Consider the following 115343-nt stretch of genomic DNA (forward strand, 5'->3'; position numbering starts at 1 on the left):
GGAATGTTGCCCTGAACCGCAGCGCCAAGAATATCTATCGACTTCTGGCTAAAAAAGATTAGCATCAATACAAAAAGTATGGCTAACTGACTTTTCAGGGTTTCCCGTACCAAATATCTAATAATGATCACGCTTATTACGCCTGTGAAAACTTGTCTTTTGGGAAGAAAATGGCTAAGTTCGTTCGATGTCTGCCATTTACTAACATATACTCTAGTTTATTGTATGGCTACAATGATATAAAAGCATTCTCTATACTGGTTGAAATATCAGAACATGCTTAATATTCGAGAAACCAGATATACTCGCCATACTTCATGGTGTATCGCAATTAACAGCATACAACGTGAGCTATTTCGCGTATAGATGGTTAGTTTAACATAAAGAGTTCATTCTCTATGAGGTAGATCATGCGAAACGCTAATTTTAGCGGGAGCATCGGCCTTTGTCTTTAAGATTCAGGAGAACGCATGGAGTTTAGTGTAAAAAGTGGTAGCCCGGAAAAACAACGCAGCGCTTGTATTGTTGTCGGAGTCTTTGAACCACGCCGTCTGTCCCCAATTGCTGAACAACTGGACAAAATCAGTGACGGATATATCAGCGCCCTGCTGCGCCGTGGCGAACTTGAGGGTAAAGTGGGGCAATCCCTGCTACTCCATCATGTACCCAACGTTCTGTCTGAACGCATTCTACTTATCGGTTGTGGTAAAGAACGCGAATTAGATGAGCGCCAATTTAAACAAATTATTCAGAAAACAATCAGCACATTGAATGAAACTGGCTCAATGGAAGCCGTCTGCTTCTTAACTGAATTACACGTTAAAGGCCGCAATAATTACTGGAAAGTGCGCCAAGCCGTCGAAACAGCCAAAGAATCACTGTATGTGTTTGATCAACTGAAAAGTAATAAAACAGAACATCGTCGTCCACTGCGTAAACTGGTTTTCAATGTGCCAACTCGCCGTGAATTGACCAGTGGTGAACGTGCTATTTCCCATGGTTTAGCGATTGCTTCAGGTGTTAAAGCGGCAAAAGATTTAAGTAATATGCCACCAAATATCTGTAACGCAGGTTATTTAGCGTCTCAAGCACGTCAATTAGCAGATATTTCAGACAGCAAACTGACCACGCGAGTGATCGGCGAAGAGCAAATGAAAGAGTTAGGAATGAACGCCTACCTCGCGGTGGGTCAAGGTTCACAAAATGAATCACTGATGTCCATCATGGAATATAAAGGCAATCCAGATCCCGACTGCAAACCTATCGTACTCGTAGGTAAAGGGTTAACCTTTGACTCTGGCGGTATTTCAATCAAACCATCCGAAGGCATGGATGAAATGAAATACGATATGTGCGGCGCGGCTTCTGTTTACGGTGTAATGCGCTTTATCACTGAATTGCAGTTGCCAATTAATGTCATTGGGGTATTAGCAGGCTGTGAAAACATGCCTGGTGGGCGTGCTTATCGTCCGGGTGATATTCTTACTACCATGTCTGGGCAAACCGTTGAAGTCCTCAATACGGATGCTGAAGGCCGTTTAGTTCTGTGTGATGCACTCACCTATGTTGAGCGCTTTGAACCTGAGCTGGTTATTGATATCGCGACCTTAACAGGGGCTTGTGTGATTGCATTAGGTAGCCACTACACCGGTTTAATGTCAAACCATAACCCATTAGCTCATGAGTTATTAAACGCTTCAGAGCAAGCGGGTGACCGTGCATGGCGTTTACCACTGGCTGATGAGTATTTTGACCAAATCACGCCTAATTTTGCTGATTTAGCCAATACGGGTGGCCGTCCTGCTGGTGCTATCACCGCGGGTTGTTTCTTGTCTCGCTTTGCGACGAAATATAACTGGGCACACCTTGATATCGCAGGGACTGCTTGGCGTTCAGGTGCAGCAAAAGGCGCTACTGGTCGCCCTGTCTCCATGCTAGCGCAGTTCTTATTGAACCGTGCAGGCCTTAATGGTGATGAGTAATCCCATTTAGCGCTTTAGCTGTACATCACTTGTAAAAATATCCCGATGAGCACTTATGCGACTCGGGATATTATTTTTGGTTTTTTGATACACCAAGAAAGCCATTTTGAGGCAGCTATAAAAAAGGTTATAATTCAACATAGACATAATTCTGCGCTTGGTCACCAAAAACGCGTAGCCCACATCCCATACAAAAGTATGTGACTAAGGCGAAAGTGCGTAGCCAACACCCCTACAAATTGAAGTATGGCAATTTACGCTATACCCTAAATAATTCAGTTTGTAGGTAGGCGGCAAGCAATTGGGGCCTTGGGAGCATACAAAAGTATGTGACTAAGGCGAAAGTGCGTAGCCAACACCCCTACAAATTGAAGGATGGCAATTTACGCTATACCCTAAATAATTCAGTTTGTAGGTAGGCGGCAAGCAATTGAGACCTTAGGAGCATACAAAAGTATGTGACTAAGGCGAAAGTGCGTAGCCAACACCCCTACAAATTGAAGTATGACGGGTATATGAAAAAAGGTACATTTTACCAACTAAAACAGGCATCACCACATCCTGAACTTGAAGCCCATGAATGGCTAGCTTGTGAGCTTGCCGCACAAATGTGGCGCAGTGGAAAGCGTGTTTTAGTTGCTTGCGAAACACAGCAACAAGCTGAAAAGATTGATGAGGCCTTGTGGCAACGCGATCCACACCAGTTTGTCCCGCATAATTTGGCGGGTGAAGGGCCGCGTTATGGTGCACCGATTGAAATTTGTTGGCCTGCTAAACGGGGAAATACCCCACGTGATATCCTGATTAATTTACAAAATCAGTTCGCAGATTTTGCCACGGCTTTCCATGAAGTGGTAGACTTCGTACCTATTGATGAAACTTTAAAACAGTTGGCGCGTGAGCGGTATAAAACTTACCGTAGCGTCGGCTTCAATTTGACTATGGCGGCGCCGCCAACTTACTGAATACAAAAAGATAATGGAAAAGAAACCAGATAGCCCAATGAATGAGCCCTCGCTCGATAAAACATATAACCCCGCAGAGATTGAGCAGTCACTGTATGCTCACTGGGAGAAAAGCGGTTATTTTAAACCTAATGGGGATACCACCCAAGACAGCTTCTGTGTCGTCATTCCGCCACCGAACGTCACTGGTAGCCTGCACATGGGGCATGCCTTCCAGCAAACTATCATGGATACCATGATCCGCTATCAACGTATGCAAGGTAAAAATACCTTATGGCAAACGGGAACTGACCATGCAGGTATCGCAACTCAGATGGTTGTTGAGCGTAAAATTGCAGCAGAAGAAGGTAAAAACCGTCACGACTACGGCCGCGATGCGTTCATTGACAAAATCTGGGAGTGGAAAGCGGAATCCGGCGGTACAATTTCACAGCAAATGCGCCGTTTAGGCGATTCTGTTGATTGGGATCGCGAGCGTTTTACTATGGATGAAGGCTTATCTAAAGCCGTTAAAGAAGCGTTCGTTCGCCTTTATAAAGAAAACTTGATTTATCGTGGTAAGCGCTTAGTTAACTGGGACCCAAAACTGCACACGGCAATTTCTGACTTAGAAGTTGAAAATCGTGAAATCAAAGGGTCTATGTGGCACCTGCGTTATCCATTGGCTGATGGCGCAAAAACGGCTGAAGGCAAAGACTATTTAGTGGTCGCGACTACCCGTCCTGAGACCATGTTAGGGGATACCGGTGTCGCCGTTAACCCTGAAGATCCACGTTATAAAGATTTAATTGGTAAAGAAATTATTTTGCCAATCGTTAACCGCCGTATTCCAATTGTTGGTGATGAACACGCTGACATGGAAAAAGGTACTGGCTGTGTGAAAATCACTCCAGCTCATGACTTTAATGACTATGAAGTCGGTAAACGCCATCAGTTAACAATGATTAACATGATGGACTTAGACGGCAACGTTCGTAACGAAGCGGAAATTTTCGATACCAACGGTAACCCATCTACCGCTTATAGCTGCGAAATCCCAGAAGCTTACCGTGGAATGGAACGTTTTGCAGCGCGTAAAGCTATCGTCGCAGAATTCGAACAACTTGGCCTGCTGGTTGAAGTGAAACCTCATGACCTGACGGTGCCTTACGGTGACCGTGGTGGTGTGGTTATTGAGCCTATGCTAACCGACCAATGGTACGTGCGTACCGAGCCTTTGGCTCGTGATGCCATTAAAGCCGTTGAAGATGGCCGTATTCAGTTCGTTCCTCGTCAGTACGAAAACATGTATTTCTCTTGGATGCGTGATATTCAAGACTGGTGTATTTCTCGCCAACTGTGGTGGGGCCACCGCATTCCTGCATGGTATGACGAAAAAGGCAATGTCTACGTGGGTCGCGATGAAGACGAAGTTCGTCGTGAAAACAACTTAGGTGCGGATATTGCTCTGCGCCAAGACGACGACGTACTGGATACGTGGTTCTCTTCCGGTCTGTGGACATTCTCGACTCTCGGCTGGCCAGAAAATACCGATGCACTGAAAACCTTCCATCCAACAGATGTATTGGTCAGTGGCTTCGATATTATTTTCTTCTGGATCGCCCGTATGATCATGATGACCATGCATTTCATCAAAGATGAAAACGGCGAGCCACAAGTGCCATTCAAAACCGTTTATATGACAGGCCTGATCCGTGATGAAGAAGGCCAAAAAATGTCAAAATCCAAAGGGAACGTTATCGACCCATTAGATATGATTGACGGTATCTCTTTGGAAGATTTACTTGAAAAACGTACTGGCAACATGATGCAGCCACAATTGGCTGAAAAAATTGCTAAACGTACTCGTAAAGAGTATCCAGAAGGCATTGAAGCCCATGGTACTGACGCCCTACGCTTTACTTTAGCGGCATTAGCGTCAACAGGCCGTGATATCAACTGGGATATGAAACGCCTGTCCGGTTACCGTAACTTCTGTAATAAATTATGGAATGCGAGCCGCTTCGTTCTGATGAATACCGAAGGCCAAGATTGCGGCCAAAACGGTGGTGAAATGAGCTTCTCACTCGCTGACCGCTGGATCATGGCACAATTCAATCACACTGTGAAAACCTACCGTGAAGCGCTAGATACTCACCGTTACGATATCGCAGCGGGTATTTTGTATGATTTCACATGGAATGAATTCTGTGACTGGTACTTAGAGCTGTCTAAACCTGCAGTTCATAAAGGTAATGAAGCGCAAGTTCGTGCAGCGCGTTTCACCCTGATCGAAGTGCTGGAAGGCTTACTGCGTCTTGCTCATCCAATCATTCCATTCATCACTGAAACCATTTGGCAACGAGTTAAAGTGGTTAAAGGTATTGACGCTGATACCATTATGTTGCAAGCGTTCCCTGAGTTCGATGCCGCTAAAGTGGATGAACTTGCGCTGAGTGACCTTGAGTGGATCAAAGAAGCCATTATTGCCGTTCGTAACATTCGTGCAGAAATGAATATTTCTCCAGGTAAACCGCTCGATGTGATGCTGCGTGGTGCTTCTGCTGATGCAAAACGCCGTATCGAAGAAAACCAAAACTTTATCAAATCAATGGCGCGTTTAGAAAGCATCCGCGTGCTATCTGAAGGCGAAGAAGCACCGGTTTCTGTCACCAAACTGGTTAGCGGTGCTGAGTTACTGATCCCAATGGCGGGTCTGGTTGATAAAAACGCGGAACTGGCTCGTTTAGATAAAGAGCTGGAAAAAGTGGTGAAAGAAATCGAAACCATTGAAAACAAACTGGCAAACGAAGGTTTTGTGAGCCGTGCGCCTGCTGCAGTTGTTGAAAAAGAGCGTGAACGCTTAACTGCCAATATTGAAGCAAAAGCTAAAATTGAAGCACAAAAAGTGACGATTGCCTCTTTGTAATCATTAAGCTTTAAGTATCTGTCCCTGACTCGTCGTTGATGAGTCAGGGCTTTTTTGTATTAGGGCATTGAAAATATTAAAAATGTGCCAATATCATACATATTGCGACTACCAATGCCGCAATGAAAAATATAATTAATACAAATAAAAGAGATGTTCTCATGACAACAGACACAAACCAAATCGTTAAAGTTCGTTTAATTCAACCTCAAGACAACCCTGGGATCGCCGCCGTTATTCGCGAAGTTTCTGCTGAGCATGGCTTAACCGCAGACAAAGGCTTTGCTGTTGCTGACCCTATTTTAGATACCTTATTTGAGGTGTATAGCGAACCGCGCAGTGCTTACTGGGTAGTTGAAATGGATGGCGAAATTGTTGGCGGTGGCGGTGTTTCACAAGTTGCTGGTGGTGATAACGAAACAGCAGAACTACAGAAAATGTATTTATCTTCCATGTTACGTGGCAAAGGCTTAGCAAAACAAATCGTACTGATGTCACTGGAATTTGCTAAAGCGCAAGGCTACACTCGTTGCTATTTAGAAACGACCAAAGAACTTCAAGCTGCTATTAAGTTATATGAAAAATTAGGGTTTGAATTTATTGATGAACCGTTAGGAAATACGGGTCATAGTGACTGTGAAATTCGCATGTTAAAGGCATTATAATTCTACGCTAAACGAAAAAGGATAGTTTTTAGCTATCCTTTTATGCAGTTGCATGATGCGACTAATAATTAATGAACGCGATCTTCAGGGTCGATATCGTCTTCGTCGTCATATTCTGCGTCTGGGTCTTCAAAATACGTGCCCCAACCATCATAGTTGATGCCCATTTTCTCAGCCAGTTTCATTAATTGTTCAACTTGTGCGTCAATCAGCTCTGCATTTAAAGCACTTTCACTGATCACATCGCAGCACATCAGGGTTTCACCCGTTTCAATTTCGAGTTCTTCCGCATCTGTGACTTCATAGCCTAGTTTAAAAGCTTCAACAGCCGCTTTTTCTAACAGTGCAAAGTTGTCAGCAGAGAAATGATGCTCAATCGCATACAATGCATCAGGATCGCTGCCATCTTCCAATAATTCTTCGATAATTAAGCGAGTTTCTTCGTACTGCGCATCCAATTCAGCTTTATCTACCATATCCACACCCCTTTTATTTCTTTGTCGCTCGTCTTTCTTTGCGCCATTCTCCCATACGGTTGACAGTGAAACCATATATTTAAAGATAATTTCTTTTGCGTTGGGGGTTGATTTTGAATTTTTATGAATATAAATTGAATATTAATTCAAAACAAAAAGGCTACCAATTATGAACCCCCTATATAATAAACCTTTTCTAAGGTTACTTGATTTTACCTCTAGCGAAATTCATTCACTTTTAAAACTCTCTTCTTGGTTAAAATCAGAAAAAAAAGCCGGTACAGAACAGCCCCTCCTTTCAGGTAAAAACTTTGCGCTTATTTTTGAAAAAGATTCAACGCGGACACGCTGTGCATTTGAAGTTGGTGCATTTGACCAAGGCGCTAGAGTCACTTATTTAGGGCCTTCTGGTAGCCAAATCGGCCACAAAGAAACCATGAAAGATACCGCTCGAGTATTGGGCAGGATGTATGACGGTATTCAATACCGCGGATTCGCTCAAAACACAGTAGAACTCTTAGCCGCGCACTCGGGAGTGCCTGTATGGAATGGACTAACTAACGAATTCCATCCCACACAGTTATTAGCCGACCTGCTAACCATTCAAGAGCACCGACCAAATACACCATTATCTGAAATTAAATTTGCCTATTTAGGTGATGCACGCAATAACATGGGGAATTCGATGCTAGAAGCTGCTGCGCTTACAGGTTTAGATTTACGCCTTGTTGCGCCGAAAAGCTGCTGGCCAGAAGAAGAATTAGTGAATACTTGCCAAGCACTGGCTCAAAAAACGGGTGCGAAAATCACACTCACGGAAGATGTCGCCGAAGGTGTTAAAGATGCCGATTTTATCTATACCGACGTGTGGGTATCGATGGGAGAAGCCAAAGAAGTATGGGCACAGCGCATTAATTTATTAAAACCATACCAAGTGAATATGGATGTGATTAAGCTCACTGGCAACCCGAATGTTAAGTTCTTACACTGCTTACCTGCATTCCATAATGAAGACACCACATTGGGAGCGCAACTTGCTAAAGAATTCAATATGTTTGGTGGGTTAGAAGTCACGGAAGAAGTCTTTGAATCTCCTTACAGTATTGTCTTTGATCAAGCAGAAAACCGTTTACATACCATCAAAGCGGTAATGGTAGCGACATTAGCGCCAGAACTTCCTATTAATGTTTTTTAAATTCCTACCCTCAACTCAACCAAATGAGTTGAGGGTAACCTATCATTATGGACGTTCACCTTTCGCCAAACGCTGATTGATACAATCAATAACCGATGGCAAATCCGCTAACGTATCAATCAGATAATGAGCACCAGCAGCATACAATTTCTCGGCGGCTTGTTGTTTTAACGAGTTAACCGTATCTACAGTCATCTCTTGATACTCTTCCCATGTTTTACCAAACTCATTACCCGAGATAGACAAACCAACACTCCACATCCCGGCATTACGTCCTTCTTCAATTCCGGGAACGGCATCATCCACTTTGATACAAGCGGATACGGAACCAACACCTAGCTCAATGACGTTCTGTAATGCCATCCAAGGTCCCGGACGCCCACCAGCAAGTAGATCATCACTTGCTATCCAGTAGTCGGGTTGGTAGCCCAATGCCTTTGCTGCTGGAACTAACTTTTCCATCACGGCACGAGGGTAACCTGAACAAGAGCCAATTTTAATATTTTGGTTGCGTAATGTAGCGATTGTGTCGACAACTCCGGTGATTGGCGCAGCAAAATCGACAACTTTAGCAATTTGCAATGGCATAAAGGCCGCGTAGATTTTATCGATATCCTCACTACTCATTGAGCGGCCAAACTTTGCGTTCCATAAAGCGTCTACTTCAGGCAATTTACCCAGTGCTTCAATATGTTGCCATTTTCCTAGTCCCATAGGAATGCGCGCTTGAGCCAATGTAATATTTATATCAAACACAGATTTAAATGCTTCGATGAAAATCTGAGTAGGGGCAAAAGAGCCAAAATCTACAGTAGTACCCGCCCAGTCAAGAATAACGGCTTCAATACGGTCCATTTCTTTTCCTTATTTTTCCCAATAAATGGCTTTTTTTATTGCTAACAACAATGCATCAATGTCTTTTTCATAAACTTCACCAATATTTCCAATACGGAAACAATCACTTTGCGAGACCTTGCCCGGATAAATGACAAAACCCTGAGATTTTAAACTCTGATAAAATTGCTTAAATTGGTAATCAGATGAATTTGGTGAGTAAAATGCGGTGATAATTGGCGAATGAAGGCTATCTTCTAACAACGTGGTAAAACCTAATTTACGCATACCGGACACCAACTTGTATTGATTCCCTTGATAACGTTGAAAGCGAGTGGCTACGCCACCTTCTTTAGCTAACTCCTTGAGTGCTTGGGCAAATGCTAATACAGTATGAGTTGGAGAAGTAAATCGCCATTTACCTTGGAAATCTTCCATACAGCGCCACTGTGCGTATAAATCTAGCGATAATGAACGAGAGCGCCCCTTACAACGTTCAAGCGCCTCGGTACGGGCGATAACAAAAGCAAACCCCGGAACCCCTTGAATACATTTATTCGCAGAACTAATTAAAAAATCAATGTTAAGCTCAGCAACATCCATAGGAACCCCACCAAAACTGCTCATTGCATCCACGATATAGCATTTTTGATACTGCTTCGCTAATTTCGCGACTTTTTCTATCGGGTTTAAAATCCCTGTCGTAGTTTCACAGTGCACCATCGCAATATGAGTGATTTGGCTATCTTGTTGCAATAACTGTTCAATCTGTTGCACATCTGGCAACGACACTTCACCGCAATCATAAACACAATGAGCCACACCCAATCGCTGAGCCATTTCAGCCATTCGAGCACCGTAAGCGCCATTACTGATAATCAAAACTTTCTCTTTATCACCGATTGCACTACCTAAAACCGCTTCAACCGCATAGCTTCCACTTCCTTGAAGCAGGACCGAAGAATACCCTGCTTTGGCCGTTGCCAGTGCCACTAACTGTTGACGAATATGTTGTACAACGCCTAAATTATAATCATCATCCCATGTACAGCTATCAAACAGCATGGCTTCCTTCACCGTTTTAGACGTGGTAAGCGGCCCCGGCGTTAATAGCAAATAATTGTTGTTTGTCATTCAATTCACCTATTGGTCTATACCAGATTTCTATTATAATGGTCGTAGGCTGCTCAAAAGGTCAAAGGAAAAGTGCTCGTGAAACAAAAAATTCATATAACTATGTATAATATGACTGAAACAATGACAGGAAATAACCATGAAATTATCAGCGGATGAAGCCCCGCAATATCTGCTTATCAAAGCCCAATTACAGGAAAAGATTCAAAATGGCTCGCTAAAATGTGGTGATAAACTCCCCTCGGAACGCGAACTTTGTGCCATTTTCAATACCACTCGTGTCACTATTCGCGAAAGTTTGGCACAGCTAGAATCCAGTGGGGCAATTTACCGGTCTGAACGTCGTGGTTGGTTTGTCACACCTGAGCGCCTTTGGTTAGACCCAACCCAAAATACTAATTTCCATAAACTTTGCCTCGAACAAGGTCGCCAACCGAAGACAGTTTTACTGGATGGAAAAGTTATTACAGTTCCTCTCGAAGCTATGGAGCCGTTAAAACTTCAATCATTTGAACAAATTTATTTACTCACCCGCCTACGTTTTGCTGATGACAGACCCGTTTGTTACTGTGAGAACCATTGTTTACCTGCTCGCGTTCCTGAACTGCTACGCCACGACCTCAACGGCAGTTTAACGGAAGTGTACGAAGCTCATTTCAATTTAATCTATACCAGTATGCATTTGTCTTTCTACCCAACGGCAATGCCTGCCCAAGCAGCACAAGCACTGGGGGTTACGGTTGGCCGTCCAGCCTTATTGTTGCAACGCTTAAACTATGACCAACATGGGCGAATTTTAGATTATGATGTTGAATACTGGCGCCACGATAGCTTGCGCATCGAAGTCGATACTTTGTGATTATTTCTATTTATAGAAAATAATTTTAGCTATTTAGCTGCATTTCATCTTTCTGTCATATAAACCCGTTAGCGTAAAAAACATCTGGTATATACCAGAATACATTTTACCTTAACAGGAGATAACCATGAAACGCACCTACTTAGCTGGTCTATTAATGGCAACCCTTTGCTCTACCTCTGTTTTTGCCGCTGATGTTGTGACTGTTTACTCCGCTGATGGGCTTCACGATGGCAACAACAGTTGGTATAAAAATCAGTTCGAAGCATTTACCAAACAAACCGGTATCAAAGTACAGTATGTCGAAAGTGGTTCAGGGGCGATAGTTGAAAGGCTCGCTAAAGAGCGTACCAATCCACAAGCCGATGTGCTGATTACTGTTCCTCCCTTTATTCAACGTGCCGCAAAAAATCAGTTATTAGCTGAATTTACGCCAGAAAATACAGCAAATATTCCTAATTCCAATCACTATTACACACCGTTAGTCAATAATTACCTGACCTTTATCTATAACGCTAAACTGCTTAAGTCTCCTCCTGAAAATTGGGACTCCCTACTCGATTCTCGCTTTAAAAATAAACTTCAATATTCAACACCGGGACAAGCTGGGGATGGTACTGCAGTGATGTTACAAGTTTTCCACAGTTTTAATGGCAAAGACGCAGGGTTTGATTATCTCGGTAAGTTGCAGGCTAATAACGTTGGCCCATCCGCCTCGACAGGTAAGCTTACCGCCCTCGTGAATAAAGGGGAGCTCTATGTCGCTAATGGCGACTTACAAATGAATTTATCTCAAATGGCACGTAACCCTAATGTCCAAATTTTTTGGCCGAAAGATGCCAGCGGGGAGCGTAGTGCGCTGGTTTTACCCTATGTTATCGGCCTAGTTAACAATGCGCCCGAAACAGAAAACGGTAAAAAACTGATTAATTTCCTTTTGGATAAACCCTCACAAAGCCGTGTTAGTGAGCTTTCATGGGGCATGCCTGTTCGTTCCGATGTCACACCATCCGATAAACAGTATCACACTGCTCTTCAGAAGTTAGAAGGCGTGAAAACTTGGCAACCTAATTGGGATGAAGTTGAAGTTTCCCTATCCGATGATATTTCACGTTGGCAGAAAGTCACTGACGGTGAGTAACTTAAGATGTTGATGAAACGAAAAGTCACTACAGCAATACAGCAAACCGAACACTCTGGGATCACATTAGAGTCTTTACGTGTCTCTTATCATAATAATGTCGTGCTTAAGCCCCTAGACTTAACCATCGACCCCGGGGAAATATTGGTGTTGATTGGCCCATCAGGTTCAGGGAAAACTACGGTATTACGTGCTATTGCAGGGTTCGCTCAACCAGATAGCGGGCGCATTTTATTGGGTGATACGGATATCACCCACCTTCCCCCGTATCAACGCGGACTTGGCATGGTCGTGCAAAACTACGCACTCTTTCCCCATATGAAAGTGGAAGAGAATGTCGCATTTGGCTTGCGAGCACAAAAACAGCCCAACGCACTGATTAATGAGCGAGTCGTTGAAGCCCTTAAAATTGTTGGAATGACGGATTACGCAACTCGCTATCCTCACCAACTCTCAGGGGGGCAGCAACAGCGGGTTGCGATTGCGAGAGCAATTGCCGTAAGGCCTCGAGTCCTGTTACTTGATGAACCACTTTCCGCGCTCGATGCACAGATCCGCCACAATATGGTCGAAGAAATCGCCCGTTTACACCGTGAACTGCCTGAATTGACTATTCTTTACGTCACCCATGACCAAACGGAAGCACTCGCACTTGGTGACAAAATTGGTATCATGAAAGAAGGCTATTTAGTCGCTCACGGCGAAAAAAATGCCTTATACCATCGTCCACCCAACCGCTTTGCAGCTGAGTTTTTAGGCCGAGCCAATATTCTAGCCGCTACTGCGCTTGGTTTTTCAACAAGCCCTGGAAAAGTGAATGTCAGTTGTGGTGGAACATTGTTGGAGGCTCATACATTAGGCATGCGAGCAGGCACTCACAAATGGGTGTGTATCCGCCCACAACACATCACTCTATTGCCAAATACCAATACCACTAATCAGCTACAAGCCACATTAACCTCTATTCGCTGGCAGGGGGATTTAACGCATTTAATTTGTGATGTTGCTGGTGAAACCGTGAGTGTTGCCATCACCCATTTGGCCTCACCGCCTAAAATAGGCGATAAACTCACTTTATGGTTTTCACCTGCGGATACCGTTTTAATTGAGGAATAACATGTCACATATTAGCGTGCCAAAAGGTTCATCAATAACGATAAAGCCCATTTATTGGATATTGCCCCCATTGCTGGTGTTAGTTACGTTGTTTTTTTATCCCTTATTGTTGATAGCCCAACAAGCACTGCAAAATGAAACCGGAGGATGGGGGTTAGATGCATTTTGGCAACTGATTGAGTCAAAACGCTTTATTAATGGGTTATGGAATACTCTCTACATTGCCATTTTTGCCACCTTAGGCTGCCTTGTGATAGGCAGTGTTTTATCGCTGATCTTGGTGTTTATTCCTTTTCCGGGAAGCCGTTTTATCACTCAAGTGATTGATACTTTTATTGCCCTACCGACTTTTTTGATCACCCTCGCTTTCACCTTTATTTATGGTTCTGCTGGGCTACTCAATGGCACCTTGATGGCATTGTTTGATTTCGAACTGCCCCCCGTTGATTTCCTTTATTCCATTCATGGGGTGATCTTAGCAGAAATTACCGTTTTTACCCCTCTGGTCATGCGCCCTCTCATGGCAGCACTGCGCCAAATAGACAAGAGCCAGTTAGAAGCCGCCAGTATTTTAGGTGCGCACCCTGCGCGGGTGATCGCGAAAGTCATTTTTCCTGCGGCACTTCCCGCTCTATTAGCCGGTGGCAGCCTGTGCCTACTGCTAACCACCAATGAATTTGGCATCGTACTGTTTATCGGGGCGAAAGGCGTCAATACCTTACCGATGATGGTCTATAGCAAGGCAATATTAGAGTCAGATTATGCCGTAGCATGCATGATTGCCTTAATTAACATCTTGCTTTCACTCGGGTTATTTTTTCTCTACAGAATGGCAACCACTCGTCTTGGTGTAAGGAATTAATTATGTTGATTTGGTCTAAAAAAGGACGAGTTACTGCTACTATCATTGCCATCAGCTTATTTAGTTTATTGTTTTTACTGCCTTTAGTGATGATTTTAATGTCGAGTTTCAGCCGCCAATGGAATGGCATTTTGCCTTCAGGCTTTACTTTTGAACATTTTGTGAACGCATTTAGTGGGCCAGCTTGGGACGCCATGTTATCCAGCCTAGTGGTTGGTTTTAGTGCCAGTCTATTTGCGCTGTTTTGTGGGCTTTGGGCTGCGTTAGCACTAAGAAGACACAGTGGGAAAATACAAAAGTGGCTGAGTATTGCATTTTATCTCCCCAGCGCTATTCCTTCTGTGTCTATTGGGCTTGGGATCCTTGTGGCATTCAGCCAAGGCTATTTACAGATGAACGGCACTTTTTGGATTGTATTTAGTGCTCATTTTGTGTTGATTTCTGCTTTTACGTTTAGCAATGTTTCCACTGGGTTAACCCGTATTTCTCCCGATATTGAAAATGTGGCTTTTAGCTTAGGCGCTTCTCCTTGGTATCGTTTATGCCATGTCACCCTACCACTATTGATGCCATGGATGATTTCAGCATTAGCATTAAGCCTATCACTGTCCTTAGGGGAACTTGGTGCCACAATGATGTTATATCCCCCCGGCTGGGCGACATTACCTGTTTCAATTTTCAGTTTAACCGATAGAGGAAATATTGCAGATGGTTCGGCACTAACGATTGTATTAGTTTCGATTACATTATTACTAATGATGAAATTAGAGAAAGTAGCGAAAAGACTTGGGCAAAAATAAACGTTGTCATGCTAAATAGCCAAGTAAACTGCGCCTACTGGGCTATTTAGCTGCTTGTATGCTATTCCCACATATACTTATCTTTTTTTGTCCAGCCTTTAGACACCATGCATTCCAAGTAATAATTATTACGGGTGTCTTCATTGACATCAATCACATAGCTTTCCATAACTGGTGTTTGTTCTTTATAAGTTTTGTCTTTGCCACAATCATCATCTTTTTTGCATTTTTTTTCGACATAAGACATAACAGAGCGCTGCGCAACTTCATTTTTGATTGGGTACAAATGAAGGGCTTCAGGTTTACAAACTGCATTCGCCTCAGCTTGAGTGAATTTTGAACCGCCGGAAACAGGTACCCAAACAGATGAACAGCCAGAGAGAAGGAATGCCAATAGAATAAAAAGTCGTGATTTCATAATGATCATATTTAATTAAAAAGAAAAATTATCTTACTCGCACATAAAATAAGTGTAAATAAATGTACTGTATATTCAATCATGTGATTTAATTTTGGTTTAAAAAACACCAATACTCAGCGCATTCCCTATTGAGAGATACTATTTCTCCCATTTTTCAGTTAGTTCAAATATTCACCAAAACGCAAAAATAAAAAAAATGTATTTTTCTTTATGCAAACGCTTGCGTCATGGAATCAGATGCGTATAATGCGCCACAATTTGCCGGGAGAAACCATGAACGTTGCTGCTCTATTTTTTACAGAGAACACCTCCACTGCACTGCCTTCTGGCGGTCTGGACAGCCTGTTTTTCCCCTTCTTATTTATAAAAAAGCCCCTCAATGAGGGGCTTTTTTTTGGCCTATAGACCTAATATGTCTTGCTGACACAGGAGAACAACAATGCCGAACCCTTTATACCACCGCGATATCATCTCGATTAATGATTTAGACCGTTCAGATCTTGAATTAGTACTTAACGTCGCTGCTTCATTAAAAAAGCAGCCACAACCCGAGTTCCTAAAACATAAAGTTATCGCAAGCTGTTTCTTTGAGGCCTCGACACGCACGCGCTTGTCATTTGAAACAGCTATCCACCGTTTAGGCGCTTCTGTTGTTGGCTTTTCTGACAGCACCAACACCTCCCTCGGTAAAAAAGGGGAAACATTGGCCGATACTATCTCTGTTATCAGCCAATATGTGGATGCTATCGTCATGCGCCATCCGCAAGAAGGTGCCGCTCGCCTCGCTAGCCAGTTTGCAGGCCATATTCCTGTCATTAATGCAGGCGATGGTTCAAACCAGCATCCAACGCAAACATTACTCGACTTGTTTACTATCCAAGAAACGCAAGGCCGTTTAGAGAACCTACAAATTGCCATGGTTGGTGACTTAAAATATGGTAGAACCGTGCATTCTCTTACACAAGCACTGTCTAAATTTGAAGGTAATCACTTCTACTTTATTGCTCCTGAAGCGCTTTCAATGCCAAATCATATTCTGCACATCTTAGAAGAAAAAGGCGCAACCTACAGCCTGCACAATAACATTGATGAAGTGATGCCAGAACTCGACATTCTGTATATGACTCGTGTACAAAAAGAGCGTCTAGACCCTTCTGAATACGCGAATGTGAAAGCCCAATTTATTTTAAGTGCCGCTGACCTGCATTGTGCAAAACCGAATTTAAAAGTCTTACATCCATTACCTCGAGTTGATGAAATCGCGGTTGATGTAGATAGCACCCCATATGCTTATTATTTTCAACAAGCAGGCAATGGGATTTATGCAAGGCAAGCATTGCTATCACTGGTTTTAAATAAAGAATTGGCTATCTGAGGAGGAAATCATCATGACACACGACCATAAATTACAAGTTGAAGCAATCAGCCACGGTACCGTTATTGACCACATTCCTGCTCAAATTGGCTTCAAATTACTCAAACTGTTCAAACTGACCAAAACGGATGAGCGCATCACCATTGGTTTAAATTTACCTTCAAGCAACTTAGGCAAGAAAGATATTATCAAAATTGAAAATACCTTTTTAACTCCTGAGCAAGCTAACCAATTGGCTATGTATGCCCCTGAAGCCACTGTGAATCGCATTGAAGATTACCAAGTGGTCGAAAAGCTTGAACTCACACTGCCTCAGTATATCGACAATGTGTTAATTTGCCCAAATAGCAACTGTATTAGCCATAATGAGCCCGTATCAAGCAGTTTCCGAGTGAAAAAAATCGGCAAAGAAGTCGCACTGACGTGTAAATTCTGCGAAAAAGAGTTCGATAGAGACGCTGTGATCAATAACCAGTAGGTTGTTTTTGCGTAGACTGCGGTGTTGTCTAGGTGCAATCCATGTTTATAATAGCGCCTAATACCCCATAAAGTTATACTCAAAGTCACACCAAGCCACAAACACTGCTGTGGCTTGCCACATGATGAGTATTTTCTCTTTACGTGATGAAACGGAGTAGTTATGTCATACGAAATCAATACAGAAAACGCACCAGCAGCGATCGGTCCTTACGTTCAAGGCGTAGATTTGGGTAGTATGGTTATCACATCAGGTCAAATCCCTGTTGACCCTAAAACGGGTGAAGTGCCTGAAGATATCGCAGCACAAACTCGCCAATCACTGGCTAACGTAAAAGCAATTTTAGAAAAAGCTGGCTTAAGTGCGGCTAATATCGTGAAAACAACGGTATTTGTAAAAGATTTAAATGACTTCGCGACAGTGAATGCCACCTATGAAGAGTTTTTCAAGCAACATAATGCACCATTCCCAGCTCGCTCTTGTGTTGAAGTTGCTCGTCTGCCAAAAGACGTAAAAATTGAAATCGAAGCAATCGCAGTACGTAAATAACGATTAGTTCGAGCCAAACACCCCATGCTTTGAGTGGGGTGTCTTTATTTTTCCCGCTGATTTTGTCACCCCAAACGTATTACCGTCCTCATAAAACTTCCCGATTGTACACTATAACTCTACTTTTCCCGTTTTCCGCTGATGGAAATTCGATTACACACACTTTATTTGCATGATTAAAATGAATCCTAGTAACTGAAAAGATTTATTTCCTCTGCGCTTTTGATCTTCATACAAATTATTTTTTTCTTTGTTTTAAATCAAATGTTGGCGATCTAAATAAAAGCAATATCCCACATATTGTGCTTTAATTACACCAATTGACACAACATATAGTATTTATTCACATTTTATCCACAGATTAGTACCCGTGATAAACATGGCAAATAGCTGAAGTCGTATTGTGGATAACTTAACAAGGAGAATGCCCGTGGGAACGGTTGTTATTAAAAGAGATGGTTGTCAGGTCGGTTTTGACCTTCCACGAATTCAGGAAGCCGTTAAACGCGCAGCGGCTGCTGTGAATGTTAAGGATGACGATTATTGTCTTCAGGTTGCTTCTGTTGTCACAGAGCAACTTTGCAGCCGTGACCGAGTAGATATCGCTGAAATTCAAGATGCTGTCGAAAACCAATTGATGGCAGGGCCTTATAAAGACTTAGCCCGTGCTTATATTGAATATCGCCACGATAGAGACAGCGAACGCGAAAAACGCAGCCAATTGACACATGACATTCGTGGGCTAATCGAACAAAGTAACGTCTCTTTACTTAATGAAAACGCCAATAAAGACAGTAAAGTGATCCCGACACAACGCGATTTACTCGCTGGTATTGTCGCTAAACACTATGCAAAACAACATATTTTGCCGAGAGATGTCGTTATCGCACACGAACGTGGTGAAATTCACTATCATGATCTCGACTATGCGCCGTTCTTCCCGATGTTTAACTGTATGTTAATTGACCTTGAAGGCATGTTAACTAACGGGTTTAAAATGGGAAATGCAGAAATAGAGCCACCAAAGTCTATTTCAACCGCAACAGCTGTTACAGCACAAATTATTGCACAGGTTGCGAGCCATATTTATGGGGGCACAACCATTAACCGTATTGACGAAATTTTAGCACCATATGTCGCTATCAGCTACGAAAAGCACCTAAACGTCGCCAAAGAATGGGGAATAGCAGACGTAGAAGGTTATGCACACAGCCGCACCGATAAAGAGTGTTACGACGCCTTTCAATCCTTAGAGTATGAAGTCAATACGCTTCACACCGCAAATGGCCAAACCCCGTTTGTCACCTTTGGTTTTGGTCTCGGAACCTCTAAAGAAGCACGATTAATTCAGCAATCTATTCTGAAAAACCGCATTGCGGGCCTTGGCAAAAACCGCAAAACGGCGGTTTTCCCTAAGCTCGTTTTTGCGATTAAAGATGGCCTAAACCATAAACTGGGTGACCCTAATTACGACATCAAACAACTCGCTTTAGAGTGTGCCAGTAAGCGCATGTACCCCGATATTCTTAACTACGACCGTGTCGTTGATGTTACTGGGTCATTTAAAACGCCAATGGGCTGCCGCAGTTTCCTTGGCACCTATGAAGAAAATGGGCAACAAATTCATGATGGCCGCAACAATTTAGGCGTTATCAGCCTCAATTTGCCTCGTATTGCTATCGAAGCACAGGGCAGTGAAGATGCGTTCTGGGCATTACTGGATGAACGTTTAGTTATTGCCAAAAAAGCCTTAATGACTCGCATTGCCCGTTTAGAAACCGTAAAAGCACGTGTTGCGCCAATTTTATATATGGAAGGCGCTTGTGGAGTTCGCTTAAAAGCGGATGATAACGTCGCTGAGATATTCAAAAATGGTCGTGCATCTATTTCTTTAGGTTACATTGGGTTGCATGAAACCATCAATGCACTTTTTGGCACACAAACTCATGTCTATGATAATGAAAAATTGCGCGAAAAAGCTGTCGAGATTGTCAGCCACTTACGTCAAGCCACTGATGAGTGGAAAGCCCAAACAGGCTATGGTTTCAGTTTATACAGCACACCAAGTGAAAATTTGTGTGACCGTTTTTGCCGTCTCGATACCGCTGAATTTGGAGTGATACAAGGTGTTACCGACAAAGGCTACTACACAAACAGCTTCCACTTAGATGTTGAAAAACAAGTGAATCCTTACGATAAAATTGATTTTGAAGCGCCTTACCCTGCACTCGCGAATGGCGGCTTTATCTGTTATGGCGAATATCCAAACTTACAACATAATGTTAGAGCCTTAGAAGACGTGTGGGATTACAGCTATCAACATGTGCCTTATTATGGAACTAACACACCAATTGATGAGTGTTATGAATGCGGTTTTTCCGGTGAATTTTCCTGCACCAGCAAAGGTTTTACCTGCCCGGCTTGTGGTAATCATGATACTAACCGAGTTTCAGTTATCCGCCGTGTCTGTGGCTATTTAGGCAGCCCAGATGCAAGGCCATTTAATGCAGGAAAACAAGAGGAAGTCAAACGCCGTATTAAGCATTTAGGTAACGGCCAAATAGGTTAATGCCATGAATTATCACCAATATTATCCTGTTGATGTGGTCAATGGCCCCGGAACCCGCTGTACACTGTTTGTGGCAGGGTGTGTTCATCAATGCCGTGGTTGCTACAACCAAAGTACATGGCGAGTGGATTCAGGTGTGCCATTCACCCAAGAAATGGAAGACCAAATTATCCAAGACTTGCAAGACACGCGTATTCGTCGACAGGGATTATCCCTGTCCGGCGGAGACCCGCTACACCCAGCCAATTTGCCTGCAGTGCTCAAGTTGGTAAAACGCGTTAAAGCCGTTTGCCCAGATAAAGACATCTGGTTATGGACAGGATACACATTGGGTGATTTAACGCTTGAACAGCAAAAAGTGGTGAGTTTTGTCAATACCGTGATTGACGGTAAATTTGAGCAGGATTTACATGACCCGCGCTTAATTTGGCGCGGTAGCTCAAATCAAGTGATCCATAGGCTTCGTTAAATTTGGCATTCCCAATATAGCTTGGTGCCAAAACCTAATTTATTATCCACCATTTTGACATTCTGTAAGTGAAGCTGCCAAACTGGCAGTTTCGCTGCTATTGCCACAGGGAAGCGGCGGCAGTAGAAACCGCGAGCGAGTTGTGCTTCCTCACTTTCTAATATTTTAATTTCACCTGTAAATTGAATGCCTTGTATTGTATTCACAGCTTTAGTTTGCGCCGATATTGTGCCAGCCACTTGCGGGTTAGCCACCATTAGCTTCCCATGTTTTGAGCTTGAATCAGTCATTAAAATTAGGCACATCTTTTTCGCATCAAATGCATAGTAACAACTGGCAGGCCAGATATCATTGTTGTGATGAGCAAAAAGGGAAAAAACGTGTTGGCGAGCAATATAGCGTTGGATGTGTTTTAAAGTTTGTTCAGGCGTCATAGCGGTTTCCATATAAACCCGTTCAGAACAAGCTTTCGGGTTACCCCTAAGCTTGCTTAAACTGTTCTGAACGTAGGCATAAAATTCGCTATTACTATAGCCTAACTAGCTGAAATATTAACCTAAATATTTTTAGGCCTATACGCCAACTAAATTCGAGTATTTATTCTAAATAATTCGTGGTACAGCTAGGCGGCAAGTGAACGAGACGCTAGGAGCATACATAAGTATGTGACTAGTGCGAGTAAACGTAGCCAACAACGCTGTGACGTGAATTATGACGAATAAATTTATTTATAAATAGCCGCGGTACCACTCATGCTATTCTCACCGCCAGCAGAAATCACACGGAATGAAGTAGCGCCAGCTTCATCAGCTTTTTTGGCTAATTGTGCGGTCAGGTCATTTACACTCACAGCACCCGTTACTGAGACATAACCTGCTGCAGGCTGATTAGTATGTTGAACTTCTTCAGCCGCCATTGAACCAAATGAAACAGCACCTAAAGTTAAAGCAGCAGCTAATAATGTTGATTTTTTCATTGTATATACCTTCTTGTAAAATTGATTTTTAGTTGGGATTTTTACTATCCCTCTGTGATATGGATCATATTATGCGCTTTATTTTGAAAAGAAAATTAGCTAATTTTGCTATAGTTATTCAAATAATTTGAATATTAACTTAGGTTGAGGTTACAACTTTGTGACAGTTTTATATCATTTTTTATTTAAATTTTAATATGTTATAAATATCTTACTTAACGAATATATTCGTTGTTAACCTAATATTTTCTTCTTATAAATCAGCACAGAATGATAAAAACAACCCTAGAAAAAAAACAATCAAAACAAAGTGATTGGTATCTTTACTTAATAAGAGAGAAAAATAACGCCTTGTATTGTGGTATCACCACCGATGTACAACGTCGTTTTGAGCAACATAAGGCAGGAACAGGGGCAAAAGCATTGAAAGGAAAAATACCACTAGAACTGGTATTTTCTTGTTTTATTGGTTCTCGCTCAGCCGCGTCAAAAATAGAATATCAAGTTAAGCAACTGAATAAAAAGATAAAAGAAAGGCTGGTCATTGACCAGCCTGATAATTTAACTGACTACTTAGCTAACTATAAATTATTGAAGTGTGAAGAGTAAGTCACCAAACCTTGGTGTTCCCCGATTTCGCCATTTTCTAAGCCACAAACCAAAAAATGAGCCTGTTGTTCAGGCCATTGGCAGCTTACGCCGTGGCTTGAAGCCGGTTCAAAACCAAAACGCGAATAGTAGCCTTCATCTCCCAGTACAACGACAGCACCATAACCAAACTCATTAAGGCTATCTAACCCTTCATAGACCAGTTTTTCTGCGATCCCTTGGCCTTGATGCGCTTTACTTACCGCTAATGGCGCAAGACCTACCCATTGTACGTCTTCGTCGTTAACATCAACGGGTGTGAAGCCAACATAGCCAATCACTTCACCATCATCATTTGTTGCCACAACCCCGAGAGTTAACAAACCATCCTCACGCAAATGTTGAACAAGGTTAGCTTCCGCTTCAGTTGGAAACGTTTCACGCAATAATTTATCAATACCCATTGCATCGACAGGGATTTCAACTCGAATTAGCATGAAGTTAACGCAGGCGATTTATGCTCTGCGCCCTCAGCTTCATGCACGGTTTTAATCACATCGGCTAATTGTAATAGAGCAAAACGCAGCGGTGCTGGCATGTTTTCGAGTTCGAAAGCATCCATTAAATTCTTCACATAGAGTCCGAGCTCAGTATCCCCTTCAATCACCAATCTACGTTGGAAAAAGAGCGTATCGGGGTCTTCTTTACGCGCGGCGATCAGTACCAGATCATTCGCATTACCACTCACACTAACATCAGCCTCTGCATGCTGTTTTACAGACAGTTGGCCATCTTGCAAACTGATAAACCAGACTAACGCTAAGTCACGAACTTCAACCTTTAGCCATTTGTCTTCGAGAAAATCAAGTTCCCCTTCTTTTACTGATTCGCGAAATTGCCAACTTAGCAACTGCTCGAGAACCTGACGCTGTAATGCGAATGGGGTCACTTTTAAAGGCAGTTTCAAAAATGAAGGGCCTTTTGTGATGAGTTGAGAACGAATTTTACCTAACACAGTACTGACTCCCGTAGTAATTGTCTGCCCGTTTTCGTGTAACTACTTAACCGCAGTAGCAGCTCGAATTATTTAGGGTAACATATTGCATATTTAGATGATTAAATTTTCAACGCTAATAACCCCATTTATTGAAGTCATTAACCTAACATTTGACTCACGATAAGTTATCTTGCCAAAAAATGACATTATTGGTTTGATCCTATATCAATTTTTGCCCATCCCGCCAATATTTATTTCTCACTTTCCATTGATAAAAAACTATTTCTAATTACCCATACCATCCAATTAATGTTCAAAATTTAGTCAGAAATAATTCATTTTCCCTATTTAATAAACTTATTCTCTACTATTTGATACAGTTTCTTTATTACCCACCAGTCCCCTTATTTCCCTAACAACCTTAATTAACGAATACTGATATCCATTAACAATTTCTCTGCTCTAAATCAAAATCTATAACAGTTCTGTTGACTAGAATGGCAGCTATTAAATTTTATACAGGGATAGGACAATGGAATTACTCTGCCCAGCAGGGAATTTGCCCGCGTTAAAAGCGGCTGTCGATAACGGTGCTGATGCCGTTTATATTGGATTAAAAAATGATACCAATGCGCGCCATTTCGCAGGACTCAATTTTACTGAAAAAAAACTGCACGAAGCTGAGCGCTATATTCATAACCGTAAACGAAAATTACATATTGCGATTAATACATTTGCGCACCCTAATGGTTACGAACGTTGGCAAAACTCCGTCGATCTTGCTGCAGATCTCGGTGCCGATGCCTTGATCTTAGCCGATATCGCAATGTTAGAGTACGCGGCAAATAAATACCCGCATATTGAAAGGCATGTTTCTGTTCAAGCCTCTGCGACCAATACTGAAGCCATACGCTTCTATGAACGTAATTTTCAAGTCCATCGTGTCGTCCTGCCGCGCGTGCTATCTATTCACCAAGTGAAACAATTAGCCAAAAATAGCCCTGTACCGCTTGAAGTGTTTGCTTTTGGTAGTTTATGCATCATGGCTGAAGGCCGCTGCTATCTGTCTTCTTATCTCACGGGTGAGTCGCCAAATACCGTAGGTGCATGCTCTCCAGCCCGTTTTGTTCGTTGGCAACAAACTGAGGAAGGAATGGAATCACGCCTTAATAATGTGTTGATCGACCGTTACCAAAAAGATGAAAATGCCGGTTACCCAACACTATGTAAAGGACGTTATCTTGTCGATGAACAGAAATATCATGTCCTAGAAGAGCCCACCAGCCTCAATACCATTGAATTATTACCTGAATTAATGGCAGCGAATATTACCTCTGTCAAAATTGAAGGCCGCCAGCGCAGCCCAGCTTATGTGACTGAAGTGACCCGTATTTGGCGCCAAGCCATCGACCGCTACAAATCCAACCCGAATAACTTTGTCACCGACCCTAAATGGCTAAAAGCATTAGGTGGGCTTTCTGAAGGAAGCCAAACTACATTGGGTGCCTATCATCGTAAATGGCAGTAATTTAAAAGGTAAATATCATGCAGTACTCGTTAGGATCTATTCTTTATTACTGGCCAAAGCAAACGCTGGAAGATTTTTATCAACACGCCGTTCAAAGTGACGCCGATATTATCTATCTCGGTGAGACTGTGTGCAGTAAACGTCGAGAAATGAAGCCCAATGATTGGATAGAACTCGCACAACAACTCGCGAAAAGTGGTAAACAGATTGTGCTGAGCACCCTTGCTCTCCTTCAAGCACCTTCAGAACTTAAAGAGATCAGCAAGTTAGTTGATAATGGCGAGTTTCTCGTTGAAGCGCATGATTTTGGTGTGGTCAACATGTTAGCCGAGAGAGGACTTCCTTTTGTCGCGGGCCACGGTTTGAATTGCTATAACGCACAAACCTTAAATATTCTCTTACGCCAAGGCATGGTGCGCTGGTGTATGCCTGTAGAACTTTCTCGTGATTGGCTAGTCAATTTACTTCACCAATGTGATGACATCGGTATTCGTGGCAAATTTGATGTTGAAGTGATGAGCTACGGTCACTTACCACTTGCCTATTCCGCACGCTGTTTTACTGCGCGCTCTGAAAATAAGCAAAAAGACGAGTGTGAAACTTGCTGTATAAACTACCCACAAGGGCGCAAGGTGCTTTCCCAAGAACAACAACAGGTGTTTACATTGAATGGCATTCAAACGCTCAGTGGTGCTTGCTATAACCTTGGCAATGACCTGCATTCAATGCATGATCTTGTAGATATTGTGCGCATTTCCCCTGAAAGTATAGAATCCCTTGAGATAATCAAACAGTTTAAAGCCAATGAAAATGGGGATATTCCGCTGAATATCGTAAACCAAAACTGTAATGGTTATTGGCGACAAATTGCAGGGTTGTTGCTAGTGCCTTGATATACAATAGGTAATGAGCTCGAACTATAGCTCATTACCTTAACCAAATAATTCACTGTGCGAACCAATATCAACGAAAGTGATTAAATTACCTTTATCTGACAAGCGATAAACCAGTAAGAAATCACCACCAATATGAAGCTCCCTAGCTCCTTGCCATTCATGACCTTCTAATTCATGGTCAAGATATTCTTTTGGTATTATTTTTTGAGAAAACAGTATTTCCATAACGAGAACAGCCGCATTCATATCCCTACGGCCCGCTCGGTTATATCGTTCCCATGACTTCTTAAACGTTGGTGTATAAGCAACCTGCCTTGGTTGCTTAGCTCGCTTATTACTTGGCTTCTGAGTCAACTTTGCTTAACTCCACCATCATTTCGTTAATTGAATCGTAGTGCTGCTCAATAGCTTTAGCTTCTTTCAACGCTAGTGTAGTTTTCAGCGAAGGTTGCTTACGTTTGATTTCAAAGGGAACTCTTTGCTCTTGAACTACTTGTTCTAAAAACAAACGAATAGCTGCGCTAATAGTCAAACCACAATCTTGTAATACACTCGTGGCTTCCGCTTTTAATTGTTCATCAATTCGACTACGAACATCTGTTGTTTTCAATAGTGTTGACATATCATCCCCCTACACATATCAAACGTAGCTACATTGTGACTACATTGCAGTTGAGTTTAGCATTTGTCGATTAATTAGTCATTATTTCTTTAGGCCGCCTTTTCTAATAGACCATAAACACGATTAAATATTAATGCCGATGCCTGCGCCAGCGGTTAAACATATGGCTAATATGACGCAGTTCGCCATCTCGGAGCATACCAATAAATACCCCAATGACCGTATAAATAACCCCTAAAATCAGCATCATCACGATATCCATCAGGACATCGCTAAACGGTAGTCCCATTTGGTTAAGACCTGCCATAGCGTTTGTGGCCCATGTTGATGGTAGTGCTGATGCAATCATACGAACCCAATCAGGCATCGCTTGCAGTGGCCAAATCGTACCTGACATATAAAACACAGGGGTCGTAATAAATGCCAAAGTTAAATAAATCATTTCGACACTGCGCAAACATTCCGTCACTAACTTGCCAAGCCCCAGAACAGCCAAGAGGAATGGGAACGTGAACATCCAAATCACATACAATGGCGCTTCTTGCCGGTAACCCAATACCCACGGCCAAAGGGCAAAAAATACGGTAGATAAAAATAACCAAATCGGAATTAAAGCAGATAGCGCCCCTAAATAAACGGCTAATGGTGGTTTTCCTTTCGGCGTAGAACGGACCGCGATACTGACTCGCACACAGGCAATCAACAGGGAGTGCTGTAATAACATCACTAACAAGCCAGGAAAAACGATTGCTGCGAAGCTGATCCCTGGGTTATACAGTGGCTCAGTTTCACTGCGAATAGGGGTAATAATCACTTTCGCTTGTTCTTGGCTATAGCCTGCTTTAGTGAGTAACTGGGTGTTATAGGCATTGAGCAGTGTTTGGTAGGCTTTTGATAACTCTTGCTGAATTTGCCCACTTGCTAGCCGGTTGGTGCCATCACCATACACTGGCACAGTGATATTTTTACCACTCAATAAGTGTTGTTGAAAATCTGTTGGAATGATAATTATCGCAAATAACTTTCTCGCAATCATATCCTGACGAGCTTGAGCAAGGTTATCATAACTCTGCAATTGCACCTTCGGCGTCGCATCAAGATCACGGATTAACTCACGGCTTGCTGTGCTGTGGTCCATATCAATAACTGCAACAGGTAAGTCCCAAAGAACAGGCTTGGCATAAACTAAGCTCATAACGCACAGAGAAACCAATAATAACAGCCACATCGGTTTTTCCAACATCCCCAGCAGCACTTTACGAAAGGTTGCAAAATAGATAGCCATTAGACAACCCCTCCTTGGTTTTCTAACCGTTTTACTAGTCGCTTACGGATTAAAAAGCCAATCACAAATGGGTAAATCAATAAAAATAGACACACTTGAACGATGCGAGTAAAAGAAATCTCCCGCAAGAAAATATCAAACATAGCATTCAATGTATGTGTAAGTGGTTCAATATTCGAAATAATCTGTGCAGGTAATATCATTGATAGCTCAGGCACAGCCATACCCGAAAAGGCTAAGGCGATACTCACCAGCATCCCTATCAAGCTATACGCCATGATGGCACTTGAGGTAAAACTAAACAGCAATAAACCGATACTTTGCGCTGCTATCACATAGAAAAACCCTAATACAATCATATATAACGGGTTCCCTACCACTTTAGCATCAAAAATAGTGACTAGTGCCGCAATCTCTACCGCAAGCAATATACTGAAAAATAAGGTGTAAGGAGCTAACTTCCCAAGTAACGCCATGACAAACGGTTTAACACTTTGTAAGGTAGAACCTCGTGACATGGTGTAGATTGTTGCGGTAACAACAAATAGCTGTAGCATATGAATAGTTGCAGCAAACTGTTGATAATAAATATAACTACCGCTCGGGTTGAACAAACTGTCATAAGAAAGTGTGACTTGAGCTAATGGCGGCAATGCTTTTCCCATAGACTTAGCCATTTCTTGGCGATACTTCGCGTTCAGCTCTGCCACTAGCCCACTAAAATCTTGAATCGCATAACTGCCTGATGCATAAAAGAGCGCATTATAATACATCCGCAGCTCTGGCTGACGCCCCCGTAAAACATCTTCTTCAAAGTTATGAGGAATATACAATAACGCGTAATCTTTTGAACTACCGAGTCTTTTTAATGACGTACTCAAATTATCATCAATCGTTTTTACATCAGCGTGCGGGCCTGCGTTAAGGTCACGAATAATTTGCCGAGACACGGGGCTATGATTGTCATCCACCACAGAAACGGGTAAATCCATTAATGTCCCCTCTGAAAAGTTAGCGCTAACTAACGTAAACAGCATTAATGGAAACAGCCAACTTAACCAATGAAAAACAGGGCTACGAATAGCCATTTGGGTTTCACGGCTAAAGGCGTGCTCAAAACCGTGCCAAGCGAACTTAAATTTCATGGCAACACCTTTTACTTATCCCAGTGCCATAACACACTCATGCCAGGCCTTAACCCTTCGATCGGCTCTACAGGATATAAGCGAATTTCAAATGTTTTTAAATCGAAGTCACCCGTTGCACGTGTTGCTCGCTTAGTAGCATAGTCACCTTTTGGTGCAATATAACGAATTTCAGCTTCAACCACCTTATTACCCAACGCTGGGATATCCAGCTGTACTTTATCGCCTTTTTTCACATCAACTAAAATATCTTCACGCAAGTTATAGACAAAATAAGCTTGCGGCAGGCGTATTAATGAAACCAAAGGGCTTCCTGCATTAAATAATTCGCCAATTTCAGCGGGGATAGGTCCTACTTCCCCATCAACCGGGGCTTTAACTTGCAAATCATCCACCTGAACTTGCAATTCAGCCAATTTTTGTTCTGCTTGGTCAAGCGCCGCCTCATATTGCTGACGTAATTCAATACGGTCACCATGTAAGCCTTCTTCTAACCGTGCTTTTGCCCCTTGAACTTGCGAAAATGCTACTTCTTTGGCCTTACGTGCGTTATCTAACTCATTCTCTGAAACATACCCTTTGTTTTTTAAATTACTTAAACGAGCATATTCACGAGAGGCATTTTGATATTGAGAGTTGGCTTGTGCCAAGGTGGCTTGAAGATCACGAATAGTTTCTTCGCGAGTACCATTAATAGAGAGTTCTAGCTGCGCCTTTGCTTGGTCTCTTGCCGCTTTTGATGCTGCATACTGCGCCTGTAGCTCAGGGCTTTCTAATGTTAAGAGAAGTTGCCCTTGTTTTACATCATCACCACGCTCAATATGGCGCTCAATCACCCGCCCTTTTGCTTTCGAGGTTACGATAACTTCAGGTGCATCTACTTCCCCCTGTAACAATAAATATTGGTTATGGGAATGAAAAAGTGCCGCTGCTGCTATTAAGATAAGCATCAGCAAAATCAGTGCTATTGTTCTTTTTTTCATTATTTATGTGAACCTTAAATAATAACGGGGGAAACTACCATCCCTAGAGTATGACAAGAAAGTTAAATACAGCGTTAATAAATTCGTGCGCAAGATCACGAAAAGGTAGGTCATTGACTAATATTGAAGCGATTTCAGCCTTATGTCAAATATTGATGAGTGTACTTTTCTCAAATGTCGATTACTTAACCAGTGACTTACGATATAATTTCAAGCCGAATAAAGACTAATAATAGATAGCAAGAATAAATAATTCCGCCACAAAATAAAAATCCCACAACGTATCATGCTCTAAATAGTTCACATTGTGGGTAGGCGACAAGAGAAGATAGCTTGGGGAGCATACACAAGTATGTGACCCAAGGAGCTGAACGTAGTCAACACCCCCAGAATGTGAAACATGACGAGCCATGCTCTAAATAGTTCGCATTATGGGTAGGCGACAAGAGAAGATAGCTTGGGGAGCATACACAAGTATGTGACCCAAGGAGCTGAACGTAGTCAACACCCCCAGAATGTGAAGCATGACGAGCCATGCTCTAAATAGTTCGCATTATGGGTAGGCGACAAGAGAAGATAGCTTGGGGAGCATACACAAGTATGTGACCCAAGGAGCTGAACGTAGTCAACACCCCCAGAATGTGAAGCATGACGAGCCATGCTCTAAATAGTTCGCATTATGGGTAGGCGACAAGAGAAGATAGCTTGGGGAGCATACACAAGTATGTGACCCAAGGAGCTGAACGTAGTCAACACCCCCAGAATGTGAAATATGACGAGCATGTACGAATTTGACTTAATATTACTCCTCCTCCAGCAAATGTGCGTCTACTTAGTGATCGCATGGGTCCTCAGTCGTACCCCGCTGGTTACCCCATTACTTAAAGTCACTATTCGCTTACCTCACAAGGTGATGTGCTACCTGATTTTCTCAGTATTTTGCATTATCGGTACTTATTTTGGTTTGCATATCAATGATTCTATTGCCAATACTCGCGCCATTGGTGCCGTGCTTGGGGGCCTATTAGGCGGCCCCGCTGTCGGCTTTGCCGTTGGTTTTACCGGTGGTTTGCATCGTTATTCATTGGGTGGTATGAGTGCATTTGCCTGTATGGTTTCAACGATTGTTGAAGGGTTGATTGGCGGGTTAGTTCATCGTTACTTTATGAAACGTGGCGAAATTAATAAAATTTTTAATCCTATGATTGCCAGCTGTGTCACTTTTATTGCTGAAATCATACAAATGCTAATTATTTTATTGTTGGCAAAACCTTTCGATGAAGCCCTCGAACTTGTTAAAAATATCGCTGCACCTATGGTCATCGCAAATACGATTGGCGCAGCTATGTTTATTCGTATTTTACTCGACCGCCGCGCTATTGTTGAAAAATACACAACTGCATTCTCTGCTCAGGCGCTAAAAATCGCCTTAACCACTGAAGGAATTCTGCGTAAAGGCTTTAATGCTGATAACAGTATGAAAGTTGCCAAGATTATTTATCAAGAACTAGAAATTGGCGCCGTCGCCATCACTGATCGTGAAAAAATACTCGCATTTATTGGTATTGGCGCTGATCACCATCGCCCGGGAACACCGATTTCGTCGAGTCAGTCAAGGCAAGCTATTGAGAATAATGAAGTTGTATATGCCGATGGCAATGAAACGCCTTACAAGTGTTCATTAAGCCCCACCTGTAAACTCGGTTCTGCATTAGTGATCCCATTACGCGGGGAAAATGAAAAAGTCATTGGTACAATTAAACTGTATGAAGCGAAAAATAGCCTATTTAGCTCCATAAATCGTACCCTTGGTGAAGGCATAGCCAGCTTATTTTCCGCGCAAATTCTTGCGGGTCAATATGAGCGCAATAAGCAATCACTGTTACAATCTGAAGTTAAACTACTTCATGCGCAAGTGAACCCCCACTTTTTGTTTAATGTACTCAATACGCTGCAAGCCGTGATCCGCAAAGATAGCCAGCAAGCAGGCCAGCTTGTGCAATATATTTCGACATTTTTCCGCAATAATTTAAAACGACCTGAACAAAATGCCACGCTTGGTGAAGAAATTGAACATATCAACGCCTATTTGCAGATAGAAAAAGCCCGCTTTCAAGAAAGCTTACAAATTCATATTGAGATCCCAGATGAAGTCAAACAGGTTGAACTTCCAGCATTTACCCTGCAGCCACTGGTTGAAAATGCAATTAAACACGGCACCTCACAGTTATTAGAAACAGGATATATTACAATACGTAGTTATATCGGCAGTGAACATGTCTACATCGAAATAGAAGATAACGCGGGGCTATACAAGCCCACTAAAAAGTCCGATGGCTTAGGAATGGGGCTAGTCGATAAACGCTTACGTTTAAAATATGGTGAACAATATGGTATCAGCGTAGAACATGAGCCAGAAAAATTCACTCGAATGAAAATTCGCCTGCCTTATTTGGCTACAACATAATAATGATTAAATTACCTCTATGAATGTATTGATTGTTGATGACGAACCTCTTGCACGGGAAAATGTGCGTTGCCTACTTGAAGAACACGATGATATTGAAATTATCGGTGAATGCGCAAATGCGATTGAAGCGATTGGGGTCATTCACAAAAAAAAGCCTGATGTGGTTTTTCTTGATATTCAAATGCCGCGCCTAACTGGCCTTGAAATGGTACGTATGTTAGATCCAGAAGACCGCCCCTATATCGTCTTTCTTACCGCTTTTAATGAATTTGCCATCCAAGCTTTTGAAGAGCATGCATTTGATTACTTGTTAAAGCCCCTTGAAACAGAGCGATTAAAAAAAACCTTAAACCGCCTACGTCAAGGTAAGCAAAAACAGAACCTTGAACTGCTCAGCAACAATGATCCGCTCAAATTTATCCCTTGTACTGGCCATAGCCGCATCTATTTGATGAAGCTTGATGAAGTGCTATATGCCACCTCACGTATGAGTGGCGTGTATGTAATGAGCACACAAGGGCAAGAAGGCTTTACTGAGCTCACATTACGCACATTAGAAACTCGTACACCTTTAGTGCGCTGCCATCGCCAATATTTGGTTAACATGACTCAGTTAAATGAAATTCTGTTTGGCGACGGTGGACAAGCCGAGTTGGTACTCAGTTCCGGTGAACATATACCTGTCAGCCGCCGTTATCTCAAGCCACTAAAAGAGGCATTGGGGTTAGTTTGAGTCGCGCTTCAACTTCCTACGCACAAACTTGGTGTATAAATTAATAATAAATTTGTACATCTAACTGATTTTTTCTATAATCAGAAATATAAGTTCAAAAAATACACAATACGTTATTCTGGGTTGTGTGTTCACTATTTATAGGAACAAAATATGTCTAATACAATGTCGCAAAAAGCAGCACGTGAAGGCCTTGGTAACCCTGAGCTCTTTAAGGGCGGCGTTTTTGTAACAAAAAATGGGCAATCTGAGCTGTTTATCCAAACAAGTGAAGAACGTGAAATAGAGCTAAAAGAAAGGGAAAGAGAGCGCCAAGCAAATGCGCTGCTAAAATTGGTGATGGCAGCAAAAGATGATGTTAAAAATAAGAGAATCTTATCACCAGAAGAAGCGCTAGAAAAATTACGTGCAGCAAGAAAATAATGAAAGGAAATTGTGATGGAACAACCCTATACGGTCACCCTCGCAGAAACTGCATTATGGTCACTACAGGATGTAGAATCGTTTAAAATCAATTTTATGAGCAGTGTTCAAGCAGCCGCGTTTGTTGATGAGCTACTTTTATCATCCGTTAGAGCAATATCAGAAGATCCAAAGCGTTATCGCCCAAATCAAATGTTAGCCGATAATGGTCTACTAATTCGGGAGCGAATCGATATAACTAGCCAATATCGTTGTTTATATGAATTTGATATGCAAACAAATAACGTTGTTATCCTACTTTTTATCAGTACAGCACAAGATTTAGAAAAAACGCTTTATCGCTACTACATACTTAGGTAAAAATGGCTAGCAAAAAACCCGCATTTCCAAGAAGTGCGGGTTTTCATTTTATTAGGGAATAACTTCCCTAAAACCTAGCAATTACGCGTTATGGCTGCTGCTACGACGACGAGGTGCTGCATTAGTACCATCTTGACGTGGAGCAGAGTTACCACGGTCACGGTTACCACCGCCACGACGCTCACCACCGCTACGACGTTCGCCACCGCGCTCACCGCCACGGTCATTACGACGACCTGCACCAAAGCCACCTTCGCTGCCGCCATCACGACGACCACCACCACGACGCTCACCACCGCCGCGACGTTCGAACGGTTGTGCATCACCGATCAGCTGCATTTGAGTTGGTTTATTCAAAATGCGTGCGCGACTTAAATGAGTTAACACGTCAGTTGGCATGCCTTTTGGTAATTCAATTGTCGAGTGCGTTCCGTACAATTTGATATTACCGATATAACGGCTGCTGATATCCGCTTCGTTAGCAATCGCACCAACAATGTGACGAACTTCCACACCATCATCACGGCCAACTTCAATACGGTACATTTCCATATCACCGACATCACGACGCTCACGACGTCCGCCACGCTCACCACGTTCTGCACGGTCAAAACCATTGCCGTTGCTGTTGCGGCGATCACCACGGCGATCATCGCGATCATTAAATTCACGACGTGGACGACGTGGCGCATCTGGTGGCAGGATCAGAGCACGTTCACCTTGTGCCATTTTCAGTAATGCTGCGGCTAAAGTTTCCATATCTACATCTTCTGATGGAGACATTTTTGCTAACAGTGAACGATATTGGTCTAAATCGCTGCTTTCTAATTGCTGTTGAATTTTCTCAGCAAATTTCGCCTGACGACGTTGGCTCAGCAGATCTGCATCTGGTAATTCAACTTCAGGAATAGTCAGTTTCATCGTACGTTCAACGTTACGTAGCAGACGGCGTTCACGGTTCTCAACAAACAGTAACGCACGCCCTGCACGACCCGCACGGCCTGTACGGCCAATACGGTGAACGTAAGACTCGGCATCCATTGGGATGTCATAGTTAACAACTAAGCTAATACGCTCAACGTCCAAACCACGCGCTGCAACGTCAGTTGCGATCAAGATATCTAAACGACCATCTTTTAAGCGCTCTAAAGTTTGCTCACGCAGTGCTTGGTTCATGTCACCATTTAGTGCAGCACTGTTGTAACCATTGCGTTCTAACGCTTCAGCCACTTCTAATGTTGCATTTTTGGTACGCACGAAAATAATTGCTGCATCAAAGTCTTCTGCTTCTAAGAAACGTACTAACGCTTCATTTTTACGCATGCCGTACACAGTCCAATAGCTTTGAGCAATATCTGGACGAGTGGTAATGCTAGCCTGAATACGAATCTCTTTCGGGTCTTTCATAAAACGACGTGTAATACGACGAATTGGTTCAGGCATTGTTGCAGAGAACAGCGCAGTTTGGTGCTCAGCTGGAATTTGGCTCATGATGTTTTCAACATCTTCAATGAAGCCCATACGCAGCATTTCATCAGCTTCGTCTAAAACTAAGCCTTTTAATTTAGAGAGGTCTAACGTGCCACGTTTTAAGTGATCCAGAAGGCGGCCTGGTGTACCCACAACAATTTGTGGTCCTTGGCGCAGTGCACGTAATTGTACGTCATAACGTTGACCACCATACAGGGCAACAACGTTAACGCGGTTCATATGTTTAGAGAAATCGCTCATTGCTTCCGCTACCTGAACAGCCAACTCACGAGTTGGTGCAAGGACTAAAATTTGCGGAGCTTTTAAATCTGGGTCGATGTTATGCAGTAATGGCAAACTAAACGCAGCAGTTTTACCGCTACCTGTTTGTGCCATACCTAATACATCGTTGCCATCCATTAACAATGGAATACATTGCTGTTGGATTGGTGATGGTTTTTCATATCCTAGGTCATTTAGTGCTGTCAAAATAGATGCTGATAAACCTAACTCAGCAAAAGAAATATCGGTCTCAGTAGTCATGTAAAGGTGCCTCATACATAATGGCAGCCAGTTTACATAACCATGCGAAAATCATTTCGGTCATTTTCATTTAAAATGTGAACTGGCTCAAATTGTGTTTATTAAACGAACAAATAGGCCGTCACCCCGAGGGATGATGACTTAAAAATTTATCATGAAATGTTCGTCAGCTATTGCTGGCCCGATTCTAAAAGGTCGTCTTGTTCTTGGCCTAACAGCGCCAATTCCAACAATGCATAGCGGTGTTCAACAAAGCTGTGAGCGTTGTTAGCTACCGTCAGTTTGAATAACGCAACTGCGCTATCCTTATCCCCCAGACTTAGGTAATGCTTACCTAAATAGAAGTTAGTTTCACTGAGATGCTCAGCGAGCGAAGTGTTATCCGTAGATGTTTCTTTCAAACGCTCCATCAATGTATTTTCATTGATATTGCCAAGATAGAATTCTACGATATTCCAGCCCCATTGCCCTTTCTCCGCTTGGTTGTAGCGGGCAGCAAGATTATCTTGCGCCATACGCGGGTCTATGTCTTTCTCTACGAGGTAAAGCCACAGAGTACGAAAAGGATCATTTGGATCTATCTGATAATACGCCAGCAGATCATCCTGCGCTAGTTTGTACCGTTCACCGTAATATAATGCGATGCCACGATTCATTCGCGCGAAATTGTAAGTTGGATCAAGCTCTAAAACAGAATCAAACGCTTCATAGGCAGCATCATAATTGCCTGCCTGCGTAAAATATATCCCTAAAAAATTAAAAACTTCAGGAATATCAGGACGAATGGCTAACGCAGTTGAAAAATCATTACGTGCCAGCGCCCTTAAACCGAGACTATCATACAACACACCGCGCTCATATAAAAGCTGTGCGTATTCATCATCGGTTAAAGACCGACTCGCAAGGATTTGTTCCATACGAGCCAGTATCACTTCTTGTTGCAATGAAGGTTGAAGTGGAACGGCAAATACCTCGTTCTTTCGCCAATCTTTGCTACTACATCCAATAATAACAAAAAAGATAAGCGCCAAGAGCACACGCGGTAACGTGCGATAATCTCTCACCCGAAGACAGATACTGTTCAACATACTCCGCCCTTACATTACCACGCTTTACAAATGATGGTTTCAGCAAATTTAGGCTGATAGCGCCCTAACTTAATAGAGCGCTGTTAAGTCAGCTTACTCTGCTGAGTCCTGCGGTTGTGCACTTGCTTCTTCAGTTACTACCGCTTCTTTCATGCTAAGACGGATACGGCCCTGACGGTCGATTTCCAATACCTTAACAGGAACTTCTTGACCCATTTGTAGGTAATCAGTCACTTTCTCAACACGTTTGTCCGCGATTTGAGAAATATGAACCAGACCTTCTTTACCGCCGCCAATCGCAACAAATGCACCAAAGTCGACAATACGGGTTACTTTACCTGGGTAAATGCGGCCAACTTCAACTTCTGCTGTGATATCTTCAATACGACGAATTGCTTCTTTCGCTTTAATACCATCAGTTGCTGCAATTTTCACAGTACCGTCATCTTCGATCTCGATAGTCGTGCCTGTTTCTTCCGTTAACGCACGGATCACAGAACCACCTTTACCGATGACATCTTTGATTTTGTCTGGATTGATACGGATAGTGTAAATACGTGGAGCAAATTCAGAGATTTCTTCACGTGGACCATTGATTGCTTGTTCCATCGTACCAAGAATGTGCAAACGCGCACCTTTTGCTTGGTTTAAGGCAACTTGCATAATTTCACGCGTGATCCCTTCAATTTTGATGTCCATTTGCAGTGCACTGATACCTTCACGGCTACCAGCCACTTTAAAGTCCATATCACCTAAGTGGTCTTCGTCACCTAAGATATCAGACAGAACAACGAAATCTTCGCCTTCTTTTACCAGCCCCATTGCAATACCTGCAACAGCGGCTTTAATTGGCACACCAGCATCCATCAGTGCTAATGACGCACCGCAAACTGATGCCATTGATGATGAACCATTGGATTCAGTGATTTCAGACACAACACGTACAGTGTATGGGAAATCTGCGTGGTCAGGCATCACAGCTAACACACCGCGTTTCGCTAAACGGCCGTGACCGATTTCACGACGTTTTGGTGAACCCACCATGCCAGTTTCACCGACAGAGTATGGAGGGAAGTTGTAATGGAATAAGAAACGGTCAGTATATTCGCCCATTAATTGGTCGATAACCTGTGCATCACGCTCTGTACCTAAAGTTGCAGTTACCAGTGCTTGAGTTTCACCACGAGTAAACAACGCAGAACCGTGAGTACGTGGCAGAACACCCGTACGAACGTCCAGTGCACGAACCATATCTTTTTCGCGGCCATCGATACGTGGCTCACCACGGATAACACGGCTACGAACAACTTGTTTTTCTAAGCTTGCTAAAATATCTGCAACTTCAGAAACATCAACGTTTTCGTCTTCAGCAACTAATACTGCAGTGACTTCTTCTTTGATTAAGTCAACCTGCGCATAGCGCTCTTGTTTCTCAGTGATGCGGTAAGCATCGCCCATACGGCTTTCAGCTAATTGTGCAACACGGTCATGAAGAGCTTGGTTAACTGGCTCTGGCTGCCAATCCCATTTCTCTTTACCCGCTTCTTTCACTAATTCATTGATATTCTGAATAACAACTTGTTGTTGATCGTGGCCAAATACCACTGCACCTAACATTTGCTCTTCGCTCAACAAATCAGCTTCAGATTCAACCATTAATACCGCGTTATCAGTACCTGCAACCACTAAATCCAAACGGCTGTTTTTCAGTTCGTCTGCTGTAGGATTCAGAACATATTGGTCATTGATAAAACCAACACGTGCAGCACCGATTGGGCCATTGAATGGAACACCTGACAGCGCTAATACCGCTGATGCACCAATCATCGCAACGATATCTGGGTTAACTTGTGGGTTAACAGATACAACGGTCGCAATGATTTGAATTTCGTTATAAAAACCTTCTGGGAACAGAGGGCGTAGAGGACGGTCGATCAGACGTGCGATTAACGTTTCGCCTTCACCAGGACGACCTTCACGACGGAAGAAACTTCCAGGGATGCGGCCCGCTGCATATGTACGTTCTTGATAGTTAACAGTTAAAGGGAAGAAATCTTGACCTTCTTTCACTTTTTTCTGTGCAACTGCAGTCACGAATACTGCAGTGTCATCCATGTTAACCATAACAGCAGCAGATGCTTGGCGTGCGATCATACCGGTTTCAATCGAAACAGTATGTTGACCATATTGGAATTTACGAACAATAGGATTTAACACTATATTACCCTTTTTGTAAGGCTACCTGAGATTCTCAGGGAGCATTGGTTTACTCTTCCTACTACAGCCTCGCGACTAATGAGAATACTGATGTTCTAGTGATCAATTCTCTCATTAGCCGCGCGAATCGGATGTAGCGAAGAGGCATTAATAAAAACAACTCACTACGATTTATAGCTTAGCATTTAAGTTAAGTATAATTCGAGTATTACTTCAACTTTCAAAATAACTTTTAGAAGAAAAGGGGCCTCTGGCCCCTTTTCTCTGAAACTGACTCTACTCGTCATACTTCAAGTTGCAACGTTGTTGACTACATTCACTCGTACTAGCCACATACTCATGTATGTACCTAGTAACTCACTCATTTGTCGCCTAGCTGCAACTCAAATTATCTAGAGTAAGATTAGCGGCGCAGACCTAAACGCTCGATAAGAGCAGTGTAACGCGCGATATCTTTACCTTTCAAGTAAGCTTGTAAGCGACGACGCTGAGCAACCATACGCAACAGACCACGACGGCTGTGGTGATCTTTTTTGTGCTCTGCAAAGTGACTTTGCAGGTGGTTGATTTGTGCTGTCAGCAGAGCGATTTGAACTTCGCTTGAACCAGTGTCATTTTCACCGCGGCCGAACTCAGCAACGATTTTAGCTTTCGCTTCATTACTTAGAGACATAATAAACTCCAAAATGATTAATGTAAGTGATGAGAGCCAATCTCTAATTTAGCATCTCAAGATTAAGCGCCGCTATTCTACGCTGCTTAAGGCAGCAAAGCAATAAGCGCCACTACACGGACTGTTCATTTTCCACAACCAAACGCTTCGGTGCTATACGGCCATCTTCACTCACCAGAGCAATACCGATAAACCGATGCTCTGCGCCACAAGTGACTCGGACCATACAGCCTTCTTCAAGGCCTTGGACTGCGGCTCGCACAGGTTGACCCTGCTTAAAATAAGCCGCTGTTTCCTCTGTAATATTTACAGCTGGAAAATGAACGACTGCCGTATCCATTGGCAACAATAGAGAGTCGAGTAATGACTCAAAAGAACCTTCACCCGCATCTACTTTTGCCCGTAAAGCAGCTAATTGTTCTAATGTTACCATTCGCTCATAAGGGTAATTAGCCACTTGCACTCGACGCAGGTAAATCACATGCGCACCACAGCCTAACATCTCACCTAAATCATCGATAATTGTACGAATATAGGTTCCTTTAGAACAGTGTATCTCCAGTTCTAATTCATTATTTTCTAAACGAATAAACTGCAATTCATACACTGTAATTGGGCGAGCTTCACGCTCAACTGTAATCCCTTTACGCGCATATTCATACAACGGACGACCTTGGTGTTTCAACGCTGAATACATTGAAGGAACTTGTAATGTATCACCGCGGAAAAATTCTAAAGCATCATCTAGTTGCTGCTGTGTAAACTCTACGTTACGCTCACTAATAATTTCGCCATGTGAATCTGACGTATCAGTACGTTGCCCAAGACGTGCAATCACGCGATAACGTTTATCTGAATCGAGTAAAAACTGGGAAAATTTCGTCGCTTCGCCGAGACAAACAGGCAACATACCTGTTGCGAGAGGGTCAAGTGCCCCCGTGTGCCCAGCTTTATTGGCATTAAAAAAGCGCCGCACTTTTTGCAGCGCATCATTTGAAGAAATGTCCGTGGGTTTATCCAGCAGCACTACGCCGTCAATATTACGGCCGCTACGACGACGCCCCATTATTTTTCCTCTTTATCACTAACATCCGCACGACGTTTTTCATCATCGCGGATCACATTTGACACTAAATTAGACATCCGCATACCGTCAACAAGAGAGTTGTCATATTCAAATGTTAACTCAGGAATAATACGCAAACGCATTGCTTTTCCAATTAATGAACGTATAAAGCCTGATGCTTCATTTAATGCTTTAATGCCATCTGCAACCATTTCTTCTTCGCTTTTATCGTTAGCGATATTGAAAAAGGTCACAAAGACTTTACCGTATGCGAGATCGCGAGATAACTCGACACCTGAAACGGTAGCCATACCAATACGTGGGTCTTTGATCTCACGTTGTAAGATGATCGCAATTTCTTTTTGCATCTCTTGCGCAACGCGTTGTGCACGACTGAATTCTTTTGCCATCGTTATATCTCCTGACAATAAAGGGGGCAAGCGCCCCCTCATTCATACTGTTTTCTCACCACGACATTTCGTGGGTACTCACAAAATTAACCGTCAATAGAACGTTTAACTTCAATAATTTCGAAAACTTCAATCATATCGCCTACACGAACATCGTTGTAGTTCTTAACGCCGATACCACATTCCATACCGTTACGAACTTCATTGACGTCATCTTTAAAGCGACGTAGTGACTCTAGCTCACCTTCATAAATAACCACGTTATCACGTAATACGCGGATTGGGTTATTACGTTTGATGGTGCCTTCAGTGACCATACAACCAGCAACCGCGCCGAATTTCGGTGATTTAAATACATCGCGAACTTCTGCAAGTCCAATAATTTGCTGTTTGTACTCAGGCGCTAACATACCGCTCATAGCTTGTTTGATTTCATCAATTAAGCTATAGATAACAGAGTAGTAGCGTAAGTCAACACTTTCACTTTCAATCACGCGACGAGCAGAAGCATCTGCACGTACATTGAAGCCTAAGATGATAGCATTCGATGCCGCAGCTAATGTTGCGTCAGTTTCAGTGATACCACCTACACCAGAACCGATGATTTTAATTTTAACTTCATCAGTCGACAGCTTCATTAGAGAGTCGGTAATTGCTTCACAAGTACCTTGTACGTCGGTTTTCAGAACGATGTTCAGCTCAGACACTTTACCTTCTTCCATGTTAGCAAACATGTTTTCCAGTTTAGATTTCTGCTGGCGAGCTAATTTAACATCACGGAATTTACCTTGACGATACAGGGCAACTTCACGTGCTTTTTTCTCGTCACGTACAACGGTAGCTTCATCACCCGCTGAAGGCACGTTAGATAAGCCTAAGATCTCAACAGGCATTGAAGGGCCTGCTGACTGAACTTCTTTACCTAATTCGTTACGCATTGCACGAATACGGCCATATTCGAAACCACACAGGACGATATCGCCTTTGTTCAGTGTACCTTCTTGAACTAAGATTGTTGCAACTGGGCCACGACCTTTGTCTAAGTACGACTCAACAACGACACCACTTGCCATGCCTGCATATACCGCTTTCAGTTCTAAAACTTCAGCTTGCAGCAAGATAGCATCGAGCAACTCGTCAATACCGGTACCTTTCTTAGCAGAAACACTGATGAACTGAGTATCACCACCCCAGTCTTCAGAAATAACACCGTACTGAGACAGCTCATTTCTAACGCGGTCTGGATCAGCTTCTGGTTTATCAATTTTGTTTACTGCAACAACAATTGGTACACCCGCTGCTTTCGCATGCTGAATAGCTTCAATTGTTTGTGGCATAACACCATCGTCTGCAGCAACAACCAGAACAACGATATCCGTTGCCTGAGCACCACGAGCACGCATTGAAGTAAACGCGGCGTGACCTGGGGTATCTAAGAAGGTAATCATACCCTTATCAGTTTGTACGTGGTAAGCACCAATGTGCTGAGTAATACCACCCGCTTCACCTGATGCCACTTTCGTTGAGCGAATGTAGTCAAGTAGAGAGGTTTTACCATGGTCAACGTGACCCATAATGGTCACAACTGGCGCACGTGGCTCTTGAAGTGCAGAACCTGTATCACGGTCATTCATTACCGCTTCTTCTAATTCGTTTTCACGACGCAGAATAACTTTGTGACCCATTTCTTCTGCAACTAACTGTGCAGTTTCTTGGTCAATCACTTGGTTGATAGTCGCCATTGCGCCCATCTTCATCATCGTTTTGATGACTTGAGAACCTTTTACTGCCATTTTATTAGCAAGTTCACCAACAGTGATTGTTTCACCAATCACAACATCACGGTTAACCGCAACTGCTGGTTTAGTAAAGCTTTGTTGTAAAGAACTACCTTTACGTTGCTTACCTTTGCTGCGACCCGAACGGCCTGCGGCACGTTCTTCTTCGCGATCTGCTTTTTCAGAAAGTTTATTACCTTTCTTCTGGCGAGGTGCTTTTGCAGTACGATTACGTGAACGACGGCCTTCTTCTTTCTCATCACTTTCATCTTCAGCTGCACGAGCGTGCGTTGAAGTTGTTGTGTGATAATCGCTGTCTTCTTCAGTTTTCGTTTCAGCAGTCCACTTTTCACCGTTTTCTTCTGCCATTTTGCGTGCTTCTTCAGCTACGCGACGTGCTTCTGCTTCAACTTTGCGCTGAGTTTCTTCTTCAGCTTTACGTTTTAGCTCCGCAGCTTCAGCTTCACGGCGTTGTTTGTCGGCATTACTTTCTACAGCTTTGCCTGGTTTTTGTTGATTTTCGCTTGGTTTCACTTTTTCTCTTTCCGCTGCTTCGCGCGTAGCTTTATCTGCTGCTTCACGTTTTGCTTTCTCTTCGGCTTCACGTTTTGCCTTTTCTTCCGCTTCACGTTTAGCTGTTTCTTCTGCTAATCGTTTTGCTTCTGCTTGACGTTGTGCCAGTTCTTCAGCTTCGCGCTGTGCCTGCTCTTCCGCTTCACGCTGCGCCTGCTCTTCCGCTTTTGCTTCTTCAGCATCACGGTTCACATAAGTGCGTTTTTTGCGGACTTCGACATTTACCGATTTACTTTTGCCACCGGTGACGGGGACACTCAGCGTACTACGAGTTTTGCGCTGTAGTGTCAATTTGCTTGGCTGACCCGCTACCCCGCCTTGTTCACGGTTTAAATGGCTCAGTAAAGCTTCTTTTTCTGACTGGCTAACAGAGTCATTCTCACCTTTTTTGATCCCTGCTTCAGCAAATTGCTGTACCAGGCGATCAACTGTGGTTTGAATTTCCGTTGCCAATGTTTTTACAGTTTCTGTCATGCCGTTCCTTCCTGCTACAGTGTTTACGCATCGTTACCGAACCAGCAAATATTACGTGCGGCCATGATGAGCGTACCTGCTTTCTCATCATCCAGACCTTCAATATCAATCAGGTCGTCGATGCCCTGCTCAGCAAGATCTTCCAGTGTACAGATTCCACGAGTAGCCAAATTATAGGCAAGAGTACGATCCATACCTTCAAGATTCAATAAATCTTCTGCTGGCTGATTATCACCTAGGCTCTCTTTTTGAGCCAATTCTATTGTGGTGAGGGTCGCTTTCGCTCTTTCACGTAGAACTTCAACAGTCTCTTCGTCAAGACCATCAATTTCCAGAAGTTCATTAATAGGCACGTAAGCCAGTTCTTCTAACGTCGAGAAGCCTTCTTCAACAAGTGCAGTGGCAAACTCTTCATCAATATCAAGATGCTTGGTGAATGTATCAATAGAAGCATGTGCTTCTGCCTGATGTTTTGCATTAAGCTCTTCTGCGGTCATGACATTTAATTCCCATTTGTCATCACCACGGTGTTTTTTCAGTAACTGAGCTGCCAGACGAACGTTTTGACCGTTACGTCCAATGGCTTGTGCCAAATTACTACTTTCTACGGCAACATCCATCGTACATTTGTCTTCATCGACTACGATAGATGCAACATCAGCCGGAGCCATTGCATTAATAACGAATTGAGCTGGGTTATCATCCCATAACACAATATCAATTCTTTCGCCGCCTAATTCACTAGAAACGGCTTGAACACGTGCACCACGCATACCAACACAAGCACCAACTGGGTCGATACGCTTGTCATTAGTTTTAACTGCGATTTTTGCACGAGAGCCTGGGTCACGAGCAGCGGCTTTGATTTCAATAATTTCTTCGCCGATTTCTGGCACTTCAATGCGGAATAATTCAATCAGCATTTCAGGGCGAGAACGCGTAACAAAAAGTTGCGCGCCGCGTGCTTCAGGACGAACATCATACAGGACTCCGCGGATACGGTCACCTGGACGGAAGTTTTCACGTGGCAACATATCTTCACGCAGAATAACGGCTTCCGCGTTATTGCCTAAATCTAACGTGATATTTTCACGATTAACTTTTTTCACCTGAGCAGTGATAATTTCACCTTGTTGCTCACGGAATTGGTCAACAACCATCGCACGTTCTGCTTCGCGCACTTTCTGTACGATAACTTGTTTAGCTGTTTGGGTAGTAATACGGTCGAATACAACAGATTCAATTTGATCTTCGACGTACTCTCCAAGCTGGAGCGCTGGGTCTTCATACTGAGCCGCTTCCAACGTAATTTCACGCGTTGGCATTGTGACTTCTTCCACAATTAACCAACGACGGAACGTGTCGAAATCACCTGATTTACGGTCAATTTCCACACGAACATCAATTTCTTGCTCGTATTTCTTTTTAGTCGCCGTCGCTAATGCAGTTTCCAGAGCCTCGAAGATTTTTTCACGAGGGAGGGATTTTTCGTTAGAAACCGCTTCTACAACAGCCAGAATTTCTTTATTCATCCTAGTTGCCTCATTGAACTTTATTAAAAGTGGGGTACCAAGTTAGCTTTCTGGATGTTGCCGAGGGCGAACACCTCATCCTTACCATCTACAGTAACCGTAATCATTTCACCGTCTATGGCCTTAATAATTCCTTGCCACTTACGGCGGTTCTGCATTGCTATACGCAAAGTCAATGCCACCTCTTCCCCCATAAAACGCTCATAATGCGCAATGGTGAATAATGGACGTTCAAGCCCTGGTGACGATATTTCCAGGTTATAAATGACAGAGATTGGATCTTCAACGTCCAATACTGCACTGACCTGATGGCTGACATCAGCACAATCATCAACAGTGATGCCTTCTTCACTATCAATGAAGACACGCAGTGTTGATGTACGGCCACGGACAAACTCTAAGCCTACAAATTCAAAGCCTAGCGCCTCCACAGGTGCTGAGATCATCTCTGTTAATTTCTGTTCTAATGTGGACAAGCCCACCCCCAGACATAAAAAAAGGGCTATAAAAGCCCAGTTAATTCGATTGTCAAATAACAAAAAACCCCGAAATTCGGGGCTTTATGCAACTGGACCCTGTAGTGCACGGGTTCACCATATTCTTATTATACCTGTAAAATCTAGAGAAATCGATGAGAAATTTTGAGAGCTGTTAGATAACTGCACTTGATTACTACACCGGATAACTACTATAGACCACGATACTGACAAGGTATGTTGAATAAGAAATGGTTGCGGGAGCCGGATTTGAACCGACGACCTTCGGGTTATGAGCCCGACGAGCTACCAAGCTGCTCCATCCCGCGTTCGAAAGCGTGTCATATTCTACACAGATAACCTGTAAATCACAAGCATCTTAAATAATGGTGCCGAGGACGGGACTTGAACCCGTACGCCCGTTTTGTAGGCACTACCACCTCAAGGTAGCGTGTATACCAATTTCACCACCTCGGCACTGAGGCGAGGTTATCAATATTCAATCAATAACCTCAAATTTTAACTTCTTGCTCATCGCTGAGCTTACTACTTAATGATGGCATTAGTTGCCTTCATTCGGAATCTTTCACACTTAACGAGGGATATCGCTCGTTGGTGTAGCTGGTGCTGCCGGAACGTCTGTTGGTTGCTCGACTTTTGTAGGTTCACTAATGTTTTCCCACTTACTACCACTACCAGTTCCGTACTTGTTAGCAGTCATATTGCCAAGTATCAAACTGATGATGAAAAACACAGCAGCCAAGATTCCAGTCATACGGGTCATGAAGTTACCTGAGCCCGATGAACCAAACAGTGTTGCAGAAGCGCCCGCACCGAATGAAGCTCCCATGTCAGCACCTTTACCTTGCTGTAACATAATCAGACCAATAAGCCCGATAGCCGCTAGCAAGAAAATAATTAAAAGAGCTACATACATTTGAGTTACCTATTCAGTTGCGGTGCATAGCCTAATGCTATGACCTTTATCACTGCACACCTACTCATTTCGACCGTGAAAGAATACTCTTACGGGATTGAGCAGGTGCGAATACTAACCAAAGCTGAGCCGACAAGCAAGTCTATTTTGATTCCATTTGATTATTTGCAGAAAAAAACAACAAATCATCAAAATATCGCTCAGCTTCACCAATAACAACTTAGCCCGCTGCTTTTACAGCATCCGCAATATAGTTTGCCATTGCAGTCACATCAGCTTCATTTTCACCTTCAACCATGACACGGATTAACGGCTCTGTTCCTGATTTTCTCAGTAATACGCGGCCTTTTCCTGCCAATTGTTTTTCAACTTCTTCGTTCGCTGCAACAACTGCATCACTTTGTAATGGGTCGTGTTGGCCTTTGAAACGTACGTTAACTAGCACTTGTGGTAATAATTTCATACCACTGCATAAGTCATGTAGGCTCATATGGTTACGTACCATAGCGCTTAATACCTGCAAGCCTGCAACAATCCCATCACCAGTGGTCGTTTTATCTAATAAAATCACGTGGCCTGAGTTTTCAGCCCCCATGCGCCAACCTTTTTCCTGTAATTTTTCGAGAACATAGCGGTCGCCCACTTTTGCACGCTCAAAAGGAATTCCTAGCTGTTTTAGGGCGATTTCTAACCCCATATTACTCATTAATGTTCCCACTACCCCACCTTTTAACTGGCCTTGGCGTAGCGCTTCACGAGCAATAATGAAGAGAATTTGGTCACCATCAACTTTTTCACCGAGGTGATCGACCATAATAATGCGGTCACCATCACCATCAAATGCTAAACCGACATGTGCTTTTTCTTCCAAAACTTTTTGTTGTAACTGGCGAACGTCTGTAGCGCCACACTCTTCGTTGATATTGATTCCGTTAGGATCGCAACCGATAGTGATGACTTCTGCCCCTAACTCACGGAACACATTTGGTGCGATGTGGTAAGTAGCCCCATTAGCACAATCAATGACAATTTTTAAACTTGCAAGGCTTTGTTCGTTCGGGAACGTACCTTTACAAAATTCAATATAACGGCCGGCAGCATCTACAATACGGTTTGCACGACCTAATTCAGCTGACTCAACGCAGGTGATCGGCTTTTCCATTTCAGCTTCAATGGCTTCTTCGACTTCATCAGGCAGCTTAGTCCCATCAATTGAGAAGAATTTAATCCCATTATCATAATATGGATTATGAGACGCTGAAATAACAATTCCCGCTTCTGCGCGGAAAGTACGTGTTAAATAAGCAACCGCTGGGGTTGGCATTGGACCTGTGAAAGATGCGGATAAACCCGCCGCTGCTAAGCCCGCTTCTAATGAAGATTCCAACATATAGCCAGAAATACGCGTATCTTTACCAATAATAATTTTACGTGAACCATGACGAGCGAGGACTTTCCCTGCCGCCCAGCCTAATTTTAAAACAAAATCAGGGGTAATTGGGCTATCACCCACTTTGCCACGAATACCATCAGTACCAAAATATTTACGGTCGCTCATACGCTTATTTTTCCTTTTCTGACAGAGTCATCTGTACCACTTGCATCGCTTGCACGGTTTCTTTGACATCATGAACTCGAATGATGTGTGCCCCTTGCATCGCAGCAATCACTGCACAAGTTAGGCTGCCTGCGAGGCGTTCTTGTGGTGGAACATTCAATAATTGTCCAATCATAGATTTACGTGACATCCCTGCCAATAGCGGTAGTCCGAAATTATGAAATTGTTCTAAGTTTGCCAATAACTGGTAATTATGCGACAAGTTCTTACCAAAACCAAAGCCTGGATCAAGGATAATTTGTTGCCTCTCTATCCCTGCGCTCACACACCGGGTGATTTCAGCATCAAGATAGTCTTTTACCTCACGCACCACATTTTCATAATTTGGCGCTTCTTGCATCGTTCTTGGCTGGCCTTGCATATGCATAATGCAAACGGGTAAACCTGTTTTCGCGGCGACGTCTAATGCATCTGGCTCATGGAGAGAACGAATATCATTGATGATATGCATACCTGCGTTTGCTGCTTCCGCCATAACTTGGGCTTTAGAGGTATCGACTGAAATCCATACATCAAAACGCTGGGCTATTGCTTCAACAACAGGAATAACCCTATCAAGTTCCTCATTCACAGAAACTTCGGCAGCCCCTGGACGGGTAGATTCGCCACCAATATCAATGATAGTCGCACCGTGTTGCACCATTTTTGCCACATGTTCAAGCGCATCATGATAACGATTATGAGTGCCACCATCTGAAAAGGAATCAGGAGTGACATTCAAAATCCCCATCACCTTAGGTGTGGATAAGTCAAGGACACTGCCTCTCGCTTTGATTTGCATTGTTATTTTTCCTTAACGAAAAAAACCCCAGCGAACTGGGGTCTTAATATTTTATTTCACGACCGCTTATTGTGGTTTGCTGTCGTTATTATCTGATGGGTTTGATTCATCAGCATTATTACTATTATTTGTGTTATCTGGTTCTTCAGACTGTGGTTTTTCCGCTGTAGGTTCCGCTTTTGGCGCACCTGTACCGAACGAACCAGTGACATTACTCACTTTTTTGTCTTCATCCCAACCTGCTGGCTCACGCACTGGACGGCGGTTCATCAGGTCATCAATCTGTGGCATATCAATGGTTTCATATTTTAATAATGCATCTTTAGTCGCATGCAGAATATCAATATTGTCTTCCAATGTTTTGTATGCCAATTGATAACAGTGGTCCAGAATTTTTTTAATTTCTTCATCAACAATACGTGCTGTTTCATCAGAAATTCCTGAACCATTACCTGAAGAGCGACCTAAGAACGCTGGGCCTTCTTCTTTCGAATACTGCATTGGGCCTAAGCGGTCAGAGAAGCCCCACTGAGTCACCATGTTACGCGCCGTATTCGTCGCAAACTGAATGTCGGAAGAAGCACCCGTTGTGACTTTATCGCGACCATAAATCAGTTCTTCTGCAATACGACCTGCATATGCCGTTGCAATCATACCTTCGAGCTTCAAGCGGCTACGACTGACTTCATCACCTTCTGGTAAGAAGAAAGCAACACCTAACGCTTGCCCACGCGGAACGATCGTGACTTTGTGGACAGGGTCATGTTCTGGCATTAAATGACCGATAATCATATGACCACCTTCATGGTAAGCCGTTGATTCTTTTTGCTCTTCAGTCATCATCAGAGAACGACGCTCTGCACCCATCCAAATCTTGTCACGCGCTTTTTCAAACTCAACCATAGAAACAACACGCTTATTCGCGCGAGCAGCAAACAATGCGGCTTCGTTCACTAAGTTTGCGAGTTCAGCACCTGAAAACCCAGGTGTTGCACGTGCAAGAATGAAAGTATCTACATTTGGGTCAATAGGAACACGACGCATATGTACTTTCAGAATTTGCTCACGGCCACGAACATCTGGTAAGCCAACGACTACCTGACGGTCAAAACGACCTGGACGTAATAAAGCAGGGTCAAGTACGTCAGCACGGTTAGTTGCTGCGATAACAATGATCCCCTCATTACCTTCGAAACCGTCCATCTCAACTAGCATTTGGTTCAGTGTTTGTTCACGCTCATCGTGACCACCACCAAGACCCGCACCACGTTGACGACCTACCGCATCGATCTCATCGATAAAGATGATACAAGGCGCTGCTTTTTTCGCTTGTTCGAACATGTCACGAACACGAGAAGCACCCACCCCCACAAACATTTCCACAAAGTCAGAACCGGAAATGGTGAAGAATGGAACTTTTGCCTCACCAGCGATAGCTTTTGCCAGTAATGTTTTACCTGTTCCTGGAGGCCCTACCATCAGGACGCCTTTTGGAATTTTACCGCCAAGTTTTTGGAAACGAGCAGGTTCACGTAGAAACTCTACGATTTCGCCCACTTCTTCTTTGGCTTCATCACACCCAGCAACGTCTGCAAATGTTGTTTTGATCTGATCTTCTGTCAGCATGCGGGCTTTACTTTTGCCAAATGACATTGCCCCCTTGCCGCCACCGCCTTGCATCTGGCGCATGAAGAAAATCCAGACACCAATCAACAGAAGCATTGGGAACCAGGAAATAAAAATAGATGTCAGTAAGCTAGGTTCTTCTGGTGGTTCACCAACAACCGTCACATGCTTATTTAGCAAAGTGTCTAACAGCTTCTCATCCTGCATAGGAAGATAAGTTGTATAGCGGCTATTATCAGCCTTTCTGACGTTCAATTCACGACCTGTGATACGAACTTCACGTACCTGATCCTGGGCTAACTCATTGATAAACGTAGAATAATCAACTCTGCGACTATTCGAATCGCTTGGGCCAAAACTCTGGAACAAGGACATCAGAACAACTGCGATGACTAACCAGAGAATCAGGTTTTTCGCCATGTCACTCAAGGGATTAACCTCATATTACAACTGTGTTAACAAATAACGCTCAGGGTACTACAGTTTTAGCCCTGTCGCTACAATGTATACTTCACGTGACCGTGCGCGCGAAGATTCGGGTTTACGAACTTTTACTTTCGTAAACAGGGAGCGGATATCCCTAAGGTAATCGTCAAAGCCTTCTCCCTGAAACACTTTAACAATGAAACTCCCCCCAGGCGCCAATACAGCACGGCACATATCCAAAGCTAATTCAACTAGATACATAGAGCGAGGAATATCAACCGCTGGTGTCCCACTCATATTTGGAGCCATGTCAGACATGACCACCTGTACTTTTTTGTCGCCAACGCGTTCTAACAAAGCGGCGAGAACGGCTTCATCGCGAAAATCCCCTTGCAGGAAATCAACGCCAACGATTGGGTCCATCGGCAATAAGTCACAAGCAATAACCCGCCCATTATGACCTATTTGGCTAACAACGTATTGCGACCAACCACCAGGGGCTGCTCCTAAATCAACAACGGTCATACCTGGTTTAAAAATTTTATCACCTTGCTGGATTTCTTCCAGCTTAAACCATGCACGTGAGCGTAGCCCTTTTTTTTGTGCTTGCTGAACATATTTATCACTAAAATGCTCTTGCAACCAGCGACTTGAGCTTGCCGAACGTTTTTTATTGGCCATTGTGCTTTCCAACTATACTAAAAGAACTTCACCTAACTTGCTGCTTCTTTACCATCAAAAAGATATAATTGATGGTGATAGATATCAGATGGCGGTAGAATAAGCCATTTTCAATACTAACCAAGCAAAAAATCAATGAATCTTAATAAAAAACAAATTCAGCACCTAAAAAGTCTCGCTCACCATTTAAACCCTGTTGTTATGATCGGCAACAATGGTTTAACCGAAGGTGTTTTGGCTGAGATTGAACTCTCATTAGCACATCATGAGCTTATCAAAGTCAAGATCGCAGGCGAAGACCGTGATACTAAAAATTTGATCGCTGATGCGATTGTTCGCGAAACTGGTGCAGTAAATGTACAAATTATTGGTAAAATTCTTGTTATCTACCGTCCTTCGGCAGACCGCAAAATCATTTTACCTAAATAATCCCCCATCATTTATATAAAAATGCCATTGAAAGCATGTTTTATATGATGAAAAAGGCCGCCTGCGGCCTTTTTCTTTAAATCAGGGAAATAATATAACCAATTCAGGGAAATAGGAATCAGATATACTCAACTTTAAGAATTTCGAACTCGACATCACCACCTGGGGTTTTAATCGAGACCGCATCATCAACTTCTTTACCCACTAAACCGCGTGCTATCGGTGAGTTCACAGAAATCAGATTGATCTTAATATCTGCTTCATCATCACCAACAATACGATACGTTAGCTCTTCGTCAGTATCAACATTCAATACTGTCACAGTCGCGCCAAAGATAACACGACCGTTATTGACCATTTTAGTTACATCGATCACTTGAGCGTGAGAAAGTTTCCCTTCGATTTCTTGAATACGGCCCTCACAGAAACCTTGTTGCTCACGTGCTGCATGATATTCTGCATTTTCTTTTAAGTCACCGTGCTCACGCGCTTCTGCAATAGATGCAATAATTTCTGGGCGACGGACAGATTTAAGGAATTCTAGCTCTTCTCTTAGCTTATCCGCACCAAGTACCGTCATCGGGATCTGTTTCATTAATAAATACCTCGGTTCAATCCTATCTAAAAACAAGTATCTTCCTGATTTTGTAACAACAGTACACCGAACACCTGCGTAAAACCGGGGGTGTTCTAGTAAAAAAACGCAATCAGACTTATGTACTCATTTATCTTATCATAATGTACGCTATTTTAACTGAGACTTAATAACGGGTCACCGTTTACTTTCTTGGGCATTACACTTTAGTATGTATTATATGTCCACCCTAATGCGTGAAATATATGTCATTATTAACTTTAACCAGAAAATGGATAATCTCTTTAGGAATTACCTTAGCTAGTACGCAAGTTTTTGCGATTCCTATTGATGAATACAAACAATATTTACCTGATGGCACTAACCTTGCTCTGGTCGCGCAAAAAGTGGGAAGTAGCACCCCATTAATTGATTATAATGCACAGCAAATGGCATTACCTGCAAGTACACAAAAGGTTGTGACCGCTCTTGCTGCCCTATTGCAACTGGGGCCAGATTACCGTTTTGTCACCAATTTTGAAACTGATGCAAAACTTAGCAACAACACACTGACGGGTGATTTAGTGATCCGCTTCAGTGGTGACCCGACATTAACCCGCCAACAAATTCGCAATATGGCGAATGTATTAAAGCAGCTTGGGATCCATAAAGTTGACGGCGATCTCGTCGTTGATATTTCTGCTTTTACTAGCCATGACAAAGCACCGGGATGGGTTTGGAATGATATGACCCAATGCTTTAGTGCGCCACCCGCTGCGGCTATCATTGACCGTAACTGTTTTTCAGTTTCTCTTTACCCTGCTGAAAAAACAGGAGATTTTGCATTCATTAAGGCGGCTAGTTTTTACCCTGTCAATATGTTCAGCGAAGTCAAAACATTAGCTAAAGGTTCCCCTGAAGCGCGCTATTGCGAACTTGATGTCGTTCCTGGTGAACTGAACCGCTACACCCTAACAGGTTGTTTAACTCAACGCAGCGAGCCCTTGCCACTTGCCTTTGCGGTACAAAATGGAGCGAGTTACTCCGGAGCGATTGTCAAAAATGAACTAACTACAGCAGGAATTGAACTGACTGGCCATGTGAAAAAACGTACATTTCCTGCGGCTCAATCACAAGTATTAGTCAAAACCGAATCTAAGCCGCTACATGACTTGTTAAAAGTGATGCTCAAAAAATCCGATAATATGATAGCGGATACCGTTTTTCGTACCATTGGGCGTGAATATTATGGTGTTCCGGGAACTTGGCGTTCAGGATCCGATGCGGTAAGACAAGTACTGAAGCAAAAAGCGGGGATCGACCTTGGCAATACCGTGATGGTAGATGGATCGGGATTATCTCGCCATAATTTAATCACCCCAGCAACCATGATGGAGATCTTGCAGTTTATCGCTAAAAATGATCAACAACTCGATTTTATTTCTATGCTTCCACTTGCCGGCCATGATGGCACTTTGCGTTACCGTGGTGGTTTTGATGAGGCAGGTGTAAATGGAAAAGTTTCCGCTAAAACGGGAGCGTTACAAGGGGTTTATAATCTCGCTGGTTTTATCACAACCGCCAGTGGTCAACGTGTGGCTTTTGTGCAATTTATCTCCGCTTATGCGGTACCACAGAGCCAGCAACGTACTCGTCGAGTACCATTAGTGCGATTTGAAAGCCGTTTGTATAAAGATCTGTATCAGAAAAACTGATCATACGCGATTTAGACAGTAAAAAGGCGCTTTCGCGCCTTTCAGACTGCTGACAAACATATTATGTTTGGCGGCAAGTCGAATAGGTTTTGAAAATAAACTAGGAAAATCAATTTATTGATTTTCGGCTGATAACACAAAGTGGGAAAAACCACGCTTTTATCCCACTTTGTCAACAACCTCAAAGGCGCTTTCGCGCCTTTTTACATTTCTAAGATAAACTATTTTTGATAAATAATTTCGACACCTTCGTCGTCATCTTCATCCCAATCGTCATCCCAGTCATCATCAAAATCTTCAGTACCAGAAAGTTGTTCTTTGTGATAATCATCCCACATGAATTCAACTTTTTCAGGTTGCTGTGTATCTTCAGTCGTTGCCATATCACGCGGTTGAGTATTCATAAATTCCATGATATCCCAACACAGTGCTTTCACACCTTCGTGGTTAACTGCTGAAATCATATAGAATTTATCTTCCCAGCCCATCGCTTTGGCAATTTCTGCTGCGCGCTGTGCTGATTCCTCTTCACCTAAGATATCAATCTTATTGAAGACTAACCAACGTGGTTTTGCTGCCAGCTTTTCACTGTATTTTTCTAACTCACTGATGATGATCTTCGCATTTTCAACAGGATCAGACTCATCAATAGGGCAAATATCAATCAAGTGAAGTAAGACACGACAACGTTCTAAGTGTTTCAGGAATTGGATCCCAAGGCCTGCACCTTCCGCTGCGCCTTCGATCAACCCTGGAATATCCGCAACCACAAAGCTTTGTTCGTTATCCATACGCACGACACCCAAGCTTGGGACTAAAGTGGTAAATGGATAATCAGCAACTTTTGGTTTTGCTGCTGACACTGAACGAATAAAGGTAGATTTACCTGCATTCGGCATACCAAGCATACCGACATCTGCTAACAGCATCAGTTCTAACAGTATTTCGCGAGTTTCCCCTTTTGTCCCCATGGTACGTTGACGTGGAGCACGATTCACTGAAGATTTAAAACGGGTATTTCCAAGCCCATGGAAGCCGCCTTTAGCGACCATATGACGTTGATCATGACGAGTCATATCACAAAGTACTTCGTTGGTCCCTAAATCGCGTACACGCGTTCCTACGGGTACTTTTACAGTGATGTCTTGACCACGTTTACCTGTACATTCACGGCTTTGGCCATTCTGGCCGCGCTCTGCACGAAAGGATTTTTCAAAACGATAGTCAATTAGCGTGTTGAGGTTTTCGTCTGCTTGTAAGTAAACGTCCCCACCATCGCCACCGTCACCACCGTCCGGTCCCCCTTTAGGGATGTATTTTTCACGGCGGAAGCTGACACAACCATTGCCACCATCTCCTGCCACGACCAATATTTTGGCTTCATCTACAAATTTCATAATTCTCTCTCCGCTTCTGAGCCGCATAACGCTGGATGGCTGTTCTACTCAGAGATGGTGCATCTTTAATACGTGTGTAGTTCATTAAAGATCAAATATCTGAATATAAAAAGCCCCGCAAAAGGTTTTTGCAGGGCTTTAATTCTGAATTAAAGGTCAGAAAACTTATTCAGCTTCGATGCTGATAAATTTACGATTGTTTGGACCTTTAACTTCAAATTTAACTTTACCGTCCGCTAATGCGAACAGAGTGTGGTCACGGCCACAACCTACGTTGTTACCTGCGTGGAACTTAGTACCACGTTGACGAACGATGATGCTACCTGCTAATACAGCTTCACCACCAAAACGTTTAACACCTAAACGTTTTGCTTCTGAGTCACGACCGTTACGAGTCGAACCACCAGCCTTTTTGTGTGCCATTAATCTGCTCTCCTAAATCTTAAGCGATGACAGTGATCTTAACATCAGTGAACCACTGACGATGACCCTGTTGTTTACGGCTATGTTTACGACGACGGAATTTGACGATTTTAACTTTTTCGCCACGACCGTGTGCAACCACTTCCGCTTTCACTTTAACGCCTTCAACGACAGGAGCGCCGATTTGGATCTCATCGCCATTAGCAACCATCAGAACTTGATCAAATTCAACAGTTTCACCTGTTGCGATGTCCAGCTTTTCTAGGCGGACAGTTTGACCTTCGCTAACTCGGTGTTGTTTACCACCACTTTGGAAAACCGCGTACATATTAACTCCGCTTTCCGCGTACCCGCTAAATATTTCAATTCCAGAGCACGCTATAAAATATTCACAATAGGGCGCGAATTCTACGCAAAAAAGCAGCAGAACACAAGCCAATAATGCGGTTAGATGACAAAAAATACGACTTTTTTCTCAATAACCGTTTTTGAACGTTGATTTAGTGCCTATTCACTCAATTGTTACTTATTTAAACATTTTTTGCATCACACCTGATAATCTTATAATTAATAATGTTATGCTAGAAAGATAACTGTTCTATCGGTCTCCCAACTTTTTATTTCGGGAATGAACCAAAAACTAATAATATGAATAAATTAAGATGAATTTAGAATCTATTATTGAACTGACAACTGAGGATATGTCAGCGGTAAACGAAGCCATCCTCAGTCAATTGAATTCAGATGTTGCGCTAATTAACCAGCTTGGTTATTACATCGTCAGTGGTGGCGGTAAAAGGATCCGGCCTATGATCGCAGTGCTTGCTGGTCGATCCTTAGGTTACTCGGGTCATAAACATACCCAAGTTGCTGCATTGATCGAGTTCATTCATACAGCAACTTTGCTGCATGATGACGTCGTTGATGAGTCCGATATGCGTCGCGGAAAGCAAACTGCAAATGCTGTTTTTGGTAATGCAGCGAGTGTCTTAGTTGGTGATTTTATTTACACTCGATCATTCCAGATGATGACGGATCTCGATTCAATGCGGGTGCTAAAACTGATGTCTGAAGCGACGAATGTGATCGCTGAAGGGGAGGTTTTGCAATTGATGAACTGCAACGATCCTAACATTACTGAAGAAAACTATATGCAAGTGATCTACAGTAAAACCGCACGTCTTTTTGAAGCAGCAGCCCATGCATCTGCGATTTTAGCCAATGCGACACCAGAGCAAGAAAAAGCACTACAAGATTATGGTCGTTATATTGGGACAGCTTTTCAGTTAATTGACGATCTACTCGATTATGATGCAGACAATGCTCAGCTGGGGAAAAATACGGGGGATGATTTAGATGAAGGTAAGCCTACACTTCCCCTACTTCACGCGATGCAAAATGGTAATGAAGAAGAGTCAGCATTGATCCGCCAAGCGATTGAACAAGGCAATGGACGTCATCTGTTAGATACTGTTCTTGCAACTATGAAACGCTGTGGTTCCCTTGAATATACTTATGCAAGAGCCCAAGAAGAAGCACAAAAAGCGATTGATGCCTTAAATGTAATTGAAGATTCAATTTATAAAGATGCATTGATCGGCTTAGCTTATATCGCAATCCAACGCCATTCTTAGTCACTAAAAAGGCAAAACAGGTCAAGAAAAGGGGAAACGCTATTTTTCCCCTTTGTCTTCTTCATCGATTTGCGCAAGCAGTGACGACAAACCATAACGCAGGATATACTTCACTATTTTATTGCGCTCAGACTCTGTCAATTGATAATACGCTTCTGACCAGATCTGTAATGCATCTGTTCTTTGACTTTGGTAAGTTACCGAAGGCTCATGCAGGCTAAGTTGCCCTTGGATTTCTCCCGGTAAGCTTTCATAATAATACTCAACAGCCTTACCTTGCACCCCTCTTTTACGGCGGTTTTTCCAGCCTTCTCGTCTTGCCATTAGGTTAATTCCCTGGGGTGATGTCGGGAGTCCTTCTAACCCAGCTAATTCTTTGGCAGTGAACCACAATTTTTTCATTTTTCACTTCACACTTATATTATGAAACCTGCTGTTGCAGCTTTACTAAAATGTCATCTGTTAAAAAATTTTTTAAATTCAATATAATATTATTTTTATATATTAATTATTTACACCTTAAGTAATTGTAAATTATTTATTATTAATTAAATCAATTAGTGCTAATGTGCCTTCACGCATAATAAATGTCAGGATAGTGTCTCGTTCATCATTAGAAAGCTGGTTATAAGCTTCCTGCCAAATAAAGGCATTATCATTTCGTTTTACTTGATAAGGAGATGAAGTTTCGTTAGCAAACTGCCCCTCAAAAATATCGATAGGTAAAGAACTAATATGGTACTCCAACGCTTTGCCTTGAATACCTCGCCTTTTACGGCTTACCCAGTTTTCACGCCTTGCCATTGCATTAATACCTTGAGTTGTCATGGGAAGCCCTTGTAACCCAAGCAACTCTTTTGCCGTTAGCCATTCCTTGTACATGCTGACCCTCCTAGTCATGATGACAATTTAATTTTCAGTTGTTGAAAACTATCTATATTTTCTCAAAACCTCATTAACTCATTCGTTTTATTTATGCCTATAAATAATAATATACAAATTATATTTGTTATTAGCATTCTAATTTCTTTTAATAACAGATAATTAAATAATTTACTCTCTAATAATTTAACTAATTTTATTAACTAATCTAGATATATTAAGAGTACGAGTAAAAAGTAGCATTAAATATGCCATTTCTATCCCTAACTAGAAAGAGTTAGTTTTAACATCAAAGTGTTATCCTAATTCACAGTTATTCATTCTGACTTTCTATTTAATTTCATAAAAACCACGGTAGTTTCATAAAATGAATTTTTAAGAAAAAATCAGAAATTATTTTGGGAAATTTCTGTTATTTTATTTCCAATAACTAAACGGATGTACTGAATGTATCATAATTTTCGGTTACTCGTACCACTAACTCTACATGATTCTAAGTGAAAAAAGGACTAAAAAATGATTTTACGGAAGTCGGACTGGCACCCTGCAGATATCATTGCAGCTTTACGTAAGCGTGGGACAACTCTTGCCGCAATTTCGCGCGAGGCAGGACTAAGCTCTTCAACGTTAGCAAATGCACTATCACGCCCTTGGCCTAAAGGGGAATGGATTATTGCCAATTTCTTAGCGATCCACCCCGCTGAAATTTGGCCAAGTCGTTATTATGACCCAATTACAGGGGATTTATTAGAAAGAAAAGTCAGAGTAAAAACACCAGCAGAAGATTAAAAATTGAATTGATATAATTATAACGCCGTGAATAATCAATCAATTTATTCACGGCATTATTTTTTGATAACAAGCATATAAAAAAAGGTTGAGTTCTAAACGAAACTCAACCCTTCACATTCACTATTAGGAAAAATTAATTGGCATTAGCCATTAATGAATTTTTCACCTAATTCGATATCTGCTTTTAATACATCTAGCATGTCTTTCAGCGCTTTCTCTTCAAATGCGCTTAATTTACCGATTGGTAAGTGCTTTTCGATACCGTTTTTGCCTAAAACAACTGGTTGTGCGAAGAAGCGAGCGTGTTCACCATCACCTTCGGTGTAAACACATTCAACCACATTGCTTTCGCCTTGGAGACCACGAATTAAAGATAAACCTAAACGTGCAGCTGCTTGGCCCATAGATAAAGTTGCAGACCCGCCACCGGCTTTCGCTTCAACGACTTCTGTGCCTGCGTTTTGAATACGTTTGGTTAACGCGGCAACTTCCTCATCAGTGAAGCTAACACCTTCAATTTGAGATAACAATGGCAGAATAGTCACACCTGAGTGGCCGCCAATCACAGGCACTTCAAGGTCATTAACATTTTTGCCTTTCAGCTCAGCAACAAACGTATTAGAACGAATGATATCTAACGTCGTCACACCGAATAAACGGTTTTTATCGTATACTCCTGCTTTTTTCAGGACTTCCGCAGCGATAGCAACGGTGGTATTCACTGGGTTAGTGATAATACCAATCAATGCTTTAGGGCAGGTTTCAGCAATTTGTTGGATCAGATTACGGACGATACCCGCATTGATGTTAAATAAGTCAGAACGATCCATACCTGGTTTACGTGCAACACCCGCAGAAATAAGAACAATGTCAGCACCTTTCAATGCAGGTTTTGCATCTTCGCCGGCAAAGCCTGTCACTTTAACATCAGTTGGGATATGGCTTAGGTCAGCAGCAACACCAGGAGTAACTGGTGCGATGTCGTAGAGGGAGAGTTCTGAACCTGCTGGGAGCTGGTTTTTGAGAAGAAGGGCGAGAGCCTGACCGATACCACCTGCTGCACCTAGGACTGCAACTTTCATTCTGAAACTCCTTAATTTGTACTTTAAAAAGATATCACTTTATTTGTTATACACTTAACACATTACGTATAAAAAACAATTTGTTAACAGATAGAGAGAGAGTTTAACGCAAGAGAACTTGTTCATTAATTGCCAGTATTCTAAACAAATTCCTTATCTGTTAATGAGATAACGGGCACTTTTTTAACAAATAGTTTTTCAGGGTATTGCATTTCGCACAATAAGTTGTTTTTAGTGTATATTATTCAATCAAAAATATTTTTATTAACAATAAATTTACAGCAGACATCTGAAAAATTCATTGTTCTATTATGCTAATTTTTCATTCCCACAATTTACGATAAATAAATACTTCTGACTATCAGCTCGAAACAAGCTTATCTAACTTTAAGTTATTCACTGGTTATAAAATCATCATAACGCAATTTTGTTGCATAAAAATGCACTTTTACGGATAATACAACTTGGTTCAATGCAAAAGAATGGGTTAATTATGCGCACTCCGTCTAAACAAGAAGACTTGGTTAAGGCTTTTAAAGCCCTACTTAAAGAAGAAAAATTTAGCTCGCAAGCTGAGATCGTCACAGCTTTGCAAGAAGAAGGCTTCGAAAATATTAACCAATCAAAAATTTCCAGAATGCTTACCAAATTTGGTGCAGTTCGCACCCGTAATGCAAAAATGGAAATGGTATATTGCCTGCCTACAGAGCCTGGTGTCCCTACCGCTACCAGTCCACTCAAAAACTTGGTTTTGGATATAGACTATAACCCTTCTGTTGTCGTGATCAGAACTAGCCCTGGAGCTGCACAGCTTATTGCACGTTTGTTAGATTCATTAGGCAAAGCAGAAGGAATTTTAGGTAGTATTGCTGGTGATGATACTATCTTCTCAACACCGGCAAATAATTTCACCACAAAAGAACTGTATGAAGCGATTCTAGCGTTATTTGAACAAGAGCTTTAATCTATTGATATACATTAGCTTAAGAGGGAAATTGATTTCCCTCTTATTGTTTTTGTCTGTTTCTATTCTATTTTGAGACATCATTTTGCTATTTGATATTTTCCGTAACTTCATACACTACGGCTTTCACTTCCTAATGCCAATTGCCTTTGGTTACCTATTTTGGCGAAAAAATTGGAAACTAGCGGCCCTGATTATGATTGCCACGATGGCTATCGACTTAGATCATCTGCTAGCTGATCCGATTTTCGCCCCAGAGCGCTGTGGCATTGGTTTCCACCCACTCCATTCCTTTTGGGCTGCGGTTGTCTATGTCGTATTATTATTCATGCCATCATGGAAGCTTAAAGCCATTGCTGTTGGTTGTTTATTCCACCTTTTTACTGATTCAGTAGATTGTTATATGGGAAGTTTAAAAAAAGAAATGAATAGTCCAATAACATTAAGTCTCGTCACAGAACAGTGCCCATTGGGTATGCCAAACATAAAAAAACCCCAGTAATCATAAGAATCACTGGGGTTATCAAATAGCTAGCTAAGAGAATTTAATCATCTCGCTCTGTTTCTGCTTTCGCTTTCAAACCTGCGAGCAATTTGCCATGAATGCCACTAAAGCCACCGTTGCTCATCACCAAAATATGATCGCCCGGTTGTGCGGTTTCAATAATCATATTGGTGAATGCCTCAATATCTGCACTCCAACGCGCGGGTTGGACGCATTTTTCAGCGATGTCTGTCACCATCCAAGGGATATTGGCGGGTTGGAAAAGAAACACTTCATCTGCACGGCCAAGCGCAGGCGCAATATCATTTTTATTGATACCCATTTTCATCGTATTCGAGCGAGGTTCGAGCACCGCAAGAATACGTGAAGTTCCGCCAACTTTGCTGCGAAGTGCTTCTAACGTCGCCAAAATAGCGGTTGGATGATGTGCGAAGTCATCGTAAACACTGACACCATTTTCAACGCCTCGTAGCTCAAGACGACGACGTGCATTGATAAAGCTATTCAAGGCGAGACAAGCTTCTTTTACTGGAACGCCCACATGGTGAGCCGCTGCAATCGCCATCAATGCATTTTGGATATTGTGGTTACCCACTTGTGACCAAGTGACTTCTCCAACTTTTTCTTGTTGGTAATACACCGCAAAATGGCTGCCATCGTGGCTGAGCTTCTCAGCTTGCCATCCGCCATGCTCCCCACCCACCAGCTCTTGTTCACTCCAACAGCCCATTCCAATCACTTGTTTTAAATGATTGTCGTTGTCCGGTGTGAAAATTTTGCCACTGGCGGGCACAATACGTACAAGATGATGAAACTGTTTTTGAATCGCTTCGAGGTTTTCAAAGATATCCGCATGGTCGAATTCAAGGTTGTTCAATACCAAGGTTTTCGGGCTGTAATGAACAAATTTAGAACGTTTATCGAAGAATGCACAGTCATATTCATCAGCTTCGATGACAAAAAACGGGCTTTCACCAATCTTAGCGGAGACATCAAAGTTACCTGGGACACCGCCGATTAGAAAACCTGGCTTGTAACCGCAGTCTTCTAAGATCCACGCAAGCATCCCCGCGGTGGTCGTTTTACCATGTGTCCCCGCCACAGCCAGTACCCAACGTTCCGGTAACACATAGTCATGGAGCCACTGTGGGCCAGAAGTATACGGCAAACCTCTTTCTAATACGGCTTCAACACAAGGGTTTCCACGCGTCATTGCATTACCAATCACCACCATATCCGGTATTGGGTCAAGCTGAGCCGGATCATACCCCTGAATAAGCTCAATCCCTTGATTTTCAAGCAATGTGCTCATCGGTGGATACACATTGGCATCCGAACCCGTCACTTTATGTCCTAAAGAACGAGCCAATATTGCTAAGCTTCCCATAAAGGTACCGCATATACCTAAAATATGTATGTGCATTCTTTTTCATCCAATTAGCATGAGGTTGGTCACTATTCTACCCATCAAAAACAGGTTTATAAATGCATTAACCTATTAATCTTTTTTTTATTTAGTTAAACTCTTCCCGCGCGAGGGTAAATGCCCCGCAAAACCTCTGTCAATTTTATTCAGGACCTTCGTCATGAAAACATTAGGCGAATTCATCGTCGAAAAGCAACAAGATTTTCCTCATGCAACAGGTGAGCTGACTTCTTTATTATCAGCTATCAAACTGGGCGCTAAAATTATCCATCGTGATATTAATAAAGCTGGACTTGTCGATATTCTTGGCACTAACGGTGTTTCGAATATTCAAGGTGAAGTTCAGATGAAGCTTGACCTGTATGCAAACGAAAAACTGAAAGCGGCTTTAAAAGCACGCGGAGAAGTCGCCGGTATCGCCTCTGAAGAAGAAGATGAAATTGTCATTTTCGAAGGAGACCGCGCAGAAAACGCAAAATATGTTGTTTTAATGGACCCACTTGATGGTTCTTCAAACATCGATGTAAACGTTTCCGTTGGAACAATTTTCTCAATCTACCATCGTATCACGCCAATTGGCCAACCGGTTACAGAAGCGGATTTCCTGCAACCTGGTAACCGCCAAGTGGCTGCGGGCTACGTGGTTTACGGTTCATCAACGATGTTGGTTTACACCACTGGTGTTGGTGTACATGCGTTTACTTACGACCCATCATTGGGCGTGTTCTGCTTGTCTCATGAAAAAGTGATGTTCCCATCAGAAGGAAAAATGTACTCCATCAATGAAGGTAACTATATTAAGTTCCCGATGGGTGTTAAAAAGTACATTAAATATTGCCAAGAAGAAGATAAAGCAACAAATCGCCCGTATACCACGCGTTATATCGGTTCTTTGGTTGCAGACTTCCATCGTAACTTGCTCAAAGGGGGAATTTATATTTACCCAAGTACGGCAAGCCATCCAAATGGAAAACTGCGCCTTCTGTACGAATGTAACCCAATTGCATTTTTAGCAGAACAAGCCGGTGGTAAAGCCAGTGATGGAGCAAACCGCATTTTAGATATCATACCTAGCGAATTACACCAACGTGCGCCGTTCTTTGTCGGAACTGAGTCGATGGTAGAAAAAGCAGAATCATTTATGCGTGAATTCCCTGACACGGAATAATCTAATTCATTAATTATAAGGCGGGGCTTCCCGCCTTTTTTGTCCCTTTTTTTCACCAACTAGTGAGTTTTGTCCCCTTTTACGGCTATAATGTCCCTCACGCTATCTACTCTATTATTTAATTTGCCTAAAGGCGGCAATAAATGCGATGCCAGTGACAAATTAAAATGAGTAAATTCATTATTCACACAAAGGATACATTTAAATGGGCCTGAACAATGTACCGGCAGGTAAAGATCTGCCAGAAGATATCTATGTTATCATCGAAATCCCAGCGAACGCAGATCCTATCAAATATGAAGTTGATAAAGAGTCTGGTGCGCTGTTTGTAGACCGTTTCATGTCAACAGCGATGTTCTATCCATGCAACTATGGTTACATCAACAACACCCTGTCTTTAGATGGTGATCCAGTTGATGTATTAGTTCCAACTCCATACCCATTGCAACCAGGCTCAGTCATCCGTTGCCGTCCTGTTGGCGTACTGAAAATGACTGACGAGTCTGGTGAAGATGCAAAATTAGTGGCTGTTCCGCACACTAAATTAAGCAAAGAATACGATCACATTAAAGATGTGAACGACCTGCCAGAATTACTGCGTGCTCAAATTACTCACTTCTTTGAACATTACAAAGATTTAGAAAAAGGTAAGTGGGTTAAAGTTGATGGTTGGGAAGACGCGGCATCTGCAAAAGCAGAGATCATCGAATCTTTCGAACGCGCTGCAAAAAAATAATCCCCCTATAGGGAGATTATGAAAGCTCTGGTTAATACCAGGGCTTTTTTTATGGGTTATAATCAGTTAATTAATCTATAAAAAACGCCAGCTATCATAGCTGGCGTCCTGTATAACTATAGCATTCAATATAATATTGGATAGCTACTTTTCTTCATCACGTTTCAACCAGTCGCCACTTTTTATTTGGCGTAGACCATCAACGGAATGTTTATATAGATAAATCCAAGCATTGCCATACGGCGTTGGGATGAGCTCCCTCACATAGTCTTGAGAATTTTTCTTTAGCTCATCTAACTCTGTCAAAATGGACGGGTTGATTCGATAAACTTCGCACTCTATCGCCCCATCCCCTTTGACAACCGCTGGATAATATCCAAGATCATACAGTTCATAGCCTTCTAGCTTATGCTCACCAAGTAGCTGAGCATAAGTCATCCAGTGATGATTTCCTTGCTTTTGTCTTAAGCTGCCATAAACAATTACACGCATAATCTAAAACTCAAATTGGTAAAGGAGATCCAATGCCTGATTAACACCAGACACAGCTTCTAAATACAGTTTTGGCATCAATCGATAACGTAAAGTTAACGTCGCCAATGAGTCAAAGATACCAACTCCATACTTCACTTGTAAATCATTAGTGATCTTACCACTTACAACGACTTGAGAACCATCCCCCACACCTTGGGTGTCGACGGCTAAATCAGAGACCCCAAATGTCTCACCAATTTTGCCCACGAGTTGCCCACTTTGTGCTACACCTAAGCCGATTAACATAGATGTCATTTGTGAACCATTTGCATCCCCACTGTCTAAGCCCTCTCCTCTTAATAAGTAAGACAGCGCTTCTTGTTGTGTTTTCGCCGGTTCAGAGAATATTTCTACTTTCGGTTTATCTGCAAGCCCAGTGACCTTCACCCCTGCAATCACGCCATCTGCCGTGTTGTCTGGGTTACGTATAGCTTCTAAGTTTAAGAATGGTTGGTCCGCAGGGCCTGAGAACTGAATTTGCCCCTTACGTACAATCAAATCTTGCCCATAAGCACGGAAACGACCAGCTGGAATATCCACCTGACCATTGATGTGCAAGCCATGGATATTTTGAACCACTTTCAATAAACCCGTCAGGCGCGCTTTTAAGCCAAACGCATCCAATCGAACATCGTTACCAATTTTAATATCCAAATTGGTCTGAATAGGAATGGATGGCGCTTTTTGTTCAATTGGCTGTAAGTTGCTATCTAACATCACCACATCTGAAGATGCGCTTACCGCCGACTCAGGGAGCTCTTGAACAGTAATTCGAGCCCATGGAATATTGACCGTACCATTTAACGTGAGTACCGAAGGTGATGCATCAAATACAATATCCGGTTGAACATCAATTTGGATCATCGGCGGTAAAGAAACACGGAGGTTATTGCCTCGCGCCATGATTTTTGCACGCCATGCATCAATATTGCGCCAATCTGCGTCACCATCAATGTTCAGATAGCCCTCTGGCGTGTTTATCTGACCATTCATGACTGAGCTCGTGCCGTTGAAATTAACACCTAAATGACCACTTTTGATATCAAACGGGATCATTGCAGATCTCACTTCTAAACTCGAAAGCGCTAAATTACCATTTAATAACGGGTTATTCGCTGACCCGCCTAAGCGTAGATTTCCACTTAAACGGCCATTCGCCACTTCCTTCTGGCCCAGTAACGGCTTGATTAAATCTAATGTCACCGAATTAATTTCAACATTACCCGACAACAAGCGACGTTTCTCAATATCAGACACTTGGATGTTACCGCGCATCTGTCCGTTATTAGCCAACCCAAATAACCAACTAAGGTCAGCCTTACCATTTTTCAACCCAGCACTTAACGTTAAGGTATCAAAAGCAATAGGCAAACGGGTTCCATCCACGAACTGAACCGCTTTGACATCATTTCCTCGCAAGTCCAGCTTCACTTGTGGCATGCTGCCATCCGCTTTCCAAATGGCATTGGCTTTACCCGTAAATACGCCACTGACTCGAGTATCTTGTGGCATAAATGGTTTAAGCATTGCGAGATCAAAACGTTCTAGCACGATATCCGCGCTACCACTTTTACCCGCTTTAATCGGTTTTGGTACACACAAACGGGCATTCGGGTTAACCCAACAATGTCTGCCAATGGTCACTTCTTGTGTTTGGTTGGCATAATCGAGTGACATTGCTTGGTTTAAGCGCCATTCACCCACCACCGTATCAAATAAGGTATTGGTTAAATTCCCTTTCCACACTTCAGTCTGCCGGTCAAAACTCCCCGCTAATGCTAATTGCCCAGAAACCGGCTCACCCTTCATATTTAATTTTAAAGTGTGCTGTTTTTCACTGCCTTTCGCATCTAAAGTCAGGTTATTGACGACAAGATCGCCTTGTTTTAGCTGACGCAGAACAACGGATAAATCCCCTTTAATTTGTTCGCCTGTTGCCACATTTCCTTTGATAACAACATTTTCGATAGCAAGGTCATCCTGCCACTTCACACCACGTGCCGTAAGGTCAACAAGGGCTTCTGGTGTTTGTAAATTACCACGTAATTTCACATCACCCGCAATCACACCACCTAAGCCCGGTAGCAAACCATTGAGTGCAGGGGCATTAATTTTGGCATCAAGATTCCATTTATCGGCAAGAGAACCTTTTACATCAACATTGTTTTTACCTAATGCCAAATTGAAGTTCGGAATATCCCATTGGCCTGCTGCGTTACCTTTGGCTTTACCCCGTGCTTTTAAAAGATTATTTTTAACATTACCGTCTAAGATAATTTCAGGAATATCCAACTGCCAGCTGCCACCGTATAAACTTCCGCGTGTGGCAATTTTGCCATCCACTTTAGCAGGCCATTCAGGGTACTGTTTTGCCGTATTAATACCCGAAAGAGTCAATACTGCATTCCAACTAATCGCCTTGCTCCAGTCCGCAACGCCAGTAATATCCGCATTACCTTGCAAAGCGGCTAAACGTAAGCGAGTTAAATTAATTTGCTCTTCATTACCTTTCGCATCTAATAACAAGGTAGAAGGAGGGAGATCCTGCCCAGTGATCGCTGAGCGTACAGACATATCATAAGCCGATGGCCGGCCATTTAGGCGCAGACGTGTCCCATCGAGTTGATATTGCGCATCCCCCACTAACGGCCACGTTAACTTATCACTTTCTAATGTAAGCAAAATAGGCAGGTCTGCTTGTGACAAATCCGTTTCTGCATCTAGTTTTGCATTAATTGGCCCATGTAAATTCAATGCCAATTTTAGCTCATCAATCAAACCGCCTTTTAAGGAGAGATCTACCTTTTGCCCATCTAAATCGTCTAAACGGCTTTCCCCCACGACTGACAATGAGACTGGCCATTTATCTTGCAAGGTCGCCGTGCCAGATAACGCAATATTCCCCTGCGGTGCATCGACTTTTAACTGTTTAACGAGAACTTGTTGCCCTTCATTTGAAAGACTCAGGTGCAATTGGTTAATTTTGAGATCAGTCGCACCCGTTAATTGAAAATTCGAAGCATTAATACCGTCGACATTCAAATCAACAGGTAAAATAACTTCTGGTAATTCAGCAAGTAACGGTTTAGAAAATAGCGCTTTTAATTCATCTGCCAATGATTTTTGTTCATTTATCGGCGTTGGCTCTGGCTGTTTCTCTTCAGCGACGGCATCTGATTTGGTTTCAGGTAAATTAATCGCCAAATCAATGATATCAGTTGGAATAATAGTGATCGCTTTCCCTTCCCACGTGACCCCTGTGGTAAATTTAGCTAAATCAATATCCATACCATCCACATTGACGTGCGTTGAAACCAAAGCCAATTGATTCAAACGAATAGTCAAAGGCGCCTTGAGTTCAGTCAAAGGTTCAGATGGTGGCGTTTCTTCAGAAGGGGGAAATTGGGTAGTATCAACAGTAACAGTAACATTTTCCGTGCCTAAGTTGTCGACACATAGCTCACGGCTTGTTAAACAACCTAGACGTACCGCTAAATTTAATTTCCCCGCATTAACATCAACTCCCGGCATTTGATATTTAACGCCACTTAGCGTTAATTTACTAATATCACCGTCAATTTTATCAATGGTTAATTCAGGAACAAAACGTGTCGCTGTATTTAATGCAAAGTGAAGACCTGATTGCGTTCCAATCACCCAACTGAGTGCGGCAACAACCAGAACGAGAATTAATAAAATGGAAAGACTGGTCCATTTTAGCCACTTCAACCACCTCATAACTCAGTCCCCAAGCCGATATAAAACTGTATTTTGTTGTTATCTGGATCACCGATAGGTTTTGCTAAGTCTAATTTTATTGGACCAACCGGTGAGACCCAGCGGATACCGACTCCCGCACCCGTTTTAAAATCATTATCTTTAAAGTTATCAACGGCTTCACCACTATCAATAAAGGTCGCTCCCCACCAATTTCCTGTAAAGTTATATTGGTATTCCACAGAGCCTACCGCCAATTTTGATGCCCCTGTCAGCTTACCTTTACTATCTTCTGGCGAGATCTTTTGATAACCATATCCACGCACGCTGCCGTCACCACCCGCAAAGAAACGCAAGTCCGGTGGAACTTTGTCGAAGTCATTGGTTTCAATCCAACCGATATTTCCACGAACGACAAAGCGATGCCCCTCCCATGGCGTTCTGATCCATACATTTTTGGCTTGTAGTACAGCGAAGTCGATATCTGAACCCCAAATTTTATTCGAATAATCAATAGAATAACGTTGGCTATCTCCCCATGTTGGCATCACACCGCCGCGTTGGCGAATGCGGCTTACATAGGCCCCGGGATATAGCAACATCGTCGTATTCGTCACATTAGCTTGGGTAAAGTTACTCAGCATCCAACGCATGTTTACGCCATATTGCCAACCGGATGAATAATCCCAGTTACGAGACACATTCAAGGTTGTTGTATTCGCTTGTGTATCATTCAAATCTGTCCGTTTAAAGCCCCCTTGAACCGCATAATATTGCTCAAGCGGGTTCGCTTTTAATGGAATTTTATAACTCGCATCAATTAATTGTTCTGGTTGGGATAAACTAATATTTGACGTTAAACTCTGCCCACGAGAGTTAATCCAAGGCTTATTCCATGTGGCTTTAACGCGAGGGCCGACATCGGTGGCATAGCCTCCCCCAAGCTCAATAAAGTTTTTCGCTCTAGGGGTCATTACTGCTTCCATCGGTAACTCATAAGAATTTGCTTTGCGCGCACTCACAATACGCGGTGTCACAATTGCAGAAGAGAACCAACCTGTTTCAGCTAACCGACGGTTAAACTCAGCAAGTTGCTCTGATGTGTAGTATTCCCCTTTTTTAAAAGGGGCTAGGTTATTCAGGTAATCTTCTCGGATTTGTGAACCTGAATAAGAAATTGCACCAAACCGATAACGTTCACCACTGTTAAAATCAAAATCCCAATAAGCCGCATGGTGATCAAGAGAAATACCCAGTTGGCTTTTCTCCATCATCGCATCAAAATAACCTTTGCGAACAGCTAAACTACTAAAACGTCCTTTAAATTCTTCGTATTCGCCATCATTTTGAACTGTATCAAGCTTTGGCGTATATTGTTTGAGCATCTTTTCATAGTCGGGATCCGTTTTTGCTCCACCTTGCAATTCAACAGTCACTCCCTTCAATAAAATAGGTTCTCCAGGAGTGACCTTGGCGGTTAAAACGGAACGAGCAGGCGGGGTTTTTTCTTCATAGCTAAATTCAACCGTGGGTTGGTAGTAACCTAAAGGCTTTAAACCTTCTTTAATTGCTTTCTCAACACGGGCTCGAAAACGACCATTTGGCACAACTTCATCTTGCGATATATTAGACAGTTGTACTCGAACGTTTTGATTAAGTTGTCCTTCAAGGCCTTCAATATTAAGACGAAGATTAGCTGCGTGTACCACTGGCACTGCCGCAGTTAGGCAGAGAAAACAAATTAGAGGGTATTTCGACACGCCTACTCCTAAGGTGATTGTTCGATTGACTAAATACTTCATATCAATTTATTTTGAGTAAAATTCGCCATATACACAAGTTTTTATCCCTATTTTTAGATTATTTGTGTGGTCAATACATATAGGAATCATTATGCCTTTTAATAAATTTCACTCTGCAAGTATTGCACAACCTCTGCCCGGCAGAGCAACTGCTATGACTTACTCACCATATCATGCGCTTAACCATCATTCGATTGAGATTATTCCTAAGAATATGGAAATTGCTTATTTTGCCATGGGTTGTTTTTGGGGAGTTGAACGATTATTTTGGCAGCAAGCTGGGGTTTATTCAACTTCTGCTGGGTATTGTGGTGGAGTGACCCCTAACCCGACCTACGAGGAAGTTTGCTCTGGGCGAACTGGCCACGCAGAAGCGGTTCGTGTCGTTTTTGATCCGCAAGTTATCAGTTACTCTCAACTATTGACATTATTTTGGGAAAACCATGACCCTGCACAAGGCATGCGCCAAGGAAATGACATGGGAAGCCAATATCGTTCCGCAATTTATACTGTGTCAGATGAGCAAGACCAGCAAGCGATGGAAACACTGCAAGCTTACCAAAATGCAATGAAAGCGCAGCATGACTCTCGTGCAATCACGACCGAAATAGCGCCCTTAGACACTTTCTATTTTGCCGAAGATTACCACCAGCAGTACTTATACAAAAACCCGAATGGATATTGCGGATTAGGGGGGATTGGTATCTGTTTACCACCTTCGTTAAACAAATAAATCAATAACTTAATACAGTGAGTTCATCTTCCCAACCATTCAAGTTGCTTTTCAATATGACTTAAAGCAGCTTGAATGATGATGAATATCTAGGCAGATAAATCACCTCAGTGCTATACTAATGCAACATATCAACAATTTGCGCATATTGCGCAACATATATTTGCATACTCAATATATTTAAATACACGAGACTATGCCTTCAGAGATTTTTGAATTTTATGGATTCTTCCTTTGATTGGCTGGATAACTTATGCTCAACAGTTTATTAATTGTTCTATTATTATGTGCAATTAGCGCATTCTTTTCTTTGTCAGAAATTTCTCTGGCAGCTTCCCGCCGCATTAAACTTAAACTTATGGCCGACGAAGGCAACATTAATGCGGCTCGCGTGCTTAAATTACAAGAAATGCCGGGAATGTTTTTTACCGTCGTTCAAATTGGTTTAAATGCCGTTGCTATCCTTGCCGGTATTGTGGGGGAATCTGCTTTTTCTCCAGCTTTGTACGATATCTTTATTCAATTTTTATCCCCAAGCTGGGCTCAACAAGTTTCATCAATCCTGTCATTCACCATTGTGACAAGCTTGTTTATTTTAGTGGCTGATTTAACGCCTAAACGCATCGGTATGGTAAAACCTGAAGCCATTGCGATTCGTATTGTGAATCCGATGCGCTTCTGCTTAGTGGTACTGAGCCCATTCGTCTGGTTTTTTAATGGCCTTGCTAACCTGTTTTTTAAATTATTCAAATTACCTACATCACGCAATGAAGATATCACTTCTGATGATATTTTTGCGGTCGTTGAAGCGGGTGCTGTAGCAGGTGTGTTACGTAAACAAGAACACGAATTAATTGAGAACGTGTTTGAGCTGGAATCACGTACTGTACCATCAGCGATGACTCCGCGTGAAAGTATCATTTATTTTGACAAAGACGAGTCAGAAGAAAGCATCAAACATAAAATTTCAACCCAGCCACATTCTAAGTTTCTAGTATGTGCAGGGGGTATTGACCATGTTATTGGTTATGTTGATTCGAAAGAATTACTTAACCGTGTACTCAATGGGCAGAGCTTAAGTTTAAAAGATGGTGTTCACATTAGAAATACGCTCATGATCCCTGACACCCTCTCATTATCAGATACCTTAGAAGCATTTAAAACAAACGCCGTCGATTTTGCTGTGATTCTCAACGAATATGCATTAGTCATGGGTATCATTACCATCAATGATGTAATGATCACTTTAATGGGGGACTTAATTGGCCCAGGGCAAGAAGAGCAAATCGTAGTACGTGATGAGAATTCGTGGTTAGTTGAAGGCGGAACGCCAATTGAAGATGTGATGCGCATTTTAGATATTGATGATTTCCCTGACTTTAGCAACTATGAAACCATCGCAGGGTTTATGATGTACCGGCTAAGAAGAATGCCGAAACGGACAGATTATGTGAAATATGCGGGCTATAAATTTGAAGTCGTCGATATTGATAATTACAAAATTGACCAATTACTCGTAACTCGCCTGACTACAGCGCCATCACCTGTCGTTGTACAACCCGGAAAAAATACTATTGAAACGGCTGGCGCAAAACAACAAACAAAAGATACAGGACATTAATGCTTGATAGCGAAGCCGTTTCTTTCAATGCGCCACCTATGTGGCGCGTTGTTAACCAAAAACTGCTGATTAACCTACCCCAGTTCTGCCTGCAATAATGAAACCTGTTTATTGACCTCACTCATCACATTGTAATGGCGCTTATCACTGATTTTAGGTGGTAGAATTTTCCCATAGTTAAACTCAAATGCCCCAAAATCCTTAATATAGAGCCTGCCACGGAATAGCGTTTTGACGTAAAGAGCAATCTTAGATGGGTTATAACGGTTAAAAATTTTCATTAGAACTTTGCCTCCCCTTTGTTCTTACGATATTCAATAACTCATACCGTACAATAATCATAGACCAGAAATTTTTATTTTGGTTCTAAAATTGCAGTTTTATTCAATTTACTGACATAACATGACACTGTAAATTAACTGTTAAAACCCCATAAACTTTGCTTTTATTCTAAATTTTAAAAAAATGTTAAATTACCTCTTGTAACTCATCCGATGAGCTATGCTATAAATAGTAGTCATCAGACAAACCACTAGGCTCACATGGCAAAATAATCAATCAAGGGGCTTTTATGATAAAAAATTATTTACTTTTAATATGCTTGCTTGGGGTATCTGCAGTAGCTTCTGCAGAAAATATTCAATTAAATCAATCTGTTCCTGCTGTTTCTGTCAGTGACAAGGGTGAGCTTGTCATGAATAATGACGGGAAATTGGATTATCAACCGTGGAAAAGCCAACAGCTCGTTGGAAAGGTGCGTACTATCCAACACATTGCTGGCCGTTCTTCAGCAAAAGAACTCAATGCCCCCTTAGTTGAGGCTATCAAGCAAGCCAAGTTCCCTCATGATAGCTATCAAACAACAACAATCATTAATACCGATGATGCAATTTTCGGTACGGGTGTATTTGTGAAAAACAACGTTGAAGATAGCAAAAAAGAGTTTCCATATTCACAATTTATTGTTGATAGCGAAGGTACGGTGAAGAACGCATGGGGCTTGAAACCAGAAAGTTCAGCAATTATCGTATTGGATAATCAAGGGAAAGTGTTGTTTTTCAAAGATGGTGAATTAAATACCCAAGAAGTTCAAAAAGTCATTAGTTTGTTAGTCTCATCACTAAACCAATAACGTCTACCTTTTGCTGTTACTAAGTTAGTATGTAGTGTGCGCAATTTCGCACACTACAATTTCTCACACGCGACAGATAGTTAGCCCTATCTCACTTGAGTTAAAAATAGTGAGTTATGCTAAAATGCCCTTACATTAAATATGCATAATTATGATTATTATTTTAATAAACAATCATAATTAATGTGCTTATTATCACGTTTTAGTTTCATTCCAATACACTTTGGCACAAAAGCCCCCATTAACGCCATGAGTAAAAATAACTTGTAAATGATGCAATTGCGCAATCCGTTTAACAATAGAGAGCCCTAAGCCACTCCCAGTTTTTTCTTGTCCCGGCGGACGATAGAAGCGCTCACCTAACCGCCGTAAAACTTCAGGTGTCACGCCATTACCATCATCTTGAATTTCAAAGTGAGCAGCATACAAAATAATCTCCACTCGCCCCTCTATTTTTCCATAACGTATTGCATTATTGAGCAAATTTCTCAGCAACGCATTGAGTAGTAATGGCTGACCTTGAAAATCAGGGGGGCTAGCAACTAAAGTATTTATTATCGTTGTTTGCTGCTCTTTAGCTTCCGGCTCTACATCTTTTATCGCCGCTTCAATTAACTCAGGCCAAGATACAACTTTAATATCATCAAGTTGCGTGGATGACTCTAACCGAGACAACATCAGTAGTTGGTCAACAAGCCTTGTTGCCCTATCAATACCTTCCGATAAATTAGCCACTGCATGATTACGGATATCTGCATTATTCCCTGCAATTTGTACCACTTCTGCCTGCACTCTTAATGCTGCAAGTGGGCTACGTAGTTCATGAGCCGCATCCGAGGTAAATTGTCGTTCACGGGTAAACATTTCATTAATACGGCCAAACAGCACATTCATAGAGTCAATAATAGGTCTTACTTCACTGGGAATTCGCGTCACTTGTACTGGGGTTAGTTCATCAGGTTTTCGGTGATACAACTGGTTTGCTACGTCCTTCAATGGGCGTAAAGCTCGTGTCAACAGCCATAAAAATAGTAATAACATGATTGGCAAAGCAATCAACCAAGGCATAAATTGTGCAACCATAATATCGGTTGCCATTTCTTGTCGGTATTCCCACTCTTGTCCTACTGCAATGATATATCGACCATCTTGAGATTTTAGCCACACAAAACGCCAAGGGTCGTCACTTCCTTGGATCATCCCATCGCTAAACCCTTCTCGCTTAAATTGATAGACGATGTCTCTACCGTTATCACCGTCGTTTAATACCATTTCGCCGCCCGGTGTAAAGATAGCAAATGCCAGTGCATCGTCATCTTGATGGCCACGGTTCTTTCGCAATAGTTTTTTGGTTTTAGTCAGTGAAGGCCGGCTCAATTCAAAGTCTGATGGTAAAACAGATAACCGTTTAGCAAACGCCATTTGCTGGGTATCAAACAGCTCATTAATCGTTTTATAGCTTTGGTACCACGCTAACGAACTGGCGATCCCCCATGTCAGCAAAGCTAACAAGAGCAGCATTAAAGTGAGTTTCAGCCTAAGACTAAATGTCTTCATCATTAATCATCACCTAATCGATAGCCAACACCATGAATGGTTCGAATAAACTTATTGCCTAATTTACGCCTTAAATGGTGGATATGCACCTCAACAGAGTTACTAGAGACCTCTTCATCCCAGTTATATAATTTCTCTTCAATTAAAGGGCGAGAAAAAACTTTATTTGGGTTATGCATAAATAAAGAAAGCAAAGCAAACTCTTTCCCTTTTAGTTGTACAGGTTCACCTTGCTGTGTCACCGTCATTGCAACCGGGTCCATTTCGACATCACCATGCGTAAGTTTAGAAGATAATTGCCCACTTCGGCGGCGGATCAACGCTTGCAAACGCGCCATGACTTCCATTAAAGCGAATGGTTTACAAAGATAATCATCAGCCCCTTGTTGAAGTCCTTGAACACGCTGATCCAAAGCATCCCGTGCCGTCAAAATCAAGACTGGCTCATCACGCCCCTCCTTACGCCAATGCTTCAAAATATCCATTCCATCAATATTTGGTAACGAAAGATCGAGTACAACAGCGTCATAAGGTGCATCAAATAAAGCGAGTTGCCCCTGTTTACCATCCATAAACCAATCAATGGTAAACCCTAATTGGGTTAAACCCACTTTTAAGCCATCACCAATTAACCGGTCATCTTCAATTAGTAGAATTCGCATAATCTACCCCCATATTAGAATATTATTATATTTATCCTATCAGCTATAATATGACTAGCTATTATTGGCAAAATTAAAAATATAATTCGTTAGTTAAGTTTCTTAAGATCCTGTTAAGATTTACTTGGTTTAATACCCTCCATACAAACAAGTTTACATCCAATTTGGAGATACCGATGATGAAAAAATTACCTGTAATTGCTTTAATTGCTGCACTCGCAAGTGCACCTGTTTTCGCTGCAAATGGCGGGTTTGACGGCCCTGGCGCTGCCACAAATACAACAGCCCAAACCTCTCCAACCGGTGGTTTCATCGGCCCAAATAGTGGGGAAATGACTGTCGCAAAAGCACTTGATATGTCAGATGACAGCTGGGTTATTTTACGTGGGAATATCGTCAAACAACTTGACCATAAACATTATGAATTCACCGATGGTACTGGCACTATTAATTTAGAAATCAGCGAAAAGCGTTGGAATGGCATAAATGTAACGCCAAAAGACAAAGTTGAAATTCGCGGTAAAATTGATAAAGACTGGAATTCAAGAGAAGTCGAAGTTAAACAAATCCAAATAATTAAATAACCCGCAAGTTTACAGTGGGATCTGCTCTAAAGCAGGTCCCATCTAAATCCTATTTCATACAGAAATTAACAGTGCTAAATTAACAAAATCATTTTTGTTTAATAAGGTTGCTTAATGACTGTAAAACTCCCTAACATACGGAATATTCGCGAGAAACTGCTTTCGGATAATTGGTATATTTTAAAAAAATATACTTATGAGTTACAACGTCGAGATGGTAGTTGGCAACAACAAGAGCGCGAAGTCTATGATAGAGGCAATGGCGCCGTTATTTTGTTATATAACAAAATAAAAAATAGCATTATTTTAATTCGTCAATTTCGTCTGCCTGTTTATGTTAATGGCTATTCTGATTTCCTGATCGAGGCCGCCGCTGGTTTATTAGAAAACGCCTCACCAGAAGCTCGTATTATTGCTGAAGCCGAAGAAGAAACGGGTTTTAAAGTCGATAAAATTCAAAAAGTTTTTGAAGCCTTTATGAGCCCAGGCTCTGTCACCGAAAAACTCCACTTTTACATCGCTGAATACAGTGATAATAATCGTCAAAACGCGGGTGGTGGACTTAAGGAAGAAGGCGAAGATATTGAAGTTTTAGAGTGGCCTTTCTCTAAAGCCATTGATGCGATTAAAACGGGAGAAATTGTTGATGGTAAAACCATCATGTTGATCCAATACCTCGCCCTAAACGCTATTCTCAAATAGCTAATCCAGCTCTGATAGCTCATAATGATAAAATAAAGTCATAGTGAGCTTTCCTATTTTTTATCAATCATTAAACGAACGATAAAAATAAAAACAATCGTAAAAAGATAATCAACTTTTATTATTTTATTCTTTTATTAAAAAATAAAACCATAATTCCAAGATAAAACATATTTCACTTTGACCTATCCGCTAAAAAACCTTAAATTTAAATAATATTTAATTTTATTTATCATCATTTTAAGAGTCTTATTTTTGCATCCAATGAATATCAAATAATTGTTATACATTACAGTCGGTGATTAAGGAGCTAAATAAAATGATACGCTGCGTTCGTATGTGGACAGGAGAAGATGGAAATTCTCTATTTGAAGAAGGCACTCTTGAGCTCAATAATATAGCAGGAGGAGATAGCCAAACCCCTGCCATTGCGGTCAATGAGCTTACCTTTCGTGAAACAGTTTCTGGCGGCTCTTTTGATTGGCATCAAGACCCTGTTCCTCGTTATGTCATTACCCTTTCCGGCACTTTAGAATTCGAAACTAAAGATGGTTCTAAATTTATCATCAATCCTGGTGATATCTTACTTGCGCAAGATAATACAGGAACTGGCCATAAATGGCGGCTTATTGGTGATGAGCCATGGCGTCGTGCTTATGTTGTCTATCAAGAAGGTACCGATCTTTGCTTCACTCCAACCAAAAAATAGGGGGATACATGAACAAACCCATTGCTGAGAATGTCGATATTGCTCTCATAGGCGCAGGGATCATGAGTGCAACGCTTGGTACATTTCTCAAAGAACTTGAACCTTCACTGACGATCGCCGTTTTTGAAAGGCTAAACGACTGTGCCCAAGAAAGTTCCCACCCGTGGAACAATGCGGGAACAGGGCATGCCGCTAACTGTGAGATGAACTATACACCACCAAATCCAGATGGTACGGTGGACATCAGTAAAGCCCTTGAAGTCAATACTGAATTCGATCTCTCTCGTCAGCTTTGGTCTTATCTGGTCACCAAAGGCAAAATTAAAGACCCACGTGACTTTATTCACCCATGCCCACACATGAGCTTTGTTTGGGGTGAAGACAATGTAAAATTCTTGAAACAACGCTACCAACAGATGTCTGCTCACCATTGTTACCACAACATGGAATACAGTGATGATCCAAAGCAGATCAACGAGTGGGCACCTCTGATCATGGAAGGTCGAGACCCTAAAGAAGCGATTGCGGTTACCCGTGTTAATACCGGTGCTGATGTCGATTACGGTGCGCTAACGCATTTATTAATCGCACAATTAAGCGAACAGCCCGGTTTTTCAATTCACTATAAACATGAAGTCATCGATGTTAAAAAAACCGCCGATGGCAGATGGAATATTGAAGTTAAAAACCTACTCACGCACGAGAAAACAATGACTTCAGCGAAGTTTGTGTTCGTTGGTGCAGGCGGTAGAGCAATCGAATTACTACAGAAATCAGGGATCCCTGAAGGAAAAGGGTATGGTGGATTCCCTGTCAGTGGTATCTGGCTGCGTTGTGATAACGAAGAAATTGCCTCTCGCCACCATGCAAAAGTCTATGGTAAAGCAGACAAAGGCTCACCACCAATGTCTGTTCCACACTTGGACACTCGTATTATTGGTGGTAAACGTTCTCTATTATTCGGGCCTTATGCCGGTTTTTCGAGTAAATTCCTTAAGCACGGCTCTTATTTAGACCTGTTTGAATCGGTTAAATTGAATAACATTGAACCAATGCTTGCGGTTGCGAAAGATAACTGGTCACTCGCAGAATACTTAGTGGGCCAAGTCCTGCAAACTTCTGCTCACCAATTTGCTATGCTGCAACAATTCTACCCAGAAGCACAGCATGAGGATTGGAAAGAGGTGGTTGCAGGGCAACGAGTACAAATTATTAAACCTGACCATGATAAAAAAGGGGTTTTAGAGTTTGGTACAGAACTGATTACTAGTGCGGATAAATCATTTACTGTATTGATGGGAGCATCTCCGGGGGCCTCCACAGCGGCATTTATTGCGCTAAACGTATTAAAAACGTGTTTTGATGAGCAACTCAAAGCCGATGGATGGGAAACACGTTTAAAAGACATCATTCCAACCTATGGGATTGACTTAAAAACGGATGCAAAAGCCTGTTTAGATATTCGTACAGCCACTGCCAAAGTGCTGCAACTAGATAATTAGTTATTAATTAGGTTGGGAAATCACTTCCCAACCTTTATTGATGTTTAGAATAAAATCACCCGAAAACCTGGATTTAAGAAAGACTCTCGAGGTGTATAATCGAGCGTTTTTCCATGCCAATCAACGACTTTTGCCCCTGCACCAATGGCAACCGCATGTCCAGCTGCAGTGTCCCAAATATTTGTAGGCCCAAAACGTGGGTAAAGCTGTGCTTTTCCTTCCGCAACCAAACAAAATTTGAGTGAAGAACCAATTTCTACTGTCGTGTGTTCACCCATTTGTTTTAAATAATCCATTAATTCATTGTCTTGATGGGAGCGGCTGATAACAATGACTGGTGGCTTGGCATCATTCACATGAATAAGTTGCTTATGGCCACCCTCCTCCTTCCATGCCTGATTACCTTCAGCGTAGTACAGCAGCCCTTTCGCTGGGGCATATACCACCCCCATCGTTGGTACACCGTTCTCGATAAGGGCAATGTTAACCGTAAAATCCCCATTACGATTAATAAATTCTTTCGTTCCATCCAATGGGTCAATCAACCAATAGCGTTGCCAATTCTGCCTGACTGGCCATTCAGGAGGGTCTTCTTCCGACAGTTGGGGGATATCAGGAGCAATACGAGCAAGGCCCGCGGTAATCACATTGTGGGCGGCAATATCAGCCTCGGTAACAGGCGAATTATCACTTTTGTGTTCAACCTGTAAAGGTTCTTGCGCATTATAAGTTTCCATAATCGCATAACCCGCTTCTTGAGCTAATTCGCAAATTTGCTGTAGCATATTATTCACCTCTCTGATGACCCTTTACTGCAAGAGTAGCAATTGTGTGAAATTAACGCCATAAAAAAAGCCCCAAAGTCCAAAGACGATGAGGCTTTTTAGCTGTGAACTGAACTAACAGAAATTATAAAATTTCAAGTAATTCAACTTCAAATACTAATGTACTGAATGGCGGGATTGATGCACCTGCACCACGCTCACCATAAGCTAATTGGTGAGGGATATATAATTCCCATTTAGAGCCGACTGGCATCAGGGTCAATGCTTCAATCCAACCTGGAATAACGCCGCTTACAGGAAACTCTGCTGGCTGCCCACGCTGTACTGAGCTATCAAACACAGAGCCATCAATTAAACGCCCTGTATAGTGAACACGTACGCGGTCTGAGCGAGATGGAATAGCACCATCACCTTGGTTAATCACTGAAAATTGTAAGCCAGACTCAGTCGTTGAAACACTATCACGTTTTTGGTTTTCATCTAGGAATTTTTGGCCTTCTTCCGCTAATGCTGCCTGGCGGGATACACGAACAGCGTCGGCACGCTCATGCACTTCACGCAATGCTTTGTGCAGAGTTTCAACAGGTACCGATGGCATATTGCCTTCTAAAGCGTCAACGAGGCCTGCTAAAATTGCATTTGGCACTAAACCTTCTAGCCCTGACTCTAATAATTGCTGCCCAACTTGTAAACCTATGCCATAACTCGCTTGAGCTTCTACCGAATCGAAATTTTGGTTTGCCATGAAAATACCCATATGATTTTGAGAAAAAACCAAGAATAGCAGCCCCATCCTTATGGGTAAACCCAAACAATGAATCTAAAGAATAAAACTGATTGATTCCCGACAAATTTATTCAGTGTTCTCTGAAAAATTCAGCCCAACGCTAAAAAAGCCTAAAAAGGGTGCTAGTATGCGTATTAATACGGTCTAATTTACTCATTGCCTCATCAAGGAGGAGTGATGTTTAAACTTTCAAAATTTCATCGCTATGGTATTGCACTGCTCGCTTTAATTGTCGTGGTCGCTTTTTTTTGGCCTGCAAGCGAAAAATCCCCCAGCGATATTGTTCAAAACCAGCCTATCGTTATCCCACCACCTACTACCCCTGAGGTTGTGCCTGAACCGACTATTACACCGCCGATACCAGAGCCCGTGCCGGCACCTGAAGATAATTCACCTCTTTTACCTACTGAGCCCGAAATTATCCCAGAACCTATTGAGCCTGAACCTAATGACCCTACGACGGTAACATCACCAGAAAAAACGCCTGAGCCCAAAACAACTCGCCCTTCTGCTAATGAATGGCAAAACTACCGAGTACAAAAAGGGAAGACGCTCGCACAACTCTTTCGTGATAATAACTTACAAGCCAATGATGCTTTTATTATGGCTCGCGTTGAAGGGGCTGAGAAGCCACTAAGTAATTTACGCCAAGGGCAAAAAATTCGTCTGAAAGCGAATGCAAAAGGTGAAGTTCAATTATTAGAAACTACTGGCTCTGATGGGAAAACTTATAGTTTCGCGCGGTTAAGTGACGGAAGCTATTACCGTACACCTTAGTTTAAACACCGACTTTAGGGTAGCATCCCGCTACCCTAATACTTAGTCTGAATTTGCACTATTTACCCTCACCTTGACTTAACAATATATAAATTTAGCGATATATAATAAATAGTCTCTCACTAACATGTTAAGCGATAAAAACTATCATGCTAAAGCGCAAATGGATTAACATATTTTTAGGTGTGGCTCTTTTATTACTTATCGTGATTGTTAGCTATATTTCATGGTTCAAGATCAATTCAAATGCGCTGTGGAACATCGTTAATACTCAATGTATTCCATTACTTCCAACAACGCTGCCCTGCTTGAAAGTAGAACAGGAAAAACACTATGTATTATTCAAAGATAAAAAAGGGCCTTTACACAACTTAATTATCCCGACTGAAAAGATCACGGGGATAGAATCTAGCCAATTATTGGAACAACACTCACCCGACTATTTTGCTATCGCTTGGCAAGAAAGGGGCAGTTTGTCACAACAAACAAACCATCCAATTCCTGAACATTTATTGGCCATTGCGGTAAACTCCCAATATGGTCGCTCTCAAAACCAACTCCATATTCATATTGCCTGCTTAAAACCTGAGATAAATAAAACGCTTAATCAACTTTCATCGACAATAACGACACATTGGGCTTCTCTATCTTCTGAACTAGCGGGTCATCATTACTTAGCCAAAAAATTTCCAGAAGGCTCAAACCATGTAGAAAATTCGTTTCATCAACTAAACGAATATGTCATCAAGCATCACGATAAAATGGGTAATTTTGGCCTAGCAATGGTACAACTTAAAGATGGTTCTAAGGTATTACTTGCCAACCGTTTGAATTTTGGGGATTTGAACTTAGGTTCTGCGGGTGAATTACTCGACTACCAATGTTTAGCTAATCAATAAATATAAAAATATTGTCTAGAAAATAAAAAAACACCGGACTTAGCCGGTGTTTTTATTCGCATCATGGATAACCCAGTGATGCATATCATCATTATTGATTACTCAGCAACGATGATAACGTTCAGCTCTGCGAAAACATCGCTGTGTAACTGGAAGTGAACTTCGTGGTCACCAGTAGTACGCAGAACGCCGTTTGGCAGGCGAACTTCGCTTTTCGCGATTTGAACGCCAGCCGCAGTAATTGCGTCAGCGATATCACGAGTACCGATTGAACCAAACAGTTTACCTTCGTCACCAGCTTTAGAAGCTAAAGTTACAGAACCCAGAGCAGTAACAGCTGCTGCACGAGCCTGTGCTGCTGCCAGAACGTCAGCTAATTTAGCTTCCAGTTCAGCGCGGCGAGCTTCGAAGAATTCGATGTTTTTCTTAGTCGCAGGAACAGCTTTGCCCTGTGGAACTAAGAAGTTACGAGCATAGCCCGATTTAACGTTAACCTGATCACCCAGGCTACCTAGGTTAGCTACTTTATCAAGCAGAATAACTTGCATTACCTTATCCTCTATTAGTCGTTAATGGACTGTACCAATTACTGATGACGATCAGTGTATGGTAACAGAGACAGGTAGCGAGCGCGCTTGATAGCACGAGCGAGCTGGCGTTGATATTTTGCACGAGTACCGGTGATACGGCTTGGTACAATTTTACCACTTTCAGTGATATAGTTTTTCAGCGTTGCGATATCTTTATAGTCGATCTCTTGAACGCCTTCCGCTGTGAAACGGCAGAACTTGCGACGACGGAAATAACGTGCCATATGGCTAGTCTCCAGAATCTATCAAATCAATCTGCTCGGCATGGAGGACTATCTTGCTAATTCCATTGCGCCCTTGGTGGGTGCTAATGAAACCGCTTACTGTAATCCAACTGCCGACCGTTATACTGTGAGTATGGGCTTGTAAGGTTTGTCCGCTGGCGATAATGGGCATTCTGCACCATGCTTGCCTTGACAGTCCTGCTTCCAGCTGCTGTGAACGATGTTCTAAAACAAACTGGCAGTGAGGAATGCCTGACGGACTCACTTTTCGAATCAATGCTTTACAGACTGTGCCTGTCAACACCAAACGATTAGTGGTCACCTGCGCAATTACTCTTCAGAATCCCCAGTTTCTTCTACTTCTTCATCCTGATATTCATCAGACATGTCACGGCCACGACGTTCGTCTTTAGCTTTGACCATTGGAGAAGCTTCTGTTACTGCGTGTTTTAAGCGCATAACCATGCTGCGGATAACGGCATCGTTGAAGCGGAAGTTAGTTTCCAGCTCATCAATCGCTTCCTGCGGCGCTTCTACGTTCAGAAGAACATAGTGTGCTTTGTGCAGTTTATTGATTGGGTAAGCCAGTTGACGGCGGCCCCAGTCTTCCAGACGGTGAATCTGACCTTGTGCGTTAGTGATAACTGCACTGTAACGCTCGATCATGCCCGGAACCTGTTCGCTTTGGTCAGGATGGACCATAAAAACGATTTCGTAATGACGCATTAGTAGTTGCTCCTTACGGATTATTAGCCTCCTGTCTGGGTTAACCGCGGCCCGCGGAGGCAAGGAACTTATTGAGTGCGGCTAAAAAATTGACGCGTAACTATACCCATCCCTGAGATAAAACTCAAGAGATGGATACCGTTTTACATTAAATATTATTTTTCTACAGAAACAGGTAAGCGCTGACGCACCGCTTCAAATAAACAAACCCCTGTCGCCACTGATACATTTAATGATGACACAGAGCCCGCCATTGGAATGCTAATTAACTCATCACAGTGCTCACGAGTTAATCGGCGCATGCCTTCGCCTTCAGCCCCCATAACCAGGGCTATCGAGCCGGTTAATTTGCTTTGGTATAAATTATGGTCAGCTTCACCTGCTGTTCCCACAATCCATACATTGTATTCTTGTAGCAAGCGCAATGTCCTTGCCAGATTCGTCACACGAATAAGTGGAACATTTTCTGCCGCGCCACAGGCCACTTTTTTCGCGGTTGCATTAAGCTGAGCAGATTTATCTTTAGGAACAATCACAGCATGAACGCCAGCGGCATCAGCGCTACGTAAACACGCGCCTAAGTTATGTGGGTCCGTCACGCCATCCAATACTAATAAAAATGGCGATGGTGTGTTCTCCAATAAATCAGGCAGGTCACCTTCTTGATATTGTTTACCCGGTAATACTTTCGCAATGATACCTTGGTGAACGGCGCCTTCGGTTTGGCTATCCATCCATTGACGGTTCGCCACTTGAACAACAACACCTAACGCTTCGATTTCATGCACCAGCGGCATTAATCGGCGGTCTTCACGACCTTTCAAAATATAGACTTCTTTAATGCGTTGCGGTGAACGCTCAAGTAAGGCTTTCACTGCGTGAATGCCATAAATCATTTCGCTCATAAATTTCTTATTTATTAATATAAATAGTAAAGTGGCGTGTTAGCGCCACTTTGGTTAATAACGATGGTTAATAACTACAGCAAAACCATTATCCCTCTTGTTTTTGGGATTTTTTTGCAACGCGTTTAGCTTTTAATTTTGCTGTAATTTTTCTGGTTTTATCAGAAGGCTTTTTACCTTTTCCTTTCGCCTCTGGCTTAGCCTCAGCTTTTTTTCCTTTTTTATCGGAACGACGAAATGCAGAATCAGGCTCGAAGTTTTTATCTTTACTCGCATCCGCTTTTCGACGAGCTGGACGCGTCGCGTTTTTCACTTCTTGCTTCATTTTGTCCCGCGCTGTTTTACCCGGGTTTTTCGCTTTACGAGTAGTTGAAATTAAAGCGAAATCAATGGTGCGTTCATCCATATGCACCGCTTCAACACGAATTTCCACTTCATCGCCAAGACGGTAAGTGGTGCCTGATGATTCACCAATTAAACGCTGACCGACCGCATCATAACGATAGTAGTCATTATCCAACGTTGAAATATGCACTAAACCATCAATAAATAAATCATTAAGGCGTACAAAGAAGCCAAAGCCGGTCACACTGGTAATTAAACCTGTAAAGGTTTGGCCCACTTGGTCCTGCATGAAATCACATTTCAGCCAGTCAGCCACATCACGCGTTGCTTCATCAGCGCGGCGCTCAGTCATTGAACAGTGCTCGCCAAGCTGTAACATGCTATCCATGTCTGAATGCCAGCCACCGGTTTCCGTCCAGCGTTTATCTGAATGACCCTGTTCTTTCGCCAGTAAATATTTTATCCCGCGGTGTAACGTCAGGTCAGGATAACGACGAATTGGTGATGTAAAGTGAGCATACGATTTCAAACCTAGACCAAAGTGACCGCGATTTTCAGGATCATAAATCGCTTGTTTCATTGATCGTAAAATCATAGTTTGCAGTAATTCATGATCAGGACGTTCAGCCACTTCATTCATTACCTGCGCATAATCTTTCGGCTCCGGTTTCATTCCGCCTGGCAAAGTCAACCCTAATTCACTGAAAACAGAGCGTAAATTCATCACGCTTTCTTCTTTAGGGCGGTCATGCACACGGTACAATGCAGGTTCTTCATTTTTCTCAACGAACCGAGCCGCCGCAATGTTAGCCAAAATCATGCACTCTTCAATCAATTTATGTGCATCATTGCGCTCTACTGGCTCAATACTTTCAATACGTCGCTCCGCATTAAAAATAAATTTCGCTTCTTCAGATTCAAAAGAAATCGCACCACGCTCAATACGTGCAGCATCAAGTGCTTTATATAATTGATGCAAATGCTCAATATGTGGCACTAGCGCTTTATAGTGCTCGCGCAGTTCTTCGTCTCCTTCCAAGATTTTCCATACTTTTGTATAAGTTAACCTTGCATGAGAACTCATAACGGCTTCATAGAACTTGTATGAAGAAAGCTTACCAGATGCCGACACCGTCATTTCACACACCATACACAGGCGGTCAACACCTGGGTTAAGTGAGCACAGACCGTTCGATAAGACTTCCGGTAGCATAGGAACGACTTGAGATGGGAAATATACCGAATTACCGCGGCTACGCGCTTCTGTATCCAGAGCCGTTTGTGGGCGGACATAATAGCTTACATCCGCAATCGCCACCCATAAGCGCCAGCCACCGCCTTTTTTCGGTGCACAGTACACTGCATCATCAAAGTCACGAGCATCTTCACCATCAATCGTGACTAACGGTAAGTCGCGTAAATCCACGCGCCCTTTTTTCGCAGACTCAGGGACATGTTCACTTAGGTCAGCGACTTGTTTTTCAACTTGTGGTGGCCATGAATGTGGGATTTCATGAGTACGTAAAGCGATTTCCACCGCCATACCTGTGCCCATTGTTTCGCCTAATACTTCAATGATATTCCCCACCGCTTGCGAGCGACGTTGTGGACGAGTGACTAATTCAACCACCACTACATTACCCATTCGAGCGCCAAGAACACGATCTTTCGGTATCAAAATATCAAAGCTTAAACGGCTATCATCCGGTACGACAAACCCCATACCCGATTCAATAAAATAGCGACCAACAATTTGGTTATTACGCGGCTCTAACACACGAACAACCCGAACTTCTGTACGCCCTTTACGATCTTGCCCATAAGGTTGCGCCAAAATAACGTCGCCATGCATGGCGCGTTTCATTTCATCTTGAGATAAATAGTAATCTTCTTTTTTACCATCAACACGTAGGAAGCCGTAACCATCACGGTGACCAATGACTTTCCCTTTTAATAAGTCTAAACGCTCTGGTAATGCATAACACTGACGGCGAGTGAAGACCAGTTGACCATCACGTTCCATGGCTCTTAACCGACGACGCAGTGCCTCTAATTCATCTTCTGTCGATAAATTCAATAATTGTGCGATTTCTTCGCGGTTAGCTGGTGCAGTACGCTTCGAGATAAGGTCAAGAATATATTCTCGACTTGGAATTGGGGACTCGTATTTTTCTGCTTCTCTTTCCTGAAAAGGATCTTGTGACATCGTTACCTCCGTTGTCATCAGAATTCATAACTACCGCAAATGCTAATCAAGCAGTAGTTGATAGAGCGGGCTGTTATCTTTCACCATGTCCGCCAGCGTGTATTGATCAAGTTCTTGTAAAAACTGCTGTATTGCTTGGTGTAGCACACCTTTTAAACGACACGCAGGTGTAATGTGGCAAAACTCACCACTACAATTAACAAGAGTCAAGGGTTCTAATGCTCTAACAACGTCCCCTATACGAATTGATTCTGCTGGTTGTCCTAGTGTAATCCCGCCATTTTTGCCACGAGTGGCTTTAATATAACCTAAGTGACTGAGCTGATTAATAATTTTTACCATATGGTTACGAGATACACCGTAGACCTCGGTGACCTCAGTAATACTGGTCATTTTCCCTTCACCCAGAGAAGCCAGATAAATAAGAGCTCGTAACCCATAATCTGTAAAACTAGTCAGTTGCACAATCACCTCAAAATTTTAGCTATAACGCTGTTGGCCGCAAATCAGTGGCCTAAAAACATGTGACTTCTTTTAAAATTCACATTTACTATTTCTAACCCAACACATTCAGTTTTCTGAATAAAATATAGCATGCTAATAAATTATATGTTGCTAAATACAGTTTAACGTATAACACAGGTCAAATATGCATTTAATTGCACAGAATTTGCACACAAAAGTGACTTAATTCAATCATTATGGGGAATTTTGACTGTTTTATCAAAGAAGCTGCATAGTGGAAGGAGGTAAAGCAGTAAAAAACTGCGCCTGTATTAGGCGCAGTCAGTGTTATTACTCAACGTCAAATGGATCACGCAGGATCATGGTTTCTGAACGATCTGGACCGGTTGAAATAATATCAACTGGAATACCCGTTAGTTCTTCAACGCGTTTGATGTAATTCAGAGCTGCTTGTGGCAGTAATTCTCTTTGTTTCACACCAAAAGTTGTTTCTTTCCAACCTGGCATTGATTCATAAACTGGCTCTAAGCCATCCCACTCATCAGCAGCTAAAGGCGTTGTTTCAAGCACTTTGCCATCTGGACGACGGTAGCCTACGCAGATTTTGACTTCTTCTAAACCGTCTAAAACATCCAGTTTAGTCATACAGAAGCCTGACAGTGAGTTAATTTGTACCGCACGATTAATCGCAACGATATCTAACCAACCAGTACGGCGTTTACGACCCGTAGTTGCACCAAATTCTTGGCCTTTTTCACGCAGGAACTCACCCACTTCGTCAAACAGCTCAGTTGGGAATGGACCTGCACCAACACGCGTTGAGTAAGCCTTGATGATACCTAATACGTAGTTGACATAGCGAGGGCCTAAACCAGAACCTGTCGCTACACCACCAGCGGTCGTATTTGAAGAGGTTACATAAGGATAAGTACCGTGGTCGATATCTAATAATGTCCCTTGTGCACCTTCAAACATCACTAATTCATTCTTCTGATTTGCTTTATATAGCAGATCAGAAACATCAATTACCATGCCAGTCAGGATATCCGCTACAGCCATAATATCATCTAACGTTTTTTGGTAATCTACAGCAGGTTCTTTATAATAATGAACAAGTTGGAAGTTATGGTATTCAACAATTTCTTTTAATTTTTCTGCAAACGTGGCTTTATCAAACAAATCACCAACGCGTAGACCACGACGTGCAACTTTATCTTCATAAGCAGGACCAATACCACGACCTGTTGTTCCAATCGCTTTGGAACCACGTGCTTTTTCACGCGCATTATCTAATGCGATATGATAAGGCAGGATCAGTGGGCATGCTTCAGAAAGACGTAAACGTTCCCGAACAGGAACACCGCGGTCTTCCAATTCTTTCATCTCTTTCATTAATGCGTCTGGCGCTAAAACAACACCATTAGCAATAATACTGATGACATTTTCACGAAGAATACCGGATGGAATTAAGTGGAGAACGGTTTTTTCACCGTTTACAACAAGAGTATGGCCAGCATTATGGCCGCCCTGATAGCGAACTACGTATTTAGCACGCTCTGTCAGCAAGTCAACGATCTTGCCCTTCCCTTCGTCACCCCATTGGGTGCCCAGTACGACAACGTTCTTACCCATTTTGAAATACACTCGGTTGCTTAAAAATGAATTCTACCATCAAAAATGAACTGTTCCAGTGATATTTTGGCAATACAAAAATTTTTTTCTGGAAAGCAAGTAAAATGGTATTTTTTATTTCTGCCGTAAACTCAAAATGAATGCCATCAGTTGAGCAGCTCAAATTTTCCCTGAAAAATCCTACACTTAAAACGACAGGCGAAAAAAAGCCCACCGAAGCGGGCTTTTCTTTAATAGATTAACAGTTATTTTGCTAGGTTGCACGCAACTTAACTTGTTATTAATCTGTCGCGCGAAGCTTAGTTGGCGCCTTCATAAAGCGGAAGAAGTCAGTGTCTGGACTCATGACCATCACGTCGTCACCACTCTTAAAGCTCTGTTCATAAGCACGTAAGCTACGAATAAACGCATAGAACTCTGGGTCTTGGTTAAATGCATCAGCAAACAGTTTTGTTGCCATTGCATCACCTTCACCTCGGTAAGTCAGCGCGGTACGCTCAGCTTCAGCCAACGTTTCTGTTACTGTTTTATCTGCAACAGCGCGGATTTTCGTTGCTTCTTCTTGACCTTGTGAACGGTGCTGACGTGCAACTGCTTCACGCTCTGCACGCATACGCGCATAGATAGCCTCAGAAACTTCGTTTGGCAGTTCGATACGTTTAATACGCACGTCAACAACTTCAATACCTAACGCCGCCATACTGTTTGCATTCACAACCAGTGGCTTCAGGTTCGTTTCCTCTTCAACACGTTTTGCGGCATCTGCAATCGCTGCATCCGCTTCTTTGGTCGCGTCGTCGGTTGCGGTACCTTTGTTCAAGGCATCACGGACATCGATAGTCAAACGACCACGTGAGTCAGTAATGATATCTTTCACGCTTAAGCGACCAAACTCAGAACGTAAACGGTCACTAAATTTACGTTTTAATAGGGTTTCCGCTTGGAATGGGTTACCGCCCCCCGTCGCTACATAGTAGCGGCTGAAATCAGTCACACGCCATTTCAGGTAGGAGTCCACCATTAAGTCTTTGTTCTCACTTGTCAGATAGCGGTCGGCTTGAATTTCAAGAGTCTGAATACGTGCATCCAACATTTTCACAGTTTCAATAAATGGAACTTTGAAATGCAGACCTGGCTCATAAATGATCGGCTTGTTTTCAGAATCACGCAGAACCTTACCAAAACGTAAGACAATGCCACGATCAGTTTGAGGAACAATAAAGATAGATGCGTATGCAACTGCCAAAATGGCCAGAACGATAACAATTAGCGATTTACGCATGATTATTGTCTCCCTACTCTAACTGCATCACCACGAACAGCACTGTTTGGCTGAGCGGATGTTGCGCCATTAGATGACGCGTTATTATTTGGCGTCGCCATTCTGGCTGATGGACTGACTTTCGGTGCTGACGTCGCGTTCGTATTAGCGCCACGCATGATTTGATCAAGCGGCAGCACTAACATGCTGTTGCTCTTATCATTTGCAATTACTTTACGTGTATTACCTAATACGCGTTCCATCGTTTCGATATACAGACGCTCACGGGTAATCTCAGGTGCAGCACGATATTCAGGCAACATTTTTGCAAAGCTTGCCACCTCACCCTCTGCTTTGAAGACCACACTAGCTTTATAAGCTTCAGCTTCTTCAATTAAGCGTTGTGCATTACCTTTTGCCAGAGGAAGAACTTCATTTCGATAAGCATGTGCTTCACGAATGGTTTTTTGTTCTTCTTCCCTTGCTGCAATTACATCATCAAACGCTGCTTTAACATCTTCAGGTGGACGAGCCGCTTGGAAGTTGACGTCAAGCAGGGTGATCCCCATCTTGTATGGCGCAATTGTTGCTTCGAGCTCTTTTTGTGTAACATCACGGATAAAAGCACGATTCGTAGTCAGTACTTGCTCCATCGCAGACTGACCGATTACACCACGCACAGCACTATCTAGCGCCTGACGCAGACTATTGTCTGGGTTTGTGACACTAAATAAATATTGCGCAGGGTCGGTAACACGATATTGAACGTTCATTTCAACGCGGATCACGTTTTCATCTGACGTTAACATCATGCCATTTGTCGCTTGTTCACGTACGGTTTCTACGTTGACAGGAATGACCCTATCAATGAAAGTTGGTTTCCAGTTCAAACCAGGCCCAACAACACCACTATATTCACCAAAACGTAATACTACGCCACGGTCACTTTCTTTGATGGTGTAGAAGCCTGAACCTGCCCATACAACAACGATAGCAGCAAGAGCTAACATACCTAAACGGCCACTGATTTGTGATGGTTGTTTATTATCACCATCACCACCGCCGCCTTTATTTCCACCAAGCTTGCTGCCTAGTTTACGAAAGAGATCGTCGAGATCATAAGCCCCACGTTTTCGACCACCTTTGTTCCCGCCAGAGTTGCCGCCTTTATTGCCGCTTCCCCACGGATCGCGGTCTTGTCCGTCATTACCGGGCTGATTCCACGCCATGTTTTAGCTCCATTCTTTATGATTGATTTTCAGGGCTAAGAGCGATAGGGCTCTTAATATCAATTCCATTGCCTAACTATATTATTAACGGCCAAATTATTAACGGCCAAAGCATTATTAATAACCAAAGCGATTAAATAACATAGTCAGGTAATTGCTGCTCTTGTTTGCACAGACGCCGCCAATCCACCATTGGCATACGCACCTCAAGGCCAATTGAGCCGTCTTCTTCCTGCCATTCACGTTCGATTGACTGAAGTTGATAGAAACGGCTACGTAAACGACCTTCATTCGGTGGTAAACGCAATTCAACATGTGCGATTTCACCTGAAAGACGTTCCGTCAATGCCTGTAGCAACAATGGGATACCATCACCCGTTTGCGCTGAAACCCAGACACGAACCGGCTTGTTATCCTCATCTCTGTCAATACGCGGGACAAAATCCTCCAGCATATCAACTTTGTTCATCACTAAAAGTGTTGGTATTTCATCCGCTTCGATTTCTTCTAACACACTTTCAACTGCATGAATATTTTCATCCAAGCGATTGTCAGCTGCATCGATAACGTGCAGCAATAACGTTGCTTCACGTGTTTCTTGCAGGGTTGCTTTAAAAGCTGCAACCAAATCATGGGGTAAATGGCGGATAAAACCCACAGTATCTGCAAGAACGACAACACCAACATCTTCTACATCAATACGACGAAGTGTTGGGTCAAGTGTTGCAAATAACTGGTCAGCAGCATAAACATCAGCGGCCGTCATGCGGTTAAACAAGCTAGACTTACCAGCATTGGTATAACCGACAAGCGAAATAGTCGGGATATCTGCCTTACTTCTCGCTTGACGCCCTTGTTCACGCTGTTTTTCCACCCGACTAAGACGAGATAAGATTTGTTTAATTTTATCTCTTAATAGCCGGCGGTCAGTTTCAAGTTGAGTTTCACCGGGGCCTCGTAAACCAATCCCGCCTTTTTGTCGCTCTAAGTGCGTCCATCCCCTCACTAAGCGAGTCGATAAATGCCTTAATTGAGCCAATTCAACTTGAAGCTTACCTTCGTGTGTACGTGCGCGTTGAGCAAAAATATCTAAAATTACCCCTGTACGGTCAACCACCTTACATTGGCAAATCCTTTCGAGATTACGTTCTTGAGCAGGGCTTAGAGTATGATTAAACAACACCACATCTGCACCACTTTCCTCAACAGCTTGGGCAATTTCTTCTGCTTTACCTTCCCCAACAAAAAACTTTGGATGAGGAGCTTTACGACTGCCCGTGACTATTTGTACTGGTTTTACCCCAGCAGATGTCACAAGTGACTCAAATTCTGCCAGATTATCAACGTCTTTCTCTTGAGAAAAAAAGACATGGACTAATACAGCTAGTTCACCGCCTTCATACCTATCAAACAAGGTGTAACCTCTTAGGCTAAACAATAATTGCAAAGGAAAAACACAGGTACAGTCTCCCTACCCATGCTTTCCTTGTCTTTTAGCGTACAAACTTACTCAGTTACTTCGCCATCTTGCGCTGCAGGGTTACCTGAATGGTAATTACCATTACCAGTGCTACCCGCAGTACCGCTATGATGAGAAACAGGGCGAGCAGGGACAACAGTCGAGATAGCGTGTTTATAAACCATCTGGCTAACTGTGTTTTTTAATAAAATGACAAATTGGTCAAAAGACTCAATTTGCCCCTGCAATTTGATGCCATTAACGAGATAAATAGAGACCGGAACCCTTTCACGACGTAATGCGTTCAGGAACGGATCTTGCAAAGATTGCCCCTTAGCCATTCTATGTTTTCCTTATTTTGTTGTTTTTAAAAGAGAATCTTTTAGATTCCAAAAAGTAACTACTCAAAAATTGCGCTTAACGTTCTAATTGTACACAAACATCAGTCCTATGCACGCATAACCTGCATAACGGTGCTAAGCGCTTGCTGTGGTTGTTCACTATCTAGCCAATGAACATTCTCCCAGCCTCTTAACCAGGTAATTTGACGTTTTGCCAATTGGCGAGTTGCACAAATTCCCCGATAAATCATATCATCATGGCTAATTTCACCATCCAAATATGACCACATTTGCCGATACCCCACACAACGAATTGAAGGGAGGTCAACATGTAAATCATTTCGTTGATGTAACTTGCGAACTTCTTCTTCAAAACCCGCATCTATCATCAGATGAAAACGTTGTTCTATGCGCTCATGTAAAATTTTACGATCTTGTGGCGCAATAGCAAACTGAAACACATTATAAGGCAATTCTTCCCCAGCTGTTTGTATCATTTCAGTCAAAGTTTGTCCCGAAATGAGATATACCTCTAAAGCACGGGATAATCTTTGTGGGTCGTTAGGATGAATCCTTGCCGCGGCAACTGGGTCAACCTCAGTAAGACGACGGTGAATTTCCCCCCACCCTTGTTCTTTCGCAATGTGTTCAATTTCAGTACGAACTGCTTGGTCAGCTGAAGGAAGAGGTGAAAGCCCTTCTAATAAGGCTTTAAAATACAACATTGTGCCGCCAACTAATAATGGAATTTTACCTTGTGAGGTAATTTCAGCCATGGCATTTAATGCGTCACGGCGAAAATCGGCAGCACTGTATGGTAGAGACGGATCGAGGATATCAATCAGACGATGGGGAGCTTGGCTGAGTTCTTCTGTTGTTGGTTTTGCTGTGCCAATATCCATCCCTCGGTAAATTAATGCCGAATCGACACTAATAATTTCCACAGGCAAATGCTTGCGAAATTCTATCGCCAAAGCGGTTTTACCTGAGGCCGTCGGACCCATTAGGAATATTGCGTCAGGTTTTTTCTGAGTTGCTAAATCACTCATTTGTTAGTGTAGCTACCACGGATTGTAAATTAATTAATTGTAATAATGTTGGTGGAGGGTCTTTCACCCACTGCGGACATACCCGCTCAACATCAGCCAGCAACTGAACAGCCTGTGCTAAACTCCAACTTTCTTCTGTTTTAACCTGTGAAACTGCTTTAGCGAGCCATTGTGCTATCTCTTCGTCAGTGACACTTTCTTTTCTCGATAAAAAATCGAGTAGCTCAGAAAAAAGCTGTGATAAATTTTGTGTTCTTAATGGTAACGATACCGTATGAATTGTTACTTTTCCATGTAATATCGTGGCTTCGATACCAAATATTGTCAATTGTTCCTTGTACCGCTGTAAAACCTCTATTTCATCATTTTTAAGTGACAATTTTAGAGGTATTAACAATGGTTGGGGCTTTAAGGCTCCACCACTCGGTGACAATTGTGACAACTTCAATAAATAATTAGCTTCCGTTAAGGATAACAGGATTAGCCCCAACGAAGACTCAATTAATGCAAAGTTTTTTGCGTAAATTGTCAATACTTTGCCAAAAAGGTAGTTATCCGCATTTTTTGCTACAGGTTGTGAGGATATTTGCGGTGAACTGATTGGGTTACGTTCAGGAAAAAGCGGCTTTTTATCTTCAGGAGCAACCGGAATGGACATTAAGCTCTGATACAGTTCGCCTGCTTTTTTGTCATAAGTTGAGCCAAACGTTTTTGCTGGTACATTTTCTGAAAAACCTGACGTTGATTTCGGCGAAGAAAAAGCGTGATTTTTAGCATTATCCTTTAAGTGGCTAGCCTGCTTATAAGGTGTTTTAGGCTCTAGAAGGGTATTCTCGACTATCGTCTTGTCTTCTGCCTTATGTTGCTTAGGAGCCACACTAGGAGAAGAAAAATAATTTTCTCCCGCAGAAGGCCGATTTTCCAGTTCTGTATTTACAGGTTCGATACCCGGAAGCTCATCAATAGATGCGGCTTCTAATAATACTGTTCGTACCGCTTGATAAATAAAATCATGTACCAGACGAGCTTGGTGAAAACGAACCTCATGTTTTGCTGGGTGTACGTTAACATCAACTTGTTTTGGGTCAATGGTCAAATACAGGACATAAGCTGGCTGCTGGTTTTCGTCTAAATGCCCTTCATAAGCTTGACGAATAGCATGATTAATCAGGCGATCACGCATCATACGGCCATTGACATAGCAATATTGTGTTTCACTACCCGACGTCATTGATGGAGAAACGACCCACCCTTTGATAGCAAGATCGCTATGTTCCCAAGATAACGCCAAAGCGCCTTGCATAAAGCCCGTTCCACAAATCGTCCCAAGACGCCTCTCTTGCTGTGCCTCATCATGAGCCGCTCGGTATTGCTTTACTAATTTCCCATTGTGAGTCAGGTTGATAGCCACATCAGGGCGAGAAAGCGCAATTCGGCGAACAATTTCATCGATATGACCGAATTCAGTTTTTTCTGTGCGCATAAATTTACGACGAGCTGGCGTATTATAGAATAAATCTAATACTTCAACCGTTGTGCCATTGGGATGCGCTGCGGGTTTAACTATTACCTCCATATCCCGACCTTCGGCATAGGATTGCCATGCTTCTGTCTGGTCTGCAGGCTTTGATGTCAACGTTAAACGTGAAACAGAACTGATACTCGCTAGTGCCTCACCGCGAAACCCCATACTCATAATGGCTTCAAGATCATCTAATGTGGCAATTTTACTGGTCGCATGGCGAGCTAAAGCCAAAATCAGTTCATCTTTACTGATACCACAACCATTATCACGTATACGGATCAGTTTTTCTCCACCGCGCTCAATGTCGATATCAATACGCGTTGCCCCTGCATCAAGACTATTCTCAACGAGCTCTTTAACCACTGACGCAGGCCTTTCAACCACCTCACCTGCTGCGATTTGGTTGGCAAGTTGTGGGGATAGAATATGTATAGCCATGCCTCCCCCTTATTGTGGCGCTGCTTGTATTGGATTCGCCAAGAAATATTGACGTAACCCTAAATGGATAGCTTCTGCGACTTTGTCTTGGAATTCATTCGATTTTAGCAACTGCTCTTCCGCTGCATTACTAATAAACCCAGTTTCGACTAAAATCGATGGGATATCAGGAGAACGCAATACACCTAAGCTTGCATGTTCAGGGGTTCTTTTGTGAATATTACCTACTTTTCGTAGCTGTTCGATCACTTTAACCGCAACATCGTACCCCACACGCTGAGAATGACCGAATTGTAAATCTAAAACGGCTTGGCTTAAGTAAGGGTCCGCGCCACTCAGTGCATCACCCGCCCCACCTAATAATTCCGATTGTTTTTCACGTTGTTCCAGCCAACTACCCAGTTCACTGTTTGCACGCCGATTAGACAATACCCATACTGATGCGCCCCGTGCACTGCTATTCGGAGCCGAGTCCGCGTGAATTGACACCAACATATTAGCCCCTTTCTTACGTGCCACATCAGAACGACCACTAACAGAAATAAAATAGTCACCGTCACGTGTCATCGCGGGCTTAAACATTGGGTCGGCTTCAAGGCGTTGGTATAATTTACGAGCGACGCTGAGAGTCACATCTTTTTCTTTATAACCATTCTTGCCTATCGCACCAGGGTCTTTTCCACCGTGCCCTGCATCAATAGCAATGACGACCTGCTTGCTACCCTTTGGCATATTTTTATATTTGGTTGGTGTTGGTGTAGCCACAGGTGCAGGGTTACTCATATTCAATGGTTTATCTTGAGTATTATTTGCCGCTGCTTTAACCGTATTATTGGTTTGATTAAAAGAGGTAGAACCGGATGCATTTCCAGTCGATATCGTTAATACCAACTGATATTCACCTGAAACCTGTTTAAGTGCCGCTTTTGTTTTCGCTGCGCGAGATAGCTCTAAAACTAAGCGTTTGTGTTGGTTATCAGAAGGTTGGCTCGCCCGTACCAGTTTTACAAGGTCTCCTGCGGGAACTTTAAGTGGTAAACCAATAATCTCACCTCGTTGTTTGATATCAACAACAAGGCGCTCAGGTGAATGCAATGGGAAATAGGAGTAGTCGGGCTTACCATCAATAAAACTTAGCACCACTTCTGCTTGTGATGGGCTGTTATTAACTTGAATATTTGATAATGTTGCCGCTTGTGCTTTTGCTCCAAACAGCCACATAGCTAATGCCATAAACAAGACGAAAACAGTAAAAAAACCCTTTTTTGTTATTCTGTGGATTGATGCATTCAACATGAGCAATAGCTTCCTTAGAGTAGGGGTAATGCTTCTAACAACGACTCCCCATTGGCAGAAAAAGCAACAAAGTGAGCCTGACGTCCTTCGCCTTGATAGGTCAGATGGAGCTCAAGATCCGCTTCAGGTAAAAAACCTTTACCTTGTTGCGGCCATTCGACCAAACAGATCGAATTTCCAGAAAAATAGTCACGAATCCCCATAAATTCAAGTTCTTCAGGATCTGCTAACCGATAGAGATCAAAGTGAAAAACTTGACGATCTGCTAATTCATAAGGTTCAACCAAAGTGTAGGTTGGGCTTTTTACGTGACCTTGATGGCCCAGCGCTTGTAAGAAACCTCGGCTAAAGGTGGTTTTCCCTGCACCGAGATCACCATATAAGTGAATAATTGTGCCTTGATGGCAAGCCTTAGCGATAGCATTACCTAAAGCGACAGTTTGCGCTTCATTGGCAAGTTGTATTGTACGTTCTTTCATATTGTTCTTTTATTATGTCATTAATAGGCGGTGTCGCCTGTTTATCCTTTAAATGCATAGTTTAAATGCATAAAGAGATATCAACAAACATCAATATTACCGCTTATATTAACCTAAGATGGGGCTTTTTTCTTAATTAACATTGCTTGAATGATGAGTTCAGAAATATCCTATAATTGTTCTCAATATTGAAGGCATTTTTTCATGCGTTTTGATGAATAACGCAGGTCATGTTAGAGTGCCAGCCGTTTTAATCTTTCTCAATATAGGATCTGATGCCAAGATACCTCGATCTCGATCTTCTCGCTCAGAATATTAAACAATGGGGTGTTGAAGCAGGTTTCCAACAAGTCGGGATCTGCGATACTGACCTTTCAGCGGAAGAGCCCAAATTACAAGCATGGCTAGATAAACAATTTCATGGTGAGATGGAATGGATGAATCGCCATGGGATGATGCGAGCCAGACCACACGAACTGCACCCTGGCACGTTACGTGTCATTAGCGTGCGTATGAATTACTTGCCTGCCAAAGCCGCATTTGCTAGTACATTAAATAACCTTGAATTAGGTTATATCAGCCGTTATGCCCTAGGGCGAGACTACCACAAATTATTAAAAAAACGTCTAAAACAACTTTCAGATCGTATTTTAGACTATTGTCGTGAATTTAACGGAGTGATACTGGCCGATGGCACCACCATTGACGATCTTAATTTTCGACCTTTTGTCGACTCTGCGCCAATCTTAGAGCGCCCTCTCGCCGTCAAAGCGGGTTTAGGATGGACAGGAAAACATTCATTAGTCTTAAATCGTGAAGCAGGATCTTGGTTTTTTCTCGGTGAATTATTGATTAATTTACCCGTTTCTGTTGATAAACCTGTCGAAGAAGATTGCGGCCGCTGTGTTGCTTGTATGACAACTTGCCCAACAGATGCAATTGTCGAACCTTACACCGTAGATGCTAGGCGCTGTATTTCTTATCTTACCATTGAGCTAGATAGTGCTATCCCTGAAGAATTTCGCCCTCTAATGGGAAATCGGATCTACGGTTGTGATGACTGCCAGCTTATTTGCCCGTGGAACCGTTTTTCCCAGCTAACTGATGAAGATGATTTCAGTCCAAGAAAGGACTTACATACACCAGAGTTGCTCGACTTGTTCTCATGGGATGAAAAAACCTTTTTAAAGGTGACCGAAGGCTCTGCAATCCGCCGCATTGGTTATATTAAGTGGTTGCGAAATATCAGTGTGGCGCTAGGTAACGCACCTTATCAAGACAGTATTGTACTGGCTTTACAAAATAGGTTGGGAATTAACGAAATGCTAGATGAGCACTTCCAATGGTCTATACAACAACAGGTTAATCGACGTAATGCAAACCAAGTCACAATTCAAACTTCACAGCAAAAACGCCTTGTACGTGCGATTAACAAAGGTTTACCGAGAGATGCATAGAAAAAAGTCAGCTATATACCTGAAATGAAGAATTGTCAAATTGATGTGAATAAAGTAAAAAGTGCTTAGCAGACAATAGGTAAAGAATTTGCAAGATGTGCTAGCCGCATTTTGACAAAATAAATCACTTAACAAATAAATCAATAAGTTACAACAATGCTATTTAAATACTAGAATTAAATAGCACAACAGAAATTTGTTAATTAACCTGTGGATAACTCTGTGTAATAAGTTATTTCAAATCGCGATAAAAACCCAGATTGATTGAGCGGGCTGTGGATAACTTTCTAATGGCACATTGAAAAGAAAAATACTGATTTTACGTTTACTAGCAATACAAAAGTGACCAAAAAACAAGACTAAAATGAAAAGTGACTCGAAGTAAATAAAAAAGCATATTTTTGTTTATTATTTAAACTTCTAATCATCATCTTAGAGATGGAAGCAAAACACCCTATTGCTAAGGGGTGGCTATTCTATGGCGACCTGAAAACGAATGCAAGAGGAAATCTGGATCTGATCCAAAAAAGATCGCAAAACCCATGTAGATCCTAGTGTTCAAGGTATAAAAGGATAAAAACAGTGAACAAGCGCAATTCATATGCACACTAGGTGATTCTACTTAAGTTAAATAGGTATTGTGTAAGAATTAATTAAGAAGAAAAGTTAAGAGACTAAGAAAATATTGGAGCGGGAAACGAGACTCGAACTCGCGACCCCGACCTTGGCAAGGTCGTGCTCTACCAACTGAGCTATTCCCGCATTTGGTGGGTACTACTTTGACTAAAACACTAAGAAAGTTTGGAGCGGGAAACGAGACTCGAACTCGCGACCCCGACCTTGGCAAGGTCGTGCTCTACCAACTGAGCTATTCCCGCATCACGAAAATAGTGCTTTAGCTAAAACATCAAAAAATTTGGAGCGGGAAACGAGACTCGAACTCGCGACCCCGACCTTGGCAAGGTCGTGCTCTACCAACTGAGCTATTCCCGCATCACATTTTTGGATGTTTCACGTGCCGACTTAATAACAAAAACTTCATCGGTACGGGGAGCGCATTATACGAAAAATTCAGATACTAGCAAGCCCTTACACTCAAAATTTTTATTTTTTTATTCGTTTGCTGACAATTCAATCACAATGGTGATTTTATCAACACCCGTTGTAATAAATTGATTTCAATACGTTAACATTGTTAACTTATTGGGAGAGAACAGCTTATGAAAGCCGCTCAAGATTGCGGCTTATTCGTTAATTTAACATTTATTCTTTAATAAATGTCTCTCGGTAATAAGCTAATTCAGCCACAGATTCACGAATATCATCAAGAGCTTGGTGAGTATTTTTCTTCGAAAAACCCGCTAGAATTTCAGGTTTCCATCGGCGAGCAAGCTCTTTTAATGTACTGACATCAAGATAGCGATAATGAAAATAGCTTTCTAATTCAGGCATGTAGTTGAACAGAAAACGTCTATCTTGCCCAACACTATTACCACAGATTGGGGATGCCCCTTGAGGAACCCATTTTTCTAAAAACGCAATTGTGGCTAACTCAGCTTCACGCTCACTCACGGTACTTTTACGTACACGTTCAACTAAGCCGCTATTAGTGTGGGTATTTACATTCCACTCATCCATCAAAGCGAGTTGTTCATCCGTTTGATGTACTGCAATTACAGGGCCTTCTGCTAAAATATTAAGATGACTATCTGTTACAATGGTCGCTATTTCAATAATACGATCACGAACAGGATCGAGCCCCGTCATTTCTAAATCGATCCAAATTAAATTATTCTCATTCTTTTGCATGATATACCCTAACTGCATTCTATGAAGTTAAGGTATGATAGCACTCTTCATGCCATCAGTGACAGGCGTGAGTAACCCCCTAAAATACAGCCCATAGTAAAGAGAGGACAGGTGGCTAAACAGAAACTTTCGAAAGGCCAACAGCGCCGAGTTCAAGAAAATCATCAAAAAAGACTTAAAAAGCAAAAAACAGTTGAAATTGATGATAGCCAATTAGGTGAAGCGCAAGAAGGCTTAGTCATTAGCCGTTTTGGGCAGCATGCTGATATTCAAGCAAGTGACGGGACTATCCAACGCTGTAACTTGCGCAGAACGATTTCGTCCCTCGTTACAGGGGATAATGTGGTGTGGCGACCAGCCTTGGACACACAAAGTGATATCAAAGTAAATGGCATCGTCGAAGCGGTTCACGAGCGTCGTTCTGTTCTAACTCGTCCCGATTATTATGATGGCTTAAAACCGATTGCCGCTAACATTGACCAAATTGTTGTGGTTTCCGCTATTTTACCTGAGCTTTCGCTGAATATTATTGACCGCTATTTAGTTGCCTGCGAAACCACCGGGATTAAGCCTGTTATCGTTCTCAATAAAGTCGACCTACTCGACGACGAAAACCGTGAGTGGGTAAGCGATTTAATGACAATTTATCGTGATATTGGCTATCAAGTTCTCGAAGTTTCAAGCCATACCAATGAAGGCATGGAAGCGCTTACTAACGCGCTAGCAGGTAAAGTATCTGTATTTGTTGGTCAGTCTGGTGTGGGCAAATCAAGTTTATTAAATGCATTACTCCCACATAACGAAGAAGCGATTTTAGTTAATGAGGTTTCAGACAACTCAGGGCTAGGACAACATACAACAACAACAGCTCGTTTATATCACTTCCCATTGGGCGGTGATGTGATTGACTCCCCTGGTGTCCGTGAGTTTGGTTTATGGCATCTAACAACGGAACAAGTGACCAAAGGATTTGTCGAATTTAAAGATTACCTTGGCGGCTGTAAATTCCGTGACTGTAAACATTTAGATGACCCTGGTTGCCTGTTACGTGAAGCCGTAGAAGCAAATAAAATTGCTGAATCACGCTTTGAAAACTACCATCGCATTTTAGAAAGCATGGAACAAATCAAACCTCGTGGTAATTTTACGGCGAAAGATAAATAATGTTAGTGAGTGCTTACAAATAACTCACTAACACTAAACCCGCTCTAAATAATTTAATGATGGTTAGCCAATGATGCGGCCGTTTGAAATATGACGAGTAAACTGTGTACAATAGCCGCCCTTTTGCTAACATACCTTTAAAAATCAGAGGTTAACGTGCTAGATAAAATTAAAATTCGCTTGCAATATATGCTTCCAAAACAATGTCTTACTGAATTTGCAGGCTGGTTCGCAAGTCGCAATGCGGGCTTCATGACGCAATGGGCAATTAAACTGTTCGCAAAAGTCTATAAAGTGAACATGAATGAAGCGCAAAAAAGTGAGCTTACTGCTTATGCCACTTTTAATGATTTCTTTATCCGTCTGCTAAAAGAAGGCGCTCGCCCAATTGTGGAGAAAGAACACCAACTTGCTCAACCTGCTGACGGTGCAGTTAGTCAATTAGGCCCAATAAATGATGACCTTATCTTCCAAGCTAAAGGCCATAATTACACAGTTGAAGCGTTACTTGCTGGCCAATACCAATTAGCAGAGCATTTTCGTGGTGGTGACTTTATTACCACTTACCTCTCCCCAAGTGACTATCACCGTGTACACATGCCATGTGATGGTTTACTCAAAGAGATGATTTATGTGCCAGGCGATTTATTCTCTGTAAATCCATTAACGGCACAAAATGTTCCCAACCTGTTTGCACGAAATGAACGCTTGATTTGTGTTTTTGACACCCCTGTTGGCTTAATGGTACAAATCCTTGTAGGTGCAACCATCGTTGGTAGTATTGAGACGGTTTGGAGCGGTTGCGTCAATTCCAGTCGTGAAGGCGTCATTAAGCGCTGGGTTTACCCTGAGTTGGACTCTGAAGGTGCCGTTTTCTTGAAGAAAGGTGAGGAAATGGGGCTGTTTAAACTGGGCTCAACGGTGATTAATTTATTTGAACCTAACAAAGTGATATTTAATTCATCACTGATCCCCGGTTATGCAACTCGTATGGGCGAATTACTCGCTGAAACTGTTGCAAATACAGTAACAGAAGAACCTGCTGACGCTTAATTAAATTATTATCCCTTGAAGGAGCTCCTCACTGTGCGTGTGATTATCAGTTTTTTTCTTAGCCTGTTAATCGTTTTTTCTTCCGTTGCAGCACCGACTGCAGCGCAGGATGAAGCACAGATTAAGCAGGAGCTCAAACAACTTGAGTCAAGTACCAACCCCAAAGATGCAGAGATAGCACAAGCATTACAGGGTGCTTTGAATTGGATGAGTGAAACACGTGATTCCGATGCAAAGGCCAAGTCTTATCAAGAAGCCATTGATAACTTCCCTAGAATTATCAAAGAAATAAGACAAAAAATCCTCAATGAAAGTGATGAACCAGCTCCAATACCTGTGGGTATCAGCTTAGGTGAACTTGAACAACGTATTATTCAGCTTAGCAGCCAATTACTCGATCAAAGCCGCTTAACTCAGCAAGAGCAAGATAAAGGCCGCGAAATCAGTGAATCACTAAGTATTCTGCCACAACAACTTTCTGAAGCTAGACGCTTACTCACTGAAGCCTCTTCGCGCTTTCAGTCTCTGAGTACACCCTCAACGCCATTAGCCGATGCCCAGTACACGTTAGCTCAAGCCGAAGTAAGTGCTCGCAAATCAACAGTTAATGAACTGGAAATGGCGCAGCTTTCTGCCAATAACCGCCAAGAAATCTCACGCCTTACGTTGGAGTTATACAAAAAACGCTATCAACGTATGGAACTTGAGTTACAAAACCTGCGTGATTTCCAAAATACCCAACGCCAACAAAAAGCAATTTTAGCGTTAGAACATACCGAGATGTTGGCTGCGCAAGGTGAACTGACCCCATTTTTAACTGAGCAGCTTGATATTAACCGTAAAATGTCTCAGGAATTAACCGCTCAGGCACAGCGCATGAGCGCAATCACCAATAGCCAAGCTGAAATTTCAACGAGTATCCGCGATGCTCGACAAGCGCTCACAACTATTCGCGAGCAAGCTCAGTGGATCAGCAGCTCAAGTACATTAGGGGAAGCGCTCAGAACACAACTCTCCCGTTTGCCTGATATTCCAAAGAGCCAGCAGCTTGATCGGGAAATGGCAGATTTACGCGTTCAACGCTTAAATTATGAAGATAGCCTCGATAGGCTAAGTAAAATAGATACAACCAAGCAAGAAAGCGAGCATGAGCTCAATACAGCTCAAGTACAAGTTTATCAGTCATTGATTAAAACCCGCCGTGAGCTACTAACCTCTTTAATTTCAGGTCTAGATGCTGAAATGTTGGAGCTAACAAAGCTCAATGTCGCCACTGGGCAATTGACCGATGCATTAAAAGAAGTCAAAGATGCTTCAAACCGTTATCTTTTCTGGGTCGCAGATGTTCCGCCAATAAGCATCAGCTATCCTGTCATGTTAGTAACGGATATTACTCAATTACTTTCTCTGGATACCTTGTCCCAACTGGCCGGTGCTCTGCGTGTTATGCTGACAACACAAGATACATTTTTGTATCTTTTAGGTTCGATAGCATTAGTCATTTTCAGTATTAGCACTCGCAAGCACTACCAAGCATTTCTTGACCGATCCAGTTTACGGATTGGTAAGGTGACACAAGACCGGTTTTACTTAACCATTCGAACTATTTTTTGGTCAATAATTGTTGCTCTTCCTCTCCCTATGATGTGGTCAGCCATCGGTTATGGCTTACAAAGTGCATGGCAATATCCCATGGCCGCGGCGATAGGTTATGGTGTCAGTGCGACGACACCTTTACTATGGCTGTTTATGATCAGCGAAACCTTTTCTCGCCCTACTGGGTTATTTATTTCTCACTTCGGTTGGGACAAAGATTCTGTTAAACGTGCGATGCGTTATTACCGAATGGCGATTTTTGTCATCGTTCCACTCGTGATGGCAATTATTACCTTTGAACATTATAGCGATAGGGAATTTGCAGCTAGTATTGGCCGCTTATGCTTTATCTTTTTATGTGTCGCACTTAGCTTAATTACCAACAACTTACGCCGCTCACAAATCCCTCTCTACTTAGATAGACATGGCTCCGGTGAGAATATTGTTAATAAAGCATTGTGGTGGATGATATTACTCGCACCTATCGTTGCTGGGTTCTTCTCCATTTTAGGTTATTTTTCAACTTCACAGGCCTTGCTTGCTCGTTTAGAAACCTCTGTCGCCATTTGGTTTGTTATCCTTATCGTTTATCATACGATCCGTCGTTGGATGTCAATGCAGCGCCGTAAATTAGCCTTCGAGCGTGCGAAACAACGCCGTGCTGAGATATTAGCTCAACGTGCTAAAGGTGAGGACGATAACCAGCAAGCAAACGCCAGTAGTGAAGGAAATATTGATATCGAAGAACAGGTTATCGACTTAGATACCATCAGTACCCAATCCGTTGGGTTAGTTCGTTCGATTTTAACCATGATTGCCTTGGTCTCATTGATTTGGCTGTGGTCCGAGCTACATACCGCATTCTCTTTTCTTGAAAATATTCGCTTATGGGATGTGACATCAACGGTTAATGGCGTTGATACCGTACAACCTATCACCATGGGGTCTATTTTCATTGCCATTTTGACTATTATCGTTACCGCACAATTGGTTCGTAACTTACCGGCTTTGCTTGAGCTGGCCGTACTCCAACATTTGGATTTAACACCCGGTACTGGTTACGCCATTAGCACATTAACAAAGTATACGATAACTATTATAGGGACCATTGTTGGCTTCTCTATGTTAGGAATTGAGTGGTCAAAACTGCAATGGCTTGTTGCGGCAATGGGGGTCGGGCTTGGTTTTGGTTTACAAGAAATTTTCGCCAATATTATCTCAGGGTTAATGATCTTATTTGAGAAACCGATCCGGATTGGAGACACAGTAACTATCCGTAACTTGACTGGGAGTATTACCAAGATCAACACCCGTGCCACTACGCTGACAGACTGGGATAGAAAAGAAATTATTGTGCCAAATAAGGCATTTATTACTGAACAATTTATTAACTGGTCACTGTCTGACACGATCACACGTATTGTCATGACTATTCCTGCACCTTCTGATGCCAATAGTGAATTAGTGACAGATACCATTTTACGTGCAGCCAAACGCTCTACGATGATTTTAGATAACCCAGCACCTGAAGTATACCTTGTTGATTTACAACAAGGTATACAGATTTTTGAATTACGTGTCTATGCCGCTGAAATGGGCCATCGGTTACCTGCGCGCCATGAAATTCACCAAAACATCTTAGTTTCCTTTGCTGAACAAGGAATTACCTTGCCATTCCCACCATTCCAAGCAAGGGTGGATGTCCGTGATAATTCTCTGCAAAGTGCGACAAACAATCTTTCAGGGCGTAATCCTAGTCGTAAGTCAGGGGAATTGTAAGCCGTATTATGCCATTACAATTAAATGAAAAAGACGAATTAGTGATGTTGAGGATCGCCCAACTTGAACGTGTTGGGTCGATTTTATTCTTTTTAATTCCATTAATTATCTTATTAATTGTTGGGAAAGCTTTTGCATTTAATACACTGTACCTTTGGCAAGTGTATTGTGCGGTTTATATCGTTGGGTTTCGTGTACTTTGTAGCAAGCTATCATCACAACAGCAACAGCTAGCTATTCGTCGAGGCTGGGGAAACAATCGTTTTTATCGGCTTTCTTGGTGCTATCTTGTATTATCTGTTGTCATACTGGTGGGATACAAAATCGTATCCCACACATCTGCTTAATCATTAGCTGGCTTTAAAACCATACGATTTAATATAACCTTCCGCTAATTTTTGTGCTTGCTGTAATTCTTCAGGGCTTAACTGAGCCGCAATCTTATTTTGTAGACGATGACTTTCTGCGTTGCCGCTGTACACCGCAGTTGCAAGCCATGCGTAGGCTTGCTGCAAGTTTTTCTTCACACCACGTCCTTCAGAATACATGACACCTAAGCGGTCTTGAGACTTGGCATCCTTTTGTTTCGCGGCTTTTCTAAACCAAAACACTGCTTTCTCGTCATCTAAATCAACGCCACTCCCAATCGAGTACATTTGGCCGATTTGGAATTGAGCAAGTATATTTCCGCCTTGCGCTGCTTTTCTAAACCAAAATGCCGCTTTTTCTAGGTTTTGACTGACACCTAAGCCTTGTGCGTACATCATAGCCATGTTGGTTTCAGCTCGGGTATCACCTTGAGCCGCTGCTTGTTCATACCATAGCATCGCTTTGTCATAATCACGACGCACACCAAAACCATTTACAAACATCGTACCTAAGCGAAACTGTGCATCTGAATTCCCTTGGTTCCCCGCCTTAATAAACCACTCAGCCGCTGCTTTAGAATCTTGAGAAACACCTAAACCTTTAAAATAACGCTCTCCTAGCTGAAATTGAGCTTTAGGATCACCTTTTTGTGCTAACTGCGTAATTTGTTCAATCGAGGGTTCTTGTGCTGCTGTCGCCGGTGCCGGCGCAGTGGTAGGTTTAGCGGTTAAAACAGAACTATAACAAATCGAGCCTAACAACAGTGCTAACGCAATTTTTTTCATCCTAAGGAACCCTCAACAGTGCAATATGCAACCTGTGAAAACAGTGCTATCCATTAATATCGACCGAAACACTCATCCCCCTAGTTTAAATTTACTTTTTGTCAGAAAAAATAGGAAAAGTGGCCTAAATTTCACAAAAAGCACGTTTCGCTGTATTTTCGCTATGGGAACTTACGTTTTTCATCTAATTGAGATAATAAAAAACCAGATAAACATATTGCCTATCTGGTTCCTCTATTTCAAATAACAAAATACATTATGCGTTATTAAGGTATTTATTTCTCAGATAACGAGCAACAGCATCATCACTATTCGAACCAATGACTTCCATGTGTGGTAACGCATCTTTTAGCAATTGATGAGCATTTTGCATGATGCAGCCTTTTCCAGCCATAGTCAGCATTTCTTTGTCATTCATGCCATCGCCAAAAGCAATACTATCACTCGGTGTATAGCCATGTAGTGCCGCAACTTGCTTCAGAGCCTCACCTTTAGAAACATCACCAGCCATAACTTCTAAACAGCTACGCAATGAAAACGTTACATTCACTTTATCTTGCCAGCGTGCTTGAATGCGCTGCTGTAAATCCACCAGCAGGTCATGATCTTCACTGGTGTAGTAAACTTTACAGACTTCAGAAGTGACAAAATTATGGCGGTCAAACAGCTGGTAGTTAAATACCGATTCTTTAAAAAATTCTTTTTGTTCAGGGCTTTCCCGATTGATAAACCAATCATCACCATGGTAGTAATTAGTGATAAGTTCAGGGTTATCAAATTCCATCAAACACAATTCATGAGCTATTTGAGGATCAACATTGTGCTCAAAAATTAAGTCACCGCGGGTATTATGGATCCGTGCACCGTTAGATGTGATCATATACGCATCGATGCCTAAACCATCACGGATTTGAGCAACATCCACATGATGACGGCCTGTTGCAAACACAAAATGCACATCTTGGGAAGTCACTAGCTGTTTCAAGGTGTCTTTTGTATAAGACGTTAAATCATGATTGGGAGATAACAGTGTCCCATCCAAATCGGAAGCAACTACAGGATATTTCATATTCAAACCCTAACTAATACTGCTCAAAAAAATCACAGATAGCATTAAGCGCCATCGCTCTTAATGCATCCACTTCAAATAGGATTTCATGGTGTGCCCCTTCAATGATGAGAGGTAATTTTTCTTCTCGTCCTATTTGCGCTTTTTGTCGGCTTTGACAAAAAGCTTGTAGCTCTTTATTGCTGACCACTTTTTCTTCGCTGGCTTCCAACACCATCAGTGGTACATCAATTTCTCCCGCTCTCGCAATTAGCTCATCGCCAATCACAAAACTCTCACGTAACCAATGGTAAGTTGGCCCACCTAAGCGCAATTCGGGATAATCGGCGTAATAGCGTAAGTAACGCCGATAACGCTCCGGGCTGTGTGTTAATACGTTGATTAAATAAGGTAACGGCTGCCATTTCCCAGTAGAAGCCGCGTAGTCATTACGAACACTTTCGCGAGATTCGGCCCTATCAACAATAAAGCTCGCCATCCAACGAGGCATCGGTAGATTAATTCCAATCATCGGCGCACATAAGGTTGCAGCATCAAAAATGACGTGATCTCGCAACAAATACCCGGCTAAGATAGCACTCCCCATTGAGTGAGCTAATGCATAACATTTTGGATAATGCCGATATTTAACCTCAATCTCAATGAACTTTTCAAAATCGTCAATGTAATCAGTGAATTTTTCAACATGGCCTTTTTGAGGATCCGCTAACATGCGCCCTGATCGCCCTTGCCCACGATGATCAATAATAAACACATCATAGCCTAAATGATAAAAATCATAAGCCACTTCAGGGTACTTCACATAACTTTCACTGCGCCCCGGTGAAATGACAATCGCTTTATGATGTTTTGGATGAATAAAACGGACATAGTGAATGGGAATATCATCAACTCCCACGAATTGAGATTCTTCACGATGTTGCCAGAAATCTAAAAGCGGGCCATTTGTAAAAGCAGAAAATTGAGTTTCTCGATTCAGCCAACTCTCTTTTAGGTTTTCAGGCGTCATCCTGCAGTTTCCTTATCTATTCATTCATAACCTTCAAGATGGTCTTGGATAAGCGCCATAAATGCTACTCCAAAACGTTCGAGTTTGCGTTCGCCAACACCATTGATTAACAGTAATTCGGCAGGTGAAGTCGGGGTGTGCTCAGCCATTTCAATCAATGTTGCATCATTAAACACCACAAATGGCGGAATATTTTCTTCATCTGCAATGGATTTACGCAATTTACGTAGTTTAGCAAAGAGCTTTTTATCATAATTGCCATGATAAATTTTGTTTTGTTGATTACGGCTTTTTACCACTAAAACACGCGGAACTGCGAGTTTCAGTGTCGCTTCACCCCGTAATATTGGCCTTGCAGCCTCAGTTAATTGAAGCGCTGAAAAATGCGTAATATTCTGTGTGATCATACCTAAATGGATCAGTTGGCGAATCACACTGACCCAATGTTCATTACTTTGTTCTTTACCGATACCGTAAACAGGCAGCTTGTCATGACCTAAGTCGCGGATACGCTGATTATTCGCACCACGTAATACTTCTACAATATAGCCGATACCAAAGCGCTGACCAACACGATAAATACAGGACAGCGCTTTTTGCGCATCCACTAACCCATCGTACTGTTTTGGTGGGTCTAAGCAAATATCACAATTGCCACAAGGCTGCTGGCGATTTTCACCAAAATAATTGAGTAGCACCAAACGACGGCAGGTTTGCGCTTCAGCAAAAGCGGCGATAGCATTCAGCTTATGTCGTTCAATATCTTGCTGCATACCCGCTGGCTTTTCTTCAAGACAACGACGTAACCATGCCATATCTGCTGGGTCATAAAATAAAATGGCTTCGGCTTCAACACCGTCACGACCTGCCCGCCCTGTTTCTTGATAATACGCTTCGATATTACGCGGAATATCAAAATGAGCGACAAACCGAACGTTTGATTTGTTAATTCCCATCCCAAAAGCCACTGTCGCCACGACAACTTGTAGGTTATCTTTTAGAAATGCATCTTGTACCCACTCCCGTTGGGCAGCGTCTAACCCTGCATGGTATGCCGCAACACTTAAGCCACGCTTTTGCAAGCGCTCTGTCGTTTCTTCAACCTTACTGCGACTATTACAATAAACAATACCCGCTTTTCCTTTTTGCCCTTTAATAAAAAACCAAAGTTGATCTAAAGGCTTATATTTTTCGACTAAGGTATAACGAATATTTGGCCTATCAAAGCTACTCACATGGACTAATGGCTCATGTAGCTCTAATAAGCGAATAATGTCTGCACGTGTGGTTTCATCCGCAGTTGCGGTTAACGCCATCACGGGTACATTAGGTAATGATTGCCGTAATTGGCCTAGTGCGCGGTATTCAGGGCGAAAATCATGTCCCCATTGGGAAATACAGTGGGCTTCATCCACTGCTAGCAAGGTGATGTTCCATCCTGCTAATTGGCTTAAGAAATAATCAGTTAACAACCGTTCAGGAGCAACATACAGTAATTTTATTTCCCCCTGACTGCACAGTTCCATGATTTGACGTTGTTCTTGTGATGTTTGCGATGAGTTTAAACACGCAGCATTAACCCCATGTAACCTTAATTGGTCAACTTGGTCTTTCATTAATGATATTAATGGCGAAACGACCAGTGTGACACCTTCTTTAACTAAAGCAGGAACTTGGTAGCAAAGGGATTTTCCCCCCCCTGTTGGCATTAACACTAAGCAATCACGGTTATCCAAAATAGCCCCAATGACGGCATCTTGCCCTGGGCGAAATGACTGATAGCCGAATGTACTATTGAGCACATGTTCAGCCAATGAAAGTTGGTTAATGACGCAAGCAGTGGACACAAACTTCCTCAATCGATAAAACAAGTCGCTGCCCAATTGAGCAGCGAAGTTGTTGATTTATGACTTGGTATGCAACTCAGAACAAAATAGAGAACTGAGTTTTTCTTCCATTACAACATATCGTTTAGCATAACACCGATACCAAAACGTGTTTGGCGATAATTGTAGTCTATCATCGACTCGCCATATCCGCTAAACAACTGGGTATAAAAACGCACATGTTTACTAATTGGATAGCTCCACCCCAATTCTGCACCACCATACCCTGTATTCCAGTTATAGCGCCCAGTCGTAGTAAACACGCTGTCTCCCAACGCATACCCTACTTTTAAGCGATAGTAACCCATATATTTGGTAATATCAGAATTATCATCACGCCCTTCACTTTCATGAATGCGGTACCAAGGTTTGAGATCAACTTGCCAGTTACCATTTTGCGCCATTGCCCTTGCATAAACCCTGTTCCAACTACGAGAAGTCGGTTCTGAACGCCCATTTGACTCATGGTTAAAGCCCGTTTCAAACTCACGTAACGTCCAACCCGCAAATTGGTAGTCGGTTAACCAGCCAACAAACACTTGAGGCTCATAGTTAGTTTCTCTAAATGGTGAAGACTCTTTTTTATTACTTAGCTGCCACCAAGAACGCTGAGTATAAGAAACAGCTAAAATTGAGTCATCACCCGCAATACCTGCCCATAAAGGAAAAGCTAAACTTAGTTGAAATTTAACTTCATCCTTTAACGCGTCATCACCCCAATTATAGCTAGAAATGGCGTCTTTATTTATCGAGGATGTATAGGTATAAATGATGTAATTCGATTCATACGGGTA

At 42.4% G+C, this 115343-nt stretch carries 111 protein-coding genes and 5 tRNA genes (2 of these 116 cut by a window edge); 45 read left to right on the forward strand and 71 right to left on the reverse strand.

Going from position 1 to position 115343, the window contains the following annotated elements; translation table 11 throughout:
- Positions 1-131, reverse strand: the beginning of a protein-coding gene (gene lptF, locus P3L44_RS18645) for an LPS export ABC transporter permease LptF (protein WP_036958756.1). 967 nt of this gene lie to the left of the window's left edge; 131 of the gene's 1098 nt are visible here — the first part of the coding sequence; it begins with the start codon at positions 129-131; its stop codon lies beyond the left edge, outside the window.
- Positions 132-470: 339 nt separating this feature from the next.
- On the opposite strand from lptF, the gene pepA reads away from it, so the two are divergent.
- The 4 genes from pepA to P3L44_RS18665 all read left to right on the forward strand — a co-directional run bounded on the left by pepA (position 471) and on the right by P3L44_RS18665 (position 6520).
- Positions 471-1982, forward strand: a complete 1512-nt coding sequence (gene pepA, locus P3L44_RS18650) for a leucyl aminopeptidase (RefSeq protein WP_004264329.1) — start codon at positions 471-473, stop codon at positions 1980-1982.
- 515 nt (positions 1983-2497) lie between these two features.
- Positions 2498-2947, forward strand: coding sequence for a DNA polymerase III subunit chi (locus P3L44_RS18655; protein WP_094961630.1), 450 nt, complete (start codon positions 2498-2500; stop codon positions 2945-2947).
- Positions 2948-2984: 37 nt separating this feature from the next.
- Positions 2985-5855 carry a valine--tRNA ligase gene (locus P3L44_RS18660; protein ID WP_180359506.1) on the forward strand — a complete coding sequence of 957 codons (2871 nt, stop codon included), beginning with the start codon at positions 2985-2987 and terminating at the stop codon, positions 5853-5855.
- 161 nt (positions 5856-6016) lie between these two features.
- Positions 6017-6520, forward strand: a complete 504-nt coding sequence (locus P3L44_RS18665) for a GNAT family N-acetyltransferase (RefSeq protein WP_272662136.1) — start codon at positions 6017-6019, stop codon at positions 6518-6520.
- Between the two features lie 68 nt (positions 6521-6588).
- Here P3L44_RS18665 and rraB read toward each other — a convergent pair whose 3' ends face one another.
- Entirely contained in the window at positions 6589-6996 is a 408-nt protein-coding gene (rraB, locus tag P3L44_RS18670) for a ribonuclease E inhibitor RraB (RefSeq protein ID WP_180359503.1), read from the reverse strand.
- Between the two features lie 169 nt (positions 6997-7165).
- Between rraB and argF the strand changes: the two genes are divergently transcribed.
- Entirely contained in the window at positions 7166-8191 is a 1026-nt protein-coding gene (argF, locus tag P3L44_RS18675; RefSeq protein ID WP_109912106.1) for an ornithine carbamoyltransferase, read from the forward strand.
- Between the two features lie 45 nt (positions 8192-8236).
- Here argF and phnX read toward each other — a convergent pair whose 3' ends face one another.
- Positions 8237-9046, reverse strand: coding sequence for a phosphonoacetaldehyde hydrolase (gene phnX, locus P3L44_RS18680; protein ID WP_272662137.1), 810 nt, complete (start codon positions 9044-9046; stop codon positions 8237-8239).
- Positions 9047-9055: 9 nt separating this feature from the next.
- A complete protein-coding gene (phnW, locus tag P3L44_RS18685) occupies positions 9056-10159 on the reverse strand; it encodes a 2-aminoethylphosphonate--pyruvate transaminase (protein WP_140171809.1) in 1104 nt (367 codons plus the stop codon).
- Positions 10160-10298: 139 nt separating this feature from the next.
- Between phnW and phnR the strand changes: the two genes are divergently transcribed.
- From phnR to phnV, 5 genes are all read left to right on the forward strand, one after another.
- Positions 10299-11018, forward strand: a complete 720-nt coding sequence (gene phnR / locus P3L44_RS18690; RefSeq protein WP_004905839.1) for a phosphonate utilization transcriptional regulator PhnR — start codon at positions 10299-10301, stop codon at positions 11016-11018.
- 127 nt (positions 11019-11145) lie between these two features.
- The gene (gene phnS / locus P3L44_RS18695; RefSeq protein WP_272662138.1) at positions 11146-12159 is read left to right on the forward strand and encodes a 2-aminoethylphosphonate ABC transporter substrate-binding protein; all 1014 of its coding nucleotides are present in this window, start codon (positions 11146-11148) and stop codon (positions 12157-12159) included.
- Positions 12160-12165: 6 nt separating this feature from the next.
- Positions 12166-13275 (forward strand): 2-aminoethylphosphonate ABC transport system ATP-binding subunit PhnT, encoded by a 1110-nt coding sequence (gene phnT, locus P3L44_RS18700; RefSeq protein WP_140171811.1) that lies wholly within the window; start codon positions 12166-12168, stop codon positions 13273-13275.
- Position 13276: 1 nt separating this feature from the next.
- Positions 13277-14137: a 2-aminoethylphosphonate ABC transporter permease subunit gene (phnU, locus tag P3L44_RS18705; protein WP_272662139.1), complete on the forward strand. Its 861-nt coding sequence runs from the start codon at positions 13277-13279 to the stop codon at positions 14135-14137.
- A 2-nt stretch (positions 14138-14139) separates the two neighbouring features.
- Complete coding sequence (phnV, locus tag P3L44_RS18710; RefSeq protein ID WP_272662140.1) at positions 14140-14937, forward strand: 2-aminoethylphosphonate ABC transport system, membrane component PhnV; 798 nt, start codon at positions 14140-14142, stop codon at positions 14935-14937.
- A 61-nt stretch (positions 14938-14998) separates the two neighbouring features.
- Here the strand turns inward: phnV and P3L44_RS18715 are convergent, their stop codons facing one another.
- The gene (locus tag P3L44_RS18715; protein WP_036958764.1) at positions 14999-15355 is read right to left on the reverse strand and encodes a hypothetical protein; all 357 of its coding nucleotides are present in this window, start codon (positions 15353-15355) and stop codon (positions 14999-15001) included.
- 276 nt (positions 15356-15631) lie between these two features.
- On the opposite strand from P3L44_RS18715, the gene P3L44_RS18720 reads away from it, so the two are divergent.
- The 6 genes from P3L44_RS18720 (at position 15632) to nrdG (ending at position 20798) form a co-directional block, all read left to right on the forward strand.
- Positions 15632-15763 (forward strand): hypothetical protein, encoded by a 132-nt coding sequence (locus P3L44_RS18720; RefSeq protein WP_255456629.1) that lies wholly within the window; start codon positions 15632-15634, stop codon positions 15761-15763.
- Between the two features lie 34 nt (positions 15764-15797).
- A complete protein-coding gene (pyrB, locus tag P3L44_RS18725; protein WP_004907510.1) occupies positions 15798-16733 on the forward strand; it encodes an aspartate carbamoyltransferase in 936 nt (311 codons plus the stop codon).
- A 13-nt stretch (positions 16734-16746) separates the two neighbouring features.
- Positions 16747-17211 (forward strand): aspartate carbamoyltransferase regulatory subunit, encoded by a 465-nt coding sequence (gene pyrI / locus P3L44_RS18730; protein ID WP_004907509.1) that lies wholly within the window; start codon positions 16747-16749, stop codon positions 17209-17211.
- A 162-nt stretch (positions 17212-17373) separates the two neighbouring features.
- Complete coding sequence (gene ridA / locus P3L44_RS18735) at positions 17374-17760, forward strand: 2-iminobutanoate/2-iminopropanoate deaminase (RefSeq protein WP_004907508.1); 387 nt, start codon at positions 17374-17376, stop codon at positions 17758-17760.
- 430 nt (positions 17761-18190) lie between these two features.
- Positions 18191-20329: an anaerobic ribonucleoside-triphosphate reductase gene (gene nrdD / locus P3L44_RS18740; protein ID WP_272662141.1), complete on the forward strand. Its 2139-nt coding sequence runs from the start codon at positions 18191-18193 to the stop codon at positions 20327-20329.
- A 4-nt stretch (positions 20330-20333) separates the two neighbouring features.
- Positions 20334-20798 (forward strand): anaerobic ribonucleoside-triphosphate reductase-activating protein, encoded by a 465-nt coding sequence (gene nrdG, locus P3L44_RS18745; protein WP_096864323.1) that lies wholly within the window; start codon positions 20334-20336, stop codon positions 20796-20798.
- On the opposite strand, the gene P3L44_RS18750 is transcribed toward nrdG, so the two are convergent.
- Together P3L44_RS18750 and bhsA are read right to left on the reverse strand one after the other, a co-directional pair.
- On the reverse strand, positions 20795-21232 hold the full coding sequence (locus P3L44_RS18750) for a YhbP family protein (protein WP_272662142.1): 438 nt from the start codon (positions 21230-21232) through the stop codon (positions 20795-20797). The genes nrdG and P3L44_RS18750 overlap by 4 nt on opposite strands.
- A gap of 290 nt (positions 21233-21522) precedes the next feature.
- Positions 21523-21774, reverse strand: coding sequence for a multiple stress resistance protein BhsA (bhsA, locus tag P3L44_RS18755; RefSeq protein WP_004905862.1), 252 nt, complete (start codon positions 21772-21774; stop codon positions 21523-21525).
- Between the two features lie 270 nt (positions 21775-22044).
- Here bhsA and P3L44_RS18760 point away from each other — a divergent pair, with 270 nt between their 5' ends.
- Entirely contained in the window at positions 22045-22383 is a 339-nt protein-coding gene (locus P3L44_RS18760; RefSeq protein WP_140171817.1) for a GIY-YIG nuclease family protein, read from the forward strand.
- On the opposite strand, the gene P3L44_RS18765 is transcribed toward P3L44_RS18760, so the two are convergent.
- Complete coding sequence (locus P3L44_RS18765) at positions 22356-22859, reverse strand: GNAT family N-acetyltransferase (RefSeq protein WP_112308100.1); 504 nt, start codon at positions 22857-22859, stop codon at positions 22356-22358. The two genes, P3L44_RS18760 and P3L44_RS18765, sit on opposite strands and share 28 nt — an antisense overlap.
- Positions 22853-23377: an SCP2 domain-containing protein gene (locus tag P3L44_RS18770; RefSeq protein WP_272662143.1), complete on the reverse strand. Its 525-nt coding sequence runs from the start codon at positions 23375-23377 to the stop codon at positions 22853-22855. Before P3L44_RS18770 ends, P3L44_RS18765 begins: the two co-directional genes overlap by 7 nt.
- A 514-nt stretch (positions 23378-23891) precedes the next feature.
- Between P3L44_RS18770 and P3L44_RS18775 the strand changes: the two genes are divergently transcribed.
- Positions 23892-24887 (forward strand): peptidase U32 family protein, encoded by a 996-nt coding sequence (locus P3L44_RS18775; RefSeq protein ID WP_140171819.1) that lies wholly within the window; start codon positions 23892-23894, stop codon positions 24885-24887.
- Positions 24888-24904: 17 nt separating this feature from the next.
- A complete protein-coding gene (locus P3L44_RS18780; protein WP_140171820.1) occupies positions 24905-25780 on the forward strand; it encodes a U32 family peptidase in 876 nt (291 codons plus the stop codon).
- Positions 25781-25819: 39 nt separating this feature from the next.
- On the opposite strand, the gene P3L44_RS18785 is transcribed toward P3L44_RS18780, so the two are convergent.
- The 5 genes from P3L44_RS18785 to P3L44_RS18805 form a co-directional block, all read right to left on the reverse strand.
- Entirely contained in the window at positions 25820-26137 is a 318-nt protein-coding gene (locus tag P3L44_RS18785) for a type II toxin-antitoxin system YafQ family toxin (protein WP_004905874.1), read from the reverse strand.
- Entirely contained in the window at positions 26118-26405 is a 288-nt protein-coding gene (locus P3L44_RS18790) for a type II toxin-antitoxin system RelB/DinJ family antitoxin (RefSeq protein ID WP_004905876.1), read from the reverse strand. The genes P3L44_RS18785 and P3L44_RS18790 overlap by 20 nt, the downstream gene beginning before the upstream one ends.
- Positions 26406-26535: 130 nt before the next feature.
- Entirely contained in the window at positions 26536-27690 is a 1155-nt protein-coding gene (locus tag P3L44_RS18795) for an ABC transporter permease (protein WP_004905877.1), read from the reverse strand.
- On the reverse strand, positions 27690-28835 hold the full coding sequence (locus P3L44_RS18800; RefSeq protein ID WP_004905879.1) for an ABC transporter permease: 1146 nt from the start codon (positions 28833-28835) through the stop codon (positions 27690-27692). Before P3L44_RS18800 ends, P3L44_RS18795 begins: the two co-directional genes overlap by 1 nt.
- Before the next feature lie 11 nt (positions 28836-28846).
- Positions 28847-29818 (reverse strand): HlyD family secretion protein, encoded by a 972-nt coding sequence (locus P3L44_RS18805; RefSeq protein WP_140171822.1) that lies wholly within the window; start codon positions 29816-29818, stop codon positions 28847-28849.
- Positions 29819-30599: 781 nt separating this feature from the next.
- Between P3L44_RS18805 and P3L44_RS18810 the strand changes: the two genes are divergently transcribed.
- From P3L44_RS18810 to P3L44_RS18825, 4 genes are all read left to right on the forward strand, one after another.
- On the forward strand, positions 30600-32285 hold the full coding sequence (locus P3L44_RS18810) for a sensor histidine kinase (RefSeq protein WP_094961673.1): 1686 nt from the start codon (positions 30600-30602) through the stop codon (positions 32283-32285).
- 19 nt (positions 32286-32304) lie between these two features.
- Positions 32305-33021 (forward strand): two-component system response regulator BtsR, encoded by a 717-nt coding sequence (gene btsR, locus P3L44_RS18815; RefSeq protein ID WP_140171823.1) that lies wholly within the window; start codon positions 32305-32307, stop codon positions 33019-33021.
- A 153-nt stretch (positions 33022-33174) separates the two neighbouring features.
- Positions 33175-33444 (forward strand): hypothetical protein, encoded by a 270-nt coding sequence (locus P3L44_RS18820; protein ID WP_110591059.1) that lies wholly within the window; start codon positions 33175-33177, stop codon positions 33442-33444.
- Positions 33445-33459: 15 nt separating this feature from the next.
- The gene (locus P3L44_RS18825) at positions 33460-33804 is read left to right on the forward strand and encodes a type II toxin-antitoxin system RelE/ParE family toxin (RefSeq protein WP_164456148.1); all 345 of its coding nucleotides are present in this window, start codon (positions 33460-33462) and stop codon (positions 33802-33804) included.
- 81 nt (positions 33805-33885) lie between these two features.
- Here P3L44_RS18825 and P3L44_RS18830 read toward each other — a convergent pair whose 3' ends face one another.
- The 16 genes from P3L44_RS18830 to rlmE all read right to left on the reverse strand — a co-directional run bounded on the left by P3L44_RS18830 (position 33886) and on the right by rlmE (position 52173).
- A complete protein-coding gene (locus P3L44_RS18830) occupies positions 33886-35817 on the reverse strand; it encodes a DEAD/DEAH family ATP-dependent RNA helicase (RefSeq protein WP_004905887.1) in 1932 nt (643 codons plus the stop codon).
- Between the two features lie 170 nt (positions 35818-35987).
- Positions 35988-36905 (reverse strand): lipoprotein NlpI, encoded by a 918-nt coding sequence (nlpI, locus tag P3L44_RS18835; RefSeq protein ID WP_226617020.1) that lies wholly within the window; start codon positions 36903-36905, stop codon positions 35988-35990.
- 93 nt (positions 36906-36998) lie between these two features.
- Complete coding sequence (pnp, locus tag P3L44_RS18840; RefSeq protein ID WP_140171824.1) at positions 36999-39122, reverse strand: polyribonucleotide nucleotidyltransferase; 2124 nt, start codon at positions 39120-39122, stop codon at positions 36999-37001.
- Between the two features lie 403 nt (positions 39123-39525).
- Positions 39526-39795, reverse strand: a complete 270-nt coding sequence (gene rpsO, locus P3L44_RS18845) for a 30S ribosomal protein S15 (protein ID WP_004905890.1) — start codon at positions 39793-39795, stop codon at positions 39526-39528.
- 112 nt (positions 39796-39907) lie between these two features.
- Complete coding sequence (gene truB, locus P3L44_RS18850; RefSeq protein WP_272662144.1) at positions 39908-40861, reverse strand: tRNA pseudouridine(55) synthase TruB; 954 nt, start codon at positions 40859-40861, stop codon at positions 39908-39910.
- Positions 40861-41271, reverse strand: coding sequence for a 30S ribosome-binding factor RbfA (gene rbfA / locus P3L44_RS18855; RefSeq protein ID WP_004905894.1), 411 nt, complete (start codon positions 41269-41271; stop codon positions 40861-40863). The genes truB and rbfA overlap by 1 nt, the downstream gene beginning before the upstream one ends.
- 86 nt (positions 41272-41357) lie before the next feature.
- A complete protein-coding gene (gene infB, locus P3L44_RS18860; RefSeq protein ID WP_094961650.1) occupies positions 41358-44096 on the reverse strand; it encodes a translation initiation factor IF-2 in 2739 nt (912 codons plus the stop codon).
- Between the two features lie 23 nt (positions 44097-44119).
- Positions 44120-45628, reverse strand: a complete 1509-nt coding sequence (nusA, locus tag P3L44_RS18865) for a transcription termination factor NusA (RefSeq protein WP_272662145.1) — start codon at positions 45626-45628, stop codon at positions 44120-44122.
- A 23-nt stretch (positions 45629-45651) separates the two neighbouring features.
- A complete protein-coding gene (rimP, locus tag P3L44_RS18870; RefSeq protein WP_036958775.1) occupies positions 45652-46104 on the reverse strand; it encodes a ribosome maturation factor RimP in 453 nt (150 codons plus the stop codon).
- A 252-nt stretch (positions 46105-46356) separates the two neighbouring features.
- Positions 46357-46433: transfer RNA gene (locus P3L44_RS18875), tRNA-Met, on the reverse strand.
- Positions 46434-46491: 58 nt separating this feature from the next.
- Positions 46492-46581: transfer RNA gene (locus P3L44_RS18880), tRNA-Leu, on the reverse strand.
- Between the two features lie 115 nt (positions 46582-46696).
- Positions 46697-47041, reverse strand: coding sequence for a preprotein translocase subunit SecG (secG, locus tag P3L44_RS18885; RefSeq protein ID WP_004905902.1), 345 nt, complete (start codon positions 47039-47041; stop codon positions 46697-46699).
- Between the two features lie 220 nt (positions 47042-47261).
- Positions 47262-48599 carry a phosphoglucosamine mutase gene (glmM, locus tag P3L44_RS18890; RefSeq protein WP_004907470.1) on the reverse strand — a complete coding sequence of 446 codons (1338 nt, stop codon included), beginning with the start codon at positions 48597-48599 and terminating at the stop codon, positions 47262-47264.
- Between the two features lie 4 nt (positions 48600-48603).
- Positions 48604-49440, reverse strand: a complete 837-nt coding sequence (gene folP / locus P3L44_RS18895; protein ID WP_140171826.1) for a dihydropteroate synthase — start codon at positions 49438-49440, stop codon at positions 48604-48606.
- 66 nt (positions 49441-49506) lie between these two features.
- The gene (ftsH, locus tag P3L44_RS18900) at positions 49507-51486 is read right to left on the reverse strand and encodes an ATP-dependent zinc metalloprotease FtsH (protein WP_110591055.1); all 1980 of its coding nucleotides are present in this window, start codon (positions 51484-51486) and stop codon (positions 49507-49509) included.
- Positions 51487-51543: 57 nt separating this feature from the next.
- Positions 51544-52173: a 23S rRNA (uridine(2552)-2'-O)-methyltransferase RlmE gene (rlmE, locus tag P3L44_RS18905; RefSeq protein WP_004905912.1), complete on the reverse strand. Its 630-nt coding sequence runs from the start codon at positions 52171-52173 to the stop codon at positions 51544-51546.
- A 135-nt stretch (positions 52174-52308) separates the two neighbouring features.
- On the opposite strand from rlmE, the gene yhbY reads away from it, so the two are divergent.
- Positions 52309-52602, forward strand: coding sequence for a ribosome assembly RNA-binding protein YhbY (gene yhbY, locus P3L44_RS18910; RefSeq protein ID WP_004905914.1), 294 nt, complete (start codon positions 52309-52311; stop codon positions 52600-52602).
- Positions 52603-52720: 118 nt separating this feature from the next.
- On the opposite strand, the gene greA is transcribed toward yhbY, so the two are convergent.
- The gene (gene greA / locus P3L44_RS18915) at positions 52721-53197 is read right to left on the reverse strand and encodes a transcription elongation factor GreA (RefSeq protein WP_004905916.1); all 477 of its coding nucleotides are present in this window, start codon (positions 53195-53197) and stop codon (positions 52721-52723) included.
- Between the two features lie 245 nt (positions 53198-53442).
- On the opposite strand from greA, the gene dacB reads away from it, so the two are divergent.
- Complete coding sequence (dacB, locus tag P3L44_RS18920) at positions 53443-54891, forward strand: serine-type D-Ala-D-Ala carboxypeptidase (protein WP_140171827.1); 1449 nt, start codon at positions 53443-53445, stop codon at positions 54889-54891.
- Positions 54892-55112: 221 nt separating this feature from the next.
- Here dacB and cgtA read toward each other — a convergent pair whose 3' ends face one another.
- From cgtA to rplU, 3 genes are all read right to left on the reverse strand, one after another.
- Positions 55113-56288 carry an Obg family GTPase CgtA gene (gene cgtA, locus P3L44_RS18925; protein WP_036958779.1) on the reverse strand — a complete coding sequence of 392 codons (1176 nt, stop codon included), beginning with the start codon at positions 56286-56288 and terminating at the stop codon, positions 55113-55115.
- Positions 56289-56453: 165 nt separating this feature from the next.
- Complete coding sequence (gene rpmA / locus P3L44_RS18930; RefSeq protein WP_004905922.1) at positions 56454-56711, reverse strand: 50S ribosomal protein L27; 258 nt, start codon at positions 56709-56711, stop codon at positions 56454-56456.
- Between the two features lie 19 nt (positions 56712-56730).
- A complete protein-coding gene (gene rplU / locus P3L44_RS18935) occupies positions 56731-57039 on the reverse strand; it encodes a 50S ribosomal protein L21 (RefSeq protein WP_004905925.1) in 309 nt (102 codons plus the stop codon).
- 334 nt (positions 57040-57373) lie between these two features.
- On the opposite strand from rplU, the gene ispB reads away from it, so the two are divergent.
- Positions 57374-58345: an octaprenyl diphosphate synthase gene (gene ispB / locus P3L44_RS18940; RefSeq protein WP_096864332.1), complete on the forward strand. Its 972-nt coding sequence runs from the start codon at positions 57374-57376 to the stop codon at positions 58343-58345.
- Positions 58346-58384: 39 nt separating this feature from the next.
- Here the strand turns inward: ispB and P3L44_RS18945 are convergent, their stop codons facing one another.
- Both P3L44_RS18945 and P3L44_RS18950 read right to left on the reverse strand, forming a co-directional pair.
- Entirely contained in the window at positions 58385-58747 is a 363-nt protein-coding gene (locus P3L44_RS18945) for a DNA-binding protein (RefSeq protein WP_004905928.1), read from the reverse strand.
- Between the two features lie 132 nt (positions 58748-58879).
- Positions 58880-59227 carry a DNA-binding protein gene (locus P3L44_RS18950; protein WP_004905929.1) on the reverse strand — a complete coding sequence of 116 codons (348 nt, stop codon included), beginning with the start codon at positions 59225-59227 and terminating at the stop codon, positions 58880-58882.
- A 516-nt stretch (positions 59228-59743) separates the two neighbouring features.
- On the opposite strand from P3L44_RS18950, the gene P3L44_RS18955 reads away from it, so the two are divergent.
- Complete coding sequence (locus P3L44_RS18955; protein WP_004905930.1) at positions 59744-60016, forward strand: helix-turn-helix domain-containing protein; 273 nt, start codon at positions 59744-59746, stop codon at positions 60014-60016.
- Positions 60017-60162: 146 nt separating this feature from the next.
- Here the strand turns inward: P3L44_RS18955 and mdh are convergent, their stop codons facing one another.
- On the reverse strand, positions 60163-61101 hold the full coding sequence (mdh, locus tag P3L44_RS18960) for a malate dehydrogenase (RefSeq protein ID WP_004905937.1): 939 nt from the start codon (positions 61099-61101) through the stop codon (positions 60163-60165).
- Positions 61102-61594: 493 nt separating this feature from the next.
- On the opposite strand from mdh, the gene argR reads away from it, so the two are divergent.
- Together argR and P3L44_RS18970 are read left to right on the forward strand one after the other, a co-directional pair.
- Complete coding sequence (argR, locus tag P3L44_RS18965; RefSeq protein ID WP_004907450.1) at positions 61595-62065, forward strand: transcriptional regulator ArgR; 471 nt, start codon at positions 61595-61597, stop codon at positions 62063-62065.
- A gap of 85 nt (positions 62066-62150) precedes the next feature.
- On the forward strand, positions 62151-62567 hold the full coding sequence (locus tag P3L44_RS18970; protein WP_272662146.1) for a DUF6122 family protein: 417 nt from the start codon (positions 62151-62153) through the stop codon (positions 62565-62567).
- Between the two features lie 43 nt (positions 62568-62610).
- On the opposite strand, the gene mpl is transcribed toward P3L44_RS18970, so the two are convergent.
- Complete coding sequence (gene mpl / locus P3L44_RS18975) at positions 62611-63993, reverse strand: UDP-N-acetylmuramate:L-alanyl-gamma-D-glutamyl-meso-diaminopimelate ligase (protein ID WP_110591052.1); 1383 nt, start codon at positions 63991-63993, stop codon at positions 62611-62613.
- A gap of 163 nt (positions 63994-64156) precedes the next feature.
- On the opposite strand from mpl, the gene fbp reads away from it, so the two are divergent.
- Both fbp and ppa read left to right on the forward strand, forming a co-directional pair.
- Positions 64157-65164 (forward strand): class 1 fructose-bisphosphatase, encoded by a 1008-nt coding sequence (gene fbp, locus P3L44_RS18980; RefSeq protein WP_004905947.1) that lies wholly within the window; start codon positions 64157-64159, stop codon positions 65162-65164.
- 205 nt (positions 65165-65369) lie between these two features.
- Positions 65370-65900, forward strand: coding sequence for an inorganic diphosphatase (gene ppa, locus P3L44_RS18985; RefSeq protein ID WP_004905951.1), 531 nt, complete (start codon positions 65370-65372; stop codon positions 65898-65900).
- Between the two features lie 144 nt (positions 65901-66044).
- On the opposite strand, the gene P3L44_RS18990 is transcribed toward ppa, so the two are convergent.
- From P3L44_RS18990 to P3L44_RS19000, 3 genes are read right to left on the reverse strand one after another with little or no spacing between them, the layout of a single operon-like run.
- Positions 66045-66392 (reverse strand): gamma-glutamylcyclotransferase, encoded by a 348-nt coding sequence (locus P3L44_RS18990; RefSeq protein WP_004905952.1) that lies wholly within the window; start codon positions 66390-66392, stop codon positions 66045-66047.
- Between the two features lie 3 nt (positions 66393-66395).
- Positions 66396-70172 (reverse strand): translocation/assembly module TamB domain-containing protein, encoded by a 3777-nt coding sequence (locus tag P3L44_RS18995; RefSeq protein ID WP_272662147.1) that lies wholly within the window; start codon positions 70170-70172, stop codon positions 66396-66398.
- Entirely contained in the window at positions 70169-71911 is a 1743-nt protein-coding gene (locus tag P3L44_RS19000) for an autotransporter assembly complex protein TamA (protein WP_094961660.1), read from the reverse strand. Before P3L44_RS19000 ends, P3L44_RS18995 begins: the two co-directional genes overlap by 4 nt.
- A 133-nt stretch (positions 71912-72044) precedes the next feature.
- Between P3L44_RS19000 and msrA the strand changes: the two genes are divergently transcribed.
- Entirely contained in the window at positions 72045-72686 is a 642-nt protein-coding gene (gene msrA, locus P3L44_RS19005) for a peptide-methionine (S)-S-oxide reductase MsrA (protein ID WP_004905960.1), read from the forward strand.
- A gap of 253 nt (positions 72687-72939) precedes the next feature.
- Positions 72940-74307, forward strand: a complete 1368-nt coding sequence (locus tag P3L44_RS19010) for a hemolysin family protein (protein WP_004905961.1) — start codon at positions 72940-72942, stop codon at positions 74305-74307.
- Between the two features lie 74 nt (positions 74308-74381).
- Here the strand turns inward: P3L44_RS19010 and P3L44_RS19015 are convergent, their stop codons facing one another.
- Positions 74382-74588: a DUF1107 domain-containing protein gene (locus P3L44_RS19015; protein WP_004905964.1), complete on the reverse strand. Its 207-nt coding sequence runs from the start codon at positions 74586-74588 to the stop codon at positions 74382-74384.
- 290 nt (positions 74589-74878) lie between these two features.
- Here P3L44_RS19015 and P3L44_RS19020 point away from each other — a divergent pair, with 290 nt between their 5' ends.
- A complete protein-coding gene (locus P3L44_RS19020) occupies positions 74879-75439 on the forward strand; it encodes a YtfJ family protein (RefSeq protein ID WP_272662148.1) in 561 nt (186 codons plus the stop codon).
- Between the two features lie 195 nt (positions 75440-75634).
- Here P3L44_RS19020 and qseC read toward each other — a convergent pair whose 3' ends face one another.
- Together qseC and qseB are read right to left on the reverse strand one after the other, a co-directional pair.
- A complete protein-coding gene (gene qseC, locus P3L44_RS19025; RefSeq protein WP_272662175.1) occupies positions 75635-76996 on the reverse strand; it encodes a quorum sensing histidine kinase QseC in 1362 nt (453 codons plus the stop codon).
- Positions 76997-76998: 2 nt separating this feature from the next.
- The gene (qseB, locus tag P3L44_RS19030) at positions 76999-77658 is read right to left on the reverse strand and encodes a quorum sensing response regulator transcription factor QseB (RefSeq protein WP_140171831.1); all 660 of its coding nucleotides are present in this window, start codon (positions 77656-77658) and stop codon (positions 76999-77001) included.
- A 179-nt stretch (positions 77659-77837) separates the two neighbouring features.
- Here qseB and P3L44_RS19035 point away from each other — a divergent pair, with 179 nt between their 5' ends.
- The 4 genes from P3L44_RS19035 (at position 77838) to mqo (ending at position 81155) form a co-directional block, all read left to right on the forward strand.
- Positions 77838-78242 carry a YgiW/YdeI family stress tolerance OB fold protein gene (locus P3L44_RS19035; RefSeq protein WP_140171889.1) on the forward strand — a complete coding sequence of 135 codons (405 nt, stop codon included), beginning with the start codon at positions 77838-77840 and terminating at the stop codon, positions 78240-78242.
- A 114-nt stretch (positions 78243-78356) separates the two neighbouring features.
- Positions 78357-78944: a GDP-mannose pyrophosphatase NudK gene (gene nudK / locus P3L44_RS19040; RefSeq protein ID WP_140171832.1), complete on the forward strand. Its 588-nt coding sequence runs from the start codon at positions 78357-78359 to the stop codon at positions 78942-78944.
- 319 nt (positions 78945-79263) lie between these two features.
- Positions 79264-79653 carry a cupin domain-containing protein gene (locus P3L44_RS19045; protein ID WP_140171833.1) on the forward strand — a complete coding sequence of 130 codons (390 nt, stop codon included), beginning with the start codon at positions 79264-79266 and terminating at the stop codon, positions 79651-79653.
- An 8-nt stretch (positions 79654-79661) separates the two neighbouring features.
- The gene (gene mqo / locus P3L44_RS19050; protein ID WP_140171834.1) at positions 79662-81155 is read left to right on the forward strand and encodes a malate dehydrogenase (quinone); all 1494 of its coding nucleotides are present in this window, start codon (positions 79662-79664) and stop codon (positions 81153-81155) included.
- A 44-nt stretch (positions 81156-81199) separates the two neighbouring features.
- Here the strand turns inward: mqo and cysQ are convergent, their stop codons facing one another.
- Together cysQ and P3L44_RS19060 are read right to left on the reverse strand one after the other, a co-directional pair.
- Positions 81200-81940, reverse strand: a complete 741-nt coding sequence (cysQ, locus tag P3L44_RS19055; protein WP_004905978.1) for a 3'(2'),5'-bisphosphate nucleotidase CysQ — start codon at positions 81938-81940, stop codon at positions 81200-81202.
- 124 nt (positions 81941-82064) lie between these two features.
- Positions 82065-82685, reverse strand: a complete 621-nt coding sequence (locus P3L44_RS19060; protein WP_140171835.1) for a peptidylprolyl isomerase — start codon at positions 82683-82685, stop codon at positions 82065-82067.
- 219 nt (positions 82686-82904) lie between these two features.
- On the opposite strand from P3L44_RS19060, the gene P3L44_RS19065 reads away from it, so the two are divergent.
- On the forward strand, positions 82905-83504 hold the full coding sequence (locus tag P3L44_RS19065; protein ID WP_140171836.1) for a LysM-like peptidoglycan-binding domain-containing protein: 600 nt from the start codon (positions 82905-82907) through the stop codon (positions 83502-83504).
- A gap of 149 nt (positions 83505-83653) precedes the next feature.
- Complete coding sequence (locus P3L44_RS19070) at positions 83654-84403, forward strand: CDP-diacylglycerol diphosphatase (protein ID WP_272662149.1); 750 nt, start codon at positions 83654-83656, stop codon at positions 84401-84403.
- Positions 84404-84501: 98 nt separating this feature from the next.
- On the opposite strand, the gene rplI is transcribed toward P3L44_RS19070, so the two are convergent.
- The 16 genes from rplI to tsaE form a co-directional block, all read right to left on the reverse strand.
- Positions 84502-84951, reverse strand: coding sequence for a 50S ribosomal protein L9 (rplI, locus tag P3L44_RS19075; RefSeq protein ID WP_004905983.1), 450 nt, complete (start codon positions 84949-84951; stop codon positions 84502-84504).
- A gap of 38 nt (positions 84952-84989) precedes the next feature.
- On the reverse strand, positions 84990-85217 hold the full coding sequence (gene rpsR / locus P3L44_RS19080; protein WP_000135199.1) for a 30S ribosomal protein S18: 228 nt from the start codon (positions 85215-85217) through the stop codon (positions 84990-84992).
- A 4-nt stretch (positions 85218-85221) separates the two neighbouring features.
- Positions 85222-85539: a primosomal replication protein N gene (priB, locus tag P3L44_RS19085; RefSeq protein WP_036958791.1), complete on the reverse strand. Its 318-nt coding sequence runs from the start codon at positions 85537-85539 to the stop codon at positions 85222-85224.
- Positions 85540-85547: 8 nt separating this feature from the next.
- Positions 85548-85943 (reverse strand): 30S ribosomal protein S6, encoded by a 396-nt coding sequence (rpsF, locus tag P3L44_RS19090; protein WP_004905988.1) that lies wholly within the window; start codon positions 85941-85943, stop codon positions 85548-85550.
- A gap of 155 nt (positions 85944-86098) precedes the next feature.
- Entirely contained in the window at positions 86099-86848 is a 750-nt protein-coding gene (rlmB, locus tag P3L44_RS19095) for a 23S rRNA (guanosine(2251)-2'-O)-methyltransferase RlmB (RefSeq protein ID WP_140171838.1), read from the reverse strand.
- Between the two features lie 88 nt (positions 86849-86936).
- Positions 86937-89399 carry a ribonuclease R gene (rnr, locus tag P3L44_RS19100; protein ID WP_140171839.1) on the reverse strand — a complete coding sequence of 821 codons (2463 nt, stop codon included), beginning with the start codon at positions 89397-89399 and terminating at the stop codon, positions 86937-86939.
- Positions 89400-89441: 42 nt separating this feature from the next.
- A complete protein-coding gene (nsrR, locus tag P3L44_RS19105) occupies positions 89442-89864 on the reverse strand; it encodes a nitric oxide-sensing transcriptional repressor NsrR (protein WP_004907407.1) in 423 nt (140 codons plus the stop codon).
- Between the two features lie 330 nt (positions 89865-90194).
- Positions 90195-91496, reverse strand: a complete 1302-nt coding sequence (locus tag P3L44_RS19110; protein WP_004907406.1) for an adenylosuccinate synthase — start codon at positions 91494-91496, stop codon at positions 90195-90197.
- A gap of 280 nt (positions 91497-91776) precedes the next feature.
- On the reverse strand, positions 91777-92778 hold the full coding sequence (gene hflC / locus P3L44_RS19115) for a protease modulator HflC (protein ID WP_109912137.1): 1002 nt from the start codon (positions 92776-92778) through the stop codon (positions 91777-91779).
- Positions 92779-92780: 2 nt separating this feature from the next.
- Positions 92781-93986, reverse strand: coding sequence for an FtsH protease activity modulator HflK (gene hflK / locus P3L44_RS19120; protein ID WP_125890706.1), 1206 nt, complete (start codon positions 93984-93986; stop codon positions 92781-92783).
- A 133-nt stretch (positions 93987-94119) separates the two neighbouring features.
- Positions 94120-95400 (reverse strand): ribosome rescue GTPase HflX, encoded by a 1281-nt coding sequence (gene hflX / locus P3L44_RS19125; protein ID WP_004906004.1) that lies wholly within the window; start codon positions 95398-95400, stop codon positions 94120-94122.
- 92 nt (positions 95401-95492) lie between these two features.
- Positions 95493-95786 (reverse strand): RNA chaperone Hfq, encoded by a 294-nt coding sequence (hfq, locus tag P3L44_RS19130; protein WP_004906005.1) that lies wholly within the window; start codon positions 95784-95786, stop codon positions 95493-95495.
- A 107-nt stretch (positions 95787-95893) separates the two neighbouring features.
- On the reverse strand, positions 95894-96835 hold the full coding sequence (miaA, locus tag P3L44_RS19135; RefSeq protein WP_272662150.1) for a tRNA (adenosine(37)-N6)-dimethylallyltransferase MiaA: 942 nt from the start codon (positions 96833-96835) through the stop codon (positions 95894-95896).
- On the reverse strand, positions 96828-98798 hold the full coding sequence (gene mutL / locus P3L44_RS19140; RefSeq protein WP_140171842.1) for a DNA mismatch repair endonuclease MutL: 1971 nt from the start codon (positions 98796-98798) through the stop codon (positions 96828-96830). Before mutL ends, miaA begins: the two co-directional genes overlap by 8 nt.
- A 9-nt stretch (positions 98799-98807) precedes the next feature.
- On the reverse strand, positions 98808-100094 hold the full coding sequence (amiB, locus tag P3L44_RS19145; RefSeq protein ID WP_140171843.1) for an N-acetylmuramoyl-L-alanine amidase AmiB: 1287 nt from the start codon (positions 100092-100094) through the stop codon (positions 98808-98810).
- A 14-nt stretch (positions 100095-100108) separates the two neighbouring features.
- Positions 100109-100573 (reverse strand): tRNA (adenosine(37)-N6)-threonylcarbamoyltransferase complex ATPase subunit type 1 TsaE, encoded by a 465-nt coding sequence (tsaE, locus tag P3L44_RS19150; protein ID WP_004906013.1) that lies wholly within the window; start codon positions 100571-100573, stop codon positions 100109-100111.
- A 275-nt stretch (positions 100574-100848) separates the two neighbouring features.
- Between tsaE and queG the strand changes: the two genes are divergently transcribed.
- A complete protein-coding gene (gene queG / locus P3L44_RS19155) occupies positions 100849-102030 on the forward strand; it encodes a tRNA epoxyqueuosine(34) reductase QueG (protein ID WP_272662151.1) in 1182 nt (393 codons plus the stop codon).
- A 686-nt stretch (positions 102031-102716) separates the two neighbouring features.
- On the opposite strand, the gene P3L44_RS19160 is transcribed toward queG, so the two are convergent.
- From P3L44_RS19160 to orn, 4 genes are all read right to left on the reverse strand, one after another.
- Positions 102717-102792: transfer RNA gene (locus P3L44_RS19160), tRNA-Gly, on the reverse strand.
- 40 nt (positions 102793-102832) lie between these two features.
- Positions 102833-102908: transfer RNA gene (locus P3L44_RS19165), tRNA-Gly, on the reverse strand.
- Between the two features lie 39 nt (positions 102909-102947).
- Positions 102948-103023, reverse strand: a tRNA-Gly gene (locus P3L44_RS19170).
- Between the two features lie 270 nt (positions 103024-103293).
- Positions 103294-103839, reverse strand: a complete 546-nt coding sequence (gene orn / locus P3L44_RS19175; protein WP_096864350.1) for an oligoribonuclease — start codon at positions 103837-103839, stop codon at positions 103294-103296.
- Between the two features lie 111 nt (positions 103840-103950).
- Between orn and rsgA the strand changes: the two genes are divergently transcribed.
- The 4 genes from rsgA (at position 103951) to P3L44_RS19195 (ending at position 109778) form a co-directional block, all read left to right on the forward strand.
- Complete coding sequence (rsgA, locus tag P3L44_RS19180) at positions 103951-105003, forward strand: small ribosomal subunit biogenesis GTPase RsgA (RefSeq protein ID WP_272662152.1); 1053 nt, start codon at positions 103951-103953, stop codon at positions 105001-105003.
- Positions 105004-105159: 156 nt separating this feature from the next.
- Positions 105160-106056 carry an archaetidylserine decarboxylase gene (gene asd / locus P3L44_RS19185; RefSeq protein WP_094962479.1) on the forward strand — a complete coding sequence of 299 codons (897 nt, stop codon included), beginning with the start codon at positions 105160-105162 and terminating at the stop codon, positions 106054-106056.
- Between the two features lie 33 nt (positions 106057-106089).
- Positions 106090-109431 carry a miniconductance mechanosensitive channel MscM gene (gene mscM / locus P3L44_RS19190; protein ID WP_272662153.1) on the forward strand — a complete coding sequence of 1114 codons (3342 nt, stop codon included), beginning with the start codon at positions 106090-106092 and terminating at the stop codon, positions 109429-109431.
- 8 nt (positions 109432-109439) lie between these two features.
- Positions 109440-109778 carry a hypothetical protein gene (locus tag P3L44_RS19195; RefSeq protein ID WP_094962477.1) on the forward strand — a complete coding sequence of 113 codons (339 nt, stop codon included), beginning with the start codon at positions 109440-109442 and terminating at the stop codon, positions 109776-109778.
- 3 nt (positions 109779-109781) lie between these two features.
- Here P3L44_RS19195 and P3L44_RS19200 read toward each other — a convergent pair whose 3' ends face one another.
- The 5 genes from P3L44_RS19200 to pldA all read right to left on the reverse strand — a co-directional run.
- Complete coding sequence (locus P3L44_RS19200) at positions 109782-110585, reverse strand: tetratricopeptide repeat protein (protein ID WP_004906030.1); 804 nt, start codon at positions 110583-110585, stop codon at positions 109782-109784.
- A gap of 256 nt (positions 110586-110841) precedes the next feature.
- Entirely contained in the window at positions 110842-111654 is an 813-nt protein-coding gene (yigL, locus tag P3L44_RS19205; RefSeq protein WP_094962476.1) for a sugar/pyridoxal phosphate phosphatase YigL, read from the reverse strand.
- A gap of 13 nt (positions 111655-111667) precedes the next feature.
- Positions 111668-112663 carry a lysophospholipase L2 gene (pldB, locus tag P3L44_RS19210; protein WP_140171845.1) on the reverse strand — a complete coding sequence of 332 codons (996 nt, stop codon included), beginning with the start codon at positions 112661-112663 and terminating at the stop codon, positions 111668-111670.
- Positions 112664-112683: 20 nt separating this feature from the next.
- Positions 112684-114510, reverse strand: coding sequence for an ATP-dependent DNA helicase RecQ (gene recQ, locus P3L44_RS19215; RefSeq protein ID WP_140171846.1), 1827 nt, complete (start codon positions 114508-114510; stop codon positions 112684-112686).
- Positions 114511-114620: 110 nt separating this feature from the next.
- Positions 114621-115343, reverse strand: partial view of a phospholipase A gene (gene pldA / locus P3L44_RS19220; RefSeq protein ID WP_272662154.1) — the 3' portion only. The gene runs 171 nt beyond the window's last position; 723 of the gene's 894 nt are visible here — the last part of the coding sequence; the start codon falls outside the window, past its right edge — the gene reads right to left on this strand; its stop codon occupies positions 114621-114623.

The organism is Providencia sp. PROV175 (assembly GCF_032707045.1).
GTDB classification, from domain to species: domain Bacteria; phylum Pseudomonadota; class Gammaproteobacteria; order Enterobacterales; family Enterobacteriaceae; genus Providencia; species Providencia hangzhouensis.

Bases quoted from the DNA above. Each gene is read 5' to 3' on its own strand.
- P3L44_RS18955 (WP_004905930.1), top strand. From the start codon at position 59,744: ATGATTTTACGGAAGTCGGACTGGCACCCTGCAGATATCATTGCAGCT.
- rbfA (WP_004905894.1), bottom strand. From the start codon at position 41,271: ATGGCAAAAGAATTCAGTCGTGCACAACGCGTTGCGCAAGAGATGCAA.
- P3L44_RS19060 (WP_140171835.1), bottom strand. From the start codon at position 82,685: ATGGCAAACCAAAATTTCGATTCGGTAGAAGCTCAAGCGAGTTATGGC.
- P3L44_RS18810 (WP_094961673.1), top strand. From the start codon at position 30,600: ATGTACGAATTTGACTTAATATTACTCCTCCTCCAGCAAATGTGCGTC.
- P3L44_RS18825 (WP_164456148.1), top strand. From the start codon at position 33,460: ATGGAACAACCCTATACGGTCACCCTCGCAGAAACTGCATTATGGTCA.
- infB (WP_094961650.1), bottom strand. From the start codon at position 44,096: ATGACAGAAACTGTAAAAACATTGGCAACGGAAATTCAAACCACAGTT.
- phnW (WP_140171809.1), bottom strand. From the start codon at position 10,159: ATGACAAACAACAATTATTTGCTATTAACGCCGGGGCCGCTTACCACG.
- msrA (WP_004905960.1), top strand. From the start codon at position 72,045: ATGCCTTTTAATAAATTTCACTCTGCAAGTATTGCACAACCTCTGCCC.
- rnr (WP_140171839.1), bottom strand. From the start codon at position 89,399: ATGTCACAAGATCCTTTTCAGGAAAGAGAAGCAGAAAAATACGAGTCC.
- P3L44_RS18655 (WP_094961630.1), top strand. From the start codon at position 2,498: ATGAAAAAAGGTACATTTTACCAACTAAAACAGGCATCACCACATCCT.
- mdh (WP_004905937.1), bottom strand. From the start codon at position 61,101: ATGAAAGTTGCAGTCCTAGGTGCAGCAGGTGGTATCGGTCAGGCTCTC.
- rpsR (WP_000135199.1), bottom strand. From the start codon at position 85,217: ATGGCACGTTATTTCCGTCGTCGCAAGTTCTGCCGTTTCACAGCGGAA.
- P3L44_RS19195 (WP_094962477.1), top strand. From the start codon at position 109,440: ATGCCATTACAATTAAATGAAAAAGACGAATTAGTGATGTTGAGGATC.
- pyrI (WP_004907509.1), top strand. From the start codon at position 16,747: ATGACACACGACCATAAATTACAAGTTGAAGCAATCAGCCACGGTACC.
- rpsO (WP_004905890.1), bottom strand. From the start codon at position 39,795: ATGTCTCTAAGTAATGAAGCGAAAGCTAAAATCGTTGCTGAGTTCGGC.
- pepA (WP_004264329.1), top strand. From the start codon at position 471: ATGGAGTTTAGTGTAAAAAGTGGTAGCCCGGAAAAACAACGCAGCGCT.
- ridA (WP_004907508.1), top strand. From the start codon at position 17,374: ATGTCATACGAAATCAATACAGAAAACGCACCAGCAGCGATCGGTCCT.
- nrdG (WP_096864323.1), top strand. From the start codon at position 20,334: ATGAATTATCACCAATATTATCCTGTTGATGTGGTCAATGGCCCCGGA.
- P3L44_RS18750 (WP_272662142.1), bottom strand. From the start codon at position 21,232: ATGACGCCTGAACAAACTTTAAAACACATCCAACGCTATATTGCTCGC.
- orn (WP_096864350.1), bottom strand. From the start codon at position 103,839: ATGCAAAAGAATGAGAATAATTTAATTTGGATCGATTTAGAAATGACG.
- P3L44_RS19015 (WP_004905964.1), bottom strand. From the start codon at position 74,588: ATGAAAATTTTTAACCGTTATAACCCATCTAAGATTGCTCTTTACGTC.
- P3L44_RS18805 (WP_140171822.1), bottom strand. From the start codon at position 29,818: ATGAAAAAAAGAACAATAGCACTGATTTTGCTGATGCTTATCTTAATA.
- yhbY (WP_004905914.1), top strand. From the start codon at position 52,309: ATGAATCTTAATAAAAAACAAATTCAGCACCTAAAAAGTCTCGCTCAC.
- phnS (WP_272662138.1), top strand. From the start codon at position 11,146: ATGAAACGCACCTACTTAGCTGGTCTATTAATGGCAACCCTTTGCTCT.
- ftsH (WP_110591055.1), bottom strand. From the start codon at position 51,486: ATGGCGAAAAACCTGATTCTCTGGTTAGTCATCGCAGTTGTTCTGATG.
- argF (WP_109912106.1), top strand. From the start codon at position 7,166: ATGAACCCCCTATATAATAAACCTTTTCTAAGGTTACTTGATTTTACC.
- P3L44_RS19070 (WP_272662149.1), top strand. From the start codon at position 83,654: ATGCTAAAGCGCAAATGGATTAACATATTTTTAGGTGTGGCTCTTTTA.
- rlmE (WP_004905912.1), bottom strand. From the start codon at position 52,173: ATGGCCAATAAAAAACGTTCGGCAAGCTCAAGTCGCTGGTTGCAAGAG.
- P3L44_RS18945 (WP_004905928.1), bottom strand. From the start codon at position 58,747: ATGAAAAAATTGTGGTTCACTGCCAAAGAATTAGCTGGGTTAGAAGGA.
- phnU (WP_272662139.1), top strand. From the start codon at position 13,277: ATGTCACATATTAGCGTGCCAAAAGGTTCATCAATAACGATAAAGCCC.
- P3L44_RS18950 (WP_004905929.1), bottom strand. From the start codon at position 59,227: ATGTACAAGGAATGGCTAACGGCAAAAGAGTTGCTTGGGTTACAAGGG.
- bhsA (WP_004905862.1), bottom strand. From the start codon at position 21,774: ATGAAAAAATCAACATTATTAGCTGCTGCTTTAACTTTAGGTGCTGTT.
- pyrB (WP_004907510.1), top strand. From the start codon at position 15,798: ATGCCGAACCCTTTATACCACCGCGATATCATCTCGATTAATGATTTA.
- mpl (WP_110591052.1), bottom strand. From the start codon at position 63,993: ATGCACATACATATTTTAGGTATATGCGGTACCTTTATGGGAAGCTTA.
- tsaE (WP_004906013.1), bottom strand. From the start codon at position 100,573: ATGAAAGAACGTACAATACAACTTGCCAATGAAGCGCAAACTGTCGCT.
- mqo (WP_140171834.1), top strand. From the start codon at position 79,662: ATGAACAAACCCATTGCTGAGAATGTCGATATTGCTCTCATAGGCGCA.
- qseB (WP_140171831.1), bottom strand. From the start codon at position 77,658: ATGCGAATTCTACTAATTGAAGATGACCGGTTAATTGGTGATGGCTTA.
- hfq (WP_004906005.1), bottom strand. From the start codon at position 95,786: ATGGCTAAGGGGCAATCTTTGCAAGATCCGTTCCTGAACGCATTACGT.
- hflK (WP_125890706.1), bottom strand. From the start codon at position 93,986: ATGGCGTGGAATCAGCCCGGTAATGACGGACAAGACCGCGATCCGTGG.
- rplI (WP_004905983.1), bottom strand. From the start codon at position 84,951: ATGCAAGTTATTCTGCTTGATAAAGTAGCTAACCTAGGTAGCCTGGGT.
- greA (WP_004905916.1), bottom strand. From the start codon at position 53,197: ATGAAACAGATCCCGATGACGGTACTTGGTGCGGATAAGCTAAGAGAA.
- rlmB (WP_140171838.1), bottom strand. From the start codon at position 86,848: ATGAGCGAAATGATTTATGGCATTCACGCAGTGAAAGCCTTACTTGAG.
- P3L44_RS18720 (WP_255456629.1), top strand. From the start codon at position 15,632: ATGAACGTTGCTGCTCTATTTTTTACAGAGAACACCTCCACTGCACTG.
- P3L44_RS18830 (WP_004905887.1), bottom strand. From the start codon at position 35,817: ATGACTACTGAGACCGATATTTCTTTTGCTGAGTTAGGTTTATCAGCA.
- phnV (WP_272662140.1), top strand. From the start codon at position 14,140: ATGTTGATTTGGTCTAAAAAAGGACGAGTTACTGCTACTATCATTGCC.
- queG (WP_272662151.1), top strand. From the start codon at position 100,849: ATGCCAAGATACCTCGATCTCGATCTTCTCGCTCAGAATATTAAACAA.
- nlpI (WP_226617020.1), bottom strand. From the start codon at position 36,905: ATGTTGAACAGTATCTGTCTTCGGGTGAGAGATTATCGCACGTTACCG.
- argR (WP_004907450.1), top strand. From the start codon at position 61,595: ATGCGCACTCCGTCTAAACAAGAAGACTTGGTTAAGGCTTTTAAAGCC.
- phnR (WP_004905839.1), top strand. From the start codon at position 10,299: ATGAAATTATCAGCGGATGAAGCCCCGCAATATCTGCTTATCAAAGCC.
- P3L44_RS18995 (WP_272662147.1), bottom strand. From the start codon at position 70,172: ATGAGGTGGTTGAAGTGGCTAAAATGGACCAGTCTTTCCATTTTATTA.
- truB (WP_272662144.1), bottom strand. From the start codon at position 40,861: ATGGGGCGTCGTCGTAGCGGCCGTAATATTGACGGCGTAGTGCTGCTG.
- pldB (WP_140171845.1), bottom strand. From the start codon at position 112,663: ATGACGCCTGAAAACCTAAAAGAGAGTTGGCTGAATCGAGAAACTCAA.
- P3L44_RS18820 (WP_110591059.1), top strand. From the start codon at position 33,175: ATGTCTAATACAATGTCGCAAAAAGCAGCACGTGAAGGCCTTGGTAAC.
- P3L44_RS18790 (WP_004905876.1), bottom strand. From the start codon at position 26,405: ATGTCAACACTATTGAAAACAACAGATGTTCGTAGTCGAATTGATGAA.
- mutL (WP_140171842.1), bottom strand. From the start codon at position 98,798: ATGGCTATACATATTCTATCCCCACAACTTGCCAACCAAATCGCAGCA.
- hflC (WP_109912137.1), bottom strand. From the start codon at position 92,778: ATGCGTAAATCGCTAATTGTTATCGTTCTGGCCATTTTGGCAGTTGCA.
- rpmA (WP_004905922.1), bottom strand. From the start codon at position 56,711: ATGGCACACAAAAAGGCTGGTGGTTCGACTCGTAACGGTCGTGACTCA.
- amiB (WP_140171843.1), bottom strand. From the start codon at position 100,094: ATGTTGAATGCATCAATCCACAGAATAACAAAAAAGGGTTTTTTTACT.
- fbp (WP_004905947.1), top strand. From the start codon at position 64,157: ATGAAAACATTAGGCGAATTCATCGTCGAAAAGCAACAAGATTTTCCT.
- P3L44_RS18990 (WP_004905952.1), bottom strand. From the start codon at position 66,392: ATGCGTGTAATTGTTTATGGCAGCTTAAGACAAAAGCAAGGAAATCAT.
- cysQ (WP_004905978.1), bottom strand. From the start codon at position 81,940: ATGCTACAGCAAATTTGCGAATTAGCTCAAGAAGCGGGTTATGCGATT.
- yigL (WP_094962476.1), bottom strand. From the start codon at position 111,654: ATGAAATATCCTGTAGTTGCTTCCGATTTGGATGGGACACTGTTATCT.
- P3L44_RS18775 (WP_140171819.1), top strand. From the start codon at position 23,892: ATGGAATTACTCTGCCCAGCAGGGAATTTGCCCGCGTTAAAAGCGGCT.
- P3L44_RS18780 (WP_140171820.1), top strand. From the start codon at position 24,905: ATGCAGTACTCGTTAGGATCTATTCTTTATTACTGGCCAAAGCAAACG.
- P3L44_RS18800 (WP_004905879.1), bottom strand. From the start codon at position 28,835: ATGAAATTTAAGTTCGCTTGGCACGGTTTTGAGCACGCCTTTAGCCGT.
- phnT (WP_140171811.1), top strand. From the start codon at position 12,166: ATGTTGATGAAACGAAAAGTCACTACAGCAATACAGCAAACCGAACAC.
- P3L44_RS19065 (WP_140171836.1), top strand. From the start codon at position 82,905: ATGTTTAAACTTTCAAAATTTCATCGCTATGGTATTGCACTGCTCGCT.
- glmM (WP_004907470.1), bottom strand. From the start codon at position 48,599: ATGAGCGACCGTAAATATTTTGGTACTGATGGTATTCGTGGCAAAGTG.
- P3L44_RS19045 (WP_140171833.1), top strand. From the start codon at position 79,264: ATGATACGCTGCGTTCGTATGTGGACAGGAGAAGATGGAAATTCTCTA.
- rplU (WP_004905925.1), bottom strand. From the start codon at position 57,039: ATGTACGCGGTTTTCCAAAGTGGTGGTAAACAACACCGAGTTAGCGAA.
- btsR (WP_140171823.1), top strand. From the start codon at position 32,305: ATGAATGTATTGATTGTTGATGACGAACCTCTTGCACGGGAAAATGTG.
- P3L44_RS18760 (WP_140171817.1), top strand. From the start codon at position 22,045: ATGATAAAAACAACCCTAGAAAAAAAACAATCAAAACAAAGTGATTGG.
- miaA (WP_272662150.1), bottom strand. From the start codon at position 96,835: ATGAGTGATTTAGCAACTCAGAAAAAACCTGACGCAATATTCCTAATG.
- qseC (WP_272662175.1), bottom strand. From the start codon at position 76,996: ATGAAGACATTTAGTCTTAGGCTGAAACTCACTTTAATGCTGCTCTTG.
- P3L44_RS19010 (WP_004905961.1), top strand. From the start codon at position 72,940: ATGCTCAACAGTTTATTAATTGTTCTATTATTATGTGCAATTAGCGCA.
- P3L44_RS19035 (WP_140171889.1), top strand. From the start codon at position 77,838: ATGAAAAAATTACCTGTAATTGCTTTAATTGCTGCACTCGCAAGTGCA.
- phnX (WP_272662137.1), bottom strand. From the start codon at position 9,046: ATGGACCGTATTGAAGCCGTTATTCTTGACTGGGCGGGTACTACTGTA.
- ppa (WP_004905951.1), top strand. From the start codon at position 65,370: ATGGGCCTGAACAATGTACCGGCAGGTAAAGATCTGCCAGAAGATATC.
- rraB (WP_180359503.1), bottom strand. From the start codon at position 6,996: ATGGTAGATAAAGCTGAATTGGATGCGCAGTACGAAGAAACTCGCTTA.
- nudK (WP_140171832.1), top strand. From the start codon at position 78,357: ATGACTGTAAAACTCCCTAACATACGGAATATTCGCGAGAAACTGCTT.
- cgtA (WP_036958779.1), bottom strand. From the start codon at position 56,288: ATGAAATTTGTAGATGAAGCCAAAATATTGGTCGTGGCAGGAGATGGT.
- rpsF (WP_004905988.1), bottom strand. From the start codon at position 85,943: ATGCGTCATTACGAAATCGTTTTTATGGTCCATCCTGACCAAAGCGAA.
- ispB (WP_096864332.1), top strand. From the start codon at position 57,374: ATGAATTTAGAATCTATTATTGAACTGACAACTGAGGATATGTCAGCG.
- P3L44_RS19110 (WP_004907406.1), bottom strand. From the start codon at position 91,496: ATGGGTAAGAACGTTGTCGTACTGGGCACCCAATGGGGTGACGAAGGG.
- P3L44_RS18665 (WP_272662136.1), top strand. From the start codon at position 6,017: ATGACAACAGACACAAACCAAATCGTTAAAGTTCGTTTAATTCAACCT.
- P3L44_RS18660 (WP_180359506.1), top strand. From the start codon at position 2,985: ATGAATGAGCCCTCGCTCGATAAAACATATAACCCCGCAGAGATTGAG.
- P3L44_RS18795 (WP_004905877.1), bottom strand. From the start codon at position 27,690: ATGGCTATCTATTTTGCAACCTTTCGTAAAGTGCTGCTGGGGATGTTG.
- nusA (WP_272662145.1), bottom strand. From the start codon at position 45,628: ATGAATAAAGAAATTCTGGCTGTTGTAGAAGCGGTTTCTAACGAAAAA.
- P3L44_RS18765 (WP_112308100.1), bottom strand. From the start codon at position 22,859: ATGCTAATTCGAGTTGAAATCCCTGTCGATGCAATGGGTATTGATAAA.
- secG (WP_004905902.1), bottom strand. From the start codon at position 47,041: ATGTATGTAGCTCTTTTAATTATTTTCTTGCTAGCGGCTATCGGGCTT.
- dacB (WP_140171827.1), top strand. From the start codon at position 53,443: ATGTCATTATTAACTTTAACCAGAAAATGGATAATCTCTTTAGGAATT.
- P3L44_RS19200 (WP_004906030.1), bottom strand. From the start codon at position 110,585: ATGAAAAAAATTGCGTTAGCACTGTTGTTAGGCTCGATTTGTTATAGT.
- P3L44_RS19020 (WP_272662148.1), top strand. From the start codon at position 74,879: ATGATAAAAAATTATTTACTTTTAATATGCTTGCTTGGGGTATCTGCA.
- folP (WP_140171826.1), bottom strand. From the start codon at position 49,440: ATGCAAATCAAAGCGAGAGGCAGTGTCCTTGACTTATCCACACCTAAG.
- P3L44_RS18715 (WP_036958764.1), bottom strand. From the start codon at position 15,355: ATGAAATCACGACTTTTTATTCTATTGGCATTCCTTCTCTCTGGCTGT.